At 57.0% G+C, this 109,981-nt stretch carries 119 protein-coding genes and 1 tRNA gene (2 of these 120 running past the window's edge); 65 read left to right on the top strand and 55 right to left on the bottom strand.

Annotated features, from left to right (window positions below; all coding sequences use genetic code 11):
- On the top strand, positions 1 to 678 hold the 3' portion of the coding sequence (locus J9777_RS10820) for an OmpA family protein (RefSeq protein WP_209348848.1). Its footprint begins 204 nt before the window's first position; 678 of the gene's 882 nt are visible here — the last part of the coding sequence; its start codon lies beyond the left edge, outside the window; the stop codon is at positions 676 to 678.
- 48 nt (positions 679 to 726) lie between these two features.
- On the opposite strand, the gene J9777_RS10815 is transcribed toward J9777_RS10820, so the two are convergent.
- The 3 genes from J9777_RS10815 to J9777_RS10805 all read right to left on the bottom strand — a co-directional run bounded on the left by J9777_RS10815 (position 727) and on the right by J9777_RS10805 (position 2,937).
- Entirely contained in the window at positions 727 to 1,896 is a 1,170-nt protein-coding gene (locus J9777_RS10815; RefSeq protein ID WP_209348847.1) for an endonuclease/exonuclease/phosphatase family protein, read from the bottom strand.
- Positions 1,897 to 2,008: 112 nt separating this feature from the next.
- On the bottom strand, positions 2,009 to 2,386 hold the full coding sequence (locus J9777_RS10810) for a DUF6768 family protein (protein WP_209348846.1): 378 nt from the start codon (positions 2,384 to 2,386) through the stop codon (positions 2,009 to 2,011).
- The gene (locus J9777_RS10805; RefSeq protein WP_209348845.1) at positions 2,383 to 2,937 is read right to left on the bottom strand and encodes an RNA polymerase sigma factor; all 555 of its coding nucleotides are present in this window, start codon (positions 2,935 to 2,937) and stop codon (positions 2,383 to 2,385) included. The genes J9777_RS10810 and J9777_RS10805 overlap by 4 nt, the downstream gene beginning before the upstream one ends.
- 345 nt (positions 2,938 to 3,282) lie before the next feature.
- Between J9777_RS10805 and J9777_RS10800 the strand changes: the two genes are divergently transcribed.
- Together J9777_RS10800 and J9777_RS10795 are read left to right on the top strand one after the other, a co-directional pair.
- Positions 3,283 to 3,783 carry an energy transducer TonB gene (locus J9777_RS10800; protein ID WP_209348844.1) on the top strand — a complete coding sequence of 167 codons (501 nt, stop codon included), beginning with the start codon at positions 3,283 to 3,285 and terminating at the stop codon, positions 3,781 to 3,783.
- A 185-nt stretch (positions 3,784 to 3,968) separates the two neighbouring features.
- The gene (locus J9777_RS10795; protein ID WP_209348843.1) at positions 3,969 to 4,862 is read left to right on the top strand and encodes an alpha/beta hydrolase; all 894 of its coding nucleotides are present in this window, start codon (positions 3,969 to 3,971) and stop codon (positions 4,860 to 4,862) included.
- On the opposite strand, the gene J9777_RS10790 is transcribed toward J9777_RS10795, so the two are convergent.
- Positions 4,859 to 5,416: a hypothetical protein gene (locus J9777_RS10790; RefSeq protein WP_209348842.1), complete on the bottom strand. Its 558-nt coding sequence runs from the start codon at positions 5,414 to 5,416 to the stop codon at positions 4,859 to 4,861. The genes J9777_RS10795 and J9777_RS10790 overlap by 4 nt on opposite strands.
- 555 nt (positions 5,417 to 5,971) lie before the next feature.
- On the opposite strand from J9777_RS10790, the gene J9777_RS10785 reads away from it, so the two are divergent.
- From J9777_RS10785 to J9777_RS10755, 7 genes are all read left to right on the top strand, one after another.
- Entirely contained in the window at positions 5,972 to 8,035 is a 2,064-nt protein-coding gene (locus J9777_RS10785) for a ribonucleoside-diphosphate reductase subunit alpha (protein ID WP_209348841.1), read from the top strand.
- A gap of 418 nt (positions 8,036 to 8,453) precedes the next feature.
- Positions 8,454 to 8,633, top strand: a complete 180-nt coding sequence (locus J9777_RS10780; protein ID WP_209348840.1) for a hypothetical protein — start codon at positions 8,454 to 8,456, stop codon at positions 8,631 to 8,633.
- A 107-nt stretch (positions 8,634 to 8,740) separates the two neighbouring features.
- Positions 8,741 to 10,099: a GntP family permease gene (locus tag J9777_RS10775; RefSeq protein WP_209348839.1), complete on the top strand. Its 1,359-nt coding sequence runs from the start codon at positions 8,741 to 8,743 to the stop codon at positions 10,097 to 10,099.
- Between the two features lie 19 nt (positions 10,100 to 10,118).
- Positions 10,119 to 10,421, top strand: coding sequence for a hypothetical protein (locus J9777_RS10770; protein ID WP_209348838.1), 303 nt, complete (start codon positions 10,119 to 10,121; stop codon positions 10,419 to 10,421).
- A gap of 19 nt (positions 10,422 to 10,440) precedes the next feature.
- Positions 10,441 to 10,611: a hypothetical protein gene (locus tag J9777_RS10765; RefSeq protein ID WP_209348837.1), complete on the top strand. Its 171-nt coding sequence runs from the start codon at positions 10,441 to 10,443 to the stop codon at positions 10,609 to 10,611.
- Positions 10,612 to 10,772: 161 nt separating this feature from the next.
- A complete protein-coding gene (locus J9777_RS10760; protein ID WP_209348836.1) occupies positions 10,773 to 11,837 on the top strand; it encodes a ribonucleotide-diphosphate reductase subunit beta in 1,065 nt (354 codons plus the stop codon).
- A 49-nt stretch (positions 11,838 to 11,886) separates the two neighbouring features.
- Complete coding sequence (locus J9777_RS10755; RefSeq protein ID WP_348631991.1) at positions 11,887 to 13,452, top strand: TIGR04141 family sporadically distributed protein; 1,566 nt, start codon at positions 11,887 to 11,889, stop codon at positions 13,450 to 13,452.
- 18 nt (positions 13,453 to 13,470) lie between these two features.
- Here the strand turns inward: J9777_RS10755 and J9777_RS10750 are convergent, their stop codons facing one another.
- The gene (locus tag J9777_RS10750; protein WP_209348834.1) at positions 13,471 to 14,037 is read right to left on the bottom strand and encodes a hypothetical protein; all 567 of its coding nucleotides are present in this window, start codon (positions 14,035 to 14,037) and stop codon (positions 13,471 to 13,473) included.
- Positions 14,038 to 14,118: 81 nt separating this feature from the next.
- Between J9777_RS10750 and J9777_RS10745 the strand changes: the two genes are divergently transcribed.
- Positions 14,119 to 14,688 carry a DUF4440 domain-containing protein gene (locus J9777_RS10745; protein WP_209348833.1) on the top strand — a complete coding sequence of 190 codons (570 nt, stop codon included), beginning with the start codon at positions 14,119 to 14,121 and terminating at the stop codon, positions 14,686 to 14,688.
- A gap of 199 nt (positions 14,689 to 14,887) precedes the next feature.
- On the opposite strand, the gene J9777_RS10740 is transcribed toward J9777_RS10745, so the two are convergent.
- Positions 14,888 to 15,394, bottom strand: coding sequence for a hypothetical protein (locus J9777_RS10740; RefSeq protein ID WP_209348832.1), 507 nt, complete (start codon positions 15,392 to 15,394; stop codon positions 14,888 to 14,890).
- Positions 15,395 to 15,488: 94 nt separating this feature from the next.
- On the opposite strand from J9777_RS10740, the gene J9777_RS10735 reads away from it, so the two are divergent.
- Positions 15,489 to 16,472: an SMP-30/gluconolactonase/LRE family protein gene (locus J9777_RS10735; RefSeq protein ID WP_209348831.1), complete on the top strand. Its 984-nt coding sequence runs from the start codon at positions 15,489 to 15,491 to the stop codon at positions 16,470 to 16,472.
- Between the two features lie 46 nt (positions 16,473 to 16,518).
- Here J9777_RS10735 and J9777_RS10730 read toward each other — a convergent pair whose 3' ends face one another.
- Together J9777_RS10730 and J9777_RS10725 are read right to left on the bottom strand one after the other, a co-directional pair.
- Positions 16,519 to 16,746 (bottom strand): DUF2282 domain-containing protein, encoded by a 228-nt coding sequence (locus J9777_RS10730; protein ID WP_245228780.1) that lies wholly within the window; start codon positions 16,744 to 16,746, stop codon positions 16,519 to 16,521.
- A gap of 238 nt (positions 16,747 to 16,984) precedes the next feature.
- A complete protein-coding gene (locus tag J9777_RS10725) occupies positions 16,985 to 17,641 on the bottom strand; it encodes a hypothetical protein (protein ID WP_209348830.1) in 657 nt (218 codons plus the stop codon).
- Positions 17,642 to 17,680: 39 nt separating this feature from the next.
- On the opposite strand from J9777_RS10725, the gene J9777_RS10720 reads away from it, so the two are divergent.
- Positions 17,681 to 18,634 carry a sulfotransferase domain-containing protein gene (locus J9777_RS10720; protein ID WP_209348829.1) on the top strand — a complete coding sequence of 318 codons (954 nt, stop codon included), beginning with the start codon at positions 17,681 to 17,683 and terminating at the stop codon, positions 18,632 to 18,634.
- Here the strand turns inward: J9777_RS10720 and J9777_RS10715 are convergent.
- Complete coding sequence (locus J9777_RS10715) at positions 18,631 to 19,050, bottom strand: hypothetical protein (protein ID WP_209348828.1); 420 nt, start codon at positions 19,048 to 19,050, stop codon at positions 18,631 to 18,633. The two genes, J9777_RS10720 and J9777_RS10715, sit on opposite strands and share 4 nt — an antisense overlap.
- A 132-nt stretch (positions 19,051 to 19,182) precedes the next feature.
- Positions 19,183 to 19,602: a thermonuclease family protein gene (locus tag J9777_RS10710; RefSeq protein WP_209348827.1), complete on the bottom strand. Its 420-nt coding sequence runs from the start codon at positions 19,600 to 19,602 to the stop codon at positions 19,183 to 19,185.
- Between the two features lie 180 nt (positions 19,603 to 19,782).
- Between J9777_RS10710 and argB the strand changes: the two genes are divergently transcribed.
- From argB to J9777_RS10685, 5 genes are all read left to right on the top strand, one after another.
- Positions 19,783 to 20,682, top strand: a complete 900-nt coding sequence (gene argB / locus J9777_RS10705) for an acetylglutamate kinase (RefSeq protein ID WP_209348826.1) — start codon at positions 19,783 to 19,785, stop codon at positions 20,680 to 20,682.
- A 105-nt stretch (positions 20,683 to 20,787) separates the two neighbouring features.
- Positions 20,788 to 21,066: a YggT family protein gene (locus J9777_RS10700; RefSeq protein WP_209348825.1), complete on the top strand. Its 279-nt coding sequence runs from the start codon at positions 20,788 to 20,790 to the stop codon at positions 21,064 to 21,066.
- Positions 21,066 to 21,962: a bifunctional methylenetetrahydrofolate dehydrogenase/methenyltetrahydrofolate cyclohydrolase FolD gene (gene folD, locus J9777_RS10695; RefSeq protein ID WP_209348824.1), complete on the top strand. Its 897-nt coding sequence runs from the start codon at positions 21,066 to 21,068 to the stop codon at positions 21,960 to 21,962. Before J9777_RS10700 ends, folD begins: the two co-directional genes overlap by 1 nt.
- Entirely contained in the window at positions 21,959 to 22,735 is a 777-nt protein-coding gene (locus J9777_RS10690; protein WP_209348823.1) for a hypothetical protein, read from the top strand. Before folD ends, J9777_RS10690 begins: the two co-directional genes overlap by 4 nt.
- Before the next feature lie 16 nt (positions 22,736 to 22,751).
- Entirely contained in the window at positions 22,752 to 23,375 is a 624-nt protein-coding gene (locus J9777_RS10685; protein WP_209348822.1) for a MarC family protein, read from the top strand.
- Positions 23,376 to 23,378: 3 nt separating this feature from the next.
- On the opposite strand, the gene J9777_RS10680 is transcribed toward J9777_RS10685, so the two are convergent.
- Both J9777_RS10680 and J9777_RS10675 read right to left on the bottom strand, forming a co-directional pair.
- Positions 23,379 to 23,990, bottom strand: coding sequence for an LON peptidase substrate-binding domain-containing protein (locus J9777_RS10680; RefSeq protein ID WP_209348821.1), 612 nt, complete (start codon positions 23,988 to 23,990; stop codon positions 23,379 to 23,381).
- 2 nt (positions 23,991 to 23,992) lie between these two features.
- Positions 23,993 to 24,898, bottom strand: coding sequence for a tetratricopeptide repeat protein (locus J9777_RS10675; protein ID WP_209349532.1), 906 nt, complete (start codon positions 24,896 to 24,898; stop codon positions 23,993 to 23,995).
- A 239-nt stretch (positions 24,899 to 25,137) separates the two neighbouring features.
- On the opposite strand from J9777_RS10675, the gene J9777_RS10670 reads away from it, so the two are divergent.
- A tRNA-Gly gene (locus J9777_RS10670) sits at positions 25,138 to 25,212 on the top strand.
- A 42-nt stretch (positions 25,213 to 25,254) separates the two neighbouring features.
- Here the strand turns inward: J9777_RS10670 and J9777_RS10665 are convergent.
- A complete protein-coding gene (locus J9777_RS10665; RefSeq protein WP_209348820.1) occupies positions 25,255 to 25,947 on the bottom strand; it encodes a UTRA domain-containing protein in 693 nt (230 codons plus the stop codon).
- 10 nt (positions 25,948 to 25,957) lie between these two features.
- Positions 25,958 to 27,328 carry a formimidoylglutamate deiminase gene (locus tag J9777_RS10660; RefSeq protein WP_209348819.1) on the bottom strand — a complete coding sequence of 457 codons (1,371 nt, stop codon included), beginning with the start codon at positions 27,326 to 27,328 and terminating at the stop codon, positions 25,958 to 25,960.
- A 65-nt stretch (positions 27,329 to 27,393) separates the two neighbouring features.
- Here J9777_RS10660 and hutI point away from each other — a divergent pair, with 65 nt between their 5' ends.
- The 6 genes from hutI to J9777_RS10630 all read left to right on the top strand — a co-directional run bounded on the left by hutI (position 27,394) and on the right by J9777_RS10630 (position 35,597).
- Positions 27,394 to 28,608 carry an imidazolonepropionase gene (hutI, locus tag J9777_RS10655; RefSeq protein ID WP_245228710.1) on the top strand — a complete coding sequence of 405 codons (1,215 nt, stop codon included), beginning with the start codon at positions 27,394 to 27,396 and terminating at the stop codon, positions 28,606 to 28,608.
- On the top strand, positions 28,605 to 30,137 hold the full coding sequence (gene hutH / locus J9777_RS10650) for a histidine ammonia-lyase (RefSeq protein ID WP_209348817.1): 1,533 nt from the start codon (positions 28,605 to 28,607) through the stop codon (positions 30,135 to 30,137). The genes hutI and hutH overlap by 4 nt, the downstream gene beginning before the upstream one ends.
- Positions 30,138 to 30,139: 2 nt before the next feature.
- Positions 30,140 to 30,946 (top strand): N-formylglutamate deformylase, encoded by an 807-nt coding sequence (hutG, locus tag J9777_RS10645; RefSeq protein WP_209348816.1) that lies wholly within the window; start codon positions 30,140 to 30,142, stop codon positions 30,944 to 30,946.
- A complete protein-coding gene (gene hutU / locus J9777_RS10640; RefSeq protein WP_209348815.1) occupies positions 30,943 to 32,607 on the top strand; it encodes a urocanate hydratase in 1,665 nt (554 codons plus the stop codon). Before hutG ends, hutU begins: the two co-directional genes overlap by 4 nt.
- Positions 32,608 to 32,801: 194 nt before the next feature.
- The gene (locus J9777_RS10635) at positions 32,802 to 34,925 is read left to right on the top strand and encodes a TonB-dependent receptor (RefSeq protein WP_209348814.1); all 2,124 of its coding nucleotides are present in this window, start codon (positions 32,802 to 32,804) and stop codon (positions 34,923 to 34,925) included.
- A 69-nt stretch (positions 34,926 to 34,994) separates the two neighbouring features.
- Complete coding sequence (locus tag J9777_RS10630) at positions 34,995 to 35,597, top strand: hypothetical protein (RefSeq protein WP_209348813.1); 603 nt, start codon at positions 34,995 to 34,997, stop codon at positions 35,595 to 35,597.
- Between the two features lie 8 nt (positions 35,598 to 35,605).
- On the opposite strand, the gene J9777_RS10625 is transcribed toward J9777_RS10630, so the two are convergent.
- The 5 genes from J9777_RS10625 to putA form a co-directional block, all read right to left on the bottom strand.
- Complete coding sequence (locus J9777_RS10625; protein ID WP_209348812.1) at positions 35,606 to 36,784, bottom strand: saccharopine dehydrogenase NADP-binding domain-containing protein; 1,179 nt, start codon at positions 36,782 to 36,784, stop codon at positions 35,606 to 35,608.
- Between the two features lie 346 nt (positions 36,785 to 37,130).
- On the bottom strand, positions 37,131 to 37,328 hold the full coding sequence (locus J9777_RS10620) for a hypothetical protein (protein WP_209348811.1): 198 nt from the start codon (positions 37,326 to 37,328) through the stop codon (positions 37,131 to 37,133).
- A 410-nt stretch (positions 37,329 to 37,738) separates the two neighbouring features.
- Positions 37,739 to 38,293, bottom strand: a complete 555-nt coding sequence (dcd, locus tag J9777_RS10615; protein ID WP_209348810.1) for a dCTP deaminase — start codon at positions 38,291 to 38,293, stop codon at positions 37,739 to 37,741.
- Between the two features lie 82 nt (positions 38,294 to 38,375).
- The gene (locus J9777_RS10610; protein ID WP_245228709.1) at positions 38,376 to 38,921 is read right to left on the bottom strand and encodes a hypothetical protein; all 546 of its coding nucleotides are present in this window, start codon (positions 38,919 to 38,921) and stop codon (positions 38,376 to 38,378) included.
- Between the two features lie 50 nt (positions 38,922 to 38,971).
- Positions 38,972 to 42,115 (bottom strand): bifunctional proline dehydrogenase/L-glutamate gamma-semialdehyde dehydrogenase PutA, encoded by a 3,144-nt coding sequence (gene putA, locus J9777_RS10605; RefSeq protein ID WP_209348809.1) that lies wholly within the window; start codon positions 42,113 to 42,115, stop codon positions 38,972 to 38,974.
- Positions 42,116 to 42,234: 119 nt separating this feature from the next.
- On the opposite strand from putA, the gene J9777_RS10600 reads away from it, so the two are divergent.
- The 4 genes from J9777_RS10600 (at position 42,235) to J9777_RS10585 (ending at position 46,502) form a co-directional block, all read left to right on the top strand.
- The gene (locus tag J9777_RS10600) at positions 42,235 to 42,687 is read left to right on the top strand and encodes a MaoC family dehydratase (protein WP_209348808.1); all 453 of its coding nucleotides are present in this window, start codon (positions 42,235 to 42,237) and stop codon (positions 42,685 to 42,687) included.
- Positions 42,688 to 42,788: 101 nt separating this feature from the next.
- Positions 42,789 to 44,708, top strand: coding sequence for a DUF3604 domain-containing protein (locus J9777_RS10595; RefSeq protein ID WP_209348807.1), 1,920 nt, complete (start codon positions 42,789 to 42,791; stop codon positions 44,706 to 44,708).
- 7 nt (positions 44,709 to 44,715) lie between these two features.
- Complete coding sequence (locus tag J9777_RS10590; protein ID WP_209348806.1) at positions 44,716 to 45,525, top strand: peptidylprolyl isomerase; 810 nt, start codon at positions 44,716 to 44,718, stop codon at positions 45,523 to 45,525.
- Positions 45,522 to 46,502: a HupE/UreJ family protein gene (locus J9777_RS10585; RefSeq protein ID WP_245228708.1), complete on the top strand. Its 981-nt coding sequence runs from the start codon at positions 45,522 to 45,524 to the stop codon at positions 46,500 to 46,502. The genes J9777_RS10590 and J9777_RS10585 overlap by 4 nt, the downstream gene beginning before the upstream one ends.
- Here the strand turns inward: J9777_RS10585 and J9777_RS10580 are convergent.
- From J9777_RS10580 to J9777_RS10565, 4 genes are read right to left on the bottom strand one after another with little or no spacing between them, the layout of a single operon-like run.
- Positions 46,472 to 47,908 (bottom strand): TolC family protein, encoded by a 1,437-nt coding sequence (locus J9777_RS10580; protein WP_209348805.1) that lies wholly within the window; start codon positions 47,906 to 47,908, stop codon positions 46,472 to 46,474. The genes J9777_RS10585 and J9777_RS10580 overlap by 31 nt on opposite strands.
- Entirely contained in the window at positions 47,905 to 48,930 is a 1,026-nt protein-coding gene (locus J9777_RS10575) for an HlyD family efflux transporter periplasmic adaptor subunit (protein ID WP_209348804.1), read from the bottom strand. The genes J9777_RS10580 and J9777_RS10575 overlap by 4 nt, the downstream gene beginning before the upstream one ends.
- A gap of 2 nt (positions 48,931 to 48,932) precedes the next feature.
- Entirely contained in the window at positions 48,933 to 49,661 is a 729-nt protein-coding gene (locus J9777_RS10570; protein WP_209348803.1) for an ABC transporter ATP-binding protein, read from the bottom strand.
- Complete coding sequence (locus J9777_RS10565; RefSeq protein WP_209348802.1) at positions 49,658 to 50,791, bottom strand: ABC transporter permease; 1,134 nt, start codon at positions 50,789 to 50,791, stop codon at positions 49,658 to 49,660. The genes J9777_RS10570 and J9777_RS10565 overlap by 4 nt, the downstream gene beginning before the upstream one ends.
- Positions 50,792 to 50,879: 88 nt before the next feature.
- Between J9777_RS10565 and J9777_RS10560 the strand changes: the two genes are divergently transcribed.
- From J9777_RS10560 to J9777_RS10550, 3 genes are all read left to right on the top strand, one after another.
- The gene (locus J9777_RS10560) at positions 50,880 to 51,509 is read left to right on the top strand and encodes a TetR/AcrR family transcriptional regulator (RefSeq protein WP_209348801.1); all 630 of its coding nucleotides are present in this window, start codon (positions 50,880 to 50,882) and stop codon (positions 51,507 to 51,509) included.
- Positions 51,510 to 51,599: 90 nt separating this feature from the next.
- A complete protein-coding gene (gene ftsH, locus J9777_RS10555) occupies positions 51,600 to 53,549 on the top strand; it encodes an ATP-dependent zinc metalloprotease FtsH (RefSeq protein ID WP_209348800.1) in 1,950 nt (649 codons plus the stop codon).
- Positions 53,550 to 53,750: 201 nt separating this feature from the next.
- Positions 53,751 to 54,464, top strand: a complete 714-nt coding sequence (locus tag J9777_RS10550) for a 2OG-Fe(II) oxygenase family protein (protein ID WP_209348799.1) — start codon at positions 53,751 to 53,753, stop codon at positions 54,462 to 54,464.
- Here J9777_RS10550 and J9777_RS10545 read toward each other — a convergent pair.
- From J9777_RS10545 to rpoZ, 4 genes are all read right to left on the bottom strand, one after another.
- Positions 54,454 to 55,428, bottom strand: coding sequence for a hypothetical protein (locus J9777_RS10545; protein WP_209348798.1), 975 nt, complete (start codon positions 55,426 to 55,428; stop codon positions 54,454 to 54,456). The two genes, J9777_RS10550 and J9777_RS10545, sit on opposite strands and share 11 nt — an antisense overlap.
- Positions 55,429 to 55,459: 31 nt before the next feature.
- The gene (locus tag J9777_RS10540) at positions 55,460 to 56,605 is read right to left on the bottom strand and encodes a DUF3667 domain-containing protein (protein ID WP_209348797.1); all 1,146 of its coding nucleotides are present in this window, start codon (positions 56,603 to 56,605) and stop codon (positions 55,460 to 55,462) included.
- Between the two features lie 54 nt (positions 56,606 to 56,659).
- A complete protein-coding gene (locus tag J9777_RS10535) occupies positions 56,660 to 57,397 on the bottom strand; it encodes a ParA family protein (protein WP_209348796.1) in 738 nt (245 codons plus the stop codon).
- Positions 57,398 to 57,478: 81 nt separating this feature from the next.
- Entirely contained in the window at positions 57,479 to 57,823 is a 345-nt protein-coding gene (gene rpoZ, locus J9777_RS10530; RefSeq protein WP_209348795.1) for a DNA-directed RNA polymerase subunit omega, read from the bottom strand.
- 127 nt (positions 57,824 to 57,950) lie between these two features.
- On the opposite strand from rpoZ, the gene J9777_RS10525 reads away from it, so the two are divergent.
- Positions 57,951 to 59,123 carry a cardiolipin synthase B gene (locus J9777_RS10525; RefSeq protein ID WP_209348794.1) on the top strand — a complete coding sequence of 391 codons (1,173 nt, stop codon included), beginning with the start codon at positions 57,951 to 57,953 and terminating at the stop codon, positions 59,121 to 59,123.
- A gap of 5 nt (positions 59,124 to 59,128) precedes the next feature.
- On the opposite strand, the gene J9777_RS10520 is transcribed toward J9777_RS10525, so the two are convergent.
- Positions 59,129 to 60,676, bottom strand: coding sequence for a replicative DNA helicase (locus tag J9777_RS10520; RefSeq protein ID WP_209348793.1), 1,548 nt, complete (start codon positions 60,674 to 60,676; stop codon positions 59,129 to 59,131).
- 147 nt (positions 60,677 to 60,823) lie between these two features.
- On the opposite strand from J9777_RS10520, the gene J9777_RS10515 reads away from it, so the two are divergent.
- Genes J9777_RS10515 through J9777_RS10500 form a run of 4 tightly spaced genes read left to right on the top strand, consistent with a single transcriptional unit; the run spans position 60,824 to position 63,476 of the window.
- Positions 60,824 to 61,306 carry a UPF0262 family protein gene (locus J9777_RS10515; protein ID WP_209348792.1) on the top strand — a complete coding sequence of 161 codons (483 nt, stop codon included), beginning with the start codon at positions 60,824 to 60,826 and terminating at the stop codon, positions 61,304 to 61,306.
- Between the two features lie 8 nt (positions 61,307 to 61,314).
- On the top strand, positions 61,315 to 62,019 hold the full coding sequence (locus tag J9777_RS10510) for a glycoside hydrolase family 25 protein (protein WP_209348791.1): 705 nt from the start codon (positions 61,315 to 61,317) through the stop codon (positions 62,017 to 62,019).
- Between the two features lie 21 nt (positions 62,020 to 62,040).
- Complete coding sequence (locus tag J9777_RS10505; protein ID WP_209348790.1) at positions 62,041 to 62,457, top strand: cytidine deaminase; 417 nt, start codon at positions 62,041 to 62,043, stop codon at positions 62,455 to 62,457.
- The gene (locus J9777_RS10500) at positions 62,454 to 63,476 is read left to right on the top strand and encodes an LD-carboxypeptidase (protein WP_209348789.1); all 1,023 of its coding nucleotides are present in this window, start codon (positions 62,454 to 62,456) and stop codon (positions 63,474 to 63,476) included. Before J9777_RS10505 ends, J9777_RS10500 begins: the two co-directional genes overlap by 4 nt.
- 13 nt (positions 63,477 to 63,489) lie before the next feature.
- Here J9777_RS10500 and J9777_RS10495 read toward each other — a convergent pair whose 3' ends face one another.
- The gene (locus J9777_RS10495; protein ID WP_209348788.1) at positions 63,490 to 64,623 is read right to left on the bottom strand and encodes a M14-type cytosolic carboxypeptidase; all 1,134 of its coding nucleotides are present in this window, start codon (positions 64,621 to 64,623) and stop codon (positions 63,490 to 63,492) included.
- The gene (locus tag J9777_RS10490) at positions 64,620 to 65,228 is read right to left on the bottom strand and encodes a DUF4136 domain-containing protein (protein WP_209348787.1); all 609 of its coding nucleotides are present in this window, start codon (positions 65,226 to 65,228) and stop codon (positions 64,620 to 64,622) included. Before J9777_RS10490 ends, J9777_RS10495 begins: the two co-directional genes overlap by 4 nt.
- Before the next feature lie 193 nt (positions 65,229 to 65,421).
- Here J9777_RS10490 and galE point away from each other — a divergent pair, with 193 nt between their 5' ends.
- From galE to J9777_RS10475, 3 genes are all read left to right on the top strand, one after another.
- The gene (gene galE, locus J9777_RS10485; RefSeq protein ID WP_209348786.1) at positions 65,422 to 66,432 is read left to right on the top strand and encodes a UDP-glucose 4-epimerase GalE; all 1,011 of its coding nucleotides are present in this window, start codon (positions 65,422 to 65,424) and stop codon (positions 66,430 to 66,432) included.
- A gap of 125 nt (positions 66,433 to 66,557) precedes the next feature.
- Positions 66,558 to 66,683, top strand: a complete 126-nt coding sequence (gene ykgO, locus J9777_RS10480) for a type B 50S ribosomal protein L36 (protein WP_007165381.1) — start codon at positions 66,558 to 66,560, stop codon at positions 66,681 to 66,683.
- A 183-nt stretch (positions 66,684 to 66,866) separates the two neighbouring features.
- Complete coding sequence (locus J9777_RS10475; protein ID WP_245228778.1) at positions 66,867 to 67,421, top strand: HAD-IA family hydrolase; 555 nt, start codon at positions 66,867 to 66,869, stop codon at positions 67,419 to 67,421.
- Between the two features lie 101 nt (positions 67,422 to 67,522).
- On the opposite strand, the gene J9777_RS10470 is transcribed toward J9777_RS10475, so the two are convergent.
- Entirely contained in the window at positions 67,523 to 67,885 is a 363-nt protein-coding gene (locus J9777_RS10470) for a hypothetical protein (protein ID WP_245228707.1), read from the bottom strand.
- A gap of 174 nt (positions 67,886 to 68,059) precedes the next feature.
- Here J9777_RS10470 and J9777_RS10465 point away from each other — a divergent pair, with 174 nt between their 5' ends.
- Positions 68,060 to 68,614 (top strand): helix-turn-helix domain-containing protein, encoded by a 555-nt coding sequence (locus J9777_RS10465; protein WP_209348784.1) that lies wholly within the window; start codon positions 68,060 to 68,062, stop codon positions 68,612 to 68,614.
- 14 nt (positions 68,615 to 68,628) lie between these two features.
- On the opposite strand, the gene J9777_RS10460 is transcribed toward J9777_RS10465, so the two are convergent.
- From J9777_RS10460 to J9777_RS10450, 3 genes are all read right to left on the bottom strand, one after another.
- Entirely contained in the window at positions 68,629 to 69,279 is a 651-nt protein-coding gene (locus J9777_RS10460; protein WP_209348783.1) for a cyclic nucleotide-binding domain-containing protein, read from the bottom strand.
- 98 nt (positions 69,280 to 69,377) lie between these two features.
- Positions 69,378 to 69,824 (bottom strand): GtrA family protein, encoded by a 447-nt coding sequence (locus J9777_RS10455; RefSeq protein WP_209348782.1) that lies wholly within the window; start codon positions 69,822 to 69,824, stop codon positions 69,378 to 69,380.
- Positions 69,825 to 69,829: 5 nt separating this feature from the next.
- Positions 69,830 to 70,555 carry a ferritin-like domain-containing protein gene (locus tag J9777_RS10450; RefSeq protein ID WP_245228706.1) on the bottom strand — a complete coding sequence of 242 codons (726 nt, stop codon included), beginning with the start codon at positions 70,553 to 70,555 and terminating at the stop codon, positions 69,830 to 69,832.
- Between the two features lie 92 nt (positions 70,556 to 70,647).
- Here J9777_RS10450 and yaaA point away from each other — a divergent pair, with 92 nt between their 5' ends.
- Positions 70,648 to 71,433 (top strand): peroxide stress protein YaaA, encoded by a 786-nt coding sequence (gene yaaA, locus J9777_RS10445; protein ID WP_209348781.1) that lies wholly within the window; start codon positions 70,648 to 70,650, stop codon positions 71,431 to 71,433.
- A gap of 6 nt (positions 71,434 to 71,439) precedes the next feature.
- Here yaaA and J9777_RS10440 read toward each other — a convergent pair whose 3' ends face one another.
- Positions 71,440 to 72,195 carry a DUF2806 domain-containing protein gene (locus tag J9777_RS10440; RefSeq protein WP_209348780.1) on the bottom strand — a complete coding sequence of 252 codons (756 nt, stop codon included), beginning with the start codon at positions 72,193 to 72,195 and terminating at the stop codon, positions 71,440 to 71,442.
- Positions 72,196 to 72,485: 290 nt separating this feature from the next.
- Positions 72,486 to 73,994: a YifB family Mg chelatase-like AAA ATPase gene (locus tag J9777_RS10435; protein WP_209349528.1), complete on the bottom strand. Its 1,509-nt coding sequence runs from the start codon at positions 73,992 to 73,994 to the stop codon at positions 72,486 to 72,488.
- A 135-nt stretch (positions 73,995 to 74,129) separates the two neighbouring features.
- Here J9777_RS10435 and J9777_RS10430 point away from each other — a divergent pair, with 135 nt between their 5' ends.
- From J9777_RS10430 to J9777_RS10395, 8 genes are all read left to right on the top strand, one after another.
- Positions 74,130 to 76,436, top strand: coding sequence for a CRTAC1 family protein (locus J9777_RS10430; RefSeq protein ID WP_209348779.1), 2,307 nt, complete (start codon positions 74,130 to 74,132; stop codon positions 76,434 to 76,436).
- A 105-nt stretch (positions 76,437 to 76,541) separates the two neighbouring features.
- Positions 76,542 to 77,399, top strand: coding sequence for an alpha/beta hydrolase (locus J9777_RS10425; protein ID WP_209348778.1), 858 nt, complete (start codon positions 76,542 to 76,544; stop codon positions 77,397 to 77,399).
- Between the two features lie 65 nt (positions 77,400 to 77,464).
- Complete coding sequence (gene rpmH, locus J9777_RS10420; protein WP_067784371.1) at positions 77,465 to 77,599, top strand: 50S ribosomal protein L34; 135 nt, start codon at positions 77,465 to 77,467, stop codon at positions 77,597 to 77,599.
- 245 nt (positions 77,600 to 77,844) lie between these two features.
- Positions 77,845 to 78,282 carry a ribonuclease P protein component gene (gene rnpA, locus J9777_RS10415; protein WP_209348777.1) on the top strand — a complete coding sequence of 146 codons (438 nt, stop codon included), beginning with the start codon at positions 77,845 to 77,847 and terminating at the stop codon, positions 78,280 to 78,282.
- A gap of 52 nt (positions 78,283 to 78,334) precedes the next feature.
- Entirely contained in the window at positions 78,335 to 78,544 is a 210-nt protein-coding gene (gene yidD, locus J9777_RS10410; protein WP_209348776.1) for a membrane protein insertion efficiency factor YidD, read from the top strand.
- Positions 78,545 to 78,604: 60 nt separating this feature from the next.
- Complete coding sequence (gene yidC / locus J9777_RS10405; protein WP_209348775.1) at positions 78,605 to 80,392, top strand: membrane protein insertase YidC; 1,788 nt, start codon at positions 78,605 to 78,607, stop codon at positions 80,390 to 80,392.
- Complete coding sequence (gene yihA, locus J9777_RS10400; protein ID WP_209348774.1) at positions 80,392 to 81,069, top strand: ribosome biogenesis GTP-binding protein YihA/YsxC; 678 nt, start codon at positions 80,392 to 80,394, stop codon at positions 81,067 to 81,069. The genes yidC and yihA overlap by 1 nt, the downstream gene beginning before the upstream one ends.
- A 2-nt stretch (positions 81,070 to 81,071) precedes the next feature.
- The gene (locus J9777_RS10395; RefSeq protein ID WP_209348773.1) at positions 81,072 to 81,458 is read left to right on the top strand and encodes a VOC family protein; all 387 of its coding nucleotides are present in this window, start codon (positions 81,072 to 81,074) and stop codon (positions 81,456 to 81,458) included.
- A gap of 367 nt (positions 81,459 to 81,825) precedes the next feature.
- Here the strand turns inward: J9777_RS10395 and J9777_RS10390 are convergent, their stop codons facing one another.
- Positions 81,826 to 83,019, bottom strand: coding sequence for an acyl-CoA dehydrogenase family protein (locus J9777_RS10390; RefSeq protein WP_209348772.1), 1,194 nt, complete (start codon positions 83,017 to 83,019; stop codon positions 81,826 to 81,828).
- A 29-nt stretch (positions 83,020 to 83,048) separates the two neighbouring features.
- Positions 83,049 to 83,468, bottom strand: coding sequence for a VOC family protein (locus J9777_RS10385; protein WP_209348771.1), 420 nt, complete (start codon positions 83,466 to 83,468; stop codon positions 83,049 to 83,051).
- 384 nt (positions 83,469 to 83,852) lie between these two features.
- Here J9777_RS10385 and J9777_RS10380 point away from each other — a divergent pair, with 384 nt between their 5' ends.
- Together J9777_RS10380 and J9777_RS10375 are read left to right on the top strand one after the other, a co-directional pair.
- On the top strand, positions 83,853 to 84,518 hold the full coding sequence (locus J9777_RS10380; RefSeq protein ID WP_209349527.1) for a glutathione S-transferase family protein: 666 nt from the start codon (positions 83,853 to 83,855) through the stop codon (positions 84,516 to 84,518).
- Positions 84,479 to 85,423 (top strand): S1/P1 nuclease, encoded by a 945-nt coding sequence (locus J9777_RS10375; protein WP_348631987.1) that lies wholly within the window; start codon positions 84,479 to 84,481, stop codon positions 85,421 to 85,423. Before J9777_RS10380 ends, J9777_RS10375 begins: the two co-directional genes overlap by 40 nt.
- 6 nt (positions 85,424 to 85,429) lie before the next feature.
- On the opposite strand, the gene J9777_RS10370 is transcribed toward J9777_RS10375, so the two are convergent.
- Entirely contained in the window at positions 85,430 to 85,897 is a 468-nt protein-coding gene (locus J9777_RS10370) for a cupin domain-containing protein (RefSeq protein ID WP_209349525.1), read from the bottom strand.
- 52 nt (positions 85,898 to 85,949) lie between these two features.
- Here J9777_RS10370 and dapE point away from each other — a divergent pair, with 52 nt between their 5' ends.
- The gene (gene dapE / locus J9777_RS10365) at positions 85,950 to 87,074 is read left to right on the top strand and encodes a succinyl-diaminopimelate desuccinylase (RefSeq protein ID WP_209348770.1); all 1,125 of its coding nucleotides are present in this window, start codon (positions 85,950 to 85,952) and stop codon (positions 87,072 to 87,074) included.
- Here dapE and nth read toward each other — a convergent pair.
- The 3 genes from nth to dapB are packed head-to-tail and all read right to left on the bottom strand — an operon-like array spanning position 87,049 to position 88,876.
- Positions 87,049 to 87,711 carry an endonuclease III gene (nth, locus tag J9777_RS10360; RefSeq protein WP_209348769.1) on the bottom strand — a complete coding sequence of 221 codons (663 nt, stop codon included), beginning with the start codon at positions 87,709 to 87,711 and terminating at the stop codon, positions 87,049 to 87,051. The two genes, dapE and nth, sit on opposite strands and share 26 nt — an antisense overlap.
- A 4-nt stretch (positions 87,712 to 87,715) precedes the next feature.
- Entirely contained in the window at positions 87,716 to 88,117 is a 402-nt protein-coding gene (locus J9777_RS10355) for a nuclear transport factor 2 family protein (protein WP_209348768.1), read from the bottom strand.
- 27 nt (positions 88,118 to 88,144) lie between these two features.
- The gene (dapB, locus tag J9777_RS10350; RefSeq protein WP_209348767.1) at positions 88,145 to 88,876 is read right to left on the bottom strand and encodes a 4-hydroxy-tetrahydrodipicolinate reductase; all 732 of its coding nucleotides are present in this window, start codon (positions 88,874 to 88,876) and stop codon (positions 88,145 to 88,147) included.
- Positions 88,877 to 88,929: 53 nt separating this feature from the next.
- Here dapB and J9777_RS10345 point away from each other — a divergent pair, with 53 nt between their 5' ends.
- Positions 88,930 to 89,634, top strand: a complete 705-nt coding sequence (locus J9777_RS10345) for an NAD-dependent deacylase (RefSeq protein WP_209348766.1) — start codon at positions 88,930 to 88,932, stop codon at positions 89,632 to 89,634.
- A gap of 23 nt (positions 89,635 to 89,657) precedes the next feature.
- Positions 89,658 to 90,116, top strand: coding sequence for a nuclear transport factor 2 family protein (locus J9777_RS10340; protein WP_209348765.1), 459 nt, complete (start codon positions 89,658 to 89,660; stop codon positions 90,114 to 90,116).
- A gap of 10 nt (positions 90,117 to 90,126) precedes the next feature.
- On the opposite strand, the gene J9777_RS10335 is transcribed toward J9777_RS10340, so the two are convergent.
- The 4 genes from J9777_RS10335 to mutM form a co-directional block, all read right to left on the bottom strand.
- Positions 90,127 to 90,900: a HesA/MoeB/ThiF family protein gene (locus J9777_RS10335; protein WP_209348764.1), complete on the bottom strand. Its 774-nt coding sequence runs from the start codon at positions 90,898 to 90,900 to the stop codon at positions 90,127 to 90,129.
- 282 nt (positions 90,901 to 91,182) lie between these two features.
- Positions 91,183 to 92,625 (bottom strand): chromosomal replication initiator protein DnaA, encoded by a 1,443-nt coding sequence (gene dnaA, locus J9777_RS10330; RefSeq protein ID WP_209348763.1) that lies wholly within the window; start codon positions 92,623 to 92,625, stop codon positions 91,183 to 91,185.
- 456 nt (positions 92,626 to 93,081) lie between these two features.
- Positions 93,082 to 93,342, bottom strand: a complete 261-nt coding sequence (rpsT, locus tag J9777_RS10325) for a 30S ribosomal protein S20 (RefSeq protein WP_209348762.1) — start codon at positions 93,340 to 93,342, stop codon at positions 93,082 to 93,084.
- A 423-nt stretch (positions 93,343 to 93,765) separates the two neighbouring features.
- Positions 93,766 to 94,581: a bifunctional DNA-formamidopyrimidine glycosylase/DNA-(apurinic or apyrimidinic site) lyase gene (gene mutM, locus J9777_RS10320; protein ID WP_209348761.1), complete on the bottom strand. Its 816-nt coding sequence runs from the start codon at positions 94,579 to 94,581 to the stop codon at positions 93,766 to 93,768.
- A 56-nt stretch (positions 94,582 to 94,637) separates the two neighbouring features.
- On the opposite strand from mutM, the gene J9777_RS10315 reads away from it, so the two are divergent.
- Complete coding sequence (locus tag J9777_RS10315) at positions 94,638 to 95,369, top strand: class I SAM-dependent methyltransferase (protein WP_209348760.1); 732 nt, start codon at positions 94,638 to 94,640, stop codon at positions 95,367 to 95,369.
- Between the two features lie 4 nt (positions 95,370 to 95,373).
- Complete coding sequence (gene ubiB, locus J9777_RS10310; protein ID WP_209348759.1) at positions 95,374 to 96,930, top strand: 2-polyprenylphenol 6-hydroxylase; 1,557 nt, start codon at positions 95,374 to 95,376, stop codon at positions 96,928 to 96,930.
- Here the strand turns inward: ubiB and J9777_RS10305 are convergent.
- Positions 96,927 to 97,331, bottom strand: coding sequence for a DUF4345 family protein (locus J9777_RS10305; RefSeq protein WP_209348758.1), 405 nt, complete (start codon positions 97,329 to 97,331; stop codon positions 96,927 to 96,929). The genes ubiB and J9777_RS10305 overlap by 4 nt on opposite strands.
- Before the next feature lie 138 nt (positions 97,332 to 97,469).
- Here J9777_RS10305 and J9777_RS10300 point away from each other — a divergent pair, with 138 nt between their 5' ends.
- The 4 genes from J9777_RS10300 (at position 97,470) to J9777_RS10285 (ending at position 100,574) form a co-directional block, all read left to right on the top strand.
- The gene (locus J9777_RS10300) at positions 97,470 to 99,080 is read left to right on the top strand and encodes a bifunctional phosphopantothenoylcysteine decarboxylase/phosphopantothenate synthase (RefSeq protein WP_209348757.1); all 1,611 of its coding nucleotides are present in this window, start codon (positions 97,470 to 97,472) and stop codon (positions 99,078 to 99,080) included.
- Positions 99,073 to 99,519 carry a dUTP diphosphatase gene (gene dut, locus J9777_RS10295; RefSeq protein ID WP_209349524.1) on the top strand — a complete coding sequence of 149 codons (447 nt, stop codon included), beginning with the start codon at positions 99,073 to 99,075 and terminating at the stop codon, positions 99,517 to 99,519. Before J9777_RS10300 ends, dut begins: the two co-directional genes overlap by 8 nt.
- Positions 99,520 to 99,599: 80 nt before the next feature.
- Positions 99,600 to 100,172 carry a hypothetical protein gene (locus J9777_RS10290; protein WP_209348756.1) on the top strand — a complete coding sequence of 191 codons (573 nt, stop codon included), beginning with the start codon at positions 99,600 to 99,602 and terminating at the stop codon, positions 100,170 to 100,172.
- A 60-nt stretch (positions 100,173 to 100,232) separates the two neighbouring features.
- Positions 100,233 to 100,574 (top strand): hypothetical protein, encoded by a 342-nt coding sequence (locus J9777_RS10285; protein ID WP_209348755.1) that lies wholly within the window; start codon positions 100,233 to 100,235, stop codon positions 100,572 to 100,574.
- Positions 100,575 to 100,593: 19 nt separating this feature from the next.
- Here the strand turns inward: J9777_RS10285 and J9777_RS10280 are convergent, their stop codons facing one another.
- From J9777_RS10280 to secB, 7 genes are all read right to left on the bottom strand, one after another.
- Positions 100,594 to 100,965 (bottom strand): VOC family protein, encoded by a 372-nt coding sequence (locus tag J9777_RS10280; protein ID WP_209348754.1) that lies wholly within the window; start codon positions 100,963 to 100,965, stop codon positions 100,594 to 100,596.
- 15 nt (positions 100,966 to 100,980) lie between these two features.
- Positions 100,981 to 101,508: a DUF4199 domain-containing protein gene (locus tag J9777_RS10275; RefSeq protein ID WP_209348753.1), complete on the bottom strand. Its 528-nt coding sequence runs from the start codon at positions 101,506 to 101,508 to the stop codon at positions 100,981 to 100,983.
- A 95-nt stretch (positions 101,509 to 101,603) separates the two neighbouring features.
- Entirely contained in the window at positions 101,604 to 102,005 is a 402-nt protein-coding gene (locus J9777_RS10270; RefSeq protein WP_209348752.1) for a response regulator transcription factor, read from the bottom strand.
- Between the two features lie 113 nt (positions 102,006 to 102,118).
- Positions 102,119 to 102,823, bottom strand: coding sequence for a DUF4136 domain-containing protein (locus J9777_RS10265; RefSeq protein ID WP_209349523.1), 705 nt, complete (start codon positions 102,821 to 102,823; stop codon positions 102,119 to 102,121).
- Between the two features lie 152 nt (positions 102,824 to 102,975).
- Positions 102,976 to 104,004, bottom strand: coding sequence for a tryptophan--tRNA ligase (gene trpS, locus J9777_RS10260; RefSeq protein ID WP_209348751.1), 1,029 nt, complete (start codon positions 104,002 to 104,004; stop codon positions 102,976 to 102,978).
- A gap of 36 nt (positions 104,005 to 104,040) precedes the next feature.
- On the bottom strand, positions 104,041 to 105,612 hold the full coding sequence (gene murJ / locus J9777_RS10255; RefSeq protein WP_245228704.1) for a murein biosynthesis integral membrane protein MurJ: 1,572 nt from the start codon (positions 105,610 to 105,612) through the stop codon (positions 104,041 to 104,043).
- Between the two features lie 28 nt (positions 105,613 to 105,640).
- Positions 105,641 to 106,165 (bottom strand): protein-export chaperone SecB, encoded by a 525-nt coding sequence (secB, locus tag J9777_RS10250; RefSeq protein ID WP_209348750.1) that lies wholly within the window; start codon positions 106,163 to 106,165, stop codon positions 105,641 to 105,643.
- Positions 106,166 to 106,427: 262 nt separating this feature from the next.
- On the opposite strand from secB, the gene J9777_RS10245 reads away from it, so the two are divergent.
- The 3 genes from J9777_RS10245 to J9777_RS10235 are packed head-to-tail and all read left to right on the top strand — an operon-like array spanning position 106,428 to position 108,839.
- Positions 106,428 to 107,087, top strand: coding sequence for a Tim44/TimA family putative adaptor protein (locus tag J9777_RS10245; RefSeq protein ID WP_209348749.1), 660 nt, complete (start codon positions 106,428 to 106,430; stop codon positions 107,085 to 107,087).
- Between the two features lie 7 nt (positions 107,088 to 107,094).
- Positions 107,095 to 108,270, top strand: coding sequence for an MltA domain-containing protein (locus J9777_RS10240; protein ID WP_209348748.1), 1,176 nt, complete (start codon positions 107,095 to 107,097; stop codon positions 108,268 to 108,270).
- Positions 108,267 to 108,839 carry a Smr/MutS family protein gene (locus tag J9777_RS10235; protein WP_209348747.1) on the top strand — a complete coding sequence of 191 codons (573 nt, stop codon included), beginning with the start codon at positions 108,267 to 108,269 and terminating at the stop codon, positions 108,837 to 108,839. The genes J9777_RS10240 and J9777_RS10235 overlap by 4 nt, the downstream gene beginning before the upstream one ends.
- Before the next feature lie 7 nt (positions 108,840 to 108,846).
- Here J9777_RS10235 and aroC read toward each other — a convergent pair whose 3' ends face one another.
- Positions 108,847 to 109,914: a chorismate synthase gene (gene aroC / locus J9777_RS10230; RefSeq protein WP_209348746.1), complete on the bottom strand. Its 1,068-nt coding sequence runs from the start codon at positions 109,912 to 109,914 to the stop codon at positions 108,847 to 108,849.
- Between aroC and J9777_RS10225 the strand changes: the two genes are divergently transcribed.
- A protein-coding gene (locus J9777_RS10225) for a hypothetical protein (protein WP_209348745.1) crosses the window boundary here: on the top strand, positions 109,913 to 109,981 show its 5' end (the start). 129 nt of this gene lie beyond the right edge of the window; the window shows 69 of its 198 coding nt (coding positions 1–69); its start codon is at positions 109,913 to 109,915; its stop codon lies off the right edge, out of view. The two genes, aroC and J9777_RS10225, sit on opposite strands and share 2 nt — an antisense overlap.

Genomic DNA, 109,981 nt, shown 5'->3' with positions numbered 1-109,981 from the left:
CGGATCCAAATTACATCGGTTGATGGCACACGCACCGAAGTTCGTATCGGTGAGGCCACTGTCGTCAAAGCAAGCGGCGGGTTCCTCGGCCTTGCCCGCAAGTCGCTCGGCGCAGATGCGCTACTCAATGGTTTGCCGGTTGAAGTCGAGACGGTTCAATGGGGCCGTGCGCTCGTGGCCAGTCAGGTTGATCTGAAAAACAAAGATATGAAAACCGCCGCAATGATCCGCAGCGGTACCGAGCAAGGCTTTGCCGAGCAGACTGCAGCTACGGATGCCCTCCGTGGCCGTGTTGGCGATATCGATCAGTACAATCTGAAAGATACGACCAATGTCTATTTCGATACCGGCATGGCCAACCTGTCCGAGCAGGACAAAGCCAATCTGTGTTCGACCGCTGCGAAAGCCGACGCGATGGACAATGCGCTGATGCTGGTCGTGGGTTACACTGACTCGACCGGCAGTCAGGACGTGAACCAGCGCCTTAGCGAGAAGCGCGCAGGCCGCGTGGTAAACTATTTGCAGCAGGCTTGCGGTTGGAAGCCTTACCGTATGCTTACCCCCACGGGCATGGCCGAAGCCGATCCGGCGGCGGATAACAACACTGATTACGGTAAGTCCCAGAACCGCCGTGTTGCGGTAAATATCCTCGTCAGCAAAAGCGTCGACGGACTTTGATTAAGGTGGGGTGGGCTGCGTGCTCACCCCATCTCACAACAACTCCGACTATTCGTCCTCATCCTTTTTGAAATCGGCGAGAGGTTTCTCCTTCGGCCTGAGGCTGAGGAGATAGTCCTTTGCAAAGTCGACTTTGAGCTCAACCCAGATGGGTTTGTGATCCGAGATCTGGAAGCTGCGCCAGAATTTCAGATAGTAATCTTTCCGTGCGGCTGCGATTTTTTTGTCGTTCCACACAAGCGGCTTTCCGGCCTTGTCAGCCGCCTTCTGCGCGCGCGCTTTGACTTGGGCGACATGTTTGCCTTCTTTCGCAGGTGTGATCAGCCCGGGCGTTTTCTTCGCCTGCGCGGCGCTACCGCGATAGTCTTCGTGGTCCCCTGCGGCGAAGACATGCTTTTCAAAGTCAAACACGCCAGCATCGCCAAGTTCCAGCATCTTGTTTTTCACTTTCAGCGCGATCTGATCATAGGGGTTTTCGCCCTTCAGAGTCGTTCCAACCCGCATGAGTTCTTCGTGCATTGTGAAACCCTGATCGGTCAGCGCTTTCATCGTGTCATCGGATTCAGAAACGATATTGAAATCGCCCAGCAGGATATAGTCTTCGGTTTCCTTCTTCTGGCGTTTGTTCACGAACTTCGCCAGATCGCTGATTTCCTTAACGCGCCGCTCTTTGCCGTCGGATCCTGATCCGAAATACATGTGTACGGTGCACAGGTTGAACTTGAACCAACCGGCTTGGAACGCAGCCAAAAACGGCGTGCGCGCGAACTGACGGTCCTTCGTGCCGGGGAGTACAACTTCACCGGCAATATGCCCGAATGATATGCGGTGTTTGTTATAGACGAACGCCATACGTTCTTGATTGCCGCTACTCCCTTCGGTGGTATCGGTTACCATGTAATCCCAATCCCGCTTGCCCAAAAAGCTGACCAGCTTCTTTAGCGGTTTGAGGCTGCGGTTGATTTCTTGAAGCGCGACGATGTCGAATGCAGAAATTATCTCGGCAAGATAGAGATAGCTCTCGTCCAACCGCGGCCCGTGGCCAAATTTGTTGTTGTCGAAATCACGCAGATTCCAGGTCGCGAGCAAGATCGACCCTTCGCCGCGCTTCGCTTTGACTTCGGTCTGAAGCGCAGCGCGCAATTTGATCAAACGATCAATTGCGCGCCGTTTCGTTTTCGGACTGCTCCAGTAGCGGATAGAAGAATATTGAACCACGTGCCATCTCCCAAGATTATATTGAGTAGAGTAGGGCGACCAATTCTATCATCTCAATTAATTGGTACGGGACACTAATATGGCATTGCTCCGAATATCAACCCTACCGCGCTTAGCGCGACCGCGCCATTTGCAGTTCTAACCGTTTCACTTCGCGGATAACGCGGTTGGCTTGAAGGGTAGGCCACATGGTTAGTTTGGTTAGAGTGGCAAGGATCAGCAGTGTCGCAGAGGGGATACCCCAGCGGAGCGCTTCGAGCGTATCAGTCGCACCGAAGAAGCGCACAGCCATCCACATAGCGGCGATGAACATAATCAATTGCGCTGCCATCAACAGCCAGCTGATCCAGCCAATCGGTCCGCCGAATACACCCCATACTTGTTGGAAGTAGCCGGGCTCCTCGCCAATCGCGCCTAGCAATTCGCGCTCCTCTGCATTCAGCGCCTCGTCGATCATCCGGTCGAGGTCGTCTGTGGTATTGGTGCTCATGATCGTTCTCCTTCTGGGGTTAGTATCGTGCGCAGCTTCTTCCGCGCATTCATCAATCTGGTTTTGACTGTCCCTGCCGGGACAGCGAGCGCGACGGCGACTTCGGCGACGCGCAGTCCCTCGAAATGGTAGAGCGCGATCGCGGCACGCTCACCTGATGGCAATTGGCGGATCGCGGCGCGCAAGAGGCCGATTTCTGACGGCTCATCAGGCGCACTTACGGGCTCGCGCGGTTCGTTCTCTATCGCTGTTTTCAACTCGCGCGCTTTAACCAGCGATCCTATCTCGCGATTGCAGGCCCGCGAGACGATCCGGAACGCCCAAGCAGCGAATGCCCGCTCCTCGCGCAGTTTGGGGAGTCCGCGGATGATTTCACCCCACGCGCTTTGTACCGCATCATGTGCCAGTTCACGGTCGCCCGTCAGCCGCCACGCATGCGCGACCAGCTTGGGATGCCAGCGCCGCACCAATTGGGTAGCCGCCTGACGGCTTCCCGCACGCGCATCCGCCACAAGATATTCATCGAGTATCTTGGCAGCGCTGGCACTCATCCGTTTGTGTCTCCTTCGGAATGTAAGTGCGGCCTATGGCCAGTTTGGTTCATTCGAGAGCGAAATTTTCCTCATCAATCAATCTTAGCCGAGAGTCGCCATCGTTGCGATTTTGTAGCTAATGCAACTTATCGGACGGAATCCGGCGCTCATCTGAATATTTCTGACACAGGCCGATCTCGGTTTGAAATAATCCGCCACAACTGCATCTTGCTGTGTGGGAGCGGAGATCAGTGATCTTTCGCCAACCCGATCGACCATTAATGCCGCTGCAACAGTGATGGGACTGTGCTGTGCGTGCTGGTCAATTGTGGCCGATCATCCACATAAACAAAGGATGATCCAATGAGTACTCTTATGAAAACAGGCTTGGCTCTGGGCCTTGCCGCTTCGCTCACACCTATTGCTGCGAACGCTGGTGCTACCCCGAGCCAAGACATCGTGGTCCGCTCGCAAAGCGCGATGGAGCAATGGGCAAGCGACACAACGCGCGATCTGAACCGGCAGCTCAATATCGGTGCCAAGCACAAAAATCTCGGTTCTGCGCAGGGCATTGTCCAGGTGCGTTTTGAAACCGATGCGAGCGGCAAGCCGGTCAATCTGGAAGTCTATCGCAGTTCGGGCAACCCTACTGCTGACCGCACTGCGACCTGGGCCGTGCGTCGGCTCGACGGCTTGAATGATGCGCCAGTGAACAACGCTGCGGGCGCTAGGTTTCAAGCCAACATCATCTTTGCCAACACGCGAGCAGACAAGCAGCGCTTCGTAGCCGAGCTGGCGACAAGCGAGCGTGTCCGGCTCGCACGATCTGTTGCCGAGAGCGAGGTTATCTCACTCGGTTCGTGATCCAGCCTGATAGGCCTGACAAACCTCTCGCCGCGTGAGCATTATGCATGGTGCTTGGGCGGCGATTGCGTTTGCCTCGCGGACAGTGAAGATGATCGGGCTTGGGTCTGCTGCCAATTTGTAGCATAGGGTCCGTTCGTTTTTGCAACGGGCTCTAAAATGGGCCGCACTGACAGGACAGATAGATGCCGCAGATCACCGCCAATGGAATCCCGCTCGAATATGAAGACTACGGTGATCCGGCGCATCCCCCGATCCTACTGATCATGGGCTTTGGCGCGCAATTGACGTTGTGGCCAATCGAACTGGTCGAGGCATTGGTCGAGCGCGGCTTTCGCGTCATCCGGTATGATAATCGCGATGTCGGTTTGAGTCATAAATTCCACGGAGTGAAGGCTCCCGGGATCATCAAAATGACAATCCTGAACAAGTTCGGGATTACCCCGAAGGTTCCCTATACGCTGGAAGATATGGCCAATGATGGCGTTGGTCTGCTCAACGCGCTTGGTTTGGAAAGGGCGCATATTGTCGGTGCCAGCATGGGCGGAATGATCGCGCAGCATGTCGCGGCCAAACATGCCGACAAGGCGCTGACCTTAACGTCCATATTCTCGACCACCGGAAACCCGAAACTACCGGCTGCCAAGAAAGAGGCGATGAAGGTTCTGATCACGCGGCCCGCCAGTCTGGAAGAAGAAGTGATGGTCGATCACGGCGTGAAGCTGGCGCGGACCATCGGTAGCCCCGGCTATCCTGCCGATGAAGAGCGCTTGCGTGATCGGGTGCGTGTAAGCGTTCGCCGCAGCATCTATACCGAAGGCCCGACGCGGCATCTTTCAGCGATTGTGGCTGATGGTGACCGGCGCGAAATGCTCAAAGATGTCGCAGTCCCGACATTGGTTCTGCATGGCGAAGACGATCCGTTGGTCCCTGTTGAGGGCGGCCGCGACACTGCCGCAAACATCCCGGGCGCCAAGCTGAAAACGATTCCCGGCTGGGGTCACGATCTGCCGATGGAGCTGGTTGATACGATTGCTGATGAAATCGCGGGTCATGCGAAGGGCGCAGTGCCGGCTTAGTTATTGCCCGCGCGACCTGCGGCGATATTGTCGAAGACTTCGCCCGCGTCTCGGCGAAGAGCATTTGCCTCTGCTGTCCAACACTTTAGATGTTTAGAATGTCTTTGCGTTCGGCCTGCCCACCTCAAAGCGATGCTCGGCATTCCTCCATTGGTTATAATCATATAGTCAACGCTGTCTGGATCGGCATCGCATTTAGCGTCAAACAATCCGTTCGTATCAGCTTTCGCCGCTGCATCGCGCAATCGATCAAGTTGCTCGACTGAGAGGCGCCCGCTCGCATCTTGCGTCCAGTTTTGACGGAGATAGTCTTCGTTGTGTGGGTTCGAAGTGTCGCTTGGTCCGGCACGAACAATATACCGCCCTGTATCGAGATTGATGTTGGCTATTGATGACGGATGCCACTCAGAATGGTCAATCGAAACCCGGAGGCGATTTGTTTCACCGAAGTGGACCGAACTGCATCCCGACGTAAGCAATGCCAATGCGACAAACACTACCGTGCTGTTGCGCTCCGCCCAATTGGTGATTCGATTCAGTGTTCCGTCCAGCATTTACCAGAACTCCAATAGCGCGAACCAACGGCTTGGTGAGATGATACAGAAATGACCCCAAGAATGAACTAAAATTGCGCGCCTCGATTCGTTTGATTCAAACCCCCAAAAATCACTTTTCCCGCGAAATATTTTTTCACGGATTCATTTTTAGGCTTGCGCGATTCACAACCCTAGGAGTTCTGCCGCGTCGCTGCGTTGCAACAGACTAACACACCCCACATTTTGTGGCACTCGGCATGGTTAAATACTATTTACCCTCTTGCGTCCGAGTCCCTCTTGATTCAGTATCTAGTGGTTCGGTTAATGGTAACACCTACTAGATCGTGTTGTTTTGGCTGCGTGCGGGGATCACGCAGGAGGGGACGATTCGGTCAAAAGCAGTGGGCTTCATAGATCGGGCAAAACAGGACTGTGGGTAGAACGGGGATAAGTAATTCACCTTTAGCCACGCAAAAAATGCTAGGTGGGACGCTTCCCGCCGAATCGAACGGAAGTGGAACATCGGAGCAAGCGCTGCGTTGTTCAAACAATGGATACGGGGCGGAAAAAATAATGGAATTTAGAACTGGGGACGACGCGGCCATGGGTCTTGAGCAAGAAGCTGGAAATACTCTCACCCGTGACGACAGCGCACCCGCCAAGAAGCCCCAAAAGGCGCGAGAGCAAGCAAAGGCGAAAGCAGCAGTGACAATGGACAAGACAGATGCGGGTTCGGAAGAGCTTGTGGCCGAAAAGGCCGGCGAAGCGCTGACCGAGGCGATGAAGGCCGCCGCTGCCCCTGTCGATGACAGCAAGAAGGTCAACGACCGCCGCTTTACAGTTGTCACTGATGAAAGCCGTGATGAACTGCTGACCGAGTTCGGCAAAGAAACGCTGATCGATCGCTATTTGCTGCCCGGTGAAAGTTTCCAGGATCTGTTTGCGCGCGTTGCAGACGCCTATGCCGATGATCAGGAGCACGCCCAGCGTCTGTATGATTACATCAGCCGTCTGTGGTTCATGCCTGCGACGCCTGTACTTTCGAATGGCGGCACATCACGCGGCCTGCCGATTTCCTGCTATCTGAATTCCGTGTCTGACAGCCTCGATGGCATTGTCGGCACATGGAATGAGAACGTGTGGCTTGCGTCCAAAGGTGGCGGCATCGGTACCTATTGGGGCAATGTTCGCGGTATTGGTGAACCGGTTGGCCTGAACGGCAAAACTAGCGGTATCATTCCCTTCGTACGCGTGATGGACAGCCTGACACTGGCAATTTCGCAAGGCTCGCTGCGGCGCGGCTCGGCGGCATGCTATCTTGATATCTCGCACCCCGAGATCGAGGAATTCCTCGAAATCCGTAAGCCTTCGGGCGACTTCAACCGTAAAGCGCTCAATCTGCACCACGGCGTTCTGCTGACCGACAAATTCATGGAAGCAGTTCGTGCGGGCGAGAAGTTCGAACTGCTCTCTCCCAAGACCGGCGAAGTGCGCGGCGAAGTCGATGCGCGTTCGCTGTTCCAGAAGCTGGTTGAAACCCGCCTCGCAACGGGTGAACCCTACATCGTGTTCAACGACACGGTGAACCGGATGATGCCGAAGCACCACCGCGAGCTGGGCCTGAAAGTGTCGACATCGAACCTGTGCAGCGAAATCACGCTGCCAACGGGCATCGACCATCTCGGCAATGACCGTACAGCAGTCTGCTGTCTGTCCTCGCTCAACCTTGAAAAATGGGATGAGTGGAATGGCGAAAAAGACTTCGTCGAAGACGTGATGCGGATGCTCGACAATGTCCTGCAGGACTATATCGACCGTGCGCCTGAAGAAATGGCCCGCGCCAAATATTCGGCCATGCGTGAGCGTTCGGTTGGCCTGGGTGTCATGGGCTTCCACTCTTTCCTCCAGCAGAAGAACCTGCCGCTTGAAGGCTCCATGGCGAAAGTTTGGAACCTGAAAATGTTCAAGCACATCAGCGGCAAAGCCGAAGAAGCCAGCATGATGCTCGCTAAAGAACGCGGCCCGTGCCCCGATGCTGAAGAAATGGGCGCGATGGAGCGTTTCAGCTGCAAAATGGCGATTGCGCCGACTGCATCGATCTCGATCATTTGCGGTGGAACCAGCGCCTGTATCGAACCGATCCCGGCCAACATCTACACGCACAAAACCCTGTCGGGCAGCTTCATCGTGAAGAACCCGTATCTTGAGAAAGTGCTGCGCGAGAAGAGCAAGGATTCCACCAATGTGTGGAACTCGATTCTCGAAAATGGCGGCAGCGTCCAGCATCTCGACTTCCTCAGCGACGAGGAAAAAGCCACCTTCAAGACCAGCTTCGAAGTCGATCAGCGGTATTTGCTCGAATATGCCGCAGATCGCGCGCCATTCATCGATCAAGCGCAGAGCCTCAACCTGTTTATTCCGGCTGACGTCGATAAATGGGACCTGATGATGCTCCACTTCCAAGCATGGGAGAAAGGCATCAAGTCGCTCTATTATCTCCGGTCCAAATCGATCCAACGCGCTGGTTTTGCCGGCGGTGTAGAGGCGGATAACACCGCCGATGCTCCAGAGATCGAACTGAAGGCCGAGCTTGGCGAGCAGCAGACCGATTATGAGGAATGCCTGAGCTGCCAGTAATCTGCAGCCGCTAAGGTTTCGCGAGTGAGCGAGAACGACCCCTCCGAAAAGGCCGAAACACCGACACTTCATGTCACGTGGCTCGGCCTTTTTGCTTTCGTTGCATTGTTGGTCCTCTGGTTTTTCGCAACTTTCATGCTTGCTTCTGTTTTGGGAGTGAACTCCGCATGTCTTGACTTGCGAACTTACCGAAGCAGTCTGATTGAATTGCCTTTCTGCTCGCTGAAGGCCGGACCCAGCGGTTGGTTCTATCTTGCGTGGTGGATACTCCCTTTTTGGGGAATGCGGGTTTATCTGAATCGCAAATTGGGTCGAAATGGAAAGAGTACGCAACCAAAGAGCTGACAATTCCGTCCATTGGCATTGCGCTCACACTTGGGCGCTGGCAGTAATCCAAAGCTAAGAGGGGAAGTAAGATATGACTATTCTAAGCGGCCTGTTTGTACTGCTGGCGATCACCTTCGCCTCGATAGCCGTGGCGTTCTTACGGATGCCGCAATTGGTCGATCCGAAGCTAGGCCGCGTGACCGCGATCCTGTTTATCGTCGCGGCGGTACTGTTTGTGCTGATCGGCTTTCTCGGTTTTGGCGGCGGCTGATCTGCGCGAACAATTGGCAAGTGGGACATACTCCACTTGGCAGCGCACCAATCTTCATGTCTAACAACGACCACTAGCCATTCTGCGCTAGGCGGGGGAGCTAACGCATGATCGGAATTCTTGGCCTATTTCTTGGAATGGGCCTGCTCATCTTCCTTGCTCTGCGCGATGTGAATATCATCTTCGCATCGGTCATTTGTGCGCTGATTGTGATCGCGACCAACGGACTGCCCTTCGCGGATAGTATCAACCAGACATTCCTGTTCGGCGATCTGGGCGCATTCACTTTTGCCGGGCGGTTCTTTCTGCTGTTTGCCGCGGGAGCGATGTTCGGAAAGATCATGAGCGAGAGCCACGCCGCAACCAGCATCGCGATGGCGTTGGTCAATGCGCTGGGCGCGCAGCGAGCGCTGTGGATCACAGTGCTGTCGGGCGCGCTCCTCACCTATGGCGGCGTCGTGGTATTCGTAGTGATCTTCGCGATGTATCCGCTGGGCTTGCGGCTGTTCCAAGCGGCTGATTTACCCAAGCGATTGTTCTGTGGTGCGATTGCTCTGGGTGCGGGGACCTTCACGCTGACCGCACTGCCCGGAACGCCATCGATCCATAATGTTATTCCGACATTAAAGCTGGGCACTGATCTGTTTGCCGCGCCGCTGCTCGGCATCTTTGGTGGTGCGATGATGTTCATCCTCGGCATGGCCTATCTCGAGCGCGAGCGCCGCATAGCTAAGGCCAATGGTGAGGGCTTTGTCGCGGGGCCCAATGACTCGATCCCGAGCATGGAAAGCATCGCCAAAGATGTGCCGCATTGGGGGCTTGCTCTGGTCCCGCTGGTGCTGGTGATCGGAACAATTCTTTCACCGCGTCTGGCGACAATCGCGGGAGCAAGTGCAGACACGCCGTGGATTGCCTTTGCCAGCAGTCAGCCGATTCTGTGGCCATCCATCGCGCTGGCGTTGGCGAGCGTCGTCGCCGTCCTGATCTTCGCGACGGCGCGCCGTAACGCGATCCGCCTGATGGGCATCGGGACGCAGGATGCGATCATCCCGCTGCTCGCCACATCGGCCGTGATCGGGTTCGGTGGCGTGGTGGCGCAAACCGAAGGGTTTGCCGCATTTACTCAGGCAATTGTCGGAGCCGACTTGCCGCCGCTGGTGTCGATGTTTGCAGCCGCCAGTACGATTTCGGGCATCACCGGATCATCCTCGGGCGGCTTGCAGATATTCATGGCGACCTTCGCCGATTCCTATCTGGCGTTGGGCGTTTCGGCGCAGGAATTGCACCGGTTGGTTGCCATGGCCAGTGGAGGGTTCGACTCGTTGCCACATTGCGGGGCAGTGATTGTGTTGCTGCAGATCACGCAGCAAACGCATAAGCAGGCCTATAAGGATATCGGTGTGGTAACGGTGATTGTGCCGGTCGTGGCGACCTTGCTAACGCTGGGTCTGGCGATGATTATCTAGCGCTACGGAGGAAACGGCCATGGACAGAAAATACAGCATTCTCATCGCGACCGGATTGATCCTCGCGCTGCCCCTGTTTTTGGCGGGCTGCGCCTCGCAAATTGACGCGGGCGTTGCAAAAGAAGCGGGAAGCCCCGGTTTCTGGTGGGGCCTGTGGCACGGCTTTATCTTCCCGTGGTCCTTCATCGGTTCGCTCTTCAACCCTGACATTGCAGTCTACGCCGTGCCCAATCGCGGCGGCTGGTATGATTTCGGGTTCTTCCTCGGCGTAACGGTACTCGGCGGCGGATCATTCTTCGGATCTAAGAAAAGCCGCAGCTAAGGGCCTTCGATAGAGCGGCATGATCGAAATTATCTTCCTGACCTGCGCGGCCTTGGCGCTGCTTATTCTCGGCTATGTCTTTTGGGGCGGAGTCGGGCGCAAGCGGAAGAAGATCGGGCGTGAGTTCGGCCTGCTGGCCTATGCCGGCGCAGCCTATGTCGTATGGGTGCTGTTCGAGAAATTGACCTAGCCGTCCGCAAATCCTCTCTCGAGAATCACGCGCACTTGCATCCGCTGCAATGCAAGCAAAAACTCTCCCCAATTTTTGCGAAATAAACTTCACGCTTGCACTCGCAATGCGAGTCTGATTCTGTATGGTCGCACGCTGATCAAAATGTGAAGGACCACAACATGTCGTTGCTCGAAGCCAGAAAGACCTACAAGCCCTTTGAATATCCATGGGCCTATGATTTCTGGAAACGCCAACAGCAAATCCACTGGATGCCGGAAGAAGTTCCGCTGGGGGAGGACTGCCGCGACTGGGCGCAGAACCTGACCGATCACGAGCGGAATCTGCTCACCCAGATCTTCCGCTTCTTCACTCAGGCCGATGTCGAGGTGCAGGATTGCTACCACGATAAATATGGCCGCGTGTTCAAACCGACCGAAGTCAAAATGATGCTCGCCGCGTTCTCCAATATGGAAACCGTGCACATTGCGGCATACTCGCATTTGCTCGACACAATCGGCATGCCCGAAAGCGAATATGGCATGTTCCTCGAATATGAGGAGATGAAGGCGAAGCATGATTACATGCAGGATTTCGGCGTCGATAATGACGAAGATATCGCCCGCACGCTCGCCATGTTCGGAGGCTTTACCGAAGGACTGCAACTGTTCGCCAGCTTCGCGATGCTGATGAACTTCCCGCGCTTCAACAAGATGAAGGGCATGGGCCAAATCGTCAGCTGGTCGGTCCGCGATGAAAGCCTCCACTGCGAAGGCATCATCCGTATGTTCCACGCGTTCAATGAAGAGCGCGGCTGCCTGACCAAAGCGGTCAAGGAAGACATCATCGATTGCTGCCAGAAAGTCGTCCGTCTGGAAGACGCCTTTATCGATCTGGCGTTCGAGGACGGCCCCGTTCCCGGCATGACCGCGAAGGAAATCAAGAAATATATCCGCTACATCGCCGACTGGCGCCTTAGCCAGCTGGGCCTGCCGGAGATTTACATGGTCGAGGATCACCCCCTCCCATGGCTCGCCCCGCTGCTCAACGGTGTGGAGCACGCCAACTTCTTCGAAACTCGCGCGACCGAATATTCGAAAGGCGCAACCAAGGGCAATTGGCAAGACGTGTGGAGCAGCTTCGACAACCGCAAGAAAGCGAAAGCCGCGAACGAGGAAGACAGCACCGAGGATGACGGCCCCGATATGTTCGGCGGAGAAGGCGGGGAGCCTGTTGCGGCGGAGTGATTCGGGCGCATAGTTTTGTTATTATTTAAATATCTGTTAAGTTCGATGAATGTCAGATCGTCGAACTTTGAATTTGCGTATCCTCAAGGAAGAGATTCTAGATCCCCTAGAGGCAATGAAAACGAATTCTTCATTGGCCGAAATACAAGTGCCGGGAGAGAACTTTCGTTTTTTCGCTGGCAGAGCCTATTCTAATCGGCCAAAATGGCGGAAGTTCTTTCCTCAGCCAGTGCAATTAGAATTGAATAGTTTGCGTGGTGAAGCCCCGGCGGGTGTATTATTTTGCCGCGCGACTACGAGCAATCTGGAAAATGTTAGGTGGTTAGCGCTCTGCTTTGGCGGTGGGTATTTCTCGTTAGATATTGACAAATTTGAACCGCATTTTGGAATGCGGGTAGCTTTGGCGAAATCTGGCGAGCGGGCACTTCGCAGCGTCGACTTCAGAAGGCCGGAAGAAGGCACTCTTGTGTCCAGAACACAAAGTAGCCGACCGACAGGGATCTTCGGATTTGGCTTCGACGCGCACAACTCGATTCTGAATGCGATATCAACATTGGCGGAGGACGCTTCCTTCGGGTCGACGATGAGTGGTGCTGACGCTTTTAAACTGACGACCGAGGTTGACTTCAATAGTCTCGGATCCAAGTTGACTGAGATACTTGACGCTTATTACGCTGATTTACCACCAGAGATTGCCGAGTGGTGCGGGAATATTATTCCTGTGAGAGACACGAGCGTGAAAGCACTACTCGACGAAGAGCTGGTGAATACCATTAACTCTGGCGAAACAGACTTAGTGCACTTGGCACCGCCTGAGATTTTTGAAAATGGGTCGCTCGAAACAATCAAATTTACCGGGCAAGGCCGACGAGGGCCCTTCATCAGTTTGTCTGTGTCCAACTACCTTCAAGTTCGGAACTCAGTCAGTCTCGATCAAATGCGTTCAGACAAGGTCAAAATTCAAACCGAAAATTCAGAAGATTACTTCGACAGATGGACTGTCTATAAATGCCTTTCTGCTGAGATTGATCTGGACGAGGAAAAGTACGTCTTAACGGCTGGCCAGTGGTACCAAGTTGCTGGCGACTACGTAGCGTCGATCAATCAGCAAGTTGCCGCTATTCCAGACTGCGAATGGCCTCTGCCTGACTACGCATTCGGGACGACCGAGGGCGATTACAACACCAGTGCAGCAATCGACGACGACGGCTTACACTACTATGATAAGGATCTTGTGACCTTCAAAGGCGAGCGAGGCAGGATCGAATTTTGCGACCTACTTTCCGATGACAAACATATCATCCACGTCAAGAAACGGACTTCTTCTTCAACGCTGAGTCACGTATTTCAGCAAGCCTTTGTGTCTGCTGAGGCCTTTCTCGAATACCCTTTGCTGAGAGAACAAATGAGAGAAGCTCATCCTGATATGGATGAGCTCATACCTGAAGCTAGGCCGACCACTGAGGACTACAAAGTAGTTGTAGCGATTATGGATGAAGGGAAAAGCTATTTTCCCTTTCTCTCTAAAGTGGGCATGGCAGGGTTAGCAAAGAACCTTCGCCGTATGGGCTATCAAGTTCGGTTGACATGGATAACGGCTAGTGATCCCAACTGAAGTCTAGGTGATGTACCGTTACACCCAGCGCCCTTTAGGCGCCGCATAACTATCCACCCGCCGCTCCGGCTTTTCGTGCCAGCCGACATTCACGGCCCATAGTTTCGGATAAAAATAGAGCTGGCCGAATTCCAGATTGTCGCGGATCCAGCGCGCCAGAATTTGCCAATCGCCTTCGTTCGGATGTGCGTCTGCGAAGGCGGGGATGACGATGCAGGCCATTGCGCCTTTGTGGCCGTTCGCGTCGAGCCGATCCCAGATATGGCCCGCATAGTTCGACTCGTTGCTGGCGCAATTATAGCCTGCCTTACCCTCCGCCTGCATCCGGTTGCCGAGCGCGTTGACCTCGCAGCTGCGATACGCGCTGCGGATCGTGATCCGGCCCCAGCGTTCCTGAATCGGCTCAAGCAAATCCTCGCACAGCCGTGTGCCCGTCTCGATAGCCAGATCGGGATCATCGGGAGTATTCGCCAGCCCGTGTATCTGGGCAATCTCCGAATGCAGCATATCGCGCATAAAGAAGTGCTTCGACAGCCGCACACGGCCCAAAGTGTCGAGTGTGGAAACGCTGGTGGGTTTGCGCATCGGCGCGGGCTCCTCTGCAAATGTCCTTGTATCATATCGCCGCAGCTGTATTATTCAAGCAACACACGTCGGAGAACCCCCATGCTTACCTCAACCCTTCTCGCACTCGCCCTCCAAGCCACACCCGCCGTTGCGGAAGTTCCGGTGCCAATGCCCGCAGACACAGAGGTTCAGCAGCGGATCGAGGCCGCCGACGCCAAGCTGTTCTACGCCGCGTTTGAGGGATGCACGCCCGATGTGCTGACCGATATGATGCTGCCCGATTACCGGATGATCCATGACAAAGGCGGGCTGGTCGCCGATAGCCGCGAGGCGTTTGTTGGCGCGATCCGGCAGGGCTGCGTTGACCGTGCGACCGGCGGGAAAAATGAAGGCTATAAAAACCGCCGCCTTGCCGTACCGGGCACGCGTACGTTTCGCCGGATGGGCGAGTGGGGTGTGGTCGAGAATGGCGACCATGTGTTCTTCGAACTGCGCGAGCGACCTGCGGGCGCGCTGGGCTCAGACGATCCGGGCGGTCCCGACTGGGTGCTGGTCGGCGGGGCAAGCTACACCCATGTGTGGCAATGGATGGGCGGCGAAGGCAAATTCCGCCTGTCCGAAAGCATCAGCTACGATCACGGCGCGGCGCTGCCCTATCCTCCGGAGTAGACAAACGGCGCAGATTGGCGTTTGGCCTGTCCTACAGACCGGCACCTATGCCATCATCGGCGGATGAATACTGCGCGCCTCATCTCTCACTCCGGTCATCTTTCGGGCCTCATATCGGCCCAGAAATTTCCCTTTAGGACCCTGTTCCATGTGTTCCATCTGTTCAGTCTAAATTCCGCCAAACTGAACGGATGGCAGACTATACGCTTGCCGCTGCCGACTTCAGCAACGTCTTCGCGTAGAATCGGTGGAACGGCATCAGCGCTTTCACCAATGCGCCATCGGGCTTTCGCACGCCGCTGCCGAAATAGAGGCGGGTCCTGCCGGATAGGTCCTCAACGCAAAGCCAGCTGCAGGTCCGCTGCTGGAAATCGCGCATCAGGATTTCGGTGTTGGTGCGCGCCTCGACGGTCCATGCCGCGAATTCTTCGGTTTCACCCGCCGCCAAGGCACGCACATCGCCGCCGCCCGAGCCTTTTCCTATAGCATGCAGGATCCAGCGTTCGGGCCGAAACGCGGCGCTGTTGTAGAAGGCGATGACATATTCTTCCAAAGAGACGGCGCGCGGAACCTCGGCAATGAAGCAATCGGTATAGTCGGCGGACGCACATCCCGCCGCAAGCAGACTGCCCGATGGGAGCGCGCGAGATTGGATGTCGGTCATGCCCAAAGTGTACTCCCAGCCATCGCGGGCGACCAGTGACATGGCCGCGACTTTACTTGCATTGCATGCAACTCATCCGCCGGTTTGCGCGGGTGGCGAGAATAGGATCTACGCGCTACGCAGAGGTTGGAGGTTCATGATGAAACATGCTGCTTTGCTGCCCGTGCTCGCTATGCTGGCCTCCTGCGCGACGCTGCCGAACGAGCAGGCCTATCCAGTGGAGCCCATTCTCTTTACCGATCAGTTCGAAGCGGCGGAGGGCATCACGTTCAACGGTGCCGGGGAACTCCATGTCGGCGCGAACCGCGCGGTTTGGCGGCTCGATACAGAGGGTAATGCGGTGAAGCTGGCCGATCTCGACAGCAATCTGGGACAGGCTGGTATCGGTGCGCGCGATGTGCTGGCGGCAGATTTCGGGCCGACCAATATTTTCAATAATGGCGATGAGCAGGAGCTGGACGGCAAAGTCTTTCGCGTTGCGCCCGATGGGACCAGAACCGTGGCAGCGCAGGGTATTCATGACCCCAACGCGATATTGGTTTTGCCTGACGGTAGTTTTCTGGTCTCCGATGACGGTCTCGATGCAATCTACCGTGTGCCTGCAGGGGCCGGGCAGGGTGCGGTAGCAGAATTGTGGACGAGTGGTGTGCCGTTCCCCAATGGCATGGTGCTTTCACCTGATAATCGGACGATCTGGGTCGCGCAGATATTCTCTCAAGTCGGGCCCGTTATCCTCGACGGTAAGCTATGGGCAGTTGAATTGAACGAGGATATGAGCGCGGGTGAAGCGCGCATGGTGTCCGAACTGGTCGCGGGCGGCGTGAAGGCTAAAGGAGCGGACGGACTCGCGATTGATGCGCGGGGCCGCGTCTATGTTGCTGACAACAATAATGGACGGGTGCTGCGCTATGACCCGGCGGCCAAAGACGGTGAAAGCGCGGTGATCGTGATCGCTGCAGGCATGCCGCATATCGCCAGCCTGGTGTTTGGCGAGGGCGAGTTTGACCATCTGTCGCTCTATGCCACCACAACGTTTCGCGGTGGCGGCGATATCTGGCGTATCCCGGTCGGCGTGCGCGGGCTGGAAGTGCTCAGGCAGGAAGCCCCTGTTCGGCGGTAGTCCCTGCGCCGTGCGGCTTCGCGCCGAACGCAGGGACCAGATCCCCTTAGGCTATCGCTTCGAGCGAGCCTTTGCCGTTGGGCGTTTCGATTTCGAGGCAGGTACCTGCATCGACATATTTCCAGGCATTGCCCTGATAGTCGGTCGTGCTGGTGCCTTGGCAACTGGTGCCGGGACCGGCGGCGCAATCGTTCTTGCCCGCTTTCGCAACGCCATAGCATTTCTCTTTGTCGCCATCTGCAGACACATCGGTCATCGCTTCTTCGCCGCTCATTTCGGTCGCAGCAGATGCGTCCGCCATCGTGTCGCCTTCCATGGCTTTCTCTTCGGCAGCCTGCGAACAGCCAGCAACCGCAAGGCCTGCCAGTAGCGCGGCGGTGAATGCTTTGTTGGATGTGGTACTCATGTGAAATTCTCCATCGAATGAACCGGAGCACGCACGAAATTATGCCCACCCCGAATCCGGGTTCGCTAGGGAGTATCAAAAGGTTACAGATCGAAGCCGCGAGAGGCTAAAATCCCCACGGCGCAGGCGGTGCGTCGACCGGATTGGTCAGATCGAAGATGACGCGGAAGTTGCGATCTTCGGGCGCGCCGCGTTCGGTGCTGCGTTGGAGGTGATACACATATTGCGCATTGTCCGTTCCAGCAGGATCGACCGAGACCGACCAGATATTAGTGACCGAGACGTCCAGCCCCTCGCGTTTGAACATGTCGATACTGAACTGATCGACCGGGAAATCCTGCTTGGTCGCAGTCCCGGCATCGGCAGTGTCGCCGCCATACATGGTTACGTCGTCGCTTTCACCGTCTTCGTGCCGGTGGTCATGTTTGAGGCGTATTCCTGTTTTGGAGCCGTTCCCGGTCCGGGTAAACACCCAGGTGCGCGAGCGGTTCCATTCCGCACCAGCCTGCTTGATATGGAACGGAACCGTGATCTGTTCGTCGCTGCATGTTCGGACATGCATCAGCATTTCTGCGCCCTGCATATCGGTGTCAGCTTCGTCATTGCTAACCAGCTTGCCTTGGTAGGCGTTGTCGCAACGGCTGGAGAGTGCCGCCCAGAACTGATCTTGCGGTGAGGCTTCTGGCGGCGGCTCGGCACCCTGCGAACAGGCGATGAGCGAAAACGGGGCGAGCAATGCGACGAAGGCAGTGTTTTTTGTCATACCGCCCTCTTGGCAGACCGGTGGGCAGCGGGCAATCATATGCGGATTGCGAATGGAGAAGGCAAAGGTAATGCGATGACCGATCATGGCGAGCACTCATCAGGCCGTGCACGGTCCTTCGCAGAGCTTGTGCAAGTGCTGCCCAAGACTGGCCCGTCGCAAGAACAGATATCTGCTTCCAAACCTTACAATCCACAAAGCAGCGATGTGATAATAACGCCGTTTGGCAAATGCGGCACCACGATGATGCAGCAGATGTTCCATCAATTGCGTATGGCACCGCATGGCGGTGATATGGATTTTGACGACATCAGCCGCGTAGTCCCATGGATCGAGACGGCGCCCGAGCTGGAACTCGATATCAACGCCGAGCAACGCGCCAAACCGCGCGGGTTCAAGAGCCACTTACACTATGAGGGCCTGCCACCCGGATTGCGTTATGTGGTGACGTTGCGTCCGCCCGATGAGGCTTTGGTTTCGCTCTATCATTTCTTCAGTGGTTGGTTCTTTGACCCCGGGACTATCTCGATTGAGGAATTCGTTCCGGTTTGGCTTTGGGAGCGCCCCGATAGACCCAATTACTATACTCATCTGCTCAGCTGGTGGGCACGTCGGGATACGCCGGACACGCTGCTGACGGACTATCGCGCGGTACTGAAAAACAAGCGCGATGCGATCCGCCGCCTTGCCGACTTCTGCGACATCGCGGCAGATCAGGCAGCCATTGATCTCGTTGAAAACCGCACCAGCCGCGACTTTATGATGGAGCACAAAGCGCCCTTCGCCGACCCAATGATGCGGCGAATGACGTTCGAAAAAGCAAACCTTCCTATGGACAGCGATTCTGCCAAGATCCGCGCGAAAGATGCAGAGCGGGTGCCGCTGCCCAAATCAGTGTTTGATCAGCTTGACGCGATATGGGCAGAGCAAGTTGAGCCGGTGACAGGCCATTCGAACTACGCAAGTCTGGTTGCCGCACTGACTCGCGATTAATCGCACCAACCGCCGCGTTCGAAGCCCCAGCCGGATTCTTGCGCCAGCTTTTTTTCCAGCATTGCGTCCGATAGCCATTCATTGGCACGCTTTAACGCGCGTAGCTCTCGGCCATATTGGTCATATGGTGGATCGTCGCCACCGCTCATCTGGAATGGGTCCGCGTTTAGCCAATCGCGCAATCCGTTGCGAGATTGTTTGGCGAGCGCGATTTCAGCTGGGCATTCGCCATTCAGTTCGGGCGCATTATAGCCGGTAATCCGGATTTTGCGCCGTCCAATCATGAATGTGTCGCCATCAATCACGCAGGCCTGCGAACCGCGTTCTCCACATAGGGTGAAGCGCGTATCCACCCGCTCCCATTCGCCCGCTGGCCAGTACCAAATGATCGCAGAGGCGGCAGCGATGACAAGCAATGTAATGAGCTGGACCCCGAGGTTTCTTTTTCGGCCGCGTCTACGAAGCGGTTTAGTATGAAATTTGGGGCTGCGTGCCATGCCACCTTGTCTCAGAAAAACACGTGTACCGAAAGCGCTGCAATTCGGCCATCAACACCAGTTGCGACGTTTGCCATTCCATAGTTCGGCAAGGCCTTCGCGCACCAGTTGCTTCCCTAGAGAATGCCCGGCACGGGTCACCACGCGTAGCTTTCGACCATAGCGATCCTCATCACGCCCATCGCGGATCAACGCAAATGGTGCGGCGTTGAGCAATGCCATCATCCGCTGTGTCGCTTGGTTACCGAGTGCCTTCTCTGCCTGGCAATCCGCATGGGTAACTTCAGGTGTGTTGATGTCAGCGATCCGTATCTTGGTCCCGCGCAGCCAGAATGTGTCGCCATCGACAATACAGGTTACGCGCTTGCCCGAGCCGCAGGGTGCAAAGCTTGCGCGCAAATCAGTGCCGGTCAAAGCGACCGCAGAACCAGCGGGCACACACAATGCTAGAGTTATTAGTAGTCGTAGCATCGCCGCAGTCTGAGCGCGCGCTTGGCTCGCCGCTATCCGGCTCACTACCTAAGCAAAATTGCGCAACGGCCAAGATTGGCCGACCAGTTGCTGGTGCTTCCCACTCGCGTGCGAAGTCGCTAGACGCGTCTCCGCAAGCCCAAGAGGACCGCCCCAAAGGACTGCCCAAAGGACCGCATAATGAGTGCCACTGACGACAAAACCACATTGTCCAAAGCCGAAACGCTGATTGAGGCGCTGCCCTATTTCCAGCGTTATGCGGGCCGCACATTTGTGGTGAAATATGGCGGTCATGCAATGGGTGATCCCAAGGCGGCTCGCGAATTTGCCGAGGATATCGTGCTGCTCAAAGCGGTCGGTATCAATCCGGTGGTGGTCCATGGCGGCGGTCCGCAAATTGGTGCGATGCTCAAGAAACTCGGCGTCGAAAGTGAATTTATCGACGGCCTGCGGGTGACCGACAAGGCCACTGCAGAAGTCGCCGAGATGGTTTTGTCCGGCGCGATCAATAAGGAACTGGTCGGCTGGATCGCACAAGCTGGCGGTAAGGCAATTGGCATTTCGGGTAAGGATGGCGGGCTCGTTACCGCAACCAAGGTTGAACGGACCGCTCGTGATCCGGAAAGCAATATCGAACGCGTGATCGATCTGGGTTTTGTCGGCGAGCCTTCGCATGTCGATACTGCAGTAATCGATACGGCCGTCTCAGCGGGCATGATCCCGATCATCGCCCCGATCGGTGCGGGTGAAGATGGCGATACTTACAACATCAATGCCGACACAATGGCAGGCGCGATTGCAGCAGCATTGGGCGCGGCGCGGCTGTTCCTGCTAACCGATGTCGCCGGAGTGCTGGATAAGAATGGCGGGTTGTTGACCGACCTCAGTCCAAACGATGTCGCGGCGTTGCGCGAAGATGGCACGATTAGCGGCGGCATGATCCCGAAGCTGGAAACCTGCGTGCAAGCAGTTGAGGCTGGATGCGATGCGGCGGTGGTTCTCGACGGGCGGGTGCCACATGCAATGCTGCTCGAATTCTTTACCTCAAGCGGTGCCGGCACATTGATTAGTGCCCAGTAATCACCAAATTCAAGATCACCAGTTTGAATCTGTGTTAGGGTGTTGATACACCCCTATTGCTTCGCGTAAGAGCGGCTTGCGCTTCAATTCTCGAAAGACATCGCTATGATTGCCTTCATTCAGATACTCGGGATGCTGATCAATGCATTCGTTATGCTGATCATCATCCAGTTTGTGATTGGCCTGCTGTTCGCGTTCAACGTGATCAACACATCCAATCAGTTTCTGGCCCAGGTCTATCAATCGATCAATTCACTACTCGACCCGGTGCTGGCCCCCATCCGGCGGATTTTGCCGCAGACTGGCGCGCTCGATTTCTCGCCATTGGTGTTAATTTTGGCGCTGAACGCGATCCTGATCGTGCTTAGCAACGTTGCGTATTGATGAGCGCGACTCGTATTGACGGCAAAGCTTTCGCCGCAAATTTACGCGAACGCGTTGGCGCATTAGCCGCCGATTTTGAGAGCAAGGCAGGCCGCAAAGCCGGTCTCGCCGTGGTGCTGGTTGGCGATGACGCAGCAAGCCAAGTCTATGTTCGCAGTAAAGGCAAGGCGACTGTCGCGGCAAATATGGAAAGTTTCGGTCATTTGTTGCCGAGCAATACCAGCGAGGCTGACCTGTTGGCGCTGGTCGAAGAACTCAACGCCGATCCCCGCATCGACGGCATTCTGGTGCAATTACCGTTGCCCGACCACCTGGACGAACAAGCGATCATCGCCGCGATTGCGCCCGATAAGGACGTTGATGGGTTCCATGTGATCAATGCGGGGCGACTTTCTGTGGGGCAAAGCGGGTTTGTGCCCTGCACACCGCTGGGCTGTATGATGCTGCTGACTGACCGGTTGGGTGATCTCTCAGGTCTTGAGGCTGTTGTTATTGGCCGTTCCAACATTGTCGGTAAACCGATGGCGCAATTGCTGCTCGATGCGAATGCGACAGTCACAATTGCGCATAGCCGAACCAAGGACTTGCCCTCAGTAGTGCGCCGCGCAGATATTGTTGTCGCAGCTGTGGGTAGGCCCGAAATGGTCAAGAAGGACTGGCTGAAAGACGGCGCGACCGTGATCGATGTTGGCATCAACCGGCTTTCGCCCGAACCGGGTGCGGAGAAGGGCAAGCTGGTCGGCGACGTCGATTTCGGCGAAGCAAGCGAAGTTGCGGCAGCGATCACGCCTGTTCCCGGCGGCGTCGGGCCGATGACCATTGCGGTCCTGCTCCGCAACACGCTGGTTGCTGCGCATCGCAATGAGAATATCGCGCTTTCCGAGGGTGCGATATGATCCGCGCGATCACGCTCGTTGCGCTGGCTGCACTCGTTGCTGGGTGCACCGGCGGCGGACCGAGAATCTCTCAAGAGCGGATCAAGCGCGCATTGGTTGGCGCGCCCGGTGTGGCGCAGCCAAGCAAAGTCGTCGCAGCAGAACTGGCTTTTGCTCGCGCGGCGCAAGAAGACGGGCAATGGACCGCATTCCGGGCTTTCGCAGCACCCGGCGCGATCATTCACGGCCGCAAAGGACCCGTCGTTGCATCGACGTGGCTCTCGGCTCTTAAGGACCCCGAAGAAGCGGTTCGCTGGTCTCCGGATACGGTTTGGATGAGCTGCGATGGTTCCGTTGCGGTCAGCGAAGGGCGTTTCCGTGAGCCCGATGGCGTTGTCGGAAGCTTCGTGACCGTGTGGCAGCGCCAACCCGATCGTGAGTACCTCTGGATATATGATGCTGCGGTTCGTGATGACCCGCAGCCTGCACAAAAGGCACCGGAAGAACCCATTGGCGAAGACGAGATTTTGGTTACCGCGCTTGAATCGATCCGCGGCCTTGTCGCCGATTGCGAGCGCCCCGGTTTCGAGCGAGCGGATGCAAAGCCTGCGCCGCCCGCGCTCGCCATTCCAGAGGGAACCCGCAACACCGTCGCTACCTCTCGCGATGGAACGCTGCGGTGGCGGTGGGAGCATCCCGGGGCTGGTCAGCGCAGATTTGTCGCCGAATATTTGACATCGGGCAGTTGGCAAGTCGCACTGGATCAACCATTGGGAGCTGTATCTACCGACTAAGCGGTGGGGAACGCCCATGACTGAACTCTTTATATCTGCCTTTATCACGCTGTTCGTGGTGATCGATCCGCCGGGTTGTGCGCCGATCTATGCTGGCCTGACCAAAGGCGCGACCACCGCACAGCAGCGCAGCATGGCGATCCGCGCGTGCTTGATTGCGACCGTGATCCTTGTTGGTTTCGCGCTGTTCGGCGAGCAATTGCTCTCGGCGCTTCATATTGAGCTCGACAGTTTCCGCATAGCGGGCGGCATGATGCTGTTCTGGATCGCGTTTGAAATGGTGTTCGAAAAACGCACTCAGCGCCGGACCGAACGGGCCGACAAAGTTAGCGCCGATCCCGAGATCGAAGACGTGTCGGTCTTCCCGATGGCCATGCCGATGCTCGCGGGACCGGGCGCAATCGCCGCAATCATGCTGCTGATGAATGAGGCGGAGGGCACTGATCAGACTCTGGTCGTGCTTGGAGCGCTCGGATCAGTGCTGCTGCTGACCATGCTGGCGCTGATCGCAGCGGGACCGTTGATGCGTATCTTTGGTGACCGTGTCGAAGCAGTTGTCACACGTCTTCTCGGCGTTCTGCTGGCGGCGCTGGCAGCACAATATGTGATCGATGGCTTGAAGGGCAGCTTTGGGATCTGATCCCTATTGCAGCGTTACGCGGTCATCATCGCCATCGCGGCGGCTATAAAATTGCATCAGCTGGACCAATAGCTCGCAGCGTTCGTTCAAGGTATTCGCCTCCAGCAATGCTTGTTTGGAAGCCGGGTCGAACGGGGCAATTTGAGACACGCCGTCGATTAGCGATACGTCGTCGAGCCGTGTGACTGAGTCCCAGTCGACGCTGTAACCCTGTGCATCGGCAAAACGTTTTGCTTCGCGCTCAAAGCTTGCACGTTCGATGCTGCTCAGAAACTCATCTTTAGGTTCTAAGATCAGCTCGGCTTCGATTTGGCGAAACTGTGTGGTGACATCCAATTCGCGCAGGATACGAAAACGACTCTGACCTTCAAGGACGACGTTGTAGCGTCCGTCATCCATCGCTTCGACATCGCCGATCTTCCCTACGCATCCGACTTGGAACAGCGGCGCCCCCTCTTCGGGGCGTTGCGGCTGGATCATCGCGATCCGCCGATCACGCGCAAGCGCATCGCTGACCAGCGCACGATAGCGCGGCTCGAAGATATGCAACGGTATCTGCAATCCGGGAAATAGCAGTGCTCCGGTCAGCGGAAAGATGGAAAGTCGCTCTGCCATCTTCAGTCGAATAGGATCTTCGACAGGCGGCGGCGCGTGGCGGAGACCCATTCGTCTTCCAGCCCGACTGCTTCGAAAATCTGCAAAAGTTTAGTCCGCGCGGCCGCATCATTCCACTCGCGGTCAGCTTTGACCATGGCGAGCAGCGTGTCAGCAGCTTCATCACGCTGGTTCGCGGCGAATGCCGCTTCGGCAAAGGCCAATTGTGCGTCCATATCTTCGGGCTTGTCCTGAGCGGTTGTGCGCAGAGCAGCGAGCTCGCCATCATCGACCTGCGTACCGGCCAGTTCCAGAACGGAGAGCGCCTGCTGCACAGCGGCATCTTCCTTGATCTCTGGCTCGATAGCGTCTGCGATCTGTTGGGCTTCGTCTACTTTGCCTCCAGCGACAAATGCGCGGATTAAACCCGCATGAGCGGCGGCGTTGTCGGATACCATATCGATGACTTGCATAAAGACACCGGCGGCTCGCTCGGCATCACCTTCGGCCAGCACTTGTTCGGCCATGGTGATAAACTGCTCAACATCGGGTTGCTGCTGTGCGCCTCCGCCGACTTGCAAGGGCAGTTTCTCGACCAGCTGATCGAGCACTTCTTTCATTTGCGATTCGCTGCGCGCTTGCGTCAGATCAGCGACCGGTTGGCCTTGGAACATGGCATAGACGGTCGGAATCGACTGGACTTGGAACTGGCTGGCGATGAATTTTTCTTCATCGACGTTCACTTTGACCAAGATCACGCCCTTGTCAGCGTATTCCGCCGCGACTTTCTCCAGCATCGGCGCCAGCGCTTTGCACGGCCCGCACCATTCGGCCCAGAAATCCAAAATCACCAATTGCGTCATTGATGGGTCGACGACCTCTGTCTTGAAGCGTTCTACGGCTTTCTGTTCGTCGATATTCATGCCCATGCTTGCCAACGTACTATCCTTCTTGGTGGTAATCTGCTTGTTCTATGTGGGTCTTCTAGCCGATATGTGAAGGGCGAAACAGAGCGCTGCAGCAAGACCTTTCCATGGCCCTAACATTCGCGCATTTTGGCCTTGCGGGGTTGAGAAACCGCTGCTAATTGCCCGCCTCCCCACCGAGACAGGGTGATTCACTAGCTGGATCGAAATCTCGGAGCCGGTTTTCCGGTAACGTCTAGTGAGCGGGCGTAGCTCAGGGGTAGAGCACAACCTTGCCAAGGTTGGGGTCGGGCGTTCGAATCGCCTCGCCCGCTCCATTTTCTTTCAGATCTGAGATCGGTTTGGTACGCTTCTGCGTATCAAAGCTGCGACGTGAGTTGAAAACCTTCATGGTAATACAGGGTCATTGTGGTGATCGTCTGATCCTCAAGCCACGTTGTGCGGTCTATGCGGAAGAGTGCGGTGTTGGCTTCTGCCCCTAACGTCTCGGCGATCGCCTTTGAGGCATTCTCGGCAGAGAACCGGACATCGCCGCTGGAGAGCGGCACCGATTGCACCAGCCATTCATTGGCGCTGATCGTCTCCAGAGGGGCGTCAGCAATCGCGGGAACGGCTTGAACATTCACCCAACGATCTTCCCAAGCGTATGGTTCTTCACCGGCCATATGTAGCGTCGTAAGGTGCAGCGCTTCAGCTTCTGAAGGGATACTCAGACGTTCGGCTATTTCAGATGGTGGGACGGTTACAGTGCGTGTGATGACCCGGTGACCGTACGTGCTACCGCCAGCCTCGACTTGCTCCCGAATAATCGGGATTTCGAACTTCGCCTGCCGCACGGGCATGGCGCAGATGCGTGTGCCGCCTTTGCGTTTGCGAACCACCAGACCTTCTTCGGCAAGAGTGCGCAGGGCGCGGTTCACTGTCGTTCGTGCGCAGCCATATTCTTCGGCCAGTTCCACCTCGCCCGGAATCAACGCCCCCAACGGCCACTCGCCCGACTGGATACGGTCGAGCACCGCCTTGCGGATTGTTTGGTGAGACATGCTGCTCATGCGTCCATACTCATAGTGCGTTGCGGAGGCGGATCATGGTGTTCTTAAAACGCTCGCTGATCTGATCATGCTGCGGATGCCTGCCGTCACTTACTGTGTGGCGTCCGGCGGACCATACATCGCTGACCAAACTGTCGTCATACGCGAATATCCAGCTGTCGAGAATTGTGTCACCGCTCAGTGCGGCGAGCGTTTGGTGGCTATCATCGAGTGCTGTCAGATCGGCCAAAGCGCCGACTTCGATGCGCCCGGCATTGCGGCCAATCGCTTGCGCCCCGCCTGCGGCCGCCTTTTCGTAGAGGTTGCGACCGTTGGATCGGACGCCATCGCTGGTTAGGACAACGCGGCGCTTGTCGCGCAAGCGTTGTGACACTTCCAGCATTCGCAATTCCTCGCTCAATGCAATTCTCACGTTAGAGTCAGAACCGATGCCGATCCGCCCGCCAGCACCAAGAAAGCGTGCTGCGTCGAAGATACCATCGCCTAAGTTCGCCTCAGTAATCGGACACAGCCCAGCGACCGCTTTGGATTTAGCCAACGCATCGCATTCTGCTGGCTCCATTTGTGTAGCGTGGATGAAGCACCAACGTTCATCGATGGGCATATTTGCGAGCAGCCACTCTATCGGTCTCGCGCCCAATGCCTCCTGCACCTCGCGCACTTCGCCCACCTGCTCGGCAGCGTGGATCTGGATTGGCCCATCGGGCGCTAATGCAATGGCAGCATCCAGCCCGCTGCGTGAAACGGCGCGCAGACTGTGTGGCGCAACACCAAGGGTGAAGTCGGTTGGGCAGCCAGCCCAGCCCGATCGGATTGCCGCAAAAAGTTCCTCGAACCGGTGGATATCGCAACCGAACCGTAGCTGACCGCCTTCGAGTGCTCTGCCGTCCAATCCGCCTTGCATATAGAGCACCGGCAAGTGGGTGTAGCCGATGCCAGTTTGCCGCGCGGTTTCGATATGACGCGCCGATAGTTCGTCGATCCGGTCGTAGCGTTGCCCGCCCGGAGCATGATGGAGGTAGTGAAACTCTGCCTGGGCTGCATAGCCAGCTTCAAGCATTTCCATCTGAACCTGCGCGGCGATGGCTTCGACATCGTCGGGTGTGAGCAATTCCAGAAAACGGTACATGACCTCGCGCCAAGTCCAGAAGTCGTCATGCGCATTGTCGCCGCGTTTCTCGGCCAGACCGGCCATCGCGCGCTGGAAGCTGTGGCTATGCACATTGGACAAAGCGGGCAGCAATATCCCGGCCTGATGATCGGCTTCGGCGGTGCCGTCGGCAATGGCACTTATCGCCCCCGAGGCATCGATCGCGACGGTCACATTCTCGCGCCAGCCATCTGCTGTCAGAGCCTGCCGTGCCGAGATTGTCTGGACCATCGCGCTTGCGCCTCACTTTATTATGTGCATACATAATACGAAAGTGGAGCGTGATGACAAGTGTGATGCAGCAAAAGATTCTCCTCACCGGATGCACCGTGGCGACGATGGCCGAAGGCGGTATTCCCTATGGCCTGATCGCCGATGGCGCGGTGGCGTTGGAGGGCGGCAAAATCGCTTGGTTTGGCGAGAGAAGCACACTTCCCGACCAATTCTCGGCTTTCGATCAGGACGATTTGAGCGGACGCTTAGTCACTCCGGCTTTGATCGATTGCCACACGCATTTGCTGTTCGGTGGTAATCGCGCGCGCGAGTTTGAAATGCGGCTCAATGGCGCGAGCTATGAAGAAATAGCGCGCAGCGGTGGCGGTATCGTCTCGACAGTAAATGCCACGCGCGATGCGAGCGATGAGGAACTGATCGCAGGCGCACTTCGCCGCTTGGATGATCTGATCGCTGCGGGCGTCGCGGTGATTGAAATCAAATCTGGATATGGCCTGACTATCGAGGATGAAATGCGGATGCTGCGGCTGGCGCGGCATCTTGAAACGCTGCGTCCGGTCAAGATCGTCACCACATGGCTTGCCGCGCATGCTTTGCCGCCAGAATATAAGGACCGCGCCGACGCCTATTTGGACGAGGTCGCAATTGCTGGACTGAAGCAAGCTGCGGCTGAGGGCTTGGCTGACGCGGTTGACGGATTCTGCGAGACAATCGCTTTCACTGCTGAGCAGATACAGCGAGTGTTCAAAGCTGCGAAAGAGCTGAATCTTCCGGTGAAGCTGCATGCTGAGCAGCTATCCGATCTAAAGGGCGCCTTGCTGGTTGGTGAATATAGTGGGTTGTCTGCTGACCACCTCGAACATCTGGCCGAGGAGGATGTGCCTGCCTTTGCGAACTCTGGCGCGGTTGCGGTGATCCTACCTGGGGCGTTCTACACTTTGCGCGAAACCAAACTGCCGCCGATCGAGGCCTTACGCGCCCACCAGGTGCCGATTGCGGTTGCGACTGATTGCAATCCGGGCAGCTCGCCGCTGTCATCGATCCTCACCGCAATGAATATGGCGAGCACCCAATTCGCCATGACACCTGAAGAGGTTCTGGCTGGCACAACCCGCAATGCCGCTAAAGCGCTTGGCCTAGCCGGCGACTACGGGACTATCGAAACCGGCGCGCAGGCGGAGCTTGCTGTGTGGGATGCTGAGCATCCATCCGAGCTTTCCTACTGGATCGGTGGTTCGCCCTTGTTCAAAACTATTTCAAGCAGGACTGCCGCATGACTATCTCGTTCAAACCGGGATCGGTTTCTCTCGATCAACTTCAGTCTCTGTATCGGGAACAATCGGCCTTTGCGTTGGATGACCAAGCCTTCACGGCTGTACGCGCATCGGCCCGAACACTTGCCGACCGGATAAGCGATGGTGACCCCATCTATGGCGTCAATACCGGCTTCGGCAAACTGGCTTCGGTGCGGATTGAAGATGACCGGCTGGCCGACCTTCAGCGCAACCTCGTGCGATCGCATAGTGCCGGTTTCGGTCCACCACTCCCTGTAGAGATTGTGCGGCTGATCATGGCGCTCAAATGCATTTCCTTGGGGCGCGGTGCATCGGGCGTGCGGGTCGAAGTGATCGAGCAACTCCAGAACATGGCCGGCGCGGATGTAATCCCGCTTATCCCTGAAAAGGGATCGGTCGGTGCATCGGGCGACCTTGCCCCGCTCGCGCACATGGCCGCCGCGATGATGGGTGAGGGCGACGCATTCTATCGTGGTGAGCGGATGGATGCCTCTGCGGCATTGCACGCGGCTGGGTTGGAGCCTTTGGCACTGCAGGCGAAGGAAGGCCTTGCACTACTCAATGGGACGCAGGCATCGACCGCGCTCGCTCTGGTGGGGCTGTTCGAGGCGTGGCAACTGGCCAAAGCGTCGCTGACGACAGCCGCTTTGTCGATCGATGCAGCGATGGGGTCATCTGCGCCATTCCACAGCGAAATTCATGCACTGCGCGGACATCGCGGCCAGATCGAAAGCGCCGCGCGACTCAGAAGCCTGCTCGACGGATCAGAAATTCGCGAAAGCCATCAAGAAGGCGATGAGCGGGTGCAAGACCCCTATTGCCTGCGCTGCGCCCCGCAAGTGATCGGCGCCTGTCTGGATCAGTTGCGCCATGCAGCCGCTACGCTGGAAGTCGAAGCCAATGCAGCGACAGACAACCCGTTGGTGCTTTCTGACGGGGAGATCGTATCCGGCGGCAATTTTCACGCCGAACCCGTCGCGCTGGTTGCTGATTTGATTGCCATTGCGATTTCGGAAATCGGTGCAATTGCGCAGCGTCGTGTGGCCTTGCTCGTCGATCCGGCGCTGAGTTTCGGCCTGCCGGCTTTCCTCGCCCCAGATCCGGGATTGAAATCTGGCCTGATGATTGCCGAAGTAACCTCGGCTGCCTTGATGAGCGAAAACAAAGCGCTTGCCAATCCGCGCTCGGTGGATTCCACCCCGACCTCGGCCAATCAGGAAGACCATGTTTCAATGGCCTGCCATGCCGCGAGGCGCTTGTTGGAGATGAACCGCAATCTGGCGGGGATATTGGGCGTAGAGGCGATGGCCGCCGCGCAAGGGATCGAACTGCGCGCCCCGCTCTCAACCAGTCCATTCTTGCAGAAAGTGATCGCAGAGATCCGCAAGCATAGCCCAGCCTTGATTGATGACCGGATCGTCAGCCCCGATCTGCAAGTTCTCGCTGATCTGGTCAGCAACGATACGTGCTTGGCTGAGGCGGCGCATGATGTCGCACCGCTGGATCTGTAACCATGGAGCCCGTTTCGGTCATTCATGGTTCGTCCCCCATCATTTTGGGACAGCCGCATTCGGGTACCTATGTGCCGCCGGATATCGAGCGCAATCTCAACGATCTCGGCAAGGAATTGCGCGACACCGATTGGCATATTCCGCAGCTATATGACGGCCTGCTGGACGATGTGACTGTCGTGCGTGCGAATTTCAGCCGCTATGTGATCGATGCCAATCGCGATCCGGCTGGCATCAGTCTCTATCCCGGCCAGAACACGACCTCATTGGTTCCGATCAGTAGCTTTGATGATGAGCCGATCTGGCTGCTCGAGCCGGACGAAGCCGAGAATGCGCGGCGTCTTGATAGCTTTCACCGACCATATCATGCGGCGCTAAAGAGTGAGATCGACCGCGCGAAAGCAGCCCATGGATTTGCTATTCTCTATGACTGCCACTCGATCCGGTGCGAAATCCCGCATCTGTTCGATAACCAGCTGCCCGATTTCAATATTGGCGACAATCAGGGGCAAACCTGCGACCCGGCAATCACTATAGCGGTCGCGCGGCAATGCGAATCCACCAACCAATATACAAGCATCACCAATGGCCGTTTCAAAGGCGGCTGGACGACGCGGCATTATGGCCGCCCGGAAGATGGCGTTCACGCGATCCAGATGGAATTGGCACAGCGCAATTATCTGGCAAGTGAAGAACCACCCTTTGCCTATGACGCAGGCAGAGCCGAAGCCTTGCGCGGCGTCTTGCGCAACGTTTTGAACGCCATTTCCAACATAGCAAAAGCACACTCTTTTGGAGAGACATTGTGACCCGAACCCTACCCAACCGCCGCGATGTTAAAAGTCCGACAGGCTCCGATCTCAATTGCCTGAGTTGGACAACCGAAGCACCGTTTCGGATGCTGCACAATAATCTGGATCGGGAGGTTGCGGAGAACCCTGACGAGCTGGTCGTATATGGCGGCATCGGGCGCGCGGCGCGGACTTGGGGTGATTTTGACCGGATCGCCGATACGCTGAAAACGCTCACTGAAGATCAGACATTGCTGGTCCAATCGGGCAAGCCGGTTGGTGTATTCCAGACGCATAAAGACGCACCGCGCGTATTGATCGCGAACTCTAACATCGTCCCGCATTGGGCGAATTGGGACCACTTCAACGAGCTCGATAAGAAAGGCCTGATGATGTACGGCCAGATGACGGCTGGCTCGTGGATATACATCGGCACGCAGGGCATCGTGCAGGGCACATATGAGACCTTTGTCGAGGCCGGGCGCCAACATTATGACGGCAATCTCACGGGCAAATGGATACTCACCGGAGGGCTCGGCGGGATGGGCGGCGCGCAACCACTCGCTGCCGTAATGGCGGGGGCATGCTGCCTAGCGGTGGAGTGCAATCCTGAGAGCATCGATTTCCGTCTGCGGACTCGGTACCTTGATGAAAGGGCTGATACGCTGGACGAGGCATTGGCGCTGATCGAGAAATGGACCGCTGCGGGCGAAGCAAAGTCGGTTGGTCTATGTGGCAATGCGGCTGAAGTTTTCCCCGAACTGGTCAAGCGCGGCGTGCGTCCGGATATCGTCACCGACCAGACATCGGCGCATGATCCGGTCAATGGCTATCTGCCGCTCGATTGGACAATGGGCGAATGGCTTGAGAAGCGAGAAAGCGACCCCAAAGCGGTGGGAAAAGCCGCCTGCGCCTCGATGAAGATACAAGTGCAGGCGATGCTCGATTTCTGGAATGCGGGTGTGCCGACGCTCGATTACGGCAACAATATCCGGCAAGTCGCACTGGATGAGGGGCTAGAGAACGCGTTCGACTTCCCCGGGTTCGTACCGGCCTATATCCGCCCGCTATTCTGCCGTGGTGTCGGCCCGTTCCGCTGGGCTGCGCTTTCGGGTGATCCGGAGGACATCTACAAGACCGACGAGAAGGTGAAGGAACTGATGCCCGATGATGCGCATCTGCATCGCTGGCTCGATATGGCGCGCGAAAGGATCGAATTTCAGGGCTTGCCTGCGCGGATCTGCTGGGTCGGGTTGGGCGACCGTCACCGTCTTGGTCTGGCCTTCAACGAAATGGTGGCGAGCGGCGAGTTGAGTGCGCCGGTGGTGATCGGGCGCGATCATCTGGACAGTGGCTCGGTCGCCAGCCCCAATCGCGAGACCGAGGCGATGAAAGACGGATCAAGCGCAGTGTCCGACTGGCCGCTGCTTAATGCGCTGCTCAATACCGCCTCGGGCGCGACATGGGTCAGTCTGCATCACGGCGGCGGGGTCGGGATGGGATTCTCCCAGCACAGCGGGATGGTTGTTGTGGCGGACGGCACAGACGATGCCGCGCGCAGGCTTGGCCGTGTGCTTTGGAATGATCCGGCAACCGGCGTGATGCGTCACGCCGATGCCGGCTATGATGAGGCTATCGATTGCGCCCGCGAGAAAGGACTCAATCTCCCAAGCATTTGAATTCAGAGCCCATGATGCCAGCGGTCCCAAAAGGGTTGCAACGCAGGCTGGCCATCATTCGTGGCAATTTGGTCACTGTCGGCGTCGTTCGTGGGGGAACGGGGGCAGTTCGTCGATTCAGCGGGTTGCAATGTGATACTGTATCGTTATCAGGTACGTAACGTTGTAACATCAAGAAATTGGATCATACTGCTATGAAGCTGCGCAACCTCTCGCTCTGCACATTGCCACTTATGGCGCTTGCCCTGCCGCAAACGCTTTCTGCCCAAGAGGCAGAAACGACCGAAGAAGGGCAACCAAAAGATCCGCATGATCGCGGCGAAATATTGGTGACTGCAGAAGGCCTGGAGCAGCTAGACTTTATTGCTGGCCAAACCACTCTTGGACCCGATGAAATCCAGCGCAACCTGAACGGACAGCTTGGTGAGGTGCTTGCCAAAGTCCCTGGTGTCTCAGCCACCAGTTTTGGACCAGGTGCGTCGCGTCCGATCTTACGCGGTCAAGACGGTGAGCGCGTTCGCATTTTGATTGATGGCTTGGGTACGGCCGATGTGGCCAACACCTCTGCCGATCATGCAACGACCATTGATCCATTGACCGTTGACCGGATTGAAGTGCTGCGCGGACCAGCGGCGCTGCTATACGGCAGTCAGGCAATCGGTGGTGTTGTGAATGTCATCGACAAGCGTATCCCAATCGCAGTTCCTGAAAATGGTATTCATGTCGATGCATTGCTCGCGGGTGATACGGCCAGTGATCTCCGCAGTGGCGGTATTTCGCTCGATGCCGGCCTTGGCGACAGCTTTGTTGTCCATGTCGACGGCTCTTACCGCGAGACCGGCAATCTTGAGATTCCGGGATTTCAGGTCACTGACGCGCTGCGCACCGATTTGCTCGGCGACGCTGCAGAGGAAGAGGAAGAAGGCGAATTGGAAGAGGCGGAAGAGCTTCGCGAAGCAGCCAACCAGTTTGGTTTCGTTCCGAATACTTCAACCGAAACCTACACTTTCAACGGCGGTATCGGAGTGATCCTTGGCGAATCGAGCTTCGGCGCATCGGCTGGTTATTACGACACCTTCTACGGAATTCCGGGCAACCCCGAGGGCGGTCACCATCACGGTGAGGAAGAAGGCGAAGAGGAAGAAGAGGAAGAAGGCGAAGAAACTGTCTCAATCGGCCTCGAGCAATGGCGTTTTGATTTCCGCGGCGACATTGCGCTGGGCGGAGGTTTCTTTGAACGTCTGAAGATCCGTGGCGGCTATTCCGACTACACTCACACTGAATTCGAAGGCACCGAAGTCGGTACAGTATTCGACACCGAAACTTTTGAAGCACGCGCCGAGCTGATCCAGAGTGGCAGCGGCGTTTTTGGTGCGCAGTTTACATCGCGGGATTTCCAAGCTGTCGGCGAGGAAGCTTTCGTAGCGCCTAATGAAACGACCCAGATCGGTATCTTCACGGCGCAAGAATTTGATGTTGGCAATGTGCAGATCGAAGGAGCGGCGCGCTACGAGAATGTTAGCGTCGATTCCGATCCGCTCGGGCTTGAGCGTAACTTCAATCTGTTCTCCGGCGCGCTTTCGGCGGTTGTGGGGAGCGAGAACGATATTCGCTTCGGTATTACCGGTTCGCGTTCAGAGCGTGCGCCAGCGGGTGAAGAATTGTTTGCGAACGGGCCGCACATTGCGACTCAGACATTCGAAATCGGCGACCCTAACCTCGACGTCGAAAGCGCATGGGGTCTGGAGACTTTCATTCGCGGTGAGACCGGCGACGTTTCGTTCGGCGCATCGATTTATTACCAGCAGTTCGACAACTACATTTATCTCAGCCCTACCGATCAGGAGGAAGATGATCTGCCTGTGTTCGTTTTCCTGCAGGACGATGCGCGGTTCTTCGGTTTCGAAGGTGAGCTAATGCTTCCGGTTGTCAAACAAGACGGCTTCACGATATCGGCCGATCTGCGGGCATCCTATGTGGATGCCCAGATCAATGATGGCTCAAACGTACCCCGCATTCCGCCCCTGAGCCTGCTTGGCGCTGTCATTGCGGAAACAGGTCCGTTCGAAGCGCGTGCGGAAGTTCAGCATTTCGGTAAGCAAGACGATGTTGCTGAGTTCGAGACAGAGACCGCCGCCTTCACGTTCGTCAATGCTGCGATCGCATGGCGTCCGCTGAAGAATCGCGACAATGTTACTGTCCTGTTGCAGGCTGACAATATTTTCGACGTTGAAGGTCGCCGTCACACGAGCTTTACCAAGGAATTCCTTCCGCTTGCAGGACGCAACTTCAAAGTAAGCGTTCGCACCAGCTTCTAAGCTTTGCCGTCTCCTTCCCACGGTTCGCGGCGCGTGTTAGCACGTCCGCGAATTGTGGAGGGACAGGGCATGAAATACCTAGATAAGCTGACACTGGTAGCCGCAGTTTCGCTGTGCGCGATGGTACCGGCTGCCGCGCAGGATGCTGATGTGGCACTTGCTCCTCCTGGATGCGACTATGGAATGCCGCATGCCAATGCTCCCGAAGAGTTGTCGCAGTTCGATTTTCTGATCGGTGACTATACGATTACCGGCCATGCCTGGCTGGGTACGGGTTGGTCACCACCACGCCCTGGTGCACCACCGTCTCGCTGGAATGGGCGCTATATCCTTGGCGGTATGGCGATTGAGGATGATTGGTACCAAGTCGACCCCGGCATCGATCCCGAAACGCCGCGCGGCATCAATGTTCGTATGTGGGACACGAAAGCCGGCGAATGGGATATGATGTGGGTCCACACGGCGACCAATCAGGTACAGGATCTGCGCGCCAAGATGATCGATGGCAAGCTGACCATGTGGCAGGAATATCCGCAGCGCCCGAACTTCAGGGCCTATTTCGAGCGTCTAGGGCCCGATAGCTGGCACCGCGTTACGCTGGCGAAGGATGAGAATGGCGAGTGGGTCAAACAAATCCGCTTGCTTGCCACTCGCATTCCCTGTCCCGAATAGCCTTAGACCTACTCGACCGCGAAGGTCAGGTCGGCATTATCTTCCAAGCGCTTGACCAGTGCTTCGCCGAGGAATGATCCCGGTGTGCCAATCCCGCCGTCAGCGTCGCTTTCGAGCAATCCGATCGCAGTTTCTGTGATCATCCGGCTGGTAGAGCCATAGCCCGGATCATACTTGCCTTTGACGCCGTAATGGATGGTTTCGCCATCGGGCATTTCACCAACGAACAGCACATCATAGAAACCGTTCTCGCGCTCTTCGGGCGTTGGACCTTCGCCGGGCTTGGGCGGCTTTGCACCGAATGGGTTTTTGAGCATTTCCGCCGCTGCCTTGGCGGCTTTCTCGCCCATTTCGCCAGCGCTGGTCAGCATCATCTCGTCATATTTGAAGTCTTCGCCATAGGGGTGGCCGAGCAGGAAGTTGGTCCGGTGAACGTTCTTTGTGTTGATTGCAGCCATAATGAATGGCGCAGCCCATTTGCCCAGATCCTTGTCATATTCAGGGATCAGGCCCGATGGCTGTGAGGGGCCTTCAAATCCGGGTGTCAGGCCGAATGAGCTTTGCAGGATCGGAATGAGTTTCGGGTTTTTGGCGATAGACTTCATCGTTGCGGTCAGACTGGCTGCGGTACCGCCGCTGAAGGTTCCGGCCATGGCGCGAACGCGGCCTTTGACGCGCGGCGCAGGCTTGCCGAATTTCGCCTTGGCTTCCTTCTGCAGCATCAACACGCCGAGATCGAACGGGATCGAGTCGAAGCCCGAAGAGAAACAAATCCGTGCGCCGCTGGCTTTGGCCAGATCTTCATGCTTGTCGATCTGCTCGCGCATCCAGCCGGGTTCGCCGCAAAGATCCGTGTAGTCCGTGCCTTCACGTGCGCACGCCTCGACCAATTCATTACCGTAAAGCTGGTAAGGTCCGACAGTTGTCAGAACGACTTTGGTCTTCTGGACCATATCGGTCAGGCTGTCCGGATCGGACGCATCGGCAACGATCAGCGGCGTATCCTTGGGTGCGCCGATCAGGTCGCGGACATCTTCCAGCTTCGACTGGTTGCGGCCTGCCATCGCCCATTTTGGACCGTCATCGCGGCCCCCGTACTGGTTGACCAGATATTCGGCGACCAGACGGCCAGTATAGCCTGTCGCACCATATACAACGATATCGAATTCGCGGTTTTCCTTGGACATCAAAATCTCTCCTTCGCGCGCAGTGATGCGCTGTGACGCGGCGCGAGTCAAAGCCGTTACGGCATGGCGGTACTTGGGTGACAGATGGGCGACAAAGGCGACAGTGTGTCAACTCCGGGGGTTCCGTCTATCTCATTGATATAGTGAGAATTTATCACTCGATGCCAAGTTGGTTGTCACAGTTGGGGCCCCGGGGGTGTTTGGGAACTTCCGCTGCTCCAGATGACAAAGAGACTTAGCGCAAGCCCTCCTGCTCTTGGTGAACGACAATATGATGGCGCTGGCTAGCAGACGTAGCGGGTGTAGGAAAACCATGATCGGCGGTTTGTGGGGTGGAAAGCGGACATCAAAGTCGTAGGGCAAATTCGCAACCAAACAATTGGCTGGCCGACTCGTAAACCTGTGAATCGACGATCAAATCATCTGGTGTGTCTGCTTGGATAGAGAAGGTGTAGCTTTCCTCAATCCCATCGTTGCGATCAACATAGGTTTGCCATGTGCCGAAGGTCGACCCTCCTTCACGTCTCTCTTTCAGCGCGTTCACCACAGCGTCAAATCCTTTGAGGCAACGTCCGACGCAATTCGGTCCATAATCGAATTCCACGTCAGCTCATCGAACTCGCTGCTCGGGTTCGTTCACTGTGAATATCCATCCGTCAGGCATGCAAAAGACCCACTGCTGTTCGTTCGATGGCGCGCTAGAAGTGCAGCTTGTCAGTCCCGCACAAATAGCGAGGCTAACAAACATGCGTTGGAAGTAGGAAACGCTCATTCTCATGACTTTGGCCGTTCGTCAGCAAGACTGCAAATGGGTCGTGAACAGCATGTCTGCTTTTCAGCTTTGGCGAGCTAGAACCAATCATTCGGCAATCGGCCCACCTTTGGCCAACGCGCTATGACCGAGAATGGGTCGAAACCGGACGAGAACGATGCCTTCATCGTTCCGCGAAACCCCTACAATTTCGGCAGCGTAACGCCCTTCTGGCCCATATATTTGCCCGCTCGGTCCGCATAGGTGACTTCGGGGCGTTCATTCCCTTTCAGGAACAGGAACTGGCACGCGCCTTCATTGGCGTAGATCTTTGCGGGCAACGGCGTTGTGTTGGAAAATTCCAGTGTCACGTGGCCTTCCCAGCCTGGCTCGAGCGGAGTGACATTCACGATGATCCCGCAGCGCGCATAGGTTGACTTGCCGAGGCAGATGACCAGCACATCTTCGGGAATACGGAAATATTCGACCGTGCGCGCCAAAGCGAAAGAGTTGGGCGGGATGATGCAGACATCGGTTTCGCGATCGACGAAGTTTTTCGGGTCGAACTCTTTGGGATCGACGATTGTACTGTCGACATTGGTAAAGATCTTGAACTCGGGCGCTACCCGCGCGTCATATCCGTATGAGCTGAGGCCGTAGGATATGCAGCCATCACGGCGCTGTGCCTCGACAAAAGGCTCTATCATGCCCTTTTCTTGTGCCGCAGACCGTATCCATTTGTCGCTAAGAATCGCCATAGGCTTGTGATTCCCGAGTGGCGCGTTTGGGGCAAGCTGTTGCGGGGTTTTTATCCCCGCCGATAGTCATGCATGGTGGCGGTCAGATCTTCTTCGCGCCCAGATCCGGGTTCTTCTCACTGATATAGTTGAGCCACTTTTTGGGACGGCGCAGCATCTTCTTGGGATAGTCCACTTTCAGCCCGGCAATCTGCGCCATCGCGCCGACGAAATGGATGCAATTGCGCTTTTCCAGATCGTAATATTTGCCCGGAGCATCGCGCCATTCGCGCATTGTTGCGCGGACCTGTTCAACCTGAGCGTCTGTCAGGGTGACGGTAAAATGGACGTTGGTCTTCTTCATGTATTTCTCATCCTCGATCAGGATGTCATGTTCGACCGGGCCTCGAAGAATAGCGGTAGAAACTTTCTTGGCCGTAAACCCGTAATTCTCATCCACTGCTTTACCGGTAGCTTTCATCGTGCCTTTCAATCGCACAAATGCATGCGGGTATCGGCCGAACAGCACGGAGCCATTGAAGCTGTGAAAGCTCATTTTCACTTCCGCCGCGGCTGGCAATGACCAACCCGATAGGATCATCGCCAGTGTTAGCGATAATAGGCGGAGTGCAGCATTCAGTCGGGACATGGCGCAGCTTCTAATGCGTCACCGACTGAACGTGAACTGAAATTTGCGATCTAGCTTGCAAGTAGACTGGCGTTGCCGCCTGCTGCTGTCGTGTCGATGCAGACCACACGCTCGGTCGCAAAGCGCGCGACGTAATGCGGTCCGCCTGCTTTGGGGCCAGTGCCTGACAGGCCTTCGCCGCCAAACGGCTGGCTTTCCACCACCGCCCCGATCTGGTTGCGATTGACGTAGAAATTGCCGACACGCGCACGCGCCTCGACGAAGCGGCGAGTCTCTTCGATACGGCTGTGTAGGCCAAGCGTGAGGCCAAAACCTGTCGTGTTGATGTCATCGACAACGCTACCGAGATCCTCTCCTTTGAAACGTGCGACGTGCAAAACCGGTCCAAAGTTCTCTCGCTTAAGATCGAGGATCGAGTCCAACTCAATAATTGTCGGTGCAACGAAGCAGCCGGTACCAGTGCCTTTCGGCAGTTTGCGCCGCCAGACTTTGCGTCCGGCCTTCTTCCGGCGGGCAATGTGTCGTTCCAGCGCTGCTTTCGCGTCAGGGTCGATGACGGGGCCAACATCAGTGGCAAAATCGACGGGATCACCGATATGCAGTGCTTCGAATGCGCCGTAGATCATCTCCAGCGTTTCGTCGTAAATCTCTTCCTGCAGATAGAGCATGCGCAATGCCGAGCAGCGCTGCCCCGCGCTTTGGAATGCGCTTGCCACAACATCGCGTGTCACCTGCTCGGGCAAAGCAGAGGAATCGACGATCATTGCGTTCTGCCCGCCGGTTTCGGCGATAAAGGTTGCGAGTGGTCCGTCGCGCGCGGCCAGCGTGCGGTTGATTGCGCGCGCTGTATCGGTTGATCCGGTGAACGCGACCCCGGCCAGACGCGGGTCGCTGGTGATCAGCTCCCCGACATCGCCTGCTCCGGGTAGCAGTTGGAAGACGTCTTCGGGGATACCGGCATCATGGCACAGTTTGACTGCGAGCGCGGCGATCAGCGGGGTTTGCTCGGCGGGTTTTGCGACAACAGTATTGCCTGCTGCCAATGCCGCAGCTGCGGGCCCGATGAAAATTGCCAGCGGGAAATTCCACGGGCTGATAGTGGCAAACACGCCGCGCCCTGCGAGGCTCAGGCGGTTCTCCTCGCCGGTCGGACCGGGAAGCAGAAATGGTTCCGAACACAGATGACGGGCTTCCGATGCGTAGTAACGCAAGAAGTCGACGGCTTCCCGCAGCTCGAGAACAGCATCGAGCAGAGTCTTGCCCGCTTCGCGCTGGCACAAGGACAGGAATTCGTCTGTATGCGCCTCAAACGCGTCGGCTGCGGCTTCAAGCAGTACCGCACGCTTCTCGCCGCCTAGTGCATTCCAGCCGGGCTGTATGGCGTTCGCTTTCTCAATCGCCGTATCAACTTCTTCAGGCAGGCTGTCGCGCCGCGTGCCGACTTCGCTGGTCAAATCTTGCGGCTTGTTGATCGGGGCAATCTCTGCCTCGAAATCGGGATCGTCTGAGCAGAAGGTCGGCTCTGCATGCCAATGCTTCGTTTCCAGGGCTTCGATACGCTGCATCAATGGCTCGCGCACCAGCGGATCGGACAGATCGACGCCGGCACTGTTCACGCGGCCCGGGAAGATATCAGCCGGCAACGGGATCGAAGGATTCCGTTTGGGTTCAAGCGCGGCGATGTCGGCCACCGGATCCGTTGCGAGTTCGGCGGCGGGCACTTCTGCATCGGCCATCCGGTTTACGAAAGACGAGTTCGCGCCGTTCTCCAGCAAACGCCGGACCAGATAGGCGAGCAGATCTTTGTGACTGCCAACCGGAGCATAGATACGCACCGGGGTGCGCTGCTTACCCTCCAGCTTGGCGAGCTCTTCGAAGATATCTTCGCCCATGCCGTGCAGGCGCTGGAACTCGAAATTGGCATCATGGCGCGAATCCGCGACCAAAGCCTTGACCGCCCCAACGGTATACGCGTTATGCGTGGCGAAGGCTGGATAGATCGCGTCGCCCGCATCGATCAGTTTGGAGGCGCAAGCGAGGTAGGAAACATCGGTCGCGATCTTCCGAGTGAACACCGGATAGTCTGTATATCCTCCGACCTGCGACACTTTGATCTCGGTATCCCAGTAAGCCCCTTTGACGAGGCGCACCATCAAGCGGCGGTCATGTCGCCGCGCTAGCTTTATGACCCAGTCGCACAGCGGCGCAGCGCGTTTCTGATAGGCTTGAATCGCCAGGCCGAAACCGCCCCAGCGGGTACCATCGCTTTTCACGAAAATCTGATCGTCAGCAGCCAGCGTCTCGATGATATCCATCGATACTTCGAGGCGCTCTGCTTCCTCCGCATCGATGGTAAAATGCATATTTGCATCGCGGGCTTTGATCGCCAGCGCTTTGAGGATCGGCACCAGCGCTGCGGTGACTTCATCGGCGTGAGTGAAGAAGTATTTCGGGTGCAATGCGGACAATTTGACCGAGATACCCGGCGATGTGCTGACCTGTCCGTCAGTTTCGCCCGAAAGCCGCTCGATGGCGTCTTCATAGGCGACGCGGTAGCGCTCGGCATCCTTGTAAGTCATTGCCGCTTCGCCGAGCATATCAAAGCTGTGCGTCAGCCCTTGCTTGCGTTCGGGTGCGGCGCGTTTGAGCGCTTCCTTGATCGACCGGCCGAATACAAATTGACCGCCCAAAATGCGCATGGCCTGCAAGGTCGCTTTGCGGATCACGGGTTCGCCCAAGCGGCCAACGGTCCGTTTCAGCGTAGTCTTCATGCCCTGCTGGTGTTCGTCCGGACGCTCCAGCACTTCGCCGGTGAGCATCAGCGAGAAGGTTGCAGCGTTGACGAATGTGGAGGAGCTTTCGCCCAGATGGTCACCCCAGTCGATATCGCCGATCTTGTCCCGGATCAGCAAATCCGCAGTCGCGATGTCAGGCACCCGAAGCAAAGCCTCGGCAAGACACATCAGCGCGATACCTTCTTCGGTATCCAAGCCGAACTGCTGCAGAAACGCGTCAATGCCGCTGGCCTTCCGGCGGCGCGCGCCTTCGATCAACTTCACCGCAGTGTCCGCTGCTGCTTGGTGCAGTTTGGACGCAGGACCAGCCTGCTTCATGCGGTCGGCGACGCAGGCGTTTTCTTCCTGCCGATATGCGAGGCGAAAAGTGGAGCGATCAAGCGGAGCGGGTCGGGACATATGCGACTCAATCTATAGGTGGGAACGTGTCGTTAGTTTTGGCGATCTGAACCTAGTTTCAGTTGCAATCAAGTGGCTGCATGCCGCATGGGTCTAAAAACTAATTGTAGGAGCGGATTATGGCAGGGCGGCACTTCGACGAGTGGCAAGTGGGCGATCGGATCGAGCACGAGATTCGCCGGACTGTTACCGAAACCGATAACCTTCTGTTTTCTACCATGACGCATAATCCGCAGCCGCTGCATCTGGATGTGGAGGCCGCGAAGGAGTCCGAATTTGGCCAGATTCTGGTCAACGGTACTTTCACGTTCTCGCTGATGGTGGGCCTATCGGTTGGCGACACAACGCTGGGCACTCTGGTGGCCAATCTGGGCTATGACAAGCTGGTCATGCCGGGGCCCGTATTCATCGGCGATACTTTGCGCGCGACAAGCGAAGTTACCGCACTAAAAGAGTCAAAATCGCGTCCCACCGCTGGGATCGCGACATTCACTCACGAACTGCTGAACCAGCGTGATGAAGTCGTGGTCCGCTGCACCCGTTCGGCTTTGCTCAAAAAGACATCTGCCTGAATGTCCTATAACCTGATCGCCCAATAACTTGACCGGTCCGTAATATGTGGCATTCTGCAACCTATTAGATCGCGAGCCAATCGCGGCGCAGGAGGGGTGTTATGAAAAAGATTCTCGGCATTGTCGTGTTGGTGGCGGTTCTCGCAGCAGCCATTTGGTGGTTGTTCATTCGTCACGATCCGGTCGCCAAGGCTGAGGACGTCGCCGAAGCAGAGGCAACTGTCGCTATTGCCGCATACCCGCAGCAAGTGCTGTGGGGTGACACCCACCTCCATACAGACAATTCGATTGACGCATTTGGCTTTGGCACGCGCCTAGGCCCCGATGCAGCGCTGAAATTCGCACGCGGCGAGAAGGTCATGGCCACGACCGGCATGGAGGCGCAGCTCGCTCGCCCCCTCGATTTCCTGGTCATTGCCGACCACAGTGATGCGCTGGGTTCGACCAAGCGGCTATACAATGCACCGCGCTTCATGATTCAGGATGAAACGCTGCTGCGCTGGTACGATATGATGCATGAATCGCCAGAGCAGTCGCAATTGGCGATTGCCGAGCTGATCACAGCAGCATCGAATGGCACTTTGCCTGAATCGCTCACTGATCCAGAAGCACAGGAAGAGAATAACCGCACCGTGTGGACCGATCATCTGGCCACGCTCGATAAATATTACGAGCCAGGCAAGTTCACTCCGATTGCAGGCTATGAGTGGACCTTGATGCCGGGTGGCAACAATTTGCACCGTGTTGTGATGTACCGTGACGGATATGACCGCACGTCGCAGATACTGCCTGCTCCTGCACTCGACGGCGATCTGACGGCGCTGTTCGATCATATGGATGCCTATGAGGAGAGCACTGGCGGCAAAGTGCTGGCCATCCCGCACAATTCGAACCTGTCCAACGGTTTGATGTTTGAGCTGACGCAGGCTGATGGCGGACCGATGACAGCGGAAACGGCGCGCCGCCGTGCGATGCGTGAACCGGTGGTCGAGGCAACGCAGATCAAAGGCGACAGCGAATCCCATCCGTTCCTTTCGCCCAATGACGAATTTGCGGGATATGGTGATGTGGGCTGGGAAATCGGCAACCTCTCGCTGACGGCCTATAAGGAAGACGATCAGCTAGCTGGCGAATATCTGCGTGAGGCATTGAAGCGTGGTCTTTCTATCGAGCAGCAAACCGGAGCCAATCCTTACAAGTTCGGGATGATCGGTTCGACTGATAGCCATACGTCGCTGGCAACCGGCGACGAGGACAACTTCTTCGGCAAGCACACAGGCAACGAACCTAACGGTGAACGCGCCAATGCCGAGCAGAATCTGGGCACACGCATTGGCCGGTTCGGCTGGAACTATCTGGCGGGCGGTTATGCGGCTGTGTGGGCCAAAGCGAACACGCGGGCAGAAATCTTCGACGCGATGATGCGGCGGGAAGTCTATGCCACCACCGGTCCGCGCATGACCGTACGGTTTTTCGGCGGGTTCGATTTTGGCGAAACGGACTTCACCGGTGATTGGGTCTCTGGCGCTTATAAAGGCGGGGTTCCGATGGGCGGTGAATTGTCCGATGAAGGCAAGGCGCCGCAGTTCATTGTCTCGGCGCTCAAGGATCCTGATGGCGCGCATCTGGACCGGGTGCAGATTGTGAAGGGTTGGATCACCGCTGACGGAACCACGCGTGAGAAAGTGTTCGACGTGGTGTGGTCGGACATGGATACGCGCCGCAGTGTTGGCGGTAAGCTACCCGCCGTGGGCAATACGGTGATCCGCGAAGAGGCGACTTACACCAATGATATTGGCGCGCCGCAGTTGCAAACCGTGTGGACGGATCCGGAATATCGCGCAGGCCAAAACGCGTTCTACTATGTGCGCGTGCTGGAAATCCCGACACCGCGCTGGACATTGTTCGACGCTGTGCGGTTCGGGATCGAGCTGAGCGAAGAAGCGCAAAAATATGCCGTCGGTCAGGAACGTGCCTATACATCGCCGATCTGGATTGGATCAGAGCCAGCTGCGCCGTGATGCCCCTATGACACTACCAAGCTGGACGCGTGAGCCGCTCGTCCATTTTCTAATCCTCGGCGTTGGTCTGTTTGCGTTCTTTGCGTGGAAAGGCGAGCCGGTTGACCCGGCAAGCCGAACCATTGCCATTTCGCAGGAGGATCGGGCACGGATCGCGCTAACGTGGGAGCGGACCATGCAGCGTCCGCCTACTGACGCAGAACTGGATACGCTCACCGAGACATGGCTGCGCGAGGAGATACTGTACCGTGAGGCATTGCGGCTTGGGCTGGACCGCGATGATGCGGTCGTGCGCAAGCGGCTTTCCAATAAGATGGACTTCCTTGCATCCAGCATCGCTGAAACCACGCAGCCAACGGACACAACTCTCCGCGATTGGCTGGATTCGAACCCCCAACGCTTTGCTGACGATACGAAATACAGTTTCGACCAGCTCTATTTCTCTGAGAAGGGCGACGCGGAGGCTGCACTTGGTAGGTTGGCAAACGCTGATGATTGGGTTGGTTTAGGCCAGTCGATTGACTTGCCCGTATCTAGCGAAGGCGCGTCATCGCAAGCGGTAGAAAAACAGTTCGGAATTGCATTCTTCGAAGCTTTGCAATCCATTGAAGACACGGGCGGTTGGTCGGGTCCGGTCGCATCAGGTTTCGGCTGGCATCTGGTCCGTTTGCGCGAGCGCCAGGTCGGTGCGGTGCCTGCATTTGAGGACATTCGTGATCGCGTCGAGAATGATTGGCGGCTGACCACGCTCGAACAGCGCAAGCAGGATGCCTATCAGCTTCTGCGTGGCGCTTATGAGGTGACGGTGGAAAAATGAGGGCGCTTGCTGCCCTGCTGATATGCCTGCTGATGCTGCCCGCCAGCGTGCAGGCTGATGAGCTGCGTCCGGGATATCTGGAGCTCACTGAAGAAACAGCGGGCGAATGGCGTTTAAGTTGGAAGCAGCCGTTTGCGACTCCACCAACCGAAGCGCCTGCGCCACCTGCGATCCCGGCAAATTGCACAATGCGCGACGATGCCGAGATGGGTGTAGCGGGCGGTGCGGTAATCGGTTCGGCATCGCTCACTTGCACGGGGTCGTTAGGCGGACAGTCGATTGCGATGCAGGGGCTGATCGGCCAGTCCGATATGCTGGTGCGTGTCCAGCCGCTGGATGAACCGGCTCAGGCGCTGCGGCTTACTGCGCGCGAACCCTCGGCTCAGATCGCGGCGCAGCCCGATACTTGGCAAGTTTTGCAGACCTATTTTGTCCTCGGCGTTGAGCACATTCTGGCCGGTTGGGATCATCTGTTGTTCGTGATCGCGCTGGTGCTGCTGATCCGCAATTGGCGCGCTGTGATTTTCGCTGCGACTGCTTTCACTATCTCGCATTCGATTACGCTGGCGAGTGCAGCGCTTGGCTATGTCGGTCTGCCAGGTGGTCCCGTAGAGGCCTTGATTGCTCTATCGATTGTATTTTTGGCGTTGGAAATTGTCCGACCGACAACGGAACCGCCAAGCCTGACCCGGCGTTTTCCGTGGATCGTCGCTTTCATATTCGGCTTGCTCCACGGGTTCGGTTTCGCTGGAGCGCTGAATGCTATCGGCTTGCCCGAAGGCGATATTGTTGCCGCATTGCTGGCTTTCAATATCGGCGTTGAGGCGGGGCAATTGCTGGTCGTGGCAGTGGTTCTGGCAGTGCTCGCCCTTCTCAAGCGATATGCGGCCAACGCATTGCCGATTATAATTCGTGCTTCGGCCTATGGCATCGGTGCAATCGGAGCTTATTGGCTGGTTGACCGCGTGATCACCTGACCGCCATTTCCCCCGAGCGCTTGCCACAACAGCACGCGCGCGCGCATTGCACGGCCCTTCGCAGCGGCGACCCGCTCACCCGAACTATCGGCTACGCGGCGCGCATCAAGCACGGTCAGGAAATTCGATAGCCCGGCCCGGAAGCGTACTTCGGCGAGTTCTGCAGCGCGGGTAGCACTGTCTCGCTCCCGCTGCACGGCGGCGAGTTCGCGATCTGCGGATGCGACCAAGCCATATCCGGTTTCTGCTTCGCCGAGCGCCGTGAATACGCGGCCACGATATGCTTGGAACGCGGCTCGCTTGGAAGCGGCAGCGCCATCAATCTGCGCCTCGATCCTGCCGAAATCGAGCAGCGGTGCCAGTAGCGATCCGCCCACCGAACCGACCACTGCATCGTCATCGAACAGATCGCCCAAGTCGAAGGCAAGCAGTCCAAGAGCTGCGGACAAAGTGAATTGCGGGAAGCGATTGGCTGCGGCGGCATATAGCTCCGCATCGCTGGCTGCGAGCCTTGCCGCTGCGGCTTGAATGTCGGGCCGATTGGCGAGCAATTGTGAGGGTGTGCTGGCTGGCGCAGCGGGCTGCGCTGACGTAGGTGCAGATGTGTCCAGCGCAGTTCTCACGGTCTGGCCGGATTGTGCTGTCAGCGTGATGAGCCGACCGACTATACGGGTGCGTTCGCTCGCGAGCGCTTCGATACGTCCTCTGCTCGACTCAGCCACGGTTTCTGCACGGACTCTATCGAAGCCCGGAGCGATACCGGCGCGTTCCCGGATGTCGGCCAAGGTCACGAGTGTTTCTGCGGCGACCAAATCCTCTTTGAGCGCGGTTTCGCGCGCCGATAGCGTACGCCAGTCGATCACTCCCCCCGCAATTTCGGCCAGGATCGAAATGCGGATTGCCGCTGCATCGGCGCCCGCGGCATCGACTCTGCTAACTGCTGCCCGTTCTTGCGCCCGTAAGCGGCCAAACAGGTCCGGATCCCATATGGCAGAGATATTCGCGCCGTAGCTGACACGTTCGGTGTCGATTGAGATACCTGCGGGCAAATTGGTGCCGAATTGGTTGGGGCTTGTGCGCGATCCCGCAACGGATGCGTCGCCGCTAATTTGCGGCAGTCTGTTAGCACCAGCGCCTGCCGCATTGGCGGTTGCTGCATCAAGCCTGGCCGCTGCTTCAAGCAGGCTCGGCGATTCAGCGAGTGCCGCCTCCGCCAGCGCGGCAAAGGCCGGATCATCGACCGGTAGCAAAGCATCCATCGATGCTGCCACTGCTTCGGGTGGAGCATAGGAGAAGCTTTCCGGCAGAACCGGCGGGGCGGTAGCAATCTCCGGTGCTGGTCCGGCGACGCAGGCGCTAACCGCGAGGCTTGCGGCAGCGGTCAAAAGGAGGCGCGCGCGTTTCATTCGCTTGCTGCCTCGGATTGGGCTGGGGTTTCGCTGGCGGTTTCCGACTTGGCTCCCTTCGCCGGAATGAACGCATCAATCTGCTGACCCACACGGAACAAACCATCGGTTTCCGGCAGCTCATAAAGCACTTGCAGCACGCGGACATCCACGCGCTCGCTCGCGCTGTTGGTCAGCGACGTTTTGGGTACGACGAGCGGTTCCGCACGGACAAATTTGGCCTCGACCTGCTCGCTCGCTGCGCCGCGTGGTGAAACAATCGCTGATGCGCCCATATCCATCCTCGCGACTTCGGACTCGTCGATATCTACGCGGATATAGAGCGGGCGTGTTTCACCCATGCGGATGAAGGGCTGTCCACTACCGCCCATGGTCGAGACGAATTCACCCGGGCGGATATTCACTTCAAGAATCTCGCCAGCCATCGGCGCACGGACCGTCAGACGGCCCAGTTCGGTGCGTGCACTGCCCGCGGCGGCTTGTGCTGCAGAAAGCCGAGCGCGGGCAACTTTCAGCCGGCTATTGGCGGCATCGGCATCGCCTCTTGCGCGAATAACTTCTGCTCGCGAAACAGCTGCTGAATCTTCAACCTGGTTGTACAGATCGAGCTGGCTTTGCGCGGTTGCTCTGGCAGTTTGTGCCTCGCTGATTGCTGCGCGCGCTTCGCCGATAGCAGCCTGTGTCTCGCTGATGCGCGCCCGGACAGCGCGGTCATCAACGGTGAACAACACTTGGCCCTTCTCGACATAATCGCCCGCCTGAACGCGCAGATCGCTGACGAGGCCGGACAGAGCGGTGCCGATATCGACGATTTCGCTCGACGGTTCGACCAGACCTGCACCGGCGACGCGGGCCGAATTGGCAAGTTCACCGGTCGCGCGTGGCGGTTCGTTTTCAGGCTCCGACAATTCCCGGTCGGGCAGGCCATTCCAGATAAACACAATCGCAAAGAGCAGTCCGACCACCGCAATGATCGGCAATATCTTGCGCGAGAAGCTGATATTTTCGGGAAGCAATGCCATGATTAATGGTCCTCCGGCATGTCAGTGCCGTCATGTGTTATCCGTCCGTCCTCAAGTACGAGGATACGATCGGCGAGATCAAAAATTCTATTGTCGTGAGTGACGATGATGACGCTGCGGTCTTCAGCCACGCCCACTTCGCGGAGCAAGTCCATCACCCGGCGGCCAGACTTGGCATCGAGCGCTGCGGTCGGCTCGTCGCACACCACAAGGCGCGGTTCGTGGACCAGCGCCCGTGCGATTGCGACGCGTTGCTGCTGACCGCCCGAGAGCTGGTTCGGAAGCTTGTCCGCCTGATCGGCGATGTTAAGCTTGTCGAGCATCGCGACGGCCCGATCGCGCGCCTCGAGCCGGTCCATACCCTGTGCGATCAAGGGCACTGCCGCATTGGATGCCGCGTCGATCGACGGGATCAGGTTATACTGCTGGAAGATAAACCCGATGTTCTGGAGCCGGAAATTGACCAAATCGGTATCGGACAGGCTGTAAATATCGGTGCCAAACACTTCGACATCACCGTCGGTAGGCCAGAGAATGCCGCACATGATCGAGATCATCGTGGTTTTGCCCGAGCCGGATTCGCCGACCAGATAGGTCAGCTCGCCAGGACACACATCCAGGTCGATACCGTGCAGCACGCGAATAGTCTGCTGACCCGCTTTGAAGTCCCGCGTGACACCGCGTGTGCGAATCGCAGGTTGGCTGCCGGTGGTGGCTTCTGTCGCGCTCATCTGAACACCGCCGCCGGTTCAGTATTCATCACGCCGCGCAGTGCGATCCAGCCGGTCAACACGATGATTAGCACCATCGCTGCAAAAGAGATCAATGGGATCTGCCACGGGATATAGAATCCTTTGAAAGTCGGATCGTTTGCGAATGCAGTGAGAAAGCCGACTGTGCCGAGCACGCCGAGGCCATATCCGATCATGCCGACCATTCCGGCCTGCACCGCGACCATTTGTGCGATCTTGCCGTTGGTCACTCCGATGGCTTTGAGTGCACCAAATTGTTTGATGTTGTCGCGGATGAATAGGCTGAATGTCAGTCCAACAATCGCCACGCCGACGATAAAGCCGAGCAGAACGGTGATTCCGAAATTGAGCGGAATGCCGGTATTTTCGATTATGAACTGGACCCCGTCGCGCGCGAACTCGTCACGGGTTTGTGCTTTGAGGCCGGTTTGCTTCTCGATGCGTTCAGACAGTGTTTTGGCGTCGATGCCATCGGCCGCGCCGACCAGAACAAAGCTAAGCCGGTTACGCGTTCCGGGGACGTAGCGAAGCGCTTGACTATATTTGGTGTAGAGAACCACCGTGCTGGTAAAGCTGGGGATCGCATCGGCGACCCCGCGCACGACCGCGCGTTGATCGTTCAGCTCGAGCCGTTCACCAATCGGGCTTTGTCCGGGAAACATGCGTGTTGCGCCCACATCGTCGATAATGACCGAATCGGGCTGGGACAGAACTTCGGTGCTGCCATCAATCATATTCTTCGGAAGCCCGATCAGCGTGGCATCGTCGACCCCGATGATCGCGACGCCTTCGAGGTCACCGTCTTTCGTGCGGACCGACGCCTGAGCGCGTAGATGCGGTACTGCCCAGTCAACGCCCGGAACGCCGCGCACTTGGTCGAGCGCGGTTGATGGAAGTGCATAAGCGACATCGGTCGTCCGGCTGACCGGATCCATCACCCACACATCGGCGCTGGAGACATTATATGTGCCGCTGGCCCCACGTTCGAGCAGGTTCACAAAAATGGTCAGCTGCTGTGTAATCAGCAGTGTCGAGAATGCGATGCCGAACAGAAGCCCGTAGAACTTCTGCTTGTCGCCAGTCAGCATTCGGATTGCAATCCAGAGCATCTGTGTGCCTAACTCAGTCTGGGTTGCACTTATCCAGCGCATGGCCCATTAGTGAACGGTAGCGTTTAACTGAACGGGACCGTTCAATTTGTCAACGGGTAGTGAAAAGAAACTGGGGCGGCCATCGGATGAGGCCAAACGTGCGGCCATAGTCGAGGCGGCTTCTGACTCATTCTTCGATGTCGGTTTTGCGGCCACTGCTATCGAGCAAGTTGCTGCAAAAGCAGGCGTTTCCAAGGTTACTGTCTATAATCACTTTGGCGACAAGCGCGGACTATTCGCTGCATCGGTCGAGCGCGAATGCGAGAAAATGCGCGGACATTTCTCGATAGATTTCACCGGAGCCGGCGATCTGCCGACGCTGTTTTTGCGAATCGGGGAAGGCATGGTGGCCTTCCTATCACGCCCGGAGCTGATCCAGTTTGATCGCCGTATCGCCGCGGAAACCGAACACGAGCCCGAAATCGGTATCGCTTTCCTCAACGCTGGCCCCCGCCGGATGAAAAGTGCTTTTGCTGAGCTGCTTGACGGATTGGTCACGGCCGGGCGGTTGCAGATTGACGACTCGCGCCTCGCGGCCGAGCAATTCGTTTCGATGTGCAAAGGCATGGGCGATCTGGAGCGCCGCTTCGGTGCCGAAGTGGTTCCGGAACGCGACCAAGAGCGCATCGCGGGCGCAGTAGACGTGTTCTTGAAAGCGTATGGCCGATCAGATTGATCGGAATTCCCCGTGATAGGCAATGAGAGTGTTATCTTGCCATTCACCTATCGAACCCTACATTAGACCGGTGAAAAGGAACCCTCGCCGATGAACGACGAAAACGAACCGCAACAGCCCAACCCGTGGATCAAAAGCCTGATGGTATGGGGCGGCATTTTTATGGCGCTGCTGTTGGTAGTGACCATGTTTGGCAATGCCGGGCAGCCAACCGCGCAGCAGATCGATTATTCGGGTTTCCGCGATAAGGTTGCTGAAGGGTCTGTTGAGCAAGTTCAAATCGGCCCTGACAAGATCACTGGTAAGCTCAAGAATGGTGAGCTGTTTAGCACAGTTCCTGTTGGGAGCGATCCCGGCCTTGCTGAGCTGCTCGAGGAGCAGAATGTGCGCTACTCCGGCGCTCCGCGTGAGACTACCAACCCGCTATTGTTGGTTCTGATCCAGTCCCTGCCGTTCCTGCTGATCCTCGGCATCGCGTTCTTTGCTCTGCGTCAGGTGCAGAAGGGCGGCGGAGCGGGCGGTGCGATGGGCTTTGGCAAATCGAAGGCCAAGCTTCTGACAGAGCGTCAGGGCAAAGTGACGTTTGAAGACGTGGCTGGAATCGACGAAGCGCGCGAAGAATTGGAGGAAGTAGTTGAGTTCCTCAAAGATCCGCAGCGTTTCTCCAAACTTGGCGGTCAGATTCCCAAGGGCGCATTGCTGGTCGGTTCGCCGGGTACGGGTAAGACGCTTCTGGCGCGCGCTATTGCTGGTGAAGCTGGCGTGCCATTCTTCACCATTTCGGGTTCCGACTTTGTCGAGATGTTCGTTGGTGTCGGCGCCAGCCGTGTCCGCGACATGTTCGAGCAAGCGAAGAAAAACGCGCCGTGTATTGTGTTTATTGACGAGATCGACGCCGTGGGCCGCCATCGCGGCAACGGCATTGGCAACTCCAACGATGAGCGTGAGCAGACATTGAACCAGCTGCTGGTCGAGATGGATGGTTTTGAAGCCAATGAAGGCATCATCATCGTTGCGGCGACCAACCGTCCGGACGTTCTGGACCCTGCGTTGCTGCGTCCGGGCCGTTTCGACCGTCAGGTTGTGGTTCCGATTCCGGACATTGACGGACGTGAGAAAATCCTCGGTGTGCATATGAAGAAAGTTCCGCTGGCACCTGACGTAAACCCGCGCACGATTGCGCGTGGTACACCCGGCTTCTCGGGCGCTGATCTGGCGAACCTCGTTAACGAAGCTGCATTGCTGGCTGCGCGCCGCAATAAGCGCCTTGTTGCGATGCAGGAATTTGAAGACGCCAAGGACAAGGTCATGATGGGCACCGAACGCCGCAGCATGGTCATGACCGACGATGAGAAAAAGATGACCGCTTATCACGAAGCCGGTCACGCGCTGGTGTCTGTGAACGAGCCTGCATCCGATCCGATCCATAAGGCAACGATCATCCCGCGCGGCCGTGCGCTGGGTATGGTTATGCGTCTGCCTGAGCGGGACAATTATTCGTATCACCGCGACAAAATGCATGCGAACCTCGCGGTTGCAATGGGTGGCCGCGTCGCTGAGGAAATCATCTTCGGTCACGATAAGGTGTCGAGCGGTGCGTCGTCGGATATTCAATATGCGACCGATCTGGCGCGTAGCATGGTTACCAAATGGGGCATGTCCGACAAGCTTGGCCCGCTTCAATATGAAGCAAGCCAAGAAGGCTATCTCGGCATGGGCTCGACCCAGCGGACGATGGCTGGCGCGGAAACCAACAAGCTGATCGATGCAGAGATTAAATCGCTGGTTGAAGGCGGATTGAATCGCGCTGAGACCATTTTGAAAGAGCAAGAGGACAAGCTCCATTTGCTGGCTCAGGCGATGCTCGAATATGAGACTTTGAGCGGTGATGAAATCGATCAATTGCTAGAGACCGGCAAGTTTGACCGTCCCGACAAGCCGTCTGGCCCGGGTTCAGTGAAACCGGTCGCCGGATCGTCTATTCCCAAAGCTGGCAAGAAATTCGGCGGATCGGGCGGCGAGGCTCCGCAAGGCGCGTAATAGTACATTCGCGCACCGACGGAGTGCCTGTCACTACGTTCGCCGAGTCTCGTATGTAGCTTGTCTCTCTCACTTCGACACCCGTCGAACGCCCTGTAGCGTACGCAGCCCTATCGCTTGATATCCACCGTGTCAGCGGAGGACGCGCGTGAGTTTTGGACTGGATATAGAATGGGTTGAGCCAAGTGGCAGGTGCGTCATATGACCACCTTTGCTCTCAATCTGCGTCACGATCCGGATGAACTCGCCGAGGAATTTGCGCGAACGGGCGTACTATCGATTGCCCCCATTCTGGATGAGGCGAGTGCCGCCGAGCTGCACAATCTGCTGCGCGCTCGCAATGACTGGGTGCAGGTCATCAATAGCGGTGAAAAGCTGGTCGAGCTTGACCGCGCTACACGTTCCAATCTGACCGAGCGCCAACGTGAAGAACTCGATAAAGCTGTCTATGCCGGTGCCCGGTACGACTTCCAATATCGCTATGAGACAATTCGTGTGCCGGACAATGATGACGAGAGGCGCAAAAGTAGCGACATGCTGGCCAAGTTTGCGCGCTGGTGGTCGAGCGGAGAGCCGCGAGAATTCCTGCGCACGGTCACCCGTTGCCCTCATATTCAGTTCGCCGATGCACAGGCGACGGCATACTCGCCTGGCGATTTTCTAACGGGTCACGATGATGATGTCGCGGGCAAGGGGCGTGAGGCTGCCTATGTGCTGGGCCTGACGCCCAAATGGCGCCTTGAATGGGGCGGGCTGCTTGCCTTCCACCTCGGTAATGAGGACGCGTCGCGCGCGCTTGTTCCGGGCTTCAACCGGCTCAACATTTTTCGTGTCCCGCAACGTCACAGCGTCACTGAAGTCACTCGCTCGGCTGCCAATCGCCGTTACTCGATCACCGGCTGGCTCAGGCGTTAGCTGGTGGCGATACCACGCTAAGCTCCAACGTCGCTGCCCACTTTTCAACTGCATCAAACCGCTTGGCATGAAAGCGCTCGACCTCATTGTCCTGCTCGGACCGCGCATCATGGGAGAATGAACGCCGCTCATCTTTCGCGTGTCGGTTCGCGAGTTGGTCGCCCTCTGCAGATTCCGCTGGCAAATTGAGCGTTTCGGCGGCGCGAGTGATAGCCGCCTGCGGATCTTCGACAATCTCGCTGTAATCAAACTGGATCACATTGCGCCATTGGCCTTGCGCGATCGCATCATCAAATAAAGCAGTCTGGGCTGCGTGAAGGAACGCGACAATATTGGCAGCCTGATCCAACGGATCTGTGCTCATTGCAATGGCTTCCTCCAAGCGATCAGGCCCATCGCTGATCTCGTGAGCAATAAGCGATGCCAAACGTGAGCAGAATGCCAGGCGATCACGCCCCCCACGGAAAGTTGCGCGCAAATAGCTCCGCAGTTTCATCGAAAGAAATACCGCTCTGCCGGCATCAGGCCGGCGAGCAAGTAGTGGTAACAATCCATTGACCCAATTGGATGGCTTGATGAGGATTGTCTCTTCGGATGATGTCGTGCTCATCTCTACAAGAGCGAAACTCAGTCCCTCTGCTAACCGCGCTTGAACGCCTTGTTGCACCAACACGGCCTGCTGACTGGCGATATCGGTCAGACATTGCGGTTCTTTCAGCGCGAGGCAAGCGCCGGTTTGATCGAGCGCCTTTGCCAGAAAAGTCGATCCGCAAAAGCCGAAGTGGAACAGGAAATCCGGCGCGGGTCCATCCGTGTGATCAGCGAATGTTTGTTCTTCAACGCGCGCCGTAGTCCAGAACTTCTCGCGCCCGTCTAAGAAGGTCGCGCTGCGCAGCGCGTCGATTGTTGTTTCAACAATCTGCGTGTTGCCTGTGACGATATCGGCTCGGTGTAGGAAGTCCATTCTCAGAGTGCGCCGTTCAACACGCGATAGCCTAAGCCGAAATCACGATTGTCATCATGATTATCATAAACAGCAGCAGCGAGGCCCAGATACCAATGGACAAAATGACCATCCGCCAAAGGGCACCAAACCGGCTGAGACCGTAGCTTCCCTTCAGCGAGCGGTAGAGATGAAACGGGGCGTAGAGGAGCGGCGCCGCAATCAGTGGCCAGAATTGGAATGCTATTCCGACCGATAGGAAGACTGCAAGCATCATCATAAAGCTGATCGAATAGGTCACAAATACGGTGTGATCATACATCCGGAATCTGCGGCTGAAGGGAAAGAGGATCCAGACAAAGGGTAAGCTCAGCGGTATCAGCAACCAGCTCAACTTATATGCATTTGTCTGCAATTTGTAGACGAGCAACCCGGGATTGCTCGCGGCACTACTCAATGTATCACCGATCCATTCACCAACATTGTCGGAACTAAGAGTCTGGCCGGAATTGAGTGCATTTTCGGCCAATGCGTCGCTGTCCGATTGTGATGCCGCCGACGGTATTGATGGATCGTCAATTGCCGTAGCATTGATCAATTGTCGCAATAGCTCGCGGCCTTGTTCATCAGCGCTCAGCTCCAATTCGAGTTCGTCGACGGGTTCGCCCCGCTCTCGGGCCTCCGCAATTTGTTTGCGTTTGAACGCGATCGTTTCGTCAGCTTCAACCAGGTTCTTCTGCAATTGCTCGATTGAGGCCGGATCTACCTCTGGTTCAATTTTTCCGAAGCCGCCCGAAATGCTGAAGAGGGCGAAGCTGATAAAGACCGTGAACAGGAACAGTGCGATAGGCGAAACGTAACGCGCGCGTTTGCCGTCAATGTAATCCCGCATCAGCTTGCCCGGACGCCATGCCAGAAGCGGTAGCGTACGCCAGAACTTGCCTTCGAAATGGAGCACGCCATGCACCAGATCATGCATGAACGCGCGGAGCGTCCGGTGAATTTTCGCCTTCTGCCCGCAGCTGTGGCAATGCTCGCCGACTAAGGCGGTGCCGCAGTTTAGGCAGGCGTTGCCGACTGCCTGTTCAGATCCCTCTGTACCGGCTCCATCGCCGCTGGGTTCAACCGCTTTTGCCGCCGCTGCACCCAATCCGATGTCGCCAACGGCACCCGAAATGTCACCAATATCCCCACTCATGATGTCTATGTAGAATGGTCAGACCAATCGGTCGAGGGGTCGAACGGTGTAGTCCTACTTGCCTCGCGGGGAGAGTTTCCGTTCAATCGCACCCCACAGTCCAGCAAAGCTTTGTGCTGCCGGTGATCGCGGGGCGAAAGTACCAACAGGTTCCCGCCTCACCGCACATTGCTCGGCCGCGCTGGCGAAAGGTATGGTCGGCCAATCCGGAGCATCCTCGCGCGCCTTGCGATGCAGCGTTCTGCGCATATCGAGCATGGAGAGAACTGGCAGCATCGGCGGGTGCTTCTGTCCGCTGGCTTTCACTTCGTCGGCAACCAGCTGAAACGCCCGTGTCGAAAGCGGCGAAGGCGGCAGCGGCACGATCACGACATCGGCGGCGCGCATAATTTGGCGGCTGAGTGAATTGAGCACGGGCGGGCAGTCGATAATTACACGTTCATAGCCGCTTTTGAGTTTCGCCGCGGTCCGGGCCAAGCTGTCGCTGCGGACTACGCGCGAAAAATAGCTATCAATGCTTCTGAGGCTTTCGTCTGCGGGCAGGACACTGAGTTTCTCATGCTCGGTTTGCTGCACGAAATCATGTGGTGACCGCTGACGGGAGAAAAGTGTCTCTGCGGGGAGTGCAGGGTCGGGATCGACGCCCAGCAAGAAGCCCGCACCGCCTGCCGCATCGAGATCCCACACCAAAGTTCGCCGCTTGGAAGTCGATGCAGAATACCATGCGAGATTGGCAGCAAGGGTTGTTTTCCCGACGCCGCCTTTCACACTATAGATCGCAATTACTGCCATGTTGCCAATCCAAACGACAAAGGCCGCCCCGTCAAGGAGCGGCCTTCGCTTGCCCCTATTCGGGACCAATTTGAGAAGGGCTTACCCCTCGTAGTCAGAGCCAATCGATGTCGAGCGTGTTGGAGCCGACGCTGTGATCCGCAATGCTTCTGCCGATTGGCTGAGCGATGCGACCTCATCCGCCTCGTCTTCATCATCGGGCAGAATTTTCTGCAGGCCGGTGACGACGCTTTCTTTGAGATCTTTTGGTTTGATCGTCTGTTCGGCGACTTCGCGCAGAGCAACAACAGGGTTCTTATCCCGGTCACGATCAAGGGTCAGTTCTGCTCCGCCCGAAATCTCGCGCGCACGCTGCGCAGCAAGCAGGACAAGGTCAAAACGATTAGGAACTTTGTCGACACAATCTTCGACGGTAACGCGCGCCATGGGCACTCCGATAAAACAAGTGTTTCGGGAAGACGCGGCAAATAGGCAGACGCGTGGCGAGAGTCAAGGATTTGCGCGCAGCATTGGCCTTGCGATAGCGGGGCGGGCAGCGCAAAGAGACGATCTAATGCCCGGCACCGAACCTTATGACAGCTATCAAGATGCGCAGCCGTTCGAGGCTCAATCGAACGGACATGATCTGACGTTCTATCCCGCTGGCCGGGATCGGCTGGACGCGCTGATTGAGGTAATCGACAATGCGCAACGCTCGCTCAAGATGTTTTACTACATGTTCCAGAGTGACGCTGCTGGAACCAAGGTCCGCGATGCAATTGCACGGGCTGCCGCGCGCGGCGTTGCTGTGCATCTGTTGGTTGATCGGTTTGGTACCGATGCGCCAGAATCGTTCTTCGAGCCTATCGTAGCTGAGGGTGGGAACTTTGCAGTGTTCAGCCCGAAATGGAGCAGGCGTTATCTGATCCGCAATCATCAGAAGCTGTTGGTCGCTGATGAGGAAACCGCAATGGTCGGCGGGTTCAATATCTCGGATCACTACTTTGCTTCGCCCGCTGATGACGGGTGGTGCGATCTGGGTTGCAAGATGCGGGGGCCTGCGGTTAACGAATTGCTTCGATGGTTCGGGCAATTGGCGGAATGGGCGTCCGATTCGAAAAACCAGTTCTTCGCGATCCGCAGGCTGATCAAGGATTGGCAACCGGGAAAGGGGCCGGTGCGCCTGACTCTTGGAGGTCCGACGCGGGCTCCAAGCAATTGGGCGCGGATGGTCAAGCGCGATCTGGCCAAAGCATCGCGGCTGGATATGGCGATGGCCTATTTTTCGCCGCCGCGCAGCTTTCGTCGCCTGATTTGGCGAATAGCCAAGCGGGGCCGTGTGCGGTTGATGCTGGCTGGCAAGTCTGACAATGCAGCGACTATCGCGGCGTCGCGGGCATTGTACCGGGTGCTGTTAAAGCACGGCGCACGGCTCTTCGAATTTCAACCGACCAAGCTGCATATGAAGCTGATCGTAGTCGATGATGCGGTCTATTTCGGGAGCGCGAATTTCGATCACCGTTCGATCCGGCTCAATCTGGAATTGATGCTACGTTTCGAGGACGCTGTTCTGGCAGAAGAGATGCGTGATTTGATCACCGGCATGGAAGCTGGTGCGCGTGAAGTAACCACCAAAGTGCATCGCAAGCGTCGCACATTCTTCAATGAACTCAAATGGCTGTTCGGATGGTTCCTGGTGACCACAGTGGACTACACAGTCAGCCGAGGTCTGAATTCCGACGACTGATCGGCTTAATCGATAGAGCTGTCGTAGCTCGCGCGGGGATCATCATCGGCCAAGTCGGAGAATTTGGTAATCCGCGCCTCGAACTTCATCCGGACTTTGCCGGTTGAGCCGTGACGCTGTTTGGCGACAACCAGTTCGGCCAGGCCATATACGCCTTCCATTTCCGCCGCCCAAGCTGCGTGGGCTTCATGCACTTTCTGGTCGTCAGTTTCGATAGGACGTTTGGGTTCTTTCGACTGAACGTAATAGTCTTCGCGATAGACGAACCAGACCATGTCGGCGTCCTGCTCGATGGAGCCCGATTCGCGCAGATCGGACAGCATTGGTGTCTTGTCCTCTCGCTGCTCCACCGCACGGCTGAGCTGAGAGAGAGCGATCACTGGCACTTCGAGTTCCTTGGCGAGAGTTTTGAGACCCCGGCTGATCTCGGAAATTTCGTTGACGCGGTTGTCATTCGCACGCCCCGAGCCTTGAAGAAGCTGGAGATAATCGACCACGATGAGGCCGATATCATGCTTGCGCTTGAGCCGCCGCGCGCGGGTCCGCAAAGCCGCAATGGTCAGGGCCGGCGTATCGTCAATATAGAGCGGCAATTCGGCGAGACGCTGACTGGCAAAGCTGAGACGCTGGAAATCATCGCGGCTGATTTTTCCCATCCGCAAGGCTTCTGATGAAATACCCGCCTGTTCAGAAAGAATACGTGTGGCGAGCTGGTCTGCGCTCATCTCCAAGCTGAAGAAGGCCACGCCTGCACCAACGGATTCCTCAATATCGATCCCGTCAGCCTGATCACGCAGATAGCGATCCGCGCAATTGAACGCGATATTGGTCACGAGCGAGGTTTTGCCCATACCCGGACGGCCCGCGAGGATGATCAAATCTGAATCGTGAAGCCCGCCGATCTTTTGGTTGATGCTGGTCAGACCGGTCGTCTTGCCGGAGATATTGCCGCCCGAATTGATCGCCAATTCGATCATGCCGAGAGCCTTTTGCGATGCAGAGCTGAAGCTTGATGCTTCGCTTTGACCCGCAGCACCCTCGGCAACCTGGAACAGCGATGCCTCGGCCTCTTCGATCTGCTGCATCGGGGCGACATCTTCCGAAGTGTCGAGCGCGCCCTCCACCAGCGTCCGGCCGACGGTCACCAATTCGCGCAGCAGAGCGAGATCATAGATCTGTTCTGCTAATTCGCGCGGGGCCAGCAGGCCCTGGCCATCTGCTGTCAGTTTGGCGAGATAGGTAATCCCGCCAAGTTCTTTCAAAGCCTCATCCGCTTCAAAATAGGGTTTGAGAGTGACCGGCGTGACCACGGCATTGCGATCTTGCAGCGTTAAAATCCGGTCATAGACTCGCTGATGCACTGGCTCGAAGAAATGCTCGGGCCGAATCGGCGTGGGCAGTTCCTCGATGACGCGGTTGTCGATCAGGACGGCGCCCAGAAACGCGGCCTCTGCCTCGATATTCGCAGGCAAAGTGCGGCCTGCGGGCAAGTCACCCTTTGTTTCGGGGGTGGTTACATCATCGGGGCGGACTAGGAGATCGTCTTCGGACATGGGCATTCTTTGCGACGCCAGAGGGTCGCATGGCAAGGGTCAGAAAAAATATTTGGCTGCCACTTTGCCTCTGCTGCTTGTGGATAGTGGGGATGAGTTTGGAAAGGCTTGCCCGACCCCCTGCATATCTGCGAAGGCGGCTTTGTAATGCCTGATTTTCGTATCGCCCATATTGCGCTGGATGAGGACACGATTCTGTGGCGTAATGCCGATGTCGAACAGGAGCGGCGGGTGGCAATCTTCGATCTGATCGAGGAAAACACCTTCAAGCCAGTGCGCTTGGTCGAGAATGGCCACGAGGGGCCGTATCATCTGAAATTAGCGGTACAGGATGGGCGGTTGGCGATGGCTATCGCGCAGCCTGATGAGGAAGTTCTTGAGACACTGATTCTCGGTCTGGCAAGGTTCCGCCGCCCGATCCGCGAATATTTTGCGATTTGTGACAGCTATTATCAGGCAATTCGCAAGGCCACAGCTGCCGAGATTGAAACCATCGATATGGCGCGGCGCGGTGTGCACAATGGCGCGGCAGAGCTGTTGCTCGAGCGGCTCGCAGGCAAGGTTGAGACCGATTTTGCCACGGCGCGCCGATTGTTCACGCTGATCTGCGTACTCCATATCAAGGGCTGAGCGGAGCAATGGCACGTAGAAAAAGCCCTTCACGCAAATGGACTTGGCGAATTTTTGGCACGCTGCTGTTGGCTGCGCTGTCGGTCGCAGCTTGGTTCTGGTGGGAGAATCAGCATTGGACTCCGTCTGAGGAAGCCTATCCCGACCAAGGTGTATTGATCGCGCAGGAAGACGGGCTGGTGAACTTTCGCACTCTGGCGGCATTGGGTGCGAACTTTGCGTATCTTGAATCCAGTATCGGCAATGACGGGCAGGATAGCAGGTTCTCCCGCAACTTCGCCAATGCGCGTGCAGCAGGATTGGAAGTCGGCGCGGTCCATTTGTTCGATCCGTGTCTTCTTGCGGACGGGCAATCGGCCAATTTCGTCACGATGGTCCCGCGCGAAGCCGGTCTGATGCCGCCGGTCATTGCGCTGGATCGGACCGCCGAGAATTGCGAAAAACGGGTGAGCGATGCCGCGGTCGAAAGCGAGCTGATGACGCTGATCAACCAGATCGAAAACCACACTGGCAAGCCTGCAATCCTGAAGGTGACAGCACCGTTCGAGGAAGCCTATGCGATCTCTGCGCGGCTGGAACGGAACTTGTGGGTCAACCGCACGCGTTTCGCACCGACATATACCACGCGGCCATGGCTGCTATGGTCGGCGAATGAGGAACTGCGCAGCGAAGCAGCGGATGAACCGATTGAGTGGGTGGTTGTGCAACCATGACTTTTGGGCGGGAGGGTGATTATGACTGATGAAGAGCTAATCCAGGCGGCGCGCGATGCAGCGGACCATTCCTATTCGCCCTATTCGAACTACGCGGTGGGTGCGGCTTTGCGGTTCTCTGATGGCAGTGTGGTAACCGGCACCAATATCGAGAACGCAAGCTACGGTCTGTCGCTATGCGCAGAGACGGTCGCAGTGTCTAAAGCTATGGCTGACGGCGTGCGCGGCGGTTTGGAAGCAGTCGCCGTCACCGGTCCACTTGATAAAGGCGGTGATGCCCCGATCACGCCCTGCGGTAGATGCCGTCAGGTGCTCAATGAACTGGCCCAATTGGGCAAAACCGATCCCGAGGTTTTGTGCGTTGGCCCCAAGAACGTGAAGCGGGTGAAGCTGTCAGTGCTGCTACCCGAGGCGTTTGGCCCCGCAAGCCTCGAATGACCGATCGCCGTCAAGTGCTCGCCGGTATGGCGGCAGTGATAGCGGCGGGCTTGGCGCCTGCCCCCGCTTTGGCTCGCGAGCAAGGCCAGCCTCCGCGTCTGCGCAGCGGCGACACTGTCGGCTTGATCGCACCGGCCAGTGCGGTCTCGCCGCGACAAGTGGAATTTGCGCAGCAAACTATACGCGGCATGGGGTTGGTGCCGCAGCTTGGGCGGCATGTGACGCGTGTTGACGGTTACCTTGCCGGTACCGACGAAGAGCGCGCCGATGACATCAATGCAATGTTTGCGGATCGATCGATCCGTGCAGTGTTTGCGATCTCCGGCGGGTGGGGCTGCGCGCGCTTGCTGCCGCTGCTGGATTGGGACGGCATTCACGCAAACCCAAAGCTGCTGGTCGGCTATAGCGATATTACCGCGCTACACTGCGCCTTCGCCGCGCGAGCGGGCTTTCCAACTATTCACGCGCCCAATGCGGCTAACACTTGGCAGGCGCTAAGCTGGAACAATTTCTGGTGGCAGGCCTTCGCGGGTACACGGCCCGTTCTTGGAGGGGCAGAGGATGAGGCACTGACCGGACGCGTTGGCCGGACGCTTCGCGGCGGCAAAGCCAAAGGCCGGCTGGTGGGCGGCAATTTGACCGTGATATCGACGCTGATGGGCACACCGTGGATGCCCGAAATGGACGGCGCGATTCTGTTTCTGGAAGATGTCGGCGAGGAACCGTACCGCATCGACCGGATGCTCCAGCAACTGCGTCTTGCGGGTGTTCGGGATAAGCTTGGCGGAATTATCTTCGGCCAATGCACGCGCTGTAATGCGCCGACAGAGGGCGAGAGAACGCTGGGCTTCACTTTAGATGAAGTGGTCGACCATCATCTGACCCCGCTCGGCATACCCGCATTCGCAGGCGCCAATATCGGCCACATCCGCAACCAGCTAAGCGTGCCGGTTGGTGCAGTGGTGGAGATGGATGCCGATGCGCGGACGATTGGAGTGAGTGAAGCTGTGGTGGCGTAGCGAACTCGCTACTTCACCTGTCCAACCACTCCAGCAATGCTGCCAGACAATCGCGGCCCAGAACTTTGCAGCGTTCGGGTGACCAGTTCTGCTCCGGATCGGGCAGGTCGTCATTGTCTTTATAGGGCATTTCCAGGGTCATTGCCGGGCATTGAAAGCGGTGCGCGACTTGGGTGGTGCACATGGTCAGATTGGCAGTCCCCGGTGCGGACTTGGGATAGCCTTTCTCCGTTTGGAAATCGGGTGTGCGTCGGTCGAGGATTGCTTCGTAGCTGGCGAAGCCTTCGTAATGTTCGTCGGTCAGGCCCGGGATACCTTCATAGCCTGCGAGGAAGACGGCTGGGATGGCTTCGTCGCCGTGGACGTCCATAGAGAAGTCGACACCGGTTTCGTCCATCTTGTTACGAATGGCGAGCACTTCTGGCGAACGCTCGGCTGTTGGCGTTTCCCATTCGCGGTTCAGGTTTGCTCCGCATGCATTGGTGCGTAGATGCCCGCGGCGCGATCCGTCCGGATTGCAGTTTGGAACGACGTGGAATGTGCAGCGCTGGCGCAGTGCGCGCGCGACGGAGTCGGTTGGATCGGTAAGGCACTCAAGCGCGCCTTCCATCCACCATTCGGCCTGCGTTTCGCCGGGATGTTGGCGGCCCGTCAGCCAGATTTGCTTTTCGCCTTCCCCAAAAGTCAGATAGTCGAGCGGTTGGCCGTCGAGAGTCTCACCGATCCGTTCGTAAGATACGCCTTCGCTGGCAGCGCATTCGGCGATCAAATCGTGATGCCGTTCCATCGAGTAAGGCGCGAAGTACGCAAACCACGCGATGTCGCTGGTTGGCGTATAGCGGATGGTCAGAACGCCTTCGCCTTCGTCCAGTTGGAAGGTTGATGGTGCGGTTCCCCAATATTCGCGGTCCTCGCTGACCCGGGCCTGATAGCCGGGCCAACCGAGAACAAATGCCGAATTGTTGAGTTGGTCGATTTTCAGCTCGATTTCGCGGCCAGCCATGCCGGTGACGCGGAAATGGAACCATTGTTTGAATTCGGATTGGTTGTCCTGGCGGATCGCCAAACGTGCTGATGCGCCATCGATGGACAGGACTTCGATATTGCCGCTGTCAAAATCGGCATCAATCTGGATGTTAGAACTCAATTGCTGACCCTTACCTCTACGGTTTCACCATTATTGCCGGGAAACTCGCTGAATAGCGCATCGGCGACCACCGAAGCATTCGCGATGCTATCCGCAAATTCTGAATTATCGCTTACCGAAATGGATGCGCGACCTTCCCAAATTACGTCACTGGATGCGGCATCGCGGATCACCACACCGAGATCGGTGCCGATCATCTCGCGCTGTCCGCCGCCCAGATTAATACCAATGCCAAGTCCGACGCCTGAGCCATAAGTGCCGGTCGATCCGCCTCCGCCGACGGTTACAGGGCTGCGGCGCTGGGCTGGCTGGCTGACAAAGCGCTCTACCCGCACCTGCGCGATCTGTGAGGCTTCAGCGCGTGGTACTTCGCGGTAGCCAAGCTCTGCCAGTTCGGCGGCAATTGCGGCCTTGTAGGGGGCGAGTTCTTGCGGGTCGGCTTCAGCACCGGGCGCATCTTCGACAAAGATGGTGCCGTTGCCCAATTGTGCGGTGGCCGCGCTTTGGTGGAAGCGCGTGATCTCGACCGGGCTGACGCTAGGGCCGGACATGCATGCTGCCAATGTGCCAGCGAGTGCCAGAACTACGAGTGCCTTGATTTTCATGGCTGCTTCCTCCTTTGGAAAGTCACAGCTGTCGAACGGATGCGATTGCTTAACGTTCCGCCTAATCCTTTGGGGCCGGCTGTGCCAGAAATAGTTTCACGGAATACTATCCAGTGCGTTAACCACTCTGTTGCCCATCAATGCTAGCGCGAAAGCTATGAACACTGCCATGAACACTGGGATAAACACTGGGATGAACACTACGGCCAAACCTTCCGTACTCGTGACCGGCGGTGCCGGATATATCGGCAGCCACGCTGTTCTGGCATTGCGCGATGCCGGCTGGCCTGTTGCTGTGATCGACAATCTGACGACCGGCTTCAAATTTGCGGTGCCCGATGATGTGCCGCTGTATGAAGGTGATATCGAGGATGGCAAATTGCTCGCACGCATATTTGCCGAGCAAGGCACCAAAGCCATTATGCATTTTGCCGGATCGATCATTGTGCCTGAGTCGGTCGAAAACCCGATGAAGTATTATCACAACAACACCGCAAAAAGCCGCGCGTTGATCGATGCCGCGGTGAAAGCGGGCGTTCCGCATTTCATATTCAGCTCGACCGCAGCCACCTATGGCGTGCCCGAGGTTGAGGCCGTTACTGAAGACACGCCGCAGCGTCCGATTAATCCCTATGGGTGGTCGAAGCTGATGACCGAGCAGATGCTGTCAGACACGGCGTTTGCACATGATTTCAACTTTTGCGCTTTGCGGTACTTTAATGTCGCTGGCGCTGATCCGCAGGCGCGCAGCGGGCAATCGACTGCAGGCGCAACGCATCTGATCAAGGTCGCGGTCGAGGCAGCCTTGGGCAAGCGCGAACATGTCGCCGTGTTCGGGACCGATTATGATACGCCCGATGGCACCGGCGTGCGCGACTACATTCACGTCTCCGATTTGGCGGCTGCGCATGTTTTGGCCTTGGGCGCTTTGATGGAGCAGCCCGAGCGTTCGCTGACGATGAATTGCGGGTACGGCAGCGGGTTCTCGGTGCTTGACGTCCTTGATGCGGTTGACCGGGTGACCAACCGGACAATTGATCGTCGGATGGAGCCGCGCCGTGCGGGTGATCCGGGATCACTGATTTCCGATCCATCGCGCATTCGCTCAACCGTCCCGTGGGAGCCGAAACACGCCGATCTCGACGAGATTATCGGCCATGCACTGCAATGGGAGCGCAAATTGGGTGAGATAAGGGGCGAGTGACATGCGTATTGCCGGCCCTTCGGGCGCGAATCGCTTGACTTACGCCTTACACGCCCTTAGGCGCGCAGCTTGAAATTCCGGCATCGGAGACCAACTCCGGTGCCCTTATTTTTGGAAACCAGACAATGAAAATCCGTAACAGCCTCAAGTCGCTGAAAAACCGTCACCGCGATTGCCGCGTTATTCGCCGTCGTGGCCGGACTTATGTAATCAACAAGACCAACCGTCGCTTCAAAGCTCGCCAAGGGTAATTGGCCTGTTAAGCAGGATTGGCCGACCATGCTCTGGCATGGTCGTGAAGCAGAACCGGCCCGCCTCCTGATCGGAGTGCGGGCCGTTCCTGTTTCCGGCTTCTGATGATTGGATACCCACCAGTGAGTGACCAGCCAACCACCGCAGTCTTCGATGTCGGTCGCGTCATCGTGCAGTGGGATATGCGGTTGCTGTTCGCAAAACTGATAAACGATGCGGAGGAGCTTGACTGGTTCCTCGCCAATGTCGTCACCGAAGCTTGGCACATGGAGCATGATTCGGGCCGTCCAATCGCCGATATGGTTGGGGAACGTATCAAGCAGTTTCCGGACTACGCAGAGCTGATCGAAGCTTATCAGCACCGTTTTCTGGAAACGATCCCGGCACGGGTTCCGGGCACGGTGAAGTTGATTGAGCGGCTCCATGCACGCGGCGTACCGCTATTTGCGATCACCAATTTCGGGACGGACTTCTGGGCCGAATATCGCCCGACTGAACCGGTTTTCGATCTGTTCCGCGATATTGTGGTCTCCGGCCATGAGCGGCTCATCAAGCCAGATCCGGAGATCTTCCAGCTGTCGGAGAAGCGTTTTAACAAGCCCGCGTCGTCAATGATCTTCATCGACGACAATGCTGCGAATATCACCGCTGCCAATGCACTCGGTTGGCACACGCACCACTTTACCGATGCTGCGCAGCTGGAAGCGGACCTGATTGCGCGCGGCCTACTGGCATAGAAAAAGGGCCCCCGAACGCATTCGGAGGCCCGTAAAGTTCACCCTTTCTGGAGAGGAGAGGGTGGGGATGAAGGGGTAAGACCTGACTACAGGCCCGGAATTCAGCTATTGCACTTGGCCAACTTTTCCTCGGCCAGCGCTTCGCCCTTGGCAGTGAAAGAGGTCACTTCGCCCATTTTGTTGGACAGGCGCTTGCAGGTGTTGATTGGGCGCGAATTACTCTTCTTCGCGCGGCAGGTGGTGTCCTTACAATACCAGACAACGCCGCGAATAATGGTGCGCGCTTCCTTTGCCGGAGCAGAGAGTTCTGCGGTGTAATATGCGCTGGATGTGCGTGCTTCGGCGGCTGTCGGGGTCAGCGCCGCGCCGAATGTCAGTGCGGTATACAGCATTGCGATGGCAATCGCGCCGGTGCTGCGGAGAAAAGCTGAAGAGATGGTGGACGTGGAGAGGGAGAGGGTCATCTGTCTAATCCTTAGTCTAGTGTGGTGGTCAAATTTTCCTCAACCAGTTGCATTTAACAACCAGTTGCGAATCACTACCTAGTTAGATAGATTGCAAGTTGCAACTAAAAACTTAGTTTGAATTTTGCGGGTTGCGCGATTTGCCGCTAGACAGTCCGCATAGAGAGGAAATTTATGGGCGATCTCAGAGAACCGCTGAAGGAATTGAACGAGTGCGGGCTACCCGAAGCACTGGAAGTGATGGGCGAACGCTGGTCATTTATGATCCTGCGCGCGAGCTTTAACGGACTGCATCACTTCGAAGAGTTCCTGAACGAGCTTGGCATAGCGCGAAACATCCTGTCGAATCGCCTCGCCAAATTGGTCGAGCATGAGATTCTCAACCGCGAACCATGCGCGGATGACAAGCGCCGGATCGAATATCGCCTGACGCCGAAGGGCTTTGATCTCCTCCCGGCGATGCTTGCGCTACGCCAATGGGGCCAGAAATATGGCGTCGAAGTGGCGGAGAACCCGGTGCTGGTCGATGAAGTTGATCGCCAGCCTATCGGTCCGGTCTCGATTCTAGCACATGATGGCCGGATTCTCGATCACACCGATCTGTGGCTGACAGAGCGTGAGAATGTCGGAACACGTGCAGACGGATCGAGATCTGCACCATCGCCTGCACTTGGGCGAGGCGACACCGTATACTCCGGAGATGATTCCAAGCTCGCCGCTAACGGCTAAGCACTTCAGTCTGACTACGCTTGGTAGCTCGTGCTAAGCTTCGCCGCGAGATCGCGCATCATTAGTGCAATCAATGCATTGCCCAAATCGGAATGTTTCTGACCAAGCTGACGCAGTGCATCGGCGTCCCAGCTAACGTAGTGGACACCTCGCGGTGCAATAGTCGTGGCTGAGGGCGGTTGCTCAAGAATATAAGCGATTTCGCCGACAAAGTTGCCTTCCTGGAGGTCAAAGACTTTCCCCGATTTGGTGACCGAGACTGAACCGGCGAACACATAAAACAGCTTGTCGAGAGCTGTGCCTTCCTTCGTCAATTCGGTTGGCCTTTCGGCGACTGTCCAGCTGGCAATTTTCAGAACCTTGCGAAACTGACCGGGCGTGAGTGTTTCGAACGCGTCAAACAGCTGCTTCTCGTCATCGCTGAGTGACAGTGTCGTCCGCTCAAAGACGATGCGGCTGAGCACGACCAGATTGGCACCAATCAAGATCGAACTGGAAATGATCGCATCCCACAGCGGCACTTCTGGGAAGAAGAAGTAGTAGCAAATATACAGGGCCGAGCCGGTTAGCGCGAGCACGCGCAAATGCAATTCGTCGCGTGCCAAAAATGCTATAATATACGCCACCGCGCCCGCGTGAATCAAAAGCGAAGCATCAAATTCCATGCTATTTCAGTGGCTCCCCATTGATCCCCTGAGGGTCCGATGCATCAGTTTGCCGCCACACTCAATATGCTTTTGAAACGCATCGCGTAGTTGGGCAATCAAACTCGCCGGAAATTCCACACTGCGTTGAGTACAAACATGGTGAGCCCCGCAATCACCGAAACGAGAATCCGTGCAACGTAAAGATTGATCGGCGTATATTCGCGGAGCAGCGCCATCGCCCCCATCGTGATGAGCAGTCCGATCAGACCGTTGATCAGGAATAGCACCCAACCCATGGTCACTGCCCGGTCGGTCCCTTTGAATATCCATGTTCGTCCAAGGATATAATGCAGCGTGTTGGGGATGATGAAGCTGATCCCGGTCGCGGCAATTTCGTTCATCGCGAACTGTTCGACCAGCAGCCATAATACGGCCAGCCCGACCAGAAACGCGCCGGTGCTGACCACCGTGTTGCGCGCGAGCATCCAGCCAACGCGCGGCTTGAACAAGCGATTGAGAAGTGGCGGCTTGGGCGTGTGCCCAGCCAGAAAGGGCGGCTCCATTGGGGTTAAGCCAATCCGGCTTCGGCCAAGGTCGGTTCCGGCAGACGGGGGCGGCGCGAATACCGATCCGGATTTTCCTCGGCATCATCGGCCCAGTCGGTTCGCCGCTTTGAAAACGGATTGAGGAACAGCAGCGGAAGCTTGATAAACAGCAATTCCGAATGGATCAGACCATCAACGCCGCGTTCCCACCATTTGGGTTCGCGCTTGGCGTGATCGCGCAGCCATCCATCATAGGGTGTCCAATGGCTTGGTTCGTCCTTCTTGATGATCTGGAAAATCTTCACCAGCGCCGGATCCGATTTCACGAAGCGATTGGCGAGCAGAATCTCCACCTGCTTGTACCCGCGCTTCTCAGTCAGAGAGATCACCCGGCACATCCGCTCGAACAGCTCGTCGCGATCGATCACTTCCTGCGTATCAAGATTGTCGATCGAGCGGCCAAACATAATCTCGATAAAGCGGTCGATATGGCCGAACATCCGCCCGACCGAGAGCGGGCGCGTGCCGCGCAATTCGAACCAGCGTTTGAACATTACATAATGTTTGCGCTCATCCGCGCGATGCTGCTCAATCGCAGCAATCAGCGCGGTATCGTCCGGAGAGCGCACCCGCACCGCATCCAGCACACGGTCAATCGCGGTATAACCACGGTGCTCATTATAGATGTAAATCGACCCGAGAAGATCGAGATAACGATGACCGAATTTGCGACCAAGCCATTGAATCATTGCGCGCTCCTGCCGCGATCGTAATGGCTATTCGGCATAATTGGAAATCAATGTTCTTGATATCCGCCGCGATAGCACCGAGATACCAGCCTATGATTACTTTGCTCTCGCCCGCCAAAAAGCTGAATTTTGACCCGCTGGAAACGTCGCTGGATATTACGAGCCCGCGTCTGACAGACGACACGCGCGAGATTGCTGGCGTTGCTAAAAAGCAATCGGCGGCAGATTTGAAGCGTCTGATGAAGATTTCAGACAATCTGGCAGAGCTCAATGCAGAGCGGTTCAAGGCCTTCGATCTGGATGGACGGAGCAACTCGGCAAAACCCGCCGGTCTGACCTTTGATGGCGATGTCTATTGGGGGCTTGAGGCGAAGAGCATGGGCGATGAAACGCTCACCTATGCGCAGGCACATTTGCGGATTCTGTCTGGCCTATACGGCCTGCTGCGTCCGATGGATGCGATACAGCCCTACCGCCTGGAAATGGGCACTAAGATGAAGAATGCGCGCGGCAAGTCACTCTATGATTTCTGGGGCAGCACTATCGCCGAGACGCTTGATGGCGACCTGTCAGACCATGATGACCGGACGGTAGTGAATCTCGCCTCCAACGAGTATTTCAAGGCCGTAGACCGCGATGCGCTCTCCGCCCCCGTCATCACCGCGAACTTCCTCAACGTGAAAGACGGCGAGGCACGCGCGCTGATGTATCACGTAAAATTCGCCCGCGGCCTGATGGCGCGGTGGATCATGGACAACCGCATTGACCGCGCCGAGGACCTGAAAGACTTCAACGCCGAGGGTTACAAGTTCGACGCCAAGGCCTCGAGTGACAGTGATATGGTGTTTTCTAGGAAGCAGCCGCCGGTGAAGAAGTAAGGTTGGTCAGAGCGCCAAACCATTCACAGTTCCGATCGGCACTGCCCAATAACCATTTGATCTCGGAGCAATTGAGACAAGCTCCACTTTATGAAGGCGTTGCCCCTGCAGTTGACAGGCGAGTTGCATAAAGCGCTCCTTCTCATCGCCGATATTGAGCATGGAGAAAATTTCATGACCGGACTTAGAAAGTATCACACAGGTTTTGAAGGTTATCGTGAGGCCCGGAGGTCCTGTTAAAGCTAGGCCGATCTTCTTTCCGGGCACAATGGACGTGCCGTCATCACCCAATTGGTAAGTCCGTTCTACTCCATTGAGTCCCTTGGTTAATAGTCCAGTATGCTCAAGCGCGATAAAGTTGTCATAAAAATCAGTTGCTTGAGCGTCACCAACTAAGTTTCGTGGGAAAAAATCGCCTACTAGGTACTTCGAAAGTAATTCGCAGCTTGTAGCAGTTTCACGGTCAAGCTCTGAAATGAATCGGAGAGTTCTTTTCGAGAATGACTTTGGATTCCGTATCTCGCTAGCAAGAACTGAGCCCCAAAGTCGTTGAAACTGTTCACTAGATGAGTCTTCAGCAAATCGTTCAAACATGTTGAGCCAATCATGCTCTACTTCATGCGCTGCGGCCTGTCCGTGATCGGAATTGCCGTTTGATTCATGTGAAGATTCCAATTCTTCCACGGCCGCTTCAACGATCTTTTCCTTGTTAACTTGCTTTCTTAGTGCACTCGGGAGCCACGCCTGCATGGCGGCAGTCACAAGCTCCGGATTCTCTATTGCCTCTTGAGCAGCCGCTTATGCCAACTTGCGTGTCATGAGAGATTTAGCATCTGTGCCGTCTTCCACGCTCTGGACTGGCTTCCTCAACCAGGCAGCTGCATAGGCACCGACGCCTCCTATTAGCCTCGAAAAGGCCTTCAGCGCACTCGTCTGGACTGGTTCTGGAATAGCAGACCAAGCGTCAGGGAGGTTTTTCGAGATGGCCCCAAGGCCCTCATCACTATTTTCCATCGCGCCTCACTAGACGAACTGGCAGAGTTTGAGAAATCTCAAGCCCTCGGTGCTTGCCTGCGATAACTCAGCGCCTCCGCCACATGGATACGCCCAACGCCCTCCGCTTCCCCCAAATCCGCTACCGTCCGTGCCACTCGGAGCATCCGCGTATAGGCGCGCGCGGACAGGCGCATGGCTTCGGCGGCTTGCATCAGGAGTTTACGGCCAGCTTCATCGGGTGTTGCGAATTTCTCTAGAGCGTCGCCGTCCAATTCGGCGTTGGTTCTGGCGCCGGTTTTCTCGAAACGAGCGGTTTGGATGGCGCGAGCCTGAGCTACTCTAGCGGCGACGTCTGCGGTACCCTCAGCAGGTGGTGGCAGGGCGAGGTCCATCGCGCTGACAGGATCGACATCGACATGCAGATCAATCCGGTCGAGCATCGGTCCGCTGACTTTGCTTTGGTAATCGGCAGCGCATTTGGGTGCGCGCGAACAGGCCAAAGCCGGATCGCCCAGATGCCCGCAGCGGCACGGGTTCATTGCCGCGATCAGCTGGACCCGCGCGGGGAAGCTGACATGCGCGTTGGCGCGCGCGACATCGACTTTGCCGGTTTCGAGCGGTTGGCGCAGCGAGTCGAGAACAGCGCGCTGGAACTCTGGCAATTCATCCAGAAACAGCACACCCAAATGCGCGAGGCTGACTTCACCCGGTTTCACTTTCAGCCCTCCACCGGTCAGCGCCGCCATGCTCGCCGAATGATGCGGCGCGCGGAAGGGTCTAGCGCGGCTGATCCGCCCGCTTTCGAGCGTTCCGGAGATCGATTGCACCATCGACACTTCGAGCGCTTCGGACGGGGTCAGCTCGGGTAAAATTCCCGGGAGGCAAGAAGCCAGCAGACTTTTTCCCGCACCGGGTGGGCCATTCATCAGCAGATTGTGTCCGCCTGCCGCCGCGATTTCCAAGGCACGTTTGGCAGTTTCTTGACCTTTGACCATTTTCAGATCGGGACCGTGATCGGGTTCTTCGACTTCGCCGCGCTCGGGCTCAGGAAGCTGCGATGTACCTTTCAAATGGTTGAGCAGGCTGACCAGATCGGGCGCGGCGCAGACCGGAATGCCGCTGGCCCAGCGTGCCTCCGCGCCTTGCGAGGCCGGGCAGATCAGGCCCGCTTCCTCCTCGCTCGCATGAAGCGCAGCGAGCAATACGCCGGGTGATTCGACGACGCGCCCGTCAAGCGCCAATTCGCCCACCGCAATCCAGTCTCCCAATTGCTCGGCATCGGTGACACCCATCACGGCCAGCAATGCCAGCGCAATCGGCAGATCGTAATGCGATCCTTCTTTGGGCAAATCGGCGGGCGAGAGATTGATTGTGATCCGCTTGGGCGGCAGCGCGAGACCCATCGAGGAGAGCGCGGCACGCACGCGTTCCTTGCTTTCAGCAACCGCCTTATCCGCCAATCCGACCACATTGAAATTCGGAAGTCCCGGCGCGAGAGCGCATTGCACTTCTACTGCGCGCGCTTCCAGCCCGAGATAAGCGACCGTCCTGACCAATGCGACCACGCGCATCATCCCCCAATAGACTGGTCCTCACCGCCGCACGGTGTGGCGGGAATTTTGTACCGAGTCGAGGGTTCACATGATCCACGGCATAAAGTACTTATCTGCAATACTTGGTTTACAGGGGTTCACGGCGCGATGATTAAGAAGATTTTGATTGTGGTGACTTTATTGGCTGTAGTAATCGGCTTCTTTGCTGTGCGTGACCTGCGGACCGATCGCAAATTTAGAACCACTATGGCCGAGCATGTCGAGGGGATCACAGTCCGCTCTGGTACCGATGGCATGATCGCGATGCTGGCCGATGTGAACGATTATCGCGACGGCTCGGTGATCGGCAATTGGTATGGCAGAATGAGCCGTGCGAGAGTTCTATCAGGCACAATCGAAAATGAGACTGATGCGCGCGGTCACCAAAAGATCGCAAATCGCTATTTGAGAGCGGGTGACACCGAAGATGCTCTGGAGGTGTTTCATCTCATCGAGGCAGCTGGCGAAAGCGCCAATCTGCCGGATGAATTCCAAGCCGAGATAGAAAACTGGATCGCGTTGTCTTACCTCAGAATGGGCGAGCAGCAGAACTGCTTCAACAACCCTCACGCGTCGGCTTGTATCCTCCCGCTTGATCCCGAAGCCATTCACCAAATGCGCGAGGGGTCAACCAAGGCGATTGAATATTACCAAGGCAAAATTCTCCCTCGCGAGCCGGACAATTATGGCGCGAAATGGCTGCTCAACGTCGCCTATATGACGCTGGGCGAGTACCCCGGTGGGGTGCCCGAAGAGCATTTGATTCCGATGCCGGGATTGGTCGAGAATTATGACGGCACTACCTTCAAGAACGTGGCCGATTTTGCTGGCGTGGACGATATGAATCTTTCGGGCGGAACCTTAGTCGACGATTTCGACAATGACGGCTTGCTCGATATATTCACTACCGCTTGGAATATGGATGGCCGTATTCATTTCTACTTGCGCAATGAAGACGGCACATTTCGCGATCATACCGAAGCGGCTGGGTTGAGCGGATTGGGCGGCGGTCTCAATGCGACCCACGCCGATTACAATAATGACGGCTATCCAGATGCCTATGTGATGCGCGGCGCATGGGGCGGAGAATTCGGCGTTGTGCCCAATTCGTTGCTCAAGAATAATGGCGATGGCACATTCACCGATGTCACCGTGGATGCGGGCGTGCTTGAATTTGAACCCACCGGCGCGTCGGCCTTTGCCGATCTCAATAATGATGGCTGGTTGGATTTGGTCGTTTCCAATGAAAAGCAAGGGGAGGTCCGGCCACACGGCATAATCAGCATCTTTATGAATGACCAAAAAGGTGGTTTTTCCCGCCTTCCCGAAGACCGCGGCATCAAACTGGATTGTAGCTCTAAGGGTGTCGCCATTGGTGACTATGACGGTGATAGCTACGCCGATATCTTCATCTCCTGCCTGCGTGGTGAGAATATGCTGATGCGCAATGTCATGGGCGAAAACGATGGTGTTCTGGCGTTTGACGATGTCACCGAGAAGGCTGGCGTTGCTCAGCCCATCTTCAGCTTTGCAAGCTGGTTCTTCGACTATGACAATGATGGTTTGGAGGATCTGTTTGTCGCCAGCTACGATTTTGGCAATAAATCGGCGTCAGCCGGGATTATGGCGCGTAGCTATGCGGGAATTGAAGCGAGTGAATCGCACCCTGCGCTTTACCGCAATCTCGGCGATGGCCGATTTGAAGACGTCAGTCAGAGTGCTGGTCTGATGGCACCAAGTTTCACAATGGGCGCGAATTTTGGCGACTTCAACAATGATGGCTGGCTGGATATGTATTGGGGGACTGGCGAGCCTCCATATGACTCCGTCTATCCCAATACCGCGCTTTTGAATCAGGACGGCAAGTCGTTCCTTGATATTACTGCTTCATCGGGATTGGGCCATATTCAAAAGGGTCACGGCATTGCGTTTGCTGATTTTGATCATGATGGTGACCAAGACATTTTTGCGCAAATGGGCGGCGAGCAGCCAGGCGATGTTTTCCAGAACGCACTGTTCGAGAATCGTCTTGGTAGCCGCGACATCGACAACAAATGGCTCAAGCTGAAACTTGAAGGCAAGCGGAGCAATCGGGGCGCCATCGGTGCGCGTGTCAGAGTCGATGTAGTGATGCAGGACGGCAGTCAGCGCTCGCTCTACCGGACGGTCAATACCGGCAGCAGCTTCGGTAGCAGTCCATTGTTACGGCATATCGGACTCGGCAAGGCCGAGAGTGTTTCGCGCGTAATCGTCGAATGGCCAGCCTCCGGCATAACCCAACCTTTGACCGGCTTCGATGTGAATTCCGCGTACAGGATTGTGGAAGGGCGGACCGATTTTGAAAAAGTGCCAATCGATCTGCGGCGCTTCACCCGTGCAACCAAACCCAAGATGCACGATCACAGCGCGATGTGAGTCTCAAGTATGGTCAATGTCCGGCGGATTGTTTTCTGCTTGGTAACCCGATTGAAACCCTAAACCTTCGTAATTGCCCAACAGGGTGTCCTGTAACGATACGCCATGCGCATCGTTATTGCTCTTTTCTTTGCTCTCGCCGCCCTCCTCGCCGGACCCGTTTCTGCGCAAGTTTCTGGGCAGGTACTGTCAGTCGAGACCTATGTCGAGGAATGGAGCGAGGCAAAGCAGCAATGGGTGCGAGTTGAAGCCCAAGCAGAAGAGGGCGCGGATCGCTTCGCGGCATCTGCACCGAAGTCTGCCCAACAATCCGACGCGATTGCCACCTATGGCCCCTTCCGGGCGATTGACCAGGATCACGCGGAGCTGGTGGGCGTTACTGATCGCGCCTCGCCAGCGGATTTCGCTGCGCTCCTCGCGGATTTTCCGGCGCTTAAAACGCTCAAGCTGATTGAGGCACCGGGCACTGATGATGACCTAGCCAATATGAAAGTTGGCCGAATGATACGCGCGGCGGGCATCGATACGCATGTGCCCCACGGCGGATCGGTCCGTTCGGGTGCGGTCGAACTGTTCTTGGCAGGTGCGAATCGGCGGATCGATGATGGCGCGGAGTTCGCAGTGCACTCATGGATCGACGCAAAAGGCCGCCAGCCGCAGGACTTCGCGATGGATGCAACGCCGAACCGGATGTATCTCGATTATTACCGCGAAATGGGCATGACCTCGGACGAAGCCGTCAAGTTCTACGCAATGACCAACTCGGTCGGCTACTCGGACGCTAAATGGCTGACAGCGCAGGATATGCGCGGCTGGATCGGGCAGAAAGAGGCTACGCAGACCGTCTTTGCAGGTGCGACTGTGAAACCAGTATTCATGGTGACTCAGGACGTTGCAAGCGAGTCGGAAGTCAAAGTGCAGCCGCGCATTGCATATCTTGACTTAGACGCGCTGCTCCCTTAATTGCGCGCTCCATACAGGCGGTCGCCTTTTCGGGCGGCCCTTTTTTATTTGATTTAGGTGTTCTCATGAAGCGTACTTTTCAGCCAAGCAATCTCGTGCGCGCACGCCGTCACGGTTTCTTTGCCCGCAAAAAAACAGTCGGTGGCCGCAAAGTTCTCCGCGCTCGCCGTGCACGCGGGCGGAAAAAGCTCTCCGCTTAATTTGTTTTAGCCGAGCTTTGTTCGGCCCCTCAGTCGCCGGGCGGGATGCATCCGCATCCCTTGGCTACCTCGCATAAGCTCGGGCGGCCGGTCGGCCTTGCGGGACCTTGCGGTCCCGAATTTTTCCAAGCCATCGATATTCGATCCAAACCTTGGTCACGGCAGTCAGCGCACGACCGTGCGCCGCGCCGTTGCGCGGAAGCCTAAGTGAGCGGATGCGAACGCCGGCGCTTGAGGCTAAACAAATGACTCTGCCAGTATCACGCGCTATTCCTTCTACCGTGACTACTTCGCCCCCATCCAAACCCACCGTAATTTGCCAGCGGCGCGATTTCCTTGCGGCGAATAGCGGCATTCGTGTTGCGCGGCCCGGTTTTGTTTTACTGGCCCGTCCGAACGGGGGTCTCGGCACGCGCTACGGGATCACTGTCACCAAGCGAATCGGTAATGCGGTTGTCCGCAACCGGATGAAGCGGCGCTTTCGCGAATTGCTGTGGGATGCGCTGCCAGAGGCCGGGCTTCCCGACCATGACCATATTCTGATCGGGCGGGATCGCGGAGTTGAGCGGGATTTCACTACCCTGAAAACTGAATTGCATGCCGCTTTGACGCGCGCATTAGAGGGCAAAACCGATCCGCCCCGAAAACACGGAAACCGGCCGCGCACAGGCAATCGCCGCTAGCTGCAGGTGTATTACTCTGGTAAATCAGCAAATTGTTCTTATTTAGCCGTCAGTGAAAACCATCTTCATCTGGATTGCCCGTGGTTGGCAGCTTGGTCCTTCGCGGATTTTGCCGCCGACTTGCCGGTTTGCGCCATCGTGCAGCGAATATGCGATTCAGGCGCTCGGCAAGTATGGCGCAATCAAGGGTGGATGGTTGGCGCTTAAGCGTATATTGCGCTGCCACCCTTGGGGGGGACATGGCCACGATCCGGTACCGTAACCGAATATTGGCGGCGTCCTTCACCCATGACCAAACAGACTAAACAGGCGGAATTCAATCTTGGATAATCAGCGTAATCTTCTGCTCGCGGTAGTGCTTTGCGGCCTTATGCTTGTCGGCTGGGAAGCGGGCATGAGCTACTTCTACCCCGACCGGAATGTCACCCCGACTGAAGAAGTCGCCGCGACCACCGCGCCTGATGGCACACCGGTGGCAACGCCCGCCGCAACCGCTGCTTCACCGGCCAGCCTTGGCGATACCGCTCCAACTGCAGCCGCGCAGCCGGTTGATCTGGATACGGCGCTGAAAGCTGGCGAGCGCATCACTATCGATTCGCCCGAAGTGCTCGGTACGATCAACACGGTCGGTGCACGGCTGGATGATATTACGCTCAAAACACATCGCCAGACGGTCGAGAAAGACAGCGGCAATGTGCGCATTTTCTCTCCCAAAGGTACCGATGAGCAGCATTATGCGCGCTTCGGTTGGCTGGGCGAGGGCGTCAACGTTCCGCAGGCGGATACCGTTTGGCAAGCGTCTGGCGGTTCGCTGACACAGGATAACGCCGTCACACTGCGTCATGACAATGGTGAGGGTCAGCTGTTCACCATCGAATTTGCGATTGACGAGCATTACATGATCACTGCCAAGCAGACCGTTGCCAATACCGGCGCTGGCCCGATTGTCGTGCAGCCATATGGCTTGATTGACCGGACAACCGACAATGCATCGGCGGGCACATTCAACGTCCACTCCGGCCCGTTCGGCAATTTTGGCGACGGAATCCGTTTCGGCCCTGATTATGATGAATTGGCCGAAGACGCCGCAGAAGGGAATAATGAAGGCCGCGTCCATTGGATCGGCTTCACCGACATTTATTGGATGTCTGTCCTGATCCCGCAGGACGATAGCAATACCGATGCAATGTTCCGCTCGCTCGGAAACAATCTGTTTCGCGCTGATGTCTCGTACCAGCCCTTCACAGTGGCTGCGGGCACGCAGGTTGAGCGAACCACACAATTGTTCGCAGGTGCCAAGGAAACTGCGGTTCTCGACCAGTACGAAAACGCCGGGATCGATAAGTTCGGCAAGGCCGTGGACTGGGGCTGGTTCGAGATCATCGCATGGCCCATCTGGTGGCTGCTGACGCATCTGTTCGCATTGGTGGGCAATTTCGGTCTCGCGATTATTGGTCTGACTGTTCTGATCCGTCTGGTGCTGTTCCCGATCGCGCAGAAGCAATTTGCTTCGATGGCGGCGATGAAGGCTATCCAACCGAAAATGAAGGCGATCCAGGAACGCTACAAAGACGATAAGCAGAAGCAGCAGCAAGAGATCATGGCTCTGTATAAGAAGGAAAAGGTCAATCCGCTCGCGGGCTGTCTTCCGATCTTGATCCAGATCCCGATCTTCTTCGCGCTGTACAAAACGCTGATCCTCGCGATTGAAATGCGGCACCAACCGTTTGTGCTGTGGCTGAAAGATTTGTCCGCGCCCGATCCGGCGACGATCCTCAATCTGTTCGGCTATCTGCCGTTCGATGTGCCTAGCCTGCTGGCGATTGGCCCGCTTGCGATCCTGCTTGGTGTCACCATGTGGCTGACGTTCAAGATGAACCCGACCGCGATGGATCCGATCCAGCAGCAAATCTTCAACATCATGCCGTGGATGCTGATGTTTGTGATGGCGCCGTTCGCGGCTGGCTTGCTGCTCTACTGGGTAACCAACAACGTGCTGACGCTGGCGCAGCAGACTTATCTCTATTCGAAGCACCCACAATTGAGGGCAGCGGCGGAGAAGGAAAAGGCTGATAAAGCAGCAGCCGCAGCGCGGGATGCGAAAGGGTAATGAAGGCGCTCAGCCCAGAAGAGCTTGAAGCACAAGAGGAAGCCGCGCGGATCGAGCTGGCCAAACGTGCGTCCAAGCTGTTCTCGGGCCGGGTCGACTTTCTGCTTTCCGCGCCGCAGTTGAAGTTTCTGCCCGAACCGACCGTGCCTGAAATCGCCTTTTGCGGCCGCTCCAATGTCGGCAAGTCGAGCCTTCTCAACGCGATCACGGGTCGCAAGTCCATCGCGCGTGCTTCGGTGACACCCGGGCGGACGCAGGAGCTCAACATCTTCGAAGTCGGTGACCCGACACTGTTCCGGCTGGTTGATATGCCGGGTTACGGTTTTGCCAAGGCCCCGCTCAAAGTGGTCGAGCAATGGAAGAAGCTGATCAAAACCTATTTGCGCGGACGACAGGTTCTGAACCGCACGCTGATGCTGGTCGATGCGCGTCACGGCTTGAAAGACGTCGACCGTGAAATGATGACGATGCTCGATGAAGCCGCCGTCAGCTACCGCGTGGTCCTGACCAAAGCCGACAAGATCAAAGCCAGCGCGCTAGAAGCAGTGACTGCGAAAGTTGCTGAGGAAGCCGCGAAGCACGTCGCTGCGTTTCCGGAGATGCATGTGACGAGCAGCGAAAAAGGCATGGGTATCGAAGCGCTAAGGGCGGCGGTTCTCGGGGATGCGGGGGTGTAATTATGGCGCTCAAGCTCGACCATATCACCCTGCTGGTGAGTTCGCTTGAAAAGAGCATGCCCTATTACGATACACTGCTGCCGCTGGTCGGTTTCGAGAAGCAGAAAGACCACATTTGGCACGATGGGAACGGGTTCTTCTTCCAGTTTATGCAAGCCAAGTCGGGTACGTCAGACTATGAACGCTACGGTGCGGGCATGAACCATCTAGGCTTCGAAGCCCCCGATATCGAAACGGTCGAACGCGTGCGCGTAGCGATGTCAGAGGCCGGATTTCCGGTTCCAGAAATACAAGACCTGCGCGGTGCAACGGCGCTGTTTATGAAGGACCCGGACGGCATTCGGTTTGAAGTGACATACTACGCGCCCGGCACGCCCGTGGTGGATTAGCTTGACGTCGCTCATTTCGGACAGCCGAAAGGCGCTCAAAACAAACTAGCGCTCGCTCCAGCCACAAATATGATCAGCGATACCAAAGCAATCCAATACGTAATAATCATGGGCATTCTTAGCGCATTGGCGAACGATACTGTCTCCTCAACAGCGATCATACGATAGTCTCTGGACGTCAAATAACGAACTAGCGTTCACGATTGGATCAGCCCGCGATTGTTCAAAAGGGTCGGTCGACCAGCATGGCGCCATAACGCGGGGTGCTTACGCTTGCTGGTATGGATAAAATGCCATGAGACTAGGCTTTCGGCGACAAGAGCGACGACGAAAACAATGAACGTGCCCCAGAGCAAAATACCGCTACTCACAAACCCAGCACCCTCTTCGCAATAATATTCCGTTGGATCTCGTTCGTCCCTCCGTAAATGCTCTGCGCCCGCGTGCCTAGATATGTCGCTACGCCCGGTGCGGCGAAGGATGAGTGGCCGGTCCATTCGGGGCTGACGCTGTCTGCGAATTTGCGCATGCCATGTTCGGCGGCGGCGACGCAGAATAGTTCGGTGATTTCCTGCGCGGTTTCGGTCGCCATGATTTTTAGGATCGAGGCTTCATTACTCGGCGCGCCGCCATCCTTGACCGAGCAGAGTACACGCAGAGTCGTGATCTCCAGCGCATCGACTTTGATCTCTGCGGCGCTAAGCCGGGTCGCGAAGGCCGCATCCTCGATCAATCGCCGGTTGCCGCCGGTCGGCACTTCGGAAGCAATCGCGCGGATATTGGCGAGCTGCGAGCGCTTCCCGCCGATGCGGGCATAGGATGTCCGCTCGTTGCCCAGCAGATATTGCGAATAGGTCCAGCCTTTGCCTTCCTCACCGATACGATTGGCGACCGGAACGCGCACATCCTCAAAATCGACTTGGCTCAGATGGTATTTGCCGTCGATCGAGATGATCGGCTTCACCGTCACACCCGGCTGATCCAGCTCGGCGCAGATGAAAGTGATGCCCATCTGCTTTTTTTCCTCCTGCGAGGTGCGCGTCAGCAGGAAAATCCAGTCGGCATGATTGGCGGCGGAGGTCCAGATCTTGGTCCCGTTGAGCACATATTCATCGCCATCGCGCGCCGCAGAGAATTGCACGGAGGCAAGGTCCGAGCCAGCCTCCGGCTCGCTATAGCCCTGCGCCCAGCCGACCGAACCATCGGCGATGCCCGGTAGCCACTGCGCCTGCTGTTCTTCAGTGCCGAAGGTGTAAACAACGGGGCCGACATAGACGACGCCCATCGGCGTGACCGTCGGAGCGCCCGCGCGCTCCAATTCCTCGTCAAAGATGTATTGTTCTTCGATTGACCAGCCGGGACCGCCATGTTCCTTGGGCCATGCGCTGGCGAGCCAGCCTTTCGCGCCGAGCGCCATTTCGGCCTTGCGAACTTCAGGCGTAGTCAGGCTCGCACCCGCCGCGACTTTCGCCAAAAAATCCTTGGGGTAATCATTTGCGAAGAATGATCGAACCTCCTCACGGAAGCCGAGCAGTTTGGGATCGTGGTCGAGATTCATCATCTATTCCAATTCGTGTGTGATGCGCTGGCTTAGCTGGCAAACAGCATATCGTCGCTGGCAAATGCTTTCATTTCCAGCGCGTTGCCTGCCGGATCGCGGAAGAACATTGTCGCTTGCTCGCCCGGTTTGCCTTTGAAGCGGATGGTGGGCTCGATCTCGAACTTGGTGCCTGCTGCACGGAGCCTTTCCGCCAGAGCTTTCCAATCGCTCATTTCCAGCACCACACCGAAATGCGGGACCGGGACGCCGTGGCCATCCACAGGATTCTTGAGCGCATCTCCGCTGGCATCCTCGGACAGATGTGTGACGATCTGGTGGCCGTAGAAATTGAAATCGATCCACTGGTTCGATGACCGCCCCTCCGCGCACCCAAGAACCCCACCATAAAATTCACGGGCAGCAGCGAGATCGTTGACGGGAAAAGCGAGATGGAAGGGGCGCAGGGTCATGCGGTCAACTCTAACATCGTCGTCATTCCCGCGGAAGCGCTTGCTGACCAAAGGTCAAAGCGGGAACCCAGGATGGAAGTGTGCGAGGGTTATTCTGGGTCCCCGCTTTCGCGGGGATGACGATCAGAGATTGTAGAGCCCCGATTACGTTTTCCTACATCGCCGCCATTCGGCATATGCTGCCCGATGGACCCGACCGAAGCCCGTGCTTATCTCGACGCATATCTACGCGAATTGCGAAGCCCTGCCCGGAACGGAAAACAGCGCAGAAATTTCGCATTGGACCCTGTTCCACGTGTTCCATCTGTTCAGTCTCGACAGCGAATGGATGAACGCCTACTGCCCAAAGGGAAAGCGCGTTCTGGTGGGAAGAAGGTGGATACGATGAAGCTGATCATCGGCAATAAGAACTATTCAAGCTGGTCGCTGCGCGGTTGGCTAGCGGTCAAGCAATCGGGCCTCCATTTCGATGAAATCCTCGTCAATATTGGCGGTGAGGAGTGGGCGACTGCCAAGAAGGAATCGGGCGAGATCATGCCTGCGGGCAAAGTGCCGATCCTGTGGGATGGCGACACCGTGATCTGGGATAGTCTGGCGATCATGGAATATTGCGGCGACAAGGTTGGCCGTGACCGTTTCTGGCCCAAAGATGAAACCGCGCGCGGTATGGCCCGGTCAATGGTCGCCGAGATGCACAGCAGCTACATGTCTCTACGCCGCGACTGCCCGATGAATATGCGCAAGCGTTTTGATGGTGTCACAATCAGCGACGATACCAAGGGCGATATTGTCCGCATTCTGACGCTGTGGGCAGAGGCGCGGGCGCGCTTCGGACAAGGCGGTCCCTATCTGTTTGGCACTTTCGGCGCAGCGGACATATTTTACGCGCCAATCGTCAGCCGGTTTCTGACATATGGCATAGGCGTTCCCGGATTTGCCGAAGCCTATATGCAAGCAGTGTGGGAACATGAGTGGATGCAGCAATGGTTGACCAGTGCAGAGGACGAGCAGTGGGTATTGGAACAATACGAAACGAATCCTTCGACCTGATGGTGCGGAAGTTCAGCGCGGCCGTTGCCGCTTTTGCGCTGGTGCTCTCCAGCTTGATTCCGTCTCAGGCGTTCGCCTGGGGTGGATATGGGCACCGCACTACGGGCGAAATTGCGCTGGCAAACGTGAAGCCGGAGACGCGCCGCGCGATTGCGCAACTGCTCAAATATGAAAAGCAATTGGGCACGCCTGAATGCCCGCTCGCTTCGCTGGCGGATGCGACGGTTTGGCCCGATTGCGTGCGGCGGACACGGTGGCGCTGGGGCTATACCGCAGCATGGCATTACCGCACGACGCCAATTTGCGAGGCGTATGAACCCTGGAAGAGTTGCAGCGGGGGTAATTGTGTAACTGCGCAGATCGAACGCAATCAACGCCTGCTCGCTGATGAGAGTCTTCCTGCACATATTCGGCTAGAAGCCCTCGCCTTTATGGTGCATTTTGTCGGCGATATTCACCAGCCGTTGCACTCGGGCGACAAGAGCGATCGTGGCGGTAATGACCGCGATACTGCCTATGGCATCATCCCCTATATGAATCTGCATTGGATCTGGGACGGTCCGCTTGCTGAGAGGGCGATTACCTCGACCCGGCGACCGATTGTGCGCTCCTACAGCGCCGATGAGCACGCCGAACTGGGCGCGTCTCGTGAGGGCTGGGGTACCGCAGCGGATTGGGGCCGCGAAAGCTGGCAGGCAGCGCGCGATTTTGTCTATCCCAACGCCTTCGACACGGATCCGTGTGCTAGCGATTTACCGAACGAAACTGCTTTGACGCAGGACGATATCGTGGCGGCAGTACCACTGGTGCAGAAACGCATCCGGCAAGCCGGTTTGCGGATGGCGGCGATGCTGGACCAAGCGTTCGAACCGGGCGCTTTGCCGGAGCCTGAGCGCAGACGTTAAGCGGCGTTAGGGAATCCGCTCGGCCGGATAGCGGGAGCCGTCCTTGTGCGCATAACCATCGGCGTCGAACACCATGTCGATATCGGGATACTCGCCCGAATCTGTGTCACGATCCCCGCCGCTGATCGCTATGAAAACACAGTCACTTTTGCTGCGATTGTGTAGGCGGTGGCCGTTCTCCACCTTGGCTGGCCATGCGAGTATGTCGCCCGCTGCGACGGATTTTTCGCCGCCATCCTCGATCAATATCGCTTCACCGGAGAGGATGATCACCATCTCGTCCTGACCTCTGTGCCAATGGCGTTGGGAGGAGAACGCGCCCGGCTTCAACGTCACATGGCTTGCGCCGAGTTTGGTCAAACCCGCAGTTGGTGCGAGCCTGCGATACCAGCGCCCTTGTACCTCCTCATCGAATGGAGGCGGGTAGCCAGTCGCATTGGTTTGCGGGATGGCATCAAGATTGAGCTTGGGCATGGCATTATTCTCCGGCTGGTAAGTCGCTTTCGGCTGGTTTAACCAGACAGCGATGACCAACGCCATAGACCTAGCTGAAAAGCTGATTGCCGCACCCAGCGTCACCCCTGCGACGGGGCTGGTGTTCGATGTGATGGAAACGATGCTGAAGCCGCTCGGCTTTGAAGTCCATCGCTTTGTGAAGGGCGAGGCACCTGACGGTCCGGTCGAGAACCTGTTCGCGATCCGGCGCGGTCCCGAGGGATCAAAGCATTTCGCTTTCGCAGGGCATTTGGATGTCGTTCCGCCGGGAGAAGGCTGGACTAGCGCGCCCTTCGCACCCGAACGCCGCGGCGATCTGCTATACGGGCGTGGTGCAGTCGATATGAAGGGCTCGATAGCGTCGATGGTTGCGGCGATGGCCGATGTGCCCGCCGATGCTGGGACGGTCAGTTTTATCATCACCGGCGATGAAGAAGGCCCTGCAGTTTACGGCACTCGCGCGCTGATCGATTTTATGAATGAGCGCGGCGACGTGCCCGACTTGTGTCTTGTGGGTGAGCCAACTTCGGTAAACCGGCTCGGCGATATGATGAAGATCGGCCGGCGCGGCTCGGTCAATATCTGGCTCGAGGTCGAGGGAACGCAGGGCCATGTTGCCTATCCGCATCTGGCCGACAATCCGCTGCCAAAATTGGTCGCGATCTTGGCAGAACTGGATGCGCTGATGCTGGATGAGGGAACTGACTGGTTCCAACCGTCCAACCTCGAGATAACCGATCTCGAAGTCGGCAATCCGGCGCATAATGTCATTCCGGCTAAAGCCACCGCGCGCATTTCGATTCGCTTCAACGACATCCATAGCGGCGCGTCTTTGTCAGAAACTGTCGGCGCGATTGCGGAGAAGCATGGCGGTGTGGCCAAGCCGATTATCTCGGGCGAACCGTTTCTGACCCCGCCCGGCGAGTTCAGCGAGATCATCGCTGACGCGGTGAAAGCAGAAACCGGCCTCGACCCGGAACCGTCAACAACGGGTGGCACATCCGATGCGCGGTTCTTGCGCGCGGTCTGTCCAGTGATCGAATTCGGTCTATGCAACGCCACCATGCACAAGACGGATGAGGCGGTGGCAGTCGCCGATCTGGAAACGCTAGCGCGGATCTACACGCGGATCACGAAGGCCGTTCTCGGCGCTTAGGTGCTTCCAACACCTTCTTTCGAAAGCTGCACAGATCAGTCAGTTGGCAGCGCCAGCATTCGGGTGCGCGCGCTTTGCAGATATAGCGACCATGTAGGATCAACCAGTGGTGCGCGTGGAGGCGGAAGGGTTGCGGAACCCACTTATCGAGCTTCTTCTCAACCGCCTCGGGTGTCTTGCCTTTGGCCAGACCGGTCCGGTTACCCATCCGAAAAATATGCGTGTCGACCGCAAATGTCTCCTGCTTGAACCAGCAATTGAGCACGACATTGGCCGTCTTGCGCCCGACACCCGGCAGAGTGACAAGCTCGTCCCGATCATCAGGCACTTCACTGCCATAATGATCAATCAACCGCTGCGAGAGGAGAATAACATTCTTGGCTTTGGAGTTGAACAAACCAATCGTCTTGATGTGTTCCTTCAGTCCGTCTTCACCCAGCGCAACCATCTGTTCCGGCGTGGTCACCTCAGCAAACAACTTCCGCGTCGCCTTGTTCACCCCAACATCTGTCGCCTGCGCGGACAGAGCCACCGCGACAACAAGTTGGTAGGCATTGCCATATTCCAACTCGGTCTCTGGCTCAGGATTATCCTCTGCCAAGCGGCGGAAAAACTCGAAGATTTGGTCGTTGGTCATTTGGTTAGACTGCAGTCACCTGTGCGACGTGCAATGTGTCGGCATATTGTTGGAATTTCACGGACCTGCCGCCTTCGATCGTCCACACATGGACAGCCTGCGTCCGCTGAGTTTTGCCGGTCGCTTTGTATGTTCCGACATAATGACCAAGAGCTATGACCGTATCGCCAGCATCATGGATCGCGTCCATTTCGACTCCAAAACCGTCCCATTCGGTTGCACAGCGCATAAACACACCCTCGGCAACGGCTTCTGGGCCGATATAGGGATTACCGTCTGCGTAAGGGAAATTATTAGCTTCGTTCCACACGATATCCGGGCTCATTGCGCCTAATACGCCAGGGACATTGCCAGAGGTAAAATCGGCATAGAGGCCCTTGATCAAAGCTACGTTCTCAACTGACATTTTGGAGTTCCTTCTCGTTCTCTTGGATTAGTCTAAATCGAGCACATCCTGCATCGAATACCGTCCCGCACCTTTTCCAGCTAACCACTCCGCAGCCTTCACCGCGCCTCTTGCAAAGATCATGCGGTTTTCAGCGTTGTGAGTGAGAGTGATGCGTTCTTCATTACCCGCAAAAGTCACACTGTGGTCACCTGCTGCAGTCCCGCCGCGCAGGCTGGCGAAGCCGATTGCGCCTTGTTCGCGCGCGCCGGTTTGGCCGTCTCTGCCGCGTTCTGAATTGATCGCAAGGTCGATGCTGCGACCTTCAGCAGCCGCCTCGCCCAGCAAGAGCGCAGTTCCCGATGGGGCATCAACTTTCATCCGGTGGTGCATCTCGACAATCTCGATATCCCACTCATCGCCGAGCTTGGAGGAGGCTTCTTCGACCAGGTGAGCCAGCAAAGTCACGCCGAGTGACGTATTGCCGGTTTGCAGGACAGCGATTGTCTGCGCAGCGGCATCAATGGCAGTATGGTGAGAGTTTTCCAGACCGGTTGTACCGATTACAATCGGGATACCTGCTTTGATTGCAGCATCCAAATTATGAGACAGCGCAGCAGGCGCAGAGAAATCGACCAACACATCTGCCTTGGCGGCCAATGCGCCAACATCATCGCCCTGGTCCGCTCCGCCAGCATAGTCATGCCCCGCATCTGCGATGGCTTGCTGCAAAGCTTGCCCCATTCGGCCTTTGCTGCCGATAATTCCGATAGTCGTCATTGCTTCTCCACTCCGCCTTGTGTTTCGCGAGGCGCATGTGCTTCATGGGGGACATGGGCAACAACCGCAATATCGTGATTCTGACAGGCGCTGGTGTAAGCGCGGAAAGCGGGATCGATACGTTCCGGGACGGTGGAGGCCTGTGGGAGCAACACCGCGTCGAAGATGTCGCCACACCCGAGGCGTTCCAGCGTGATCCCGATCTGGTTCTACGCTTCTACGACATGCGGCGTGAGGCTGTGCAGACGAAGGAACCCAACGCGGCGCATCATGCCTTGGCGCGCTTGGAACGTGAACCTGATGGCGACGTCCTAATCGTCACGCAAAATGTCGATGATTTGCATGAGAGAGCAGGTGCGAAGAACGTCCTGTATATGCATGGCGAGCTTTTAAACGCATGGTGCACTGCCTGTGACGCTCGCTCACGCTGGACGGGGACTTTGATCGATAGACCAACGTGCCCGGCTTGCGGTGCGCCGGCGCTGCGTCCCGACATCGTCTGGTTCGGCGAAATGCCTTACCGGATGGAAGAGATTTACGGAGCTTTGCGGCGGGCTGACCTGTTCGTCTCAATCGGAACATCGGGCGCAGTCTATCCGGCAGCGGGCTTTGTTCGCGATGCCCGGGAAATGGGCGTCGAGACGCTGGAGCTCAACCTGGAACGGAGCGAGGGATCGAGTTGGTTTCATGAGACTCGGCTGGGCCCGGCGACCGAGATTGTGCCTGCGTGGGTGGATGAACTAGTGGATGCAGGTTAGAACTCGGTGAGGGAGAAACAACGATGAAGCGGATCAATACACTAAGTATGGTCGCAGCACTGTTTGTGGCCGGTGTTCCTGCTGGTGCTGGTGCTGGTGCTGGCGTGGCGGCCCATGAGGTCAGCGCGCAGGTTGCCAAGGTTACGTCCTATGTAGACGCCTATAACGCCAAGGATGCCGATGCGATGCGCGCGCTTATGCACCCGGACATTCAATGGATCGCAATCGAAGGCGCTAAATCCGAAGTGGTGGCCGATGGGCGCGATTCTCTGGTCGCACAGATGACCGATTATTTCGACTCGCCGATGATTCCGCGGAGCACAGTCGGAGACATCATTGAGAACGGTCGCTTTCTGGTGATGCGCGAAACTGCGCATTGGACCGACTCTGATGGCAAGGATCGCGAGCAATCCTCACTTGCCATTTATGAAATGGAAGACGGACTAATTCGCCGGGTCTCATATTATCCGGCACAGAAATAGCGTCGGAATTTTAGGAGATCGCGGAACAGGCCTTGCACTCTGGATCCTTCGCAATGGTCAGCGTGCGCATCGCAGGCTTTAACCCGTCAAGCATATGTAGTTTGGCCCAACCGGGATCGCCCAACGCAGATTTGCCGTCGAGCAGAATGCGGATCGCTTGCATCGCGGCGAAGCTGCCAGCCCATCCGGCCATCGCGCCGAGCATTCCATCATCGGCGCAAGTGTCGCAATCATCGGCATCGAATGCATCACCGACATAGCAGCGATAGCATGACTGGTCGGGCAAATGCCCAGCAAAGGCAGCGACTTGCCCTTGGAAGCGCCCTACTGCGGCGCTGAGAAGCGGAATGCCCATTGCGACGCAGGCATCCGACACGGCGAGGCGGGTTGCGAAATTGTCGGTGCCGTCGAGAACCAGCTGCGAGCCTTCCAGGATTGCATGAACGTTGTTGGCAGAGATCCGGTCATCGCGAACATCGACTGATATGTGTGTATCAAAATTGGAGAGCCAGCGCCGTGCAGCGACTGCTTTCGAATGGCCAACATCGCGCTGCGTATAGATGGTTTGGCGTTGGAGGTTGGATAGCTCCACATCGCCGTCATCGATCAGCGTAATCCGTCCGATGCCAGCACCCGCCAGATATTGCAGTACCGGGCTGCCGATCCCGCCTAGACCAACCAGCGTTATCTGCGCATCGGCCAGCGCGACTTGTCCCACGCCGCCGATTTCGGGGATCACAATGTGACGCGCAAAACGGTCAAGGCGTTCGGGGGATAAGGCCATGGATAGGCTGTTGGCAGGGTGTGAACGGACTGTCGATGAGTTTTGTTTGCTTAGCCTCAAGCGCCGGCGGTCGCATTCGCTCCCTTAGGCTACCGCGCTAAACGCGCGTCGGGCAGTCGCCCTCTGACTGCCGTGGCCAAGAACGAGTCCGAGCCTGATAGCTTGGAATATTCGGTCAGCGACTAGCTGACCGCAAGCGCGACTGCGCGCCCGAGCTTATGCGAGGTAGCCAAGCGAGCCGGATGGCTCGCGCCCGGCGACTGAGGGACTAAAACAAAAAACCTAACTCTCCAACTGACGCAGCAAGCTCCGCACATCGCCGTCCATATCCGCATCGCGCTCACGCAGATCTTCGATCAGGCGCACAGCGTGGATTACTGTCGAGTGGTCGCGGCCACCGAATTTGCGGCCAATCTCCGGATAGCTGCGCGGCGTCAGCACTTTGGATAGGTACATTGCGACCTGACGAGGGCGGACCACAGCACGCGCGCGGCGTTTGCTGCTCATTTCGCTGCGGTCGATGCGGTAAAACTGGCATACGGTCCGCTGGATTTCATCAATCGTAATCCGCCGGCGATTGGCCGAGAGAATATCGGTCAGTTGCTCTTCGGCGAGTTGCAGCGATACGGTCTGACCGGTCAGCTGTGCATAGGCGATCAGCTTGTTAAGGCCGCCGACCAGCTCGCGCACGTTGCGGGTGATGGTGCGAGCGAGGAATTCGATCACATCGGCTGGTACTTCGAGCGGTGCAAAGCGTGTCAGTTTTGATTCGAGAATCTTACGGCGCAATTCGATATCGGCAGGCGCGATGTCTGCGACCAGACCCATCGACAGGCGGCTCAGTAAGCGCGGCTCGACACCGTCAAGCGCTTGTGGTGCGCGGTCGGCGGCAAAGACGAGGCGTTTACCTTCAGCCAGCAGCGCATCGATTGTGTAGAGCAGCTCTTCCTGAGCCGACGCTTTGCCGATGATGAATTGAATGTCGTCAACCAGCAGCAGATCGAAGCTGCGCAGTCGCGCTTTGAACTCGATCATCTGGTTCTGTTTCAGAGCCTGAACGAACTCAACCATAAAGCGCTCGGCAGAGCAGTAGAAAATGCGTGAGCGCGGATGCGCAGCCAGATAGGCGTGGCCAATCGCGTGCATCAGGTGGGTCTTACCCTGACCGGTTGCTGCTTTGAGATAGAGCGGGCTGAATTGTGGTGTCTCGGTCGCCGCCATACGCTGCGCAGCGTTGCAGCCAAGAATATTGGTTTCGCCAGTCACGAAAGCGGCAAAGGTTAGTGACGGGTCGAGGCCAACCGACGAAGTGAAGCCTTGTTCACCAATAGTGCCTGCGGCCACTGCGATCATCGACGAGTCGCCGCGATCATTGGCAGCGCTTGGGCCGCCCGCATAATCGCCGCTCAAATTCATATCGGGCAGCTTGCGGCGGCCAGGGTGAACTTGAATGCGAACATTGCGGATATCGCTCTTGGCGATTTTCCAGGCGAGCGAGAGGCGATCAGCGAATCGGTCCTGAACCCAATTCGCGGAAAATTCGGTTGGCAGATAGAGATCAAGCGTACCGGTATCCTTGCAGAAACCGCCAACCTGAATCGGCTTGATCCATTGGCTGTGCAGTTGGTGCCCCAAATCTTTCCGCAATCCCTGGCTGATGTCCGACCAATCGGCAGCCAAATTCACTGCTTCAAGATCTTCGGTGCCATCCTTTTTCGTTGCCATTACTTTGCCCAAATCCCGCAAATGCCGATCAAGAATGCCGGCTTGTTATGTCCCCAAGCATTGGAAGAAAAATGGCATAGCGCTGCCACGTCCCGGAATCGAATGTTCCGGGCTCCCCCCATTGCATAAATTCTATAAAGCTCCGGCTGTCCGGCCCTGAGCACGCAGCTAGTTATGAACGCGTGGCGGCGTGAAGCAAGGGGGGATATTGCAAAAAATCTGAAATATTTCGGTTGACTCGCCGCAACCCCGCAGGCCTCCGTTTAACAGGCTGTTTACTCTGCATTTTCGCCATAATGACGCGCGAATCGTGGAGTCACCTAGGGTTCTGGAGGACGACTCAGCCGAACCGCCCGAGTCTTCGCACTGCAACAAAAAAGGTCGGCGCCATTGGCACCGACCTCAATGTGTTTTTGCATGTCCAAAATGGAGCGAATCGCTCCACCATGGACCGAATCAGAGCGCTGCGACTCGCTTCGAGAGACGCGACATTTTGCGTGCCGCTGTGTTCTTATGCATCACCCCGCGAGCAACACCGCGCGCCAGTTCAGGCTGCGCGTCTTTAAGAGCCTCGGCTGCAACTTTTTTGTCGCCGCCTTCGATGGCGCTTTCGACCTTCTTCACGAAACCGCGGATGCGGCTCATGCGCGCGCCATTGATTTCAGCGCGGCGATCGTTGCGACGGATGCGTTTGCGGGCTTGCCGAGTATTGGCCATGTCTGTCCTTTATCGGGCCGCCACAAAAGCGGCCGGAATTCTTTAATTGGTTCGTTCGGAAACGGCAGTTGCCTGCCGGAAAGCGCGCCCTTTACCGAGGGAGGCGTGAGTCGTCAACGCTCTTTGTGCTTGTTTAGCCTCAAGCGCCGGCGTGCCCATCTGGGCACTTGGCTATCCTCGCTTTCGTTCCCGGGCGGTCACTTCGCTGCGGGCGGGCCGGTCGGCCCTATGACTGCCGCGACCTAGAACAGGGAGGAGAGAGCTGGTTCGCTGTGATCCGGTTCGCGACTAGCGAACCGCAAGGCCGACCGGCCGCCCGAGCTTATGCGAGGAAGCCAGCGAGGCGGATGCCTCGCGCCCGCAGGGCCTAAAACAAACACCTTCAACGTCCGTCACACCGCACGCGTGTTCTCGACCGTTCCCCTACCTCTGACACTTTGGGCAGAACCACGTGCTCCGCCCACCTTGCTCGATCCGCCGAATGGTTCCGCCATCATTCCGATCACAGGGCTCACCTTCTCGCCCATAAACTGCGAAGCGAGTAGCGAAGTAGCCGAGTTCGCCATCGGGCTGGGCGTAGTCTCTTAGCGATGATCCACCGTCCTTGATCGATTGCTGCAGCACCGTGACGATTTCTGGGATCAAGCGGGTCAGCATAGGCTTCGACACTTTCCCGCCCGCCTTTCGCGGATGGATGCCCGCGCGATAGAGCGCCTCGCATACATATATATTACCAAGCCCTGCGACGATCCGTTGATCGAGCAGCAGCAGTTTGATCGATTGCGATCGGCCGTTGATAGCTGCCTTCAAGTGGTCGACTGTCAGGTCAGGCCCAAGCGGTTCGGGGCCAAGCGATGCGATAGATGGCCATTGATCGATTGCATCGGTGGTCACAAGATCAACCCACCCAAACCGCCTCGGATCGCACAACGCGAATTGATGGTCTGCCGTGTCGATCACCAGATGATCGTGCTTGTCCGGCTCTTCAGGGTCTATCCGCCAACGGCCACTCATCCCGAGGTGGAAGATCAAGGTCGAATCGCGGTCGGTGTGAATCAGACCGTATTTGGCGCGGCGGCCCAATCCTGTGACAGTTGCGCCGGTCACCATTTGGACCAGATCAGCGGGGAACGGACGGCGCATATCGGGGCGGTTAAGCGTTACTCGCTCGATCCGTTCGCCATCGAGGAACTTTGCAAGGCCGCGAACCGTTGTCTCAACTTCTGGTAATTCAGGCATAGGTTGGCTCATAACACCCTTTGCCGCGCCCGCAATTGCCCCTAAGGACGCACCCCATGAGCGATACAGTTTCTTTCGGCTATAAAGACGTCGATGTCAGCGAGAAGACCGAGCTGGTGGGTGAGGTCTTTTCCAAAGTCGCCGCCAAATATGATTTGATGAACGATGTCATGTCAGGCGGGTTACACCGGCCATGGAAGGATCGTTTTGTCCGCCGGGTGAAGCCGCAGCATGGCGAGAAAATCCTTGATATGGCGGGCGGCACTGGTGACATTGCCTTTCGCATGGCGGAGCATGGCGCGGACATCACCGTGTCAGACATCAATCAGGAAATGCTCGATGTCGGCATAGAACGCGCGATGGAGCGCGGCATCGACGGTTTGGTCTGGTCGCGGCAAAATGCCGAAGAATTGACATTCTCCTCACGCATATTCGATGCTTACACGATTGCTTTCGGCATCCGGAATGTGACGCATATCGATAAGGCGCTGAGAGAAGCACATCGCGTATTGAAACATGGCGGGCGTTTCTACTGCCTCGAATTCTCGACCACCGAATGGCCCGGCTTCAAGGAAATCTACGACGTCTATTCACACAAGGTGATGCCGCAGATGGGTAAGCTGATCGCGCAGGACGAGGAAAGCTATCGCTATCTCGCCGAATCGATCCGCCGTTTCCCGCCAATGCCCAAATTCGAACAGATGATCCAAGATGCAGGTTTTAGCCGGACCAAGGTCGAACCTATCTTTGGCGGCGCGGTCGCAATCCATTCGGGTTGGAAGATCTGATCCCATGACTCGCCCGGTGACGCATATTTGGCGGCTTCTCAAATGGGGCCGGACGCTGGCGAAGCACGGCGCATTGCGTGGTATCGAAGCCGATCCCAACACGCCGCGTCCGGTCAAGCGGTTGGTGCGGCTCGCGCGGTTCGGCACGTTCCAACCCAAGACCCCTGACTATGCCAGCGCTTTTCGGGCGATTGGCCCCGCGGCGATTAAGCTCGGTCAGACGCTAGCCACGCGCCCAGACATTGTCGGTGAGGAAGCGGCAAATAATCTGTTGTCGCTGCAGGATGATCTGCCGCCAGTGGATTTTGCCGAGATCGAAGCCAGTATCGAAAGCAGCTTCGCGCAGCCTATCGATACGCTGTTCAGCAGTATTGATCCTGAGCCGATTGGTGCAGCCTCTATCGCGCAAGTTCACCGCGCGGTGACGACCGATGGCGAGGATGTGGCGGTCAAAGTTCTGCGGCCAGGGATCCGGGACAAGTTCGAGCGCGATCTGCAAACCTATCATTGGGCCGCCGCGCATCTTGAAGCGATGGGCGGCGAGGCAGAACGACTGCGGCCGCGTCTGACGATTGCGAACTTTGAACGCTGGACCAATCGCGAACTTGATCTGCGGCGCGAAGCAGCCTCGGCCAGCGAACTCGCCGAAACCATGCGTGCGATTGATGGGTATGAAGTGCCCGATATCGACTGGGACCGGACCAATGGCCGCGTGATGACGGTTGAATGGGTTGAAGGCGTCAAAATCAGCAAGCGTGATGAGTTGATCGCGGCTGGGCACGATATGGACGAATTGGCGAACCGTCTGGTTCTCGCCTTCTTGACCCAAGCGATCAGCGGTGGATTCTTCCACGCCGATATGCATCAAGGCAATCTATTCGTGAAAGCGGACGGGACGATTGTCGCGATTGATTTCGGCATTATGGGCCGGATCAACCGGCAGGCCCGTGCGTGGCTGGCAGAGATTTTGTACGGACTAACCACTGGCAATTATCAGCGCGTGGCGGAAATCCACTTCGAGGCGCAATATGTGCCGAGCTATCACGATGTCGGCGAGTTCGCGACGGCACTGCGCGCGGTGGGCGAACCGATGCGCGGTAAACCGGTGAGCGAGCTCAGCGTCGGCCAAATGCTCGACGGATTGTTCGCGATCACGCGCGATTTCGACATGCAGACACAGCCGCATTTGCTGCTGCTGCAAAAGACGATGGTGATGGTCGAAGGGATTGCGACCCAGCTCAATCCCGAGATTAATATGTGGGATACGTCCGCACCCTATGTCCGGTCGTGGATCCGAGACGAACTGGGCCCCGAAGCCGCGATTGCCGACCGGATCAAGGAAGATACCGATACACTGTTACGTATTCCGGCTTTGATCCGCCGGATCGAAGATCAATTCCCGCAAAAAGGCGGTGCGCCAGAACAAGCGCCATTGCCCGATGTTCCGTTGATGTGGGAAAAACGCCGGAGCGAAGGACGCAGCTGGCTTGGCTATGCTGTTGCTGCACTCGCGGGCGCGGGTGTGATCTTCGGTGCTATGTCAGCAGGCTGGATCGGTTAGTCACCATCGGCAACCCCATCTGCGACAGTGTGCGGTAAAATTCTGCTGCCGAGCAAGGTCACCACAATAAACAACGCCTCTACGATCATTGGCATGAAGAATTCGTCATCGGTGCCGTTGACGAACATCGTGATGATCCGGCCGAACAGAGTGACACCCAGCATAAAGGCCGGGATCAGTAGGATATCGCCGTTCCGCTTCCACGCGCCGTACAGCATCGACAGGCCGGTAATCGCAAAATAGGCGGTCATATCGCCGCGGATCGCGCCAATACCGGTGTTGCTAGTGGCGGTGATGCCAAAGTCCGCACCTTGGCTTTCAGGCCAAATTAGGAAGCTCAAACCGAGGAAGCAGAACAATAAGCCGCCCAGAAAGATGATCGCGGTTAGAAATAGGCGCATGATATAATTCCCCTCTCGGCGAAGGTTTATACGACGGTAGGGATATTCAGCCACCGAAAACTTAACCACCGAACGGCAGGGCTGGCGGCTTCGCGCGTCCGGCGCTAGTCTGGCGTTAATGATAATGAGGGGTTTGCAATGAGCGCGGGGACTGTCCGCAAGGTACTGCTCGTCGTTGGTGGCGGGATCGCGGCCTATAAGAGCTGCGAGCTGGTGCGCCTGATCCGCAAGGGCGGTGCGGAAGTGACCTGCGTCATTACGAATGGCGGGCAGCAATTTGTGACGCCCATGTCGCTCGCGGCGCTGAGCGAGAACCCAGTATACACCACGCTGTGGGACCTCAAAAACGAAGCCGAGATGGGCCATATCCAGCTTAGCCGCGAGGCTGATCTGGTGGTGGTCTGTCCGGCGACGGCCGATCTGATGGCCAAGATGGCCACCGGCATTGCTGACGATCTTGCGACGACATTGATCCTCGCGACTGACAAGCCCGTGATGGCTGTTCCTGCGATGAATGTCCGGATGTGGGAGCATGACGCGACGCAGCGCAATGTGGCATGGCTGAAGCAAGCCGGCGTCCATGTGGTCGATCCCGATGTGGGCGCGATGGCGTGCGGCGAGTTTGGTCCGGGGCGTTTACCCGATCCCGAGATGATCTGGCTCGAGATCGCTGATCTGCTCGGGGTTGATCCGGGCGATGTGGGCGCTGCAGAAATTTCCGAGTTTGTCGAGGCCGTCGAGCCGGAGCCCGAGGCAAGAGGCGGACTTGGCGGCCTGTTGTCCTCGCTGATCCCGCGTAGCACGCCGAAACGGACTGAAGACGAGATCGAAGCGCAATGGTCTGAAGAGCAGGTTCAGGAAGAGGCGGGCGAAGTCGACGACAGCGCAGGGCCGGTTCTTGCCACGAAAGGTGGCGCGTCTTCTGCTCCGCCGACCGATCCTGAAGCGACCAACCACACCGTCAAAACAGGCGCTGGCGATGCTGCGCCCGAGCCACTTGATGGTGATCAGCAGCCGGTTGCCGTGGGCGCAGACCCGTTGGATGGTCAACCGGACTTTGATGAAAATCCGGAACATCGGCCGCTCTACGGCAAGCATGTTTTGATCACCGCCGGACCAACGCGCGAGCCGATTGATCCAGTGCGCTACATTGCCAATCGTTCCTCGGGTAAACAGGGCTTTGCTATCGCGGGCGCTGCTGCTGCGGCAGGTGCGCGGGTGACGTTGGTGGCTGGGCCAGTATGGCTCGACACACCTCCGGGAGTTGACCGGATTGATGTCGAATCCGCGCGCGATATGGCCGATGCGGTGAAAAAGGCGCTGCCCGCCGATGCCGCGATCATGGTGGCAGCGGTCTCCGATTGGCGCAGCAAGGACACGTCGGATGAGAAGATCAAGAAGCGTGGCTCTGCCCCGCCAGCACTCATGCTGACCGAGAATCCCGACATTCTTGCCAACACTGCAGCGGGCGGAAAACGGCCCAAGCTGCTGATTGGCTTCGCGGCGGAGACCGAGAATGTGCTCGATAACGCCAAAGCCAAGCGCAAGCGCAAAGGGGTGGACTGGATCGTCGCCAATGATGTCTCATGGAGCAACGGTAAGAGTGTGATGGGCGGCGCGGATAATCGTGTGCATATCGTCACCGAAAAGCGTGTCGAAAGCCTCAAAGAAATGCCAAAGGCGGATGTGGCGCGCGCGCTGATAGAACGCGTGGCCGAGGCTTTGGAAAAAGAGGACGATGATGACTAATCCGGTTGGCGTGCAGGTTAAACGATTGCCCCATGGCGAAGGGCTTGATCTGCCTGCGTATGCGACATCGGGTGCGGCGGGGATGGATATTCTCTCTGCGGAAGATGTGATTCTGGAACCGGGTATGCGCCATGCAGTCGCGACCGGCCTATCGGTGGCAATTCCGGAAGGGTACGAGATTCAGGTACGTCCGCGCTCTGGCCTCGCGTTCAAATTCGGCGTTACTGTCCCGAACACACCGGGGACCATCGATTCCGATTATCGCGGTGAGCTGAAAGTGCTGATGATCAATCATGGTGCGGATGCGTTCCCGATCAAACGCGGCGAACGCGTAGCGCAATTGGTGCTGGCACCGGTTACGCAGGCCCAGTGGCACGAAGTCGCGGAACTCGACGACACCGAGCGCGGCGCAGGAGGCTTCGGCTCGACCGGCCGCTGACTCGCAGACTCCCCTTGTAATTTTTCGCGAACTCTTGAAGGTCCACAATGTTGAACTTCGTGACAATCGGGGAGCTTGCGATGAAACTCAAAGGATTGATGACGCTGGTTTTGGCGCTCGCGCTTGCAGGGTGCGATGCTTGGACAGCGAAGGCACAGCTTCTCCCGACCAGTGCGCGCGACTCTATTGGTCTGGCCGGGCAATACAGTTCAGCCAAATCGGAACTCCGCGTCACGCCATTGGGCAATCGCCGCTATGCGATGTCGCTTCGCCAAGGAGACAACACGAGGACCACGACCGCCTCGTTTGATCTGCTGCGGACCGACCCGATCGGCAGTGCTCAGGATGGCGATAGCTACACAAAATACTACCTCGTCGAATATGAGCGAAAGAATGACAATGGCGAAGTTAGCTATGCCTATGACGTCGTTTCGACTGAATATTCGGACGAGTATCCCGACCCGCAGCTTGGGCACTATTCGGTGATCTGTTCGGAAGCCGCTGCACGGCTCGCTGCCTCAAGCGAGAGTGCGTGCGAGTTTTCAAGCTATCGCGCTGTACGCGCTGCGGCGCTGGATATGCTGGGCTGGCTCGATGAGGCCCGCGCCGAGGTAAAACTCGAATCCTTCTACCGGCCATCGGATGATAGTTGATATGACTATCTTGCGATCTATTGAGCGGAGCTCGCTTCGCAGTCACAGGCGGAGTCGCTGATGTTCGATATCGGCGCGATGAGTGCGAGCGGACTGATCCTGCTGCTGTTGGGATTGCTCGTTTGGATCGTACTTTTGGTCTGGCTGTCAGAGCGAATTTTGCGGTTCATTGGTCTTCGCACGGCTTGGGGGCCGCTCGATCCGCGCAATATGATCGGCACGCTTCTGTTGCTGATCGGCGCTATCCATTTAGGGAATTATGGCCTGGATTTGATAGAGAGCAGCATGAGTGACGGGGCCAATAATGCCTCTCTCACCTTCCCAAGTGCGTTTCTGATCGGATCGGTTGCTATCGGGGTCGGCATTGCTGCTGTTCGTCATTGGCGCAGACAGAAGAAATAGCAGGCGAGTAACACCACGGTCAGACGTGCTGATCGATCAGGATCGAATTTCCATCGGGATCAGTCAAAGCGATATGCGCCGGACCGGTTTCGCGAATATCGGCCTCTCGATCGAGATTGATACCTGTGTCTTTGAGAGACGCCTGAATGGCGCGAACATCATCGAATGAATCGAGAGTTTCCGCCTTCTGATTCCAACCTGGATTAAAGGTTATAACGTTGGCCGGGAACATGTCTTGGAAAAGGCCAATCACTGTCTCACCGTTCTTCAGCATCACCCAATTTTGGCTTTCTTCGCCGTGAAATTGCTCGAAGCCTAACTGCTCGTAAAACGCCTTGGATGCGGCGATGTCCTCAACGGCCAGGCTGATGGAAAAGGCACCTAGTTTCATAACGTACTCCTGGTTTTAGCGTGCGGGCAAAATCTTAGGATTCCGGAGAAGAGCGGCGGAGATCAATGAGATTGTGAAACCGACCGGGAAGATCTCCATAAATGTCATGGGCAAGCGTTGGAGCGGCTTTGCGTAAGAGGCTTTCAACTCCTCCATTTCGGCGGCGAATGCAGCCATCGTCCGCGCGTCAGCGCCGTCTGCCTGTTTCGCTTCGATCAATCCCGCCGTGTAGTCATGTATGAATCTGAAGTCGGTGCTTGCGAGATAGGCTTCCCAAACCGCGACATACATCACTGCTGCGATGGCAGCGATGCCCAAACCCATGCCGAAAGCCGGAAGGAAATGGATCACTCCTCCCAACTCTATATCGCGATGTCGTTTAATGCCGACAAAGATCATCGACATGCCGATGAGCATTATCAGGTAACCGAAATATTCGCTGGCGAAAAAGCTGGCGTTGCCGCCCGAGATGATGCCAGCCAGCATCGCCAATATGACCAATACGCCAGACACGACACCGTAAATTACCATTGCTCTCAACATCAGGGCTTTCCTCGATTCGTTGTCTCTACCGATGGATGAGCCGGGGTGGATCAACAATCACCCTCATGGGTGATTTGCCTCCAAAATCGGCAATTTCAGGCGATTAGCTGCAACGATTTGGCTTTTTCGATTGCTAGCATGCGTCGGTCGACTTCCAGCTTGGAGAATAGGCTGGCAACGTGAGTTTTGATCGTATTGGGTGAGATATTGAGAGTGCGCGCGATCTCTTTGTTGGTTTGTCCGCTCGCGATCGCTTCCAGCACTTCTAGCTCACGGTCGGAAATTTTGAGCGAACGCAGCGCGGCGTGATTGCGCTCGAAATCTTGTGGCGCGGTTTTTCGTGTCAGCCGGTTACCGACCCATACGCCGAGCGATATGAATGCAAGCGCAAGAAACCCGATATAGGCGTCTGTTCCGAACTTGCCTGTGAGATGGCCGTATTCGAACCAATTGAGCGCGAACGCTGCGACCGCAAAAAGAGCCGCATATACTACCATAGTCTGCCAAGTTCTTGAGGACATGATCACGGAGCGTTTGCCACCGCGGCAGACAAAAGAAAAGGCGGGCCGTTTCCAGCCCGCCTTTCAAACTCATATCCAAAGTTACCCGATCAATTGACGCGGCGCACTTTGGTCTCTTCAGGCTTGATCGATATGCGCAGTGTCTCGCCCGAATTGCCGGGGAAGTCGGTAAACATTGCTTCGACCAGATTGGGGACGAGATATTGCAGGCGGTTGGAGGTGGAGACCGCTTCGGCCTTGCCTTCGAACAAGCGGCTGCCATCGGCAGCATTGTCGATCTTCATATCAACCCCGCTGGTGTATACTGTATAGCTGCGCACTTCTGGACCGCCGAACCATGGATCATAGAAGCCGAAGCCCCATGCGCGTGATCCGCGGAATCCACGATAGCCGAAACGGCTGCGGGTGCGGAATGGTGAACGGTAATAGGGACGGTACCGGCCCCATGCGCCATAGTAGGGATCGACAAATCCGGTGGAGCGAACCCGCTCGCGGCCCTTGTCCACGCCATAGTCAAAGCGAACCAACAAATTGGCACTCTCGGGCGATCCTTGAACATAACCAAGTCGCGCCATTTGCTCTTCCACCAGATCGGCATAGAGCGAGAATTCGAGCCCGCCAGCCAGTGCAGGGTCGTCGGCAACAACGGCAAAAGTCTGTCCCTGCGGTGCCGGGAGTTGGCTTTGGAAACGCGACACGTCGGCTTTGAAGCCAGTGGTCGCACATGCGCCCAGACTGACCAGCAGCAATGGCACCATGGCCATCCTTGCGAAGCGTTTCTTTGATGCTGTCATTTGCGACATGATGATGCGCCCTTTCGAAATCTGAGTGCCAGCGCGGCGTCCCCCGACGCGTAAAGGCTGTCACTTACGGCGTGTATTGTAAAGGCTGCGTCTGAACCAACTTTGAACGGTTCGGTTCGGAAATTCGTTATTTTTCAGTGGAATCAGCCGCGTACAAACCCCAACGCCTTATAAGCATTGTCGAGCGTGTCGGCTCCACGTTCGCGTGCTTTGGCAGCGCCGCGTGCCAGAATCGCATCGAGCGATTCGCGGTCTGACTTGAGGTCACGGAAGCGCGCCGAGATCGGTGCAAGCGTTTCCGCCAGCACTTCACCGAGCGCTGGTTTGAACTTACCAAACCCTTCGCCGCCAAATTCGCCAAGCACCGTTTGCACACTTTCACCGGTAATCGCGGCGTAGATCGTCACCAGGTTGAGCGCTTCGGGCCGGCCTTCAAGTCCGGCCTTTTCTGATGGCAGGGCATCGGCATCTGATTTAGCCTTCTTGACTTTCTTCATGATCATGTCGGCATCGTCGGACAGATTGATCCGGCTCATTTCGGACGGGTCGGATTTGCTCATCTTTGCGCTGCCGTCGCGCAGGCTCATAATCCGCGCTGCCTGCGGCGGGATATAAGGCTCGGGCAGAGTGAAGACAGGCGTGTCCTCTTCACAAAAGTCATTGTTGAATTTCTGCGCAATGTCGCGGGCGAGTTCAAGATGCTGTTTTTGGTCATCGCCTACGGGCACGTGCGTGGCCTGATACAGCAGCACGTCAGCGGCTTGCAGCACGGGATAGCTGAACAGGGCAATGCTCGCGCCTTCACGGTTTTTGCCGGACTTGTCCTTGAACTGCGTCATCCGGTTGAGCCAACCCATCCGCGCAGTACCCGTCAGCAACCACTGCAATTCGGTATGAGCGGGCACTTGCGCCTGATTGAACAGCACCGATTTGTTCGGATCAATCCCGCAAGCGACCAAGGCCGCAACCATTTCGAGCGTTCCCGCTTTCAATTCAGCCGGATCATGCGGCATCGAGATGGCGTGCAGATCGGCGAGGAAGAACAAGCATTCGCTGCCCTCTTCGCCGCTGGCCGCGATATCATCCTGCATCTTTACCCAATTGCGGATCGCACCAAGGTAATTGCCGAGATGGAGATTGCCTGTGGGTTGGATGCCGGAAACGACTCGCATTATCTGTCCTAAATATTGGTGGGCGAAGCGGGGTGCTTAGCCTTGCCGCTGCATAAGCCGAGCAATCGTCGCGCGGTCAAGCACTCGTAATGCAATCGCCGCAATTCCAAAGGTGACGATGCCGGTCAGCATCACTGCCGATATGCTGCCTGCTTTCTCAACAAAGCTGCCCGAAAAATAGGGATCGAGCATCGGCATCACGAACCACAGCGCTGCGCCCATGACCGCCGCTGCGACAGCAATTCTGATGAGCTTCCCGAGAATTTGACCGGTCAGGTGGAAGTAATCCCGTTTCACCAGAATGATGTAGAGCAACGTTACATTGCACCACGCCCCGACCGCGCCAGCAATCGCCAGAGCCAGTACGCCATAGGTCGGCACCAGCAGGATATTGAGCCCGACTGTCACCACCAGCGAAGCCGCCGCCGTGTAGACCGGCGTGCGCGTATCTTTGCGAGCGAAGAAATTCGGCGTGAGCACTTTGATTAACACATAGGCAGGCAGGCCAATGACCAATCCCGAAACTACAGTACCCGTGATGAGCGCATCCTCATTAGTGAATGCACCGCCGCCGAAGAAAACGCGGGTGAAAGCGCTGCCGGTAATGAACAGCGCCACTGCCGACGGCACGGTGAGCAGCATCGACAATTCCACCGCATTGGATTGCAGACGCTGTGCCTCTTCACCTTCCTCTCGCGACAGATAACGAGAGAGGGCAGGCAAGATCGCAGTGCCGAGCGCGATGCCGATAATGCCGAGTGGCAATTGATTCCAACGGTCCGCCATGGCGAGATAGGTGTAGCTGCCGACAGGAAGTGTGGAGAGGAAGAACAAGTCGATGAAACGGCTGATCTGATAAACGCCCGCGCCAAAGATTGCCGGAACGACCAGCACGCCCAATTCCTTCACGCCGCTGGTTAGTTTTGGCGCGACCAATCCGATCCGGAAACCAGCTTTGCGCATCCAGACGATCAGCCAGACCAGCTGCAGGAAGCCCGATAGCGACAAGGCGAACGCCATAAATGTCGCGGTTTCGCGCCGTGCAGCGAGGCCGCTGTCCAGCGTCGCGCCATAGGACAACGCCGCAATCAAGCAGATGTTGAGCAGGATGGGCGCAGCGGCTGCAGCTGCAAAGCGCGACAGACTGTTGAGCACGGCGGCGAATACCGTCGCGAGGCTCATAAACAGCAGATAGGGGAAAGTGATCCGCGCCATCATTGTCGCGATGGCCAGGCTATCGCCGTCTGCGGCCAAGCCGTCAGGAGCAAAATATTCGACCACCCACGGCATCACCATCAGCGCAATTGCACCGAAGACAATCAGGATCGGCAGGAGAACTGCAAGTACGTTTTCGGCGAAGGCGCGCGCCTCGCTGACGTCGCCATCTTCCTTCATCCGCCGGTTAAACAGCGGGACGAACGCGCTGGCGAAGGCTCCCTCGGCGAACAATCGCCGAAAGATATTGGGCAGCATAAAGGCGAGCTGCCACGCGTCGCCCATGGCGGTTGCGCCCAACACTCTTGCGACCAAAATATCCCGGACGAAGCCGAACAGGCGGCTGACCGCAGTCAGGCCGCCGATAGTTCCGACGTTTTTGAGCAGGCTCATGATTGAGTGCCCGCTACCATCCAGTCGCTTACGCGTTGCCTGCTGGCGCGCCGCCAGCTTCGGCGTCTTGCTGCGCCTTCTGCTGCAATTGCTGCATATACAGGCCGTTGAAATCGATCGGGTCGAGTGTCAGCGGCGGGAAGCCGGCATCGCGCGATGCATCGGCAATGACGCGGCGTGCGAATGGGAACATAAGGCGCGGAGCCTCGGCATACATAAATGCATGCATTTGTTCGTCCGGCAAATTGCGCATTCCGGCGAGACCGCAATAGGACAGCTCGATCAGGTAAGCACTGCCTTTTTCACATTTGGCAGTGACATTCACTTTCAACTCGATCTCGTGAATTTCGTCATTGATCGGCTTTGCGCCAATGTTGAATTGCAGATCGATATGCGGCTGGTCTTCCCATTGGAAGCTCTCCGGCGCATGCGGGTTTTCGACCGAAAGATCCTTCACATATTGCGAGATGATGCCAGCAACCGGGCCGGTATCTTCGCCATTGGGTGCAGGGTCCATATTCAGGTCGGTAAGAACGTCGCCTTCGTCGGCCATGTCGTTTCGTCTTTCATTCTGGTTAGGTTGTTGTCCGCCCCATCCGGGTTTTATGCGGGTTTGGCCGCGCGCCTAGCATTCAAGCGCAACGCCCGCAACGTGTGACGCACCCTCGGATGCAATAGGAGCGAAAACAGCCCGCAAAAACCGCAAATTGCCGTTGTTCATTTGTATTCAGTCCCTATTTAAGGCAGGAATGGTAATAGATTAGGGATAAGAGCATCTTGGCTCCGTCTCGAATGTCGCAAAACAGGTATTTATCGTGATTTTTGAAATCGTTATCCTCGCTATGATCGCAGCCTTTTTGGGCTTGCGTCTCTACTCAGTGTTGGGCCGCCGTGCCGAGCATGAAGAGGAATCGATCCCCAATCGCTTCGATCCGGCGCAACCGCCACCGCCAGCAGCAGTGCCGCAACGCAAACCCGCACCCAATGCAGAATCGCAATTTGATGGCATGCCCGATGTGATTCCGGCGGTAGAGCGCGGCGTTCGTGAGATTGCGGCTGCTGATAGCCGCTTCGACATCACGGGCTTCGTCGAAGGCGCGAAAGGCGCTTACGGAATGGTTCTTGAAGCATTCTGGAAAGGCGACCGCGAAACTCTAAAAGAGCTGTGCGACGATGATGTCTATGAAAGCTTCGACGGTGCGATCACTGCACGCGAAGAAGCTGGCGAAAAGCTCGACAACCGCCTGATCAGGATCGAAGAAGCAGTGATTGATCGCGCTTCGCTCGACGGAACGATGGCCCGCGTCGCTGTTCGCTTCGTGGCCGATATCGCTGCCGTAACCTATGACAAGGATGGCAATATGATCGCTGGCTCGCTTGATGATGCGGTGGAAAGCCGCGACATCTGGACATTCATGCGCGATGTGAACTCGACCGATCCGGACTGGCTGCTCGACGAAACCGACGAGGGCTGATCACGCCATGCAGTCATTGCCACGGGCCATCATAGCGTTCGGCTCGCTGGCATTGTTGGCTGCTTGCGGGCGGATTATTCCCGAAAGCACCCCGAACCCAATTGATGTCACCAGCGCGCGGCTGGCTGGTGTAAAGTCCGGTCCGGCAGTGAGCAGCTTTGGGCTTGGTACGAGCGATGCCGAGGCAGGCCTGAGATCGTTCATAGAGTCCTGCCCGACTTTGCTGCGGCGCGATGACAGAACCGGATTGACCCGCCAGAGTGATTGGCAGGCGGCTTGCGACGCCGCGCCCGCCGCCAAGGGCAATGCGGCGAATTTCTTCCAGACTTACTTCGAAACCGCACAGATCGGATCGGGCGAGGCTTTTGCTACGGGCTATTTCGAGCCCGAAATTCGCGGATGCCGGACGCGTAAGCCGGGCTGTGAAGTACCGGTCTATGCGATACCTGGCGATCTGATCCGCAGGTGGCCGGATAGTACGCCGGAGGCTGAGCGGACTGGACGCCCACCGTTGGGCCGGATCGATGCAAATGGCGACTTCGTTCAATATTTTGACCGGACCGCAATCGAAGAAGGTGCGCTGGAAGGGCGCGGGCTGGAAATCGCCTACGCCGTTGATCCTGTGGAGATGTTCTTCCTCCAGATACAAGGCTCGGGGCGGCTCAAGTTGGATGATGGCGGCGTCATGCGGATCGGTTATGCCGGTCAAAACGGACGCGGTTATACCGGTATTGGTGGGGTGATGCGCGAACGCGGCTTGCTCGGTGATGGACCCGGGCAATATGCCGGGTCGATGCAGGGCATCATGCAATATATTCGCGAAAACCCTGAGGATGGCCGTGATCTGATGCGGCTCAACAAGAGCTGGATTTTCTTCCGCGAATTGACGGGTGACGGGCCGCTGGGTTCGATTGGCGTACCTGTGCGGCGCGAAAGTTCGGTCGCGGTGGATCCGCGCTTTGTTCCTTATGGCGCACCCGTATGGCTCGATCTGGACCGCGATGTCGCGGACGGATTGTGGATCGCGCAAGACACCGGCGGCGCGATCAAAGGCGCGAACCGCTTTGATACCTTTTGGGGCGCTGGCGAAGACGCGCGCACCATTGCCGGCGGTATGAGCGGGCGCGGTACAGCCTATATCCTGCTGCCCAAAGGCACCGTCAAACGTCTCAATACCAAGTGAAGCTTCCCCGCGGCCTGACTGCCGAGGAAGAAGCGGCTTGGGTGCATCTGGCATCCTCGGTCGAGCCGATGGACGGGCGTGAACTGCCACGGCTAAGCGAGAATGCGGAGACTGCCACAAAGACGCCGCGCAAATTCGTCAAAACAACGAAGCGCGTACAACCCGCCCCGCCAAAGTTTCCGCCAGTCCAGCAATCGCCGCGCCCGCCGCACCGCATTGGTCACGCAAGCCTCGACTCGCATTGGGATAAGAAGCTGAAGGCTGGCAGTATTGCGCCCGACTACACGCTCGATCTGCACGACCACTTTGTCGACGCCGCCTATGAACGGCTGGATCGTGGAATGCGGCAAGCCAAAGCGATGGATGCGCGGCTCGTGCTGGTTATCACCGGCAGGCCGCGTCCGGTTGAGGCAGCAGACCGCGCAAACAAACGCGGCGTCATCCGCGCGAAAATTCTCGATTGGTTGGCCGCTGGTGATCACGCCGATTCAATCGCGGCTGTCCGTAAAGCCCACCGCAAACATGGCGGCGAGGGTGCTCTCTATATTGTGCTTCGCCGGAATCGGTAGCTAGGTTTCACCCGCATTGCGCGCGGTGGAGCATTTTGTGATCGGCCAGCACCAGCGCCATCATCGCTTCGACAACGGGTGTTCCGCGAATACCGACACACGGATCGTGGCGGCCTTTGGTGCGTATTTCGGTATTATTTCCGTCGCGGTCGATTGTCTCGACAGGTGTCAGGATCGAACTGGTTGGTTTGAAGGCCACGCGGCACACAACCGGCTGTCCGGTCGAGATGCCGCCCGAGATACCGCCCGCATGATTTGCCTCAAATTCGGGACCATCCTCGCCTGTACGCATCGGATCGGCGTTTTGCTCGCCCGATAGTTTGGCCACACCGAAACCGTCGCCGATCTCAACGCCTTTGACCGCATTGATGCTCATCATCCCGCCTGCGAGGTCCGCATCCAGCTTGGCATAGACGGGCGCCCCCCAGCCTGCGGGGACACCCTCGGCCACGCATTCGACTACTGCGCCGAGCGACGATCCGGCCTTGCGTGCATCATCAACCAATGTTTCCCAGCGCTTGGCCGCAGCCGGATCAGGGCAGAAGAACGGGTTATTGCCGATCTCAGCAAAATCGATGTTGGATCGATCAATCTCATCATCGCCGATCTGGCTGACATAGGCAGTGATTTTCACTTCGGACAGGACCAGCCGTGCCACAGAACCGGCCGCAACCCGTGCAGCAGTTTCGCGCGCTGAACTGCGACCGCCGCCCCGATAATCGCGGAAGCCGTACTTTGCATCATAAGCGTAGTCTGCATGGCCGGGGCGATAGGCTTTGGCGACTTCGGAATAGTCTTTGCTGCGTTGATCGACATTTTCGATCACCAGCGAAATCGGGGTGCCTGTCGTCTTTCCCTCGAACACGCCTGACAGGATTTTGACCTGGTCGGGTTCTTTCCGCTGCGTCGTAAATTTCGATTGACCGGGTTTGCGCGCATCCATGAATGGCTGGATATCGCCTTCGCTCAGCGCCAATCCGGGCGGGCAGCCGTCCAGCACCGCGCCCAGCGCGGGTCCGTGGCTTTCCCCCCAAGTCGTGAAGCGCAAAACGCGTCCAAAAGTGTTCCAGCTCATGCACGCCTATTCGCGCAAAGTTCCGTCCGTGTCGAGCGTCGTCGAAACACCAATAGTTGAGGCGACC

This window comes from Pontixanthobacter sp. CEM42 (assembly GCF_017812015.1).
Taxonomy (GTDB): Bacteria; Pseudomonadota; Alphaproteobacteria; order Sphingomonadales; family Sphingomonadaceae; genus Pontixanthobacter.
Note: the sequence above shows the minus strand (reverse complement) of the source record. Positions and strands in the feature narration are given on the sequence as shown.

What these genes read in the sequence shown, in the direction of transcription:
- J9777_RS10660 (WP_209348819.1), bottom strand. Translation starts at nt 27,328, where the DNA reads ATGGTCCAGACAATCTCGGCACGGCAGGCTCTGACAGCAGATGGCTGG.
- hutH (WP_209348817.1), top strand. Translation starts at nt 28,605, where the DNA reads ATGACTATCTCGTTCAAACCGGGATCGGTTTCTCTCGATCAACTTCAG.
- argB (WP_209348826.1), top strand. Translation starts at nt 19,783, where the DNA reads ATGAGTGCCACTGACGACAAAACCACATTGTCCAAAGCCGAAACGCTG.
- J9777_RS10395 (WP_209348773.1), top strand. Translation starts at nt 81,072, where the DNA reads ATGGCGCTCAAGCTCGACCATATCACCCTGCTGGTGAGTTCGCTTGAA.
- J9777_RS10810 (WP_209348846.1), bottom strand. Translation starts at nt 2,386, where the DNA reads ATGAGCACCAATACCACAGACGACCTCGACCGGATGATCGACGAGGCG.
- J9777_RS10570 (WP_209348803.1), bottom strand. Translation starts at nt 49,661, where the DNA reads ATGAGCGCGACAGAAGCCACCACCGGCAGCCAACCTGCGATTCGCACA.
- folD (WP_209348824.1), top strand. Translation starts at nt 21,066, where the DNA reads ATGAGCGCGACTCGTATTGACGGCAAAGCTTTCGCCGCAAATTTACGC.
- rpsT (WP_209348762.1), bottom strand. Translation starts at nt 93,342, where the DNA reads ATGGCCAATACTCGGCAAGCCCGCAAACGCATCCGTCGCAACGATCGC.
- J9777_RS10625 (WP_209348812.1), bottom strand. Translation starts at nt 36,784, where the DNA reads ATGTCCAAGGAAAACCGCGAATTCGATATCGTTGTATATGGTGCGACA.
- J9777_RS10475 (WP_245228778.1), top strand. Translation starts at nt 66,867, where the DNA reads ATGCGGTTGCTGTTCGCAAAACTGATAAACGATGCGGAGGAGCTTGAC.
- hutI (WP_245228710.1), top strand. Translation starts at nt 27,394, where the DNA reads ATGCAGCAAAAGATTCTCCTCACCGGATGCACCGTGGCGACGATGGCC.
- J9777_RS10265 (WP_209349523.1), bottom strand. Translation starts at nt 102,823, where the DNA reads ATGACAGCATCAAAGAAACGCTTCGCAAGGATGGCCATGGTGCCATTG.
- J9777_RS10540 (WP_209348797.1), bottom strand. Translation starts at nt 56,605, where the DNA reads ATGAGTGGGGATATTGGTGACATTTCGGGTGCCGTTGGCGACATCGGA.
- J9777_RS10270 (WP_209348752.1), bottom strand. Translation starts at nt 102,005, where the DNA reads ATGGTAGTATATGCGGCTCTTTTTGCGGTCGCAGCGTTCGCGCTCAAT.
- J9777_RS10635 (WP_209348814.1), top strand. Translation starts at nt 32,802, where the DNA reads ATGAAGCTGCGCAACCTCTCGCTCTGCACATTGCCACTTATGGCGCTT.
- dcd (WP_209348810.1), bottom strand. Translation starts at nt 38,293, where the DNA reads ATGGCGATTCTTAGCGACAAATGGATACGGTCTGCGGCACAAGAAAAG.
- J9777_RS10740 (WP_209348832.1), bottom strand. Translation starts at nt 15,394, where the DNA reads ATGTCACTGGTCGCCCGCGATGGCTGGGAGTACACTTTGGGCATGACC.
- mutM (WP_209348761.1), bottom strand. Translation starts at nt 94,581, where the DNA reads ATGCCTGAATTACCAGAAGTTGAGACAACGGTTCGCGGCCTTGCAAAG.
- J9777_RS10460 (WP_209348783.1), bottom strand. Translation starts at nt 69,279, where the DNA reads ATGGAATTTGATGCTTCGCTTTTGATTCACGCGGGCGCGGTGGCGTAT.
- J9777_RS10765 (WP_209348837.1), top strand. Translation starts at nt 10,441, where the DNA reads ATGATCGAAATTATCTTCCTGACCTGCGCGGCCTTGGCGCTGCTTATT.
- J9777_RS10430 (WP_209348779.1), top strand. Translation starts at nt 74,130, where the DNA reads ATGATTAAGAAGATTTTGATTGTGGTGACTTTATTGGCTGTAGTAATC.
- galE (WP_209348786.1), top strand. Translation starts at nt 65,422, where the DNA reads ATGAACACTACGGCCAAACCTTCCGTACTCGTGACCGGCGGTGCCGGA.
- rpoZ (WP_209348795.1), bottom strand. Translation starts at nt 57,823, where the DNA reads ATGGCGCGCGTTACCGTCGAAGATTGTGTCGACAAAGTTCCTAATCGT.
- putA (WP_209348809.1), bottom strand. Translation starts at nt 42,115, where the DNA reads ATGTCCCGACCCGCTCCGCTTGATCGCTCCACTTTTCGCCTCGCATAT.
- J9777_RS10500 (WP_209348789.1), top strand. Translation starts at nt 62,454, where the DNA reads ATGACCGATCGCCGTCAAGTGCTCGCCGGTATGGCGGCAGTGATAGCG.
- J9777_RS10775 (WP_209348839.1), top strand. Translation starts at nt 8,741, where the DNA reads ATGATCGGAATTCTTGGCCTATTTCTTGGAATGGGCCTGCTCATCTTC.
- dapB (WP_209348767.1), bottom strand. Translation starts at nt 88,876, where the DNA reads ATGACGACTATCGGAATTATCGGCAGCAAAGGCCGAATGGGGCAAGCT.
- J9777_RS10565 (WP_209348802.1), bottom strand. Translation starts at nt 50,791, where the DNA reads ATGCTCTGGATTGCAATCCGAATGCTGACTGGCGACAAGCAGAAGTTC.
- murJ (WP_245228704.1), bottom strand. Translation starts at nt 105,612, where the DNA reads ATGAGCCTGCTCAAAAACGTCGGAACTATCGGCGGCCTGACTGCGGTC.
- J9777_RS10720 (WP_209348829.1), top strand. Translation starts at nt 17,681, where the DNA reads ATGCGGATTGCGAATGGAGAAGGCAAAGGTAATGCGATGACCGATCAT.
- J9777_RS10805 (WP_209348845.1), bottom strand. Translation starts at nt 2,937, where the DNA reads ATGAGTGCCAGCGCTGCCAAGATACTCGATGAATATCTTGTGGCGGAT.
- J9777_RS10795 (WP_209348843.1), top strand. Translation starts at nt 3,969, where the DNA reads ATGCCGCAGATCACCGCCAATGGAATCCCGCTCGAATATGAAGACTAC.
- rnpA (WP_209348777.1), top strand. Translation starts at nt 77,845, where the DNA reads ATGACTCTGCCAGTATCACGCGCTATTCCTTCTACCGTGACTACTTCG.
- J9777_RS10370 (WP_209349525.1), bottom strand. Translation starts at nt 85,897, where the DNA reads ATGCCCAAGCTCAATCTTGATGCCATCCCGCAAACCAATGCGACTGGC.
- J9777_RS10390 (WP_209348772.1), bottom strand. Translation starts at nt 83,019, where the DNA reads ATGATGAATCTCGACCACGATCCCAAACTGCTCGGCTTCCGTGAGGAG.
- J9777_RS10710 (WP_209348827.1), bottom strand. Translation starts at nt 19,602, where the DNA reads ATGCTACGACTACTAATAACTCTAGCATTGTGTGTGCCCGCTGGTTCT.
- J9777_RS10490 (WP_209348787.1), bottom strand. Translation starts at nt 65,228, where the DNA reads ATGAAAATCAAGGCACTCGTAGTTCTGGCACTCGCTGGCACATTGGCA.
- J9777_RS10425 (WP_209348778.1), top strand. Translation starts at nt 76,542, where the DNA reads ATGCGCATCGTTATTGCTCTTTTCTTTGCTCTCGCCGCCCTCCTCGCC.
- J9777_RS10780 (WP_209348840.1), top strand. Translation starts at nt 8,454, where the DNA reads ATGACTATTCTAAGCGGCCTGTTTGTACTGCTGGCGATCACCTTCGCC.
- J9777_RS10280 (WP_209348754.1), bottom strand. Translation starts at nt 100,965, where the DNA reads ATGAAACTAGGTGCCTTTTCCATCAGCCTGGCCGTTGAGGACATCGCC.
- J9777_RS10760 (WP_209348836.1), top strand. Translation starts at nt 10,773, where the DNA reads ATGTCGTTGCTCGAAGCCAGAAAGACCTACAAGCCCTTTGAATATCCA.
- J9777_RS10665 (WP_209348820.1), bottom strand. Translation starts at nt 25,947, where the DNA reads ATGAGCAGCATGTCTCACCAAACAATCCGCAAGGCGGTGCTCGACCGT.
- J9777_RS10610 (WP_245228709.1), bottom strand. Translation starts at nt 38,921, where the DNA reads ATGTCCCGACTGAATGCTGCACTCCGCCTATTATCGCTAACACTGGCG.
- dapE (WP_209348770.1), top strand. Translation starts at nt 85,950, where the DNA reads ATGACCAACGCCATAGACCTAGCTGAAAAGCTGATTGCCGCACCCAGC.
- J9777_RS10525 (WP_209348794.1), top strand. Translation starts at nt 57,951, where the DNA reads ATGCCCGGCACCGAACCTTATGACAGCTATCAAGATGCGCAGCCGTTC.
- trpS (WP_209348751.1), bottom strand. Translation starts at nt 104,004, where the DNA reads ATGCGAGTCGTTTCCGGCATCCAACCCACAGGCAATCTCCATCTCGGC.
- J9777_RS10545 (WP_209348798.1), bottom strand. Translation starts at nt 55,428, where the DNA reads ATGGACTTCCTACACCGAGCCGATATCGTCACAGGCAACACGCAGATT.
- J9777_RS10800 (WP_209348844.1), top strand. Translation starts at nt 3,283, where the DNA reads ATGAGTACTCTTATGAAAACAGGCTTGGCTCTGGGCCTTGCCGCTTCG.
- J9777_RS10730 (WP_245228780.1), bottom strand. Translation starts at nt 16,746, where the DNA reads ATGAGCGGCGAAGAAGCGATGACCGATGTGTCTGCAGATGGCGACAAA.
- dnaA (WP_209348763.1), bottom strand. Translation starts at nt 92,625, where the DNA reads ATGGCAACGAAAAAGGATGGCACCGAAGATCTTGAAGCAGTGAATTTG.
- yaaA (WP_209348781.1), top strand. Translation starts at nt 70,648, where the DNA reads ATGATTACTTTGCTCTCGCCCGCCAAAAAGCTGAATTTTGACCCGCTG.
- J9777_RS10535 (WP_209348796.1), bottom strand. Translation starts at nt 57,397, where the DNA reads ATGGCAGTAATTGCGATCTATAGTGTGAAAGGCGGCGTCGGGAAAACA.
- J9777_RS10725 (WP_209348830.1), bottom strand. Translation starts at nt 17,641, where the DNA reads ATGACAAAAAACACTGCCTTCGTCGCATTGCTCGCCCCGTTTTCGCTC.
- J9777_RS10505 (WP_209348790.1), top strand. Translation starts at nt 62,041, where the DNA reads ATGACTGATGAAGAGCTAATCCAGGCGGCGCGCGATGCAGCGGACCAT.
- J9777_RS10600 (WP_209348808.1), top strand. Translation starts at nt 42,235, where the DNA reads ATGGCAGGGCGGCACTTCGACGAGTGGCAAGTGGGCGATCGGATCGAG.
- J9777_RS10680 (WP_209348821.1), bottom strand. Translation starts at nt 23,990, where the DNA reads ATGGCAGAGCGACTTTCCATCTTTCCGCTGACCGGAGCACTGCTATTT.
- J9777_RS10750 (WP_209348834.1), bottom strand. Translation starts at nt 14,037, where the DNA reads ATGCGCAAACCCACCAGCGTTTCCACACTCGACACTTTGGGCCGTGTG.
- J9777_RS10240 (WP_209348748.1), top strand. Translation starts at nt 107,095, where the DNA reads ATGCAGTCATTGCCACGGGCCATCATAGCGTTCGGCTCGCTGGCATTG.
- J9777_RS10450 (WP_245228706.1), bottom strand. Translation starts at nt 70,555, where the DNA reads ATGATTCAATGGCTTGGTCGCAAATTCGGTCATCGTTATCTCGATCTT.
- yihA (WP_209348774.1), top strand. Translation starts at nt 80,392, where the DNA reads ATGAAGGCGCTCAGCCCAGAAGAGCTTGAAGCACAAGAGGAAGCCGCG.
- J9777_RS10520 (WP_209348793.1), bottom strand. Translation starts at nt 60,676, where the DNA reads ATGTCCGAAGACGATCTCCTAGTCCGCCCCGATGATGTAACCACCCCC.
- J9777_RS10455 (WP_209348782.1), bottom strand. Translation starts at nt 69,824, where the DNA reads ATGGAGCCGCCCTTTCTGGCTGGGCACACGCCCAAGCCGCCACTTCTC.
- J9777_RS10275 (WP_209348753.1), bottom strand. Translation starts at nt 101,508, where the DNA reads ATGTTGAGAGCAATGGTAATTTACGGTGTCGTGTCTGGCGTATTGGTC.
- secB (WP_209348750.1), bottom strand. Translation starts at nt 106,165, where the DNA reads ATGGCCGACGAAGGCGACGTTCTTACCGACCTGAATATGGACCCTGCA.
- J9777_RS10690 (WP_209348823.1), top strand. Translation starts at nt 21,959, where the DNA reads ATGATCCGCGCGATCACGCTCGTTGCGCTGGCTGCACTCGTTGCTGGG.
- J9777_RS10355 (WP_209348768.1), bottom strand. Translation starts at nt 88,117, where the DNA reads ATGTCAGTTGAGAACGTAGCTTTGATCAAGGGCCTCTATGCCGATTTT.
- J9777_RS10590 (WP_209348806.1), top strand. Translation starts at nt 44,716, where the DNA reads ATGACACTACCAAGCTGGACGCGTGAGCCGCTCGTCCATTTTCTAATC.
- J9777_RS10735 (WP_209348831.1), top strand. Translation starts at nt 15,489, where the DNA reads ATGATGAAACATGCTGCTTTGCTGCCCGTGCTCGCTATGCTGGCCTCC.
- ubiB (WP_209348759.1), top strand. Translation starts at nt 95,374, where the DNA reads ATGACTCGCCCGGTGACGCATATTTGGCGGCTTCTCAAATGGGGCCGG.
- J9777_RS10380 (WP_209349527.1), top strand. Translation starts at nt 83,853, where the DNA reads ATGAAGCTGATCATCGGCAATAAGAACTATTCAAGCTGGTCGCTGCGC.
- dut (WP_209349524.1), top strand. Translation starts at nt 99,073, where the DNA reads ATGACTAATCCGGTTGGCGTGCAGGTTAAACGATTGCCCCATGGCGAA.
- J9777_RS10580 (WP_209348805.1), bottom strand. Translation starts at nt 47,908, where the DNA reads ATGAAACGCGCGCGCCTCCTTTTGACCGCTGCCGCAAGCCTCGCGGTT.
- J9777_RS10575 (WP_209348804.1), bottom strand. Translation starts at nt 48,930, where the DNA reads ATGGCATTGCTTCCCGAAAATATCAGCTTCTCGCGCAAGATATTGCCG.
- J9777_RS10595 (WP_209348807.1), top strand. Translation starts at nt 42,789, where the DNA reads ATGAAAAAGATTCTCGGCATTGTCGTGTTGGTGGCGGTTCTCGCAGCA.
- J9777_RS10700 (WP_209348825.1), top strand. Translation starts at nt 20,788, where the DNA reads ATGATTGCCTTCATTCAGATACTCGGGATGCTGATCAATGCATTCGTT.
- rpmH (WP_067784371.1), top strand. Translation starts at nt 77,465, where the DNA reads ATGAAGCGTACTTTTCAGCCAAGCAATCTCGTGCGCGCACGCCGTCAC.
- J9777_RS10785 (WP_209348841.1), top strand. Translation starts at nt 5,972, where the DNA reads ATGGAATTTAGAACTGGGGACGACGCGGCCATGGGTCTTGAGCAAGAA.
- J9777_RS10315 (WP_209348760.1), top strand. Translation starts at nt 94,638, where the DNA reads ATGAGCGATACAGTTTCTTTCGGCTATAAAGACGTCGATGTCAGCGAG.
- J9777_RS10510 (WP_209348791.1), top strand. Translation starts at nt 61,315, where the DNA reads ATGGCACGTAGAAAAAGCCCTTCACGCAAATGGACTTGGCGAATTTTT.
- J9777_RS10385 (WP_209348771.1), bottom strand. Translation starts at nt 83,468, where the DNA reads ATGACCCTGCGCCCCTTCCATCTCGCTTTTCCCGTCAACGATCTCGCT.
- J9777_RS10335 (WP_209348764.1), bottom strand. Translation starts at nt 90,900, where the DNA reads ATGGCCTTATCCCCCGAACGCCTTGACCGTTTTGCGCGTCACATTGTG.
- J9777_RS10290 (WP_209348756.1), top strand. Translation starts at nt 99,600, where the DNA reads ATGAAACTCAAAGGATTGATGACGCTGGTTTTGGCGCTCGCGCTTGCA.
- J9777_RS10465 (WP_209348784.1), top strand. Translation starts at nt 68,060, where the DNA reads ATGGGCGATCTCAGAGAACCGCTGAAGGAATTGAACGAGTGCGGGCTA.
- nth (WP_209348769.1), bottom strand. Translation starts at nt 87,711, where the DNA reads ATGACCAACGACCAAATCTTCGAGTTTTTCCGCCGCTTGGCAGAGGAT.
- J9777_RS10345 (WP_209348766.1), top strand. Translation starts at nt 88,930, where the DNA reads ATGGGCAACAACCGCAATATCGTGATTCTGACAGGCGCTGGTGTAAGC.
- J9777_RS10340 (WP_209348765.1), top strand. Translation starts at nt 89,658, where the DNA reads ATGAAGCGGATCAATACACTAAGTATGGTCGCAGCACTGTTTGTGGCC.
- J9777_RS10745 (WP_209348833.1), top strand. Translation starts at nt 14,119, where the DNA reads ATGCTTACCTCAACCCTTCTCGCACTCGCCCTCCAAGCCACACCCGCC.
- J9777_RS10470 (WP_245228707.1), bottom strand. Translation starts at nt 67,885, where the DNA reads ATGACCCTCTCCCTCTCCACGTCCACCATCTCTTCAGCTTTTCTCCGC.
- J9777_RS10755 (WP_348631991.1), top strand. Translation starts at nt 11,887, where the DNA reads ATGTCAGATCGTCGAACTTTGAATTTGCGTATCCTCAAGGAAGAGATT.
- J9777_RS10515 (WP_209348792.1), top strand. Translation starts at nt 60,824, where the DNA reads ATGCCTGATTTTCGTATCGCCCATATTGCGCTGGATGAGGACACGATT.
- J9777_RS10285 (WP_209348755.1), top strand. Translation starts at nt 100,233, where the DNA reads ATGTTCGATATCGGCGCGATGAGTGCGAGCGGACTGATCCTGCTGCTG.
- J9777_RS10305 (WP_209348758.1), bottom strand. Translation starts at nt 97,331, where the DNA reads ATGCGCCTATTTCTAACCGCGATCATCTTTCTGGGCGGCTTATTGTTC.
- J9777_RS10770 (WP_209348838.1), top strand. Translation starts at nt 10,119, where the DNA reads ATGGACAGAAAATACAGCATTCTCATCGCGACCGGATTGATCCTCGCG.
- J9777_RS10550 (WP_209348799.1), top strand. Translation starts at nt 53,751, where the DNA reads ATGACCACCTTTGCTCTCAATCTGCGTCACGATCCGGATGAACTCGCC.
- ftsH (WP_209348800.1), top strand. Translation starts at nt 51,600, where the DNA reads ATGAACGACGAAAACGAACCGCAACAGCCCAACCCGTGGATCAAAAGC.
- J9777_RS10790 (WP_209348842.1), bottom strand. Translation starts at nt 5,416, where the DNA reads ATGCTGGACGGAACACTGAATCGAATCACCAATTGGGCGGAGCGCAAC.
- J9777_RS10685 (WP_209348822.1), top strand. Translation starts at nt 22,752, where the DNA reads ATGACTGAACTCTTTATATCTGCCTTTATCACGCTGTTCGTGGTGATC.
- J9777_RS10675 (WP_209349532.1), bottom strand. Translation starts at nt 24,898, where the DNA reads ATGGGCATGAATATCGACGAACAGAAAGCCGTAGAACGCTTCAAGACA.
- J9777_RS10300 (WP_209348757.1), top strand. Translation starts at nt 97,470, where the DNA reads ATGAGCGCGGGGACTGTCCGCAAGGTACTGCTCGTCGTTGGTGGCGGG.
- aroC (WP_209348746.1), bottom strand. Translation starts at nt 109,914, where the DNA reads ATGAGCTGGAACACTTTTGGACGCGTTTTGCGCTTCACGACTTGGGGG.
- hutG (WP_209348816.1), top strand. Translation starts at nt 30,140, where the DNA reads ATGGAGCCCGTTTCGGTCATTCATGGTTCGTCCCCCATCATTTTGGGA.
- J9777_RS10630 (WP_209348813.1), top strand. Translation starts at nt 34,995, where the DNA reads ATGAAATACCTAGATAAGCTGACACTGGTAGCCGCAGTTTCGCTGTGC.
- J9777_RS10585 (WP_245228708.1), top strand. Translation starts at nt 45,522, where the DNA reads ATGAGGGCGCTTGCTGCCCTGCTGATATGCCTGCTGATGCTGCCCGCC.
- ykgO (WP_007165381.1), top strand. Translation starts at nt 66,558, where the DNA reads ATGAAAATCCGTAACAGCCTCAAGTCGCTGAAAAACCGTCACCGCGAT.